Origin of the sequence: Solibacillus palustris (assembly GCF_022549215.1) — a bacterium.
Classification (GTDB): domain Bacteria; phylum Bacillota; class Bacilli; order Bacillales_A; family Planococcaceae; genus Solibacillus; species Solibacillus daqui.
On record NZ_JAKZFC010000001.1, the window covers coordinates 1 to 115343 of the forward strand.

Below are 115343 nucleotides of genomic sequence, written 5' to 3' on the forward strand. Positions count from 1 at the left end.
TCCGTCCAAACCCACCATATTATGGGCCTATAGCTCAGCTGGTTAGAGCGCACGCCTGATAAGCGTGAGGTCGATGGTTCGAGTCCATTTAGGCCCACCATAGTATGTTTCCGAAGTAGCTCAGTTGGTAGAGCATCCGGCTGTTAACCGGCAGGTCGCAGGTTCGAGTCCTGCCTTCGGAGCCATTGGCCCGTTGGTCAAGTGGTTAAGACACCGCCCTTTCACGGCGGTAACACGGGTTCGAATCCCGTACGGGTCATACACTTGAAAAAAAGCACATCGCTAATGCGATGTGCTTTTTTATTGTATAAATTTAGTTCGTTTCAAGCGTTAATGTACCATTATAGTTTGTTCCTTTGTCGCGACCGGCTTCGCAATAAAATTCTGTTGTTTTAATAGAGTTAGTACCGATTTTTTCAAATTCAATAACACAACGCGTGCCTTCAGAGGTTTTGTTTAGACGCGCTTTTTTATCTGAAACAATTGTTGCTACGCCTTCAACTGTACCTGAGTTCCAACCATCATATGTGTAATAAGTGACGTTGAAACTGGATTTTGAACTGTTGGTAATCGATAAAATACGTCCACGTGAATCGATATCCCCATTTCCGTATGTGTAGAAATACGTGTACTCACCGTTCCATGTTTTGTTTGGTTTGTTGTTTGCTTCTGTAGACCAATTGGAGCCTTTTCTTAGTGATTTGTCGAGTATGTTACGTGCTAAATTTGCGCGCTTATTGAGTGTGTATTGCTCTGTATTTTCAAAGTTTTGTTCGGCTTTAGGTGAAATATAGAAAAAGCTTTTTGCCTGTAGCTTGTAAAAGAAAACAACAAGCTGTGCGCGAGTTAAATGATTCGACGCACCAAAATAGCGTTGGAGATTAGTGTTTTCATACTTCGGATTTTGTCCAGAAGTAATGTAATAATCTAATAAAAATTGAATGGACGAATTGAGCGTCGTGTCACCGTTGAGCATATATGCAAGGGCTTGAGCAACAGTCCCACGCGTAACGGCTGAGCTACGGATTTGATTATCGAAGTAACCATTTAACGGAACTTGGTAAGCAGCAAGCGTATTATAAATGGCATCCGAGGCAATTTGTTTTTTTGAAAACTTCATGAGCTCCTCTTCAACAGGCTCTAAATCGAAATAATTGACGAATATTTGGGCAAACTGCTGCTCGGTGACGGCCTGATTTGGGCGGAATGTGCCATCAGGATAGCCGTTAATGATATCAAATTCATAAGCCCATTGAATGGCTTCAGCGGCGTAGTGGTTTTTCGGGATGTCTATAAATAATTGATTAGCCTCGGCGTTATTGGCTGGAAGTGCCAAGCTACCGAGGTAAATGATCGCACAAAAAATCGCAATGAAATAACGTTTCACAAATGTTCCTCCTTCATGCTTGGTTTTATTTTACAGTACCATGTATCGTTTCTTCCTGCAAATAGAGATATATTAGCGCTTTGTACTAGACATTTTTTGCGAAATGGCATCTATTTTCTTAGTTCGTTACCTATTTTTGTTCTAAATTACGGGATGTCTGCCGATATAAAAAGTAATGTGATTTTGTATATATTTAGAAATGAGAAGGAGATGTGTCTTACATGAACCAAACGAAAAAAATATTAGCAGCGTTGGTTGCAGTGCCAGCCAGTGTCGTAGTGGCAGATGGGGCTTTAGCGGCTGAGGAGATGGTGAGTTTTACTGTTTCAAATGAATTTGTATCTGGAAATAATATTAATGTAGAAAAAGTAGAAGTCGGTAATCTAAACGCACAAATCAGTGAAAAGATATTTGAAAAATTATCTTCTTTAAATACAAATAAATTAACAATTGTGTTGGATAATACAAATTTACAAAAGGTAAAAGAAGATGTAGAAAAAGTTTTTCAGTATTTAAAAACAAATATCAATGGCAAAACAAATAATATCGATAATTTATTGCTATATGGATTATTTAAAGATGCAAAAGTGGTAGCTAAAGAGTTAGATTCGTCAAAAATAAGTTTAGAATTAAATTTTCAGTTTTATGCAGAAGCCTCGTATAAAACAAATTTAGTTGAACCTGTTTATAAGGAGTTATTGGCTAAAAATCCAGAGTTAAGGTTAACGTCAACCGACATTGAAAAAATAAAAGCAGTACATGATTATATCGCTGGCAAAGTGACAAATAATCCAAATGGACATGATTTAATCAATTTATCTATAGGAAGCGGTCTCTCATCTCATAGTTATTCGATCTGGACTTATTTATTGTTGCAGAAATTAGATGCTAATTTAGATGTTAATTATATTTATGGGATGTCTAAAGGAAAACTAAGTTCTTGGAATGCAGTGAACATAGAGGGTAAATGGTACCCATTAGATGTTTATAATAATGACAGGTCTAATTTAATTCAATATAAATATTTTTTAACAGACGATAATCAAACCGGAAAGCGCGAAATTTATTTCGGTAATGAAGACAGAGATTTTGCTTCATTTGATATTTTTGCAAATATCGTAAACCCTGTTTATACAACAGATAAAAAGACTTTGTTTTATGTGAATGAAAATGAAGGCGGAAAGATTTACAAAATTGAGAATTGGCAACAAGCGGATGCTACTACGGAGTCTATTTCAGATACAGAGACATCGCAAATTAGTAAAATTCAAGTGCCTGGTACTAAGTTTTTGTACTTTGTTAATACAAACGATGGAAATTATTTATATCAATATTCTATAAGTGATGGAAAATTCGAAAAGGTAATTCAAGAAAATATTGAAAGCTTTTCATTCAATAAAAACGAAATGACCTATAAAGTAACAAATGAAAGTAGTAGCAAAAAGATTCAAACGGGTTCAGGTGTAGGTGCCGGATTGGTAGAATATGTAACGAATTTTATTAAAAGTATCGATTATAAAACAGGCGAACAAATTGACGCATCCTATAAAAATAAAGTAATGGAAGCTAGGAGACTTTTTAATCTATTAACAAAGAAGCAACAAACGGAGGCTGAATCGAAACTTTTGAAGGATTCACAAACGAACTGGCTGCTTCATTTAGAATCAAGCCTTGTTGATGCTAATGATAGTGAAGTTACAGCAGTAGTCGGAGCTATTCAAAAAATCGATATTAATAATACGACATTTTTTGATGTAGTTAAAGAAGCTCGAACAGAGTATGATCGATTATCTAATGAAAAGAAAGAGAAAGTTTACAACTACAATGTATTAGTTGCAGCGGAAGCGCAAATTTCGGCGATGACTAATTTAGAAAATGAAATTAAACAATTTGTAGAAGCAAACATAGAAGAAGCTAATCGTGGTTCAAACTTTTATAATGACTTATCAAAGTTAGTTGACCGTTATAACAGCTTGCTGCAAATCTTAAAAAGAAATGAATTTGATGTTACATATAGAGCGCTAATTGGTTTGGGTAATAGTGGAAGTTATATGGCGGATGTAACAGCTGTAAGAGAAATTTTAGAAACATTAAATATTGATTCGAAAGCATATTTGGACGATGTCACTAGTTTAAAAGTGAAATATGAGCAGCTATCTAATGCTCAAAAAGGCATCTTAAATGAAGATGAGAAGGCATCAATTGCAAATCATCTAACTCAAATGGAAAAAATGAATCAAGTAGTAGAGGAAATACAAAAGTATAAATCAGATATTGAAAGTATTAACAATAAGGACCCTTTAAATCCAGCAGAACTTACGACAGAGTTTATTAATAAAATTAAACGAGCAAAGGAATTATTACAAGGTGGCTTAAAGCCTTCACAATGGAATAAATTAAGCGTATCAAATCCAACTGACTTTATCGCCAAGGTAGATGGATTCTTAAAACGCGTCGAGGATGCGCAAGGTGATTTAAGTGGTGCGGCGTTGAAAGTAACTGGAAAATTAAAAGCATTTGATGGGGGAATTTTAGAAAATCTTGTATCTTCAACAAATCCACAGGATTATACGGATAAAGTGACAGAGCTAAAAGACATGTTAGAAGGCACAGATTTCGCGGGCTCGCCTGAAAAATTACAAATTATTTTTTCCATGCTTCCAGAAGAAATCGTAAAAATTTGGGACCGTCACCTGAAGCTAAGTCGGGGTTTCAAAGTAAATGTTGAATCTTTTGTAGTTTCAATTGATACTTTGGATAAAAAAGCAGAACGAACTGAAGCTGAGGTAGACAAGCTGATCGAGGATTATAATCAATTAGACCCGATCTTCCAACATTACGTAACAAATTTTGAAAAGTTAGAAGAAATGAAAAAATTATTTAAAGATGATGAAGAGAAAAAGAATGCAGAAGCGTTAATTAAAAAAATAGAAGCGCTCTTATTAAAACAAGAAACAGCACCACCTGTAACGTATGCAGAGGTCAAGGAATTATGGGAGCAATATGAAAATGGTTCTTCAATTTTTAAAGCAACAGTAGAAGGAGCCGAGAAGAGTTTCAGCGATTTCCGAAAACTGTGGGAAAAATTAAAGGCTGAAGAGGATGCAATTAAAGCCGAAGAGCAAAAAATTAAAGATTTAATCGAGGAAATCAAAGCACTAACAAAAGATTCTACAAAAGAAGAATTATTAGCGGTAAAGGCTAAATATGATGCATTAACAGAAGAACAACAAAAATTAATTACGAATTTTAGTCATTTACAAAAATTATTAATAGCACTCGAAGAAAAAGAAAACGACCAAGCTGCTGCAAAAGATAAAGCCGCAGCAGAAGAAGTAACAAGATTAATTGCAGAATTAAACAACGAATCAACGGCAGTAGAAATTATCGCAGCACGTACAGCATATGAAGCGTTATCAGAAGATGCGAAAAAATACATTTTGAAAAGTACGTTAGATGCATTAGTTTACTATGAAACGCGCATCAAAGAACTCACTGAAATCGCAAAAAAAGAAGCGGCAGTGGTGCAAGACCGCATCGACCGCATTACAAGCAGCTACACAGAGGCTCAAATAAAAAATATTCGAAACGCGTATAATGCCTTAAGCCAATTGGCGAAGGAATACGTAACAAACTTACAAAAACTAATTGATGCCGAGAAAAACATCATTTACCAAGATACCGTTGTTAAGCAGGCCAAGCTGGATGCCAATGCATTCGATGTTTATATGAACGACATCAACCGTAATTCAACGAAGGCTGAAATTGCGAAGGCACGTGCATACTACAATAGTTTATCTTACGAGGCAAGAAAGTATGTGACAACGTACGAAAAGCTTGTACGTTTAGAGACGATGTGGACAGACCCGAAATATATAGATCTTGTGTATACGTATTACCCTGACTACATCCATGACATAAAGCCTGGCGGGATTGTTATTGAAAAACCAAAATACGATTCTATTTATATCCCAGATGATTCGGAGACAGGTTCGTCATCGTCTTCAATCACAGCATCAACGGACTGGACAACATATGAAACAATGAAATATCAAAATGGCCGTTATACAACGTCTATTACGACAACACAGGCACAAAGTATTAAGGACCGTAGCAAAATCTTAAAGGCTGATGACATCGAAATCATCATTCCAACGGCTGATTTATATGCGGCAACAGCAACAGTTGGTGTGACAGTGAGTGTAGCCAACAACCAGTTGAACATTCAATTTAAAGAAGGGAAGCAGGCGAAGATTTTTTCAGAATATGTAGAAATTCATGTACCGTTTAGCGTGTTAAATGGCAATGCTTCTCAGATTATCGAACGTGTGTCGGCATCGAATTCGTCAGCATCGTTTAAAATTGAGGGCTCGAACTTTATTATTCGAACAAAATCAAGCGGAATATTTAAAACGGCAACAGCTTCCGTATATAGCGATCTTCCGAATAATGCGCAAGGTACAGCTATGCGCGAATTAGCGAAGCGAGGCATTTTATTTGATACAAATTTACGTTTATCTCAAAGCTATAAGCAAGTGACGAAATTTGAAGTGGCGTCAATGATGGCGACAGCGCTTGATTTATCCAGCAGTAATCAATCAAGTTACCAAGATGTCACAAATGAACAAGACTTGAGTCATGTACAGGGCTTATTAGAGGCGGGTATTATGAGTGGTTTCACTTCTTCGTACTTCAATGGTGAAGGGACTGTAACAAAGCAAGAAGCAGCGATTATGATTTCCAATATGTACCGTTACTTAAATCGAGATGTCTCAAGGGCATATAGTGGCTTCCAAACAAGCTTTAAGGATGTTTCGTATTTATCGCTAGAGGCACGTCAAAGCATCGCCATTTTAGAGCTATTCGGAGTTGTGAAGGCGACGGATTCATTTGAACCGACGAAGCAACTAACACGTGGTGAGTTTGCAGAGCTATTCTACAACGCACTCACAGCAATCGATTATTTATAAAGTGAAACTTTGCTCGGTGGGGATTTTCTTCATTCCCACTGAGCATTAGCTTTCACCAATCGGGCTTTTAGGGCGAGTTTGAACGCCCACTTAGCTGTCTCCTGACTTTGAAGTGGGCGTCTTACTGGCCCTTAATGCGGGATAAAATTTACGTCTATGATCTTTATGGTCATAGACGTTTTTCACGTTAAAATGTCAAACTTCAAACGCATGGACGAAAAAATAGGCTATAATAAACAACAAGAGTAATTAGGCACAAAGGGAGTGCTCGTATGGATTATCTATCGATGATTTTCTTCAAAATTGTTGCACCGATTTTAATATTACTAGTTATTGGTGCGGTGTTGCAGCGGAAGTTTCAATTTAATTTAAAAGCACTATCTCATCTCATTACATATTGCTTCATGCCAGCCGCCGTATTTATAAATATTTATGAAACATCAGTTGAGCTGAGTGTTATTGGCCAAATTACGGCGTTTATTGTACTGTTTATTGGCTCACAAATGTTACTTAGCCAGCTTTTAGTTAAGCTAATGAAACTCGATAAAAAAGAGGGTGCGGTGTTTAAAAATAGCGTCGTACTCATTAACTCCGGTAACTACGGAATTCCAGTTGCACAAATGATTTTTGCGACGCAGCCTATCGGAGTAGCGATACAGGTAATTCTCGTTATTTTTCAAAATATGACAACGTATACATATGGATTGTACAATTTGATTTCGTCGACAAAATCGGGACTAGCCATTGTAAGGGACTTTTTGAAAATGCCCATTGTCCATGCGCTTATTCTGGGGGCATTGTTAAACTTTTTAAATGTACCGATCCCCGAAACGTTTAGTATTCCGATTCAACATATTGCAAACGGCTTTGTCGCAGTAGCATTAATTACTTTAGGGGCACAGCTATCAACGATTGAGATGCGAACGATGTTTAATAAAATGATTTTTGTTAGCTGCTTTACGCGTTTAATCATTGGTCCTGCGGCGGCACTTCTTATTATTTTTGCAATCGGGTTAGATGGTGTGGTTGCACAATCGTTATTTATAGCAAGTGCGTTCCCAACATCGCGTAATAGCTCCAGTCTTGCATTAGAATACGATATTGAATCGGCAACAGCAGCACAAACCGTGTTGTTTTCAACAATTATTAGCTGTTTAACGGTAACGGTCGTTATTTATATTTCGAATATATTATTTGTTTAAAGTGCTATTAGGTGGATTTCCACTTAGTAGTGTTTTTTTATGTTAGGAATTTTAATATAAACTTGAATTACACTATTTGAAAATGATCAATTTATTGCACTATAACGGGTGCGGTGGCGGTACTGCTTGAGGAAGCAACATGGAATGGTACAAACGAAAAAACCGCAAGTACTATAGTATTAGTACTTGCGGTGTGTAAGCGATTATAGGTTGGATATTAAACAACGCTACTACTATCTTTGTACGGATTTGAAAGCTCCATACCGTCTAATGATAGACCCATAGCTTTTGCTACACCTTCACCATAAGCTGGATCAGCTAAGTAGCAGTGTAAGATGTGGCGACGTTTAATGAATTCTTCAACGCCATTCATTTCAGCTGCCGTCGTTTCGAATAAACGTTGTTGCTGTTCTGGAGTTTGAAGACGGAATAATTTACCTGGTTGTTCAAAGTAGTTATCGTCATCTTGACGGTAGTCATAGATGTCAGCAGGGCCATCAAGCGCTAATGCAGGATCTTTGTATTGTGCTTGACCTTGTAATGCACCGTAGCTGTTTGGATAGTACGTAATTGCTGAACCACGGTTTCCATCAGCACGCCCTTGTCCATCGCGGTGGTAAACCATAAATGGACATTTTGGTGTGTTTACAGGAATTTGGTGGTGGTTAACACCTAAACGGTAACGAGTTGCATCTTGATAAGCGAATAAACGCGCTTGTAACATGCGGTCTGGTGAGAATGAAATACCAGGTACAACGTTAGACGGAGCAAATGCAGCTTGCTCGACATCGGCGAAGTAGTTTTCTGGGTTACGGTTTAATTCGAATTCACCAACTTCGATTAATGGGAACTCAGATTTGAACCAAACTTTTGTTAAATCGAATGGGTCGTCTTTGTGGTTGCGAGCTTGCTCTTCTGTCATCACTTGGATGTACATTTTCCATTTCGGGAAATCGCCTTTTTCGATTGATTCGAATAAATCACGTTGAGAAGATTCGCGGTCTTTACCGATAATTTCAGCGGCTTCTGAACCTGTTAAGTTTTCGATACCTTGCTGAGAACGGAAGTGGAATTTCACATATACGCGCTCGCCTGCAGCGTTAATCATTGAATATGTGTGAGAACCGAAACCGTGCATTTTACGGTAGCCGTTTGGAATGCCACGGTCAGACATGACGATTGTCACTTGGTGTAATGCTTCAGGTAATGAAGTCCAGAAATCCCAGTTTGAGTTCCCGTTATGCATGTTCGTTTTAGGATCACGCTTAACAACGTGGTTTAAGTCTGGGAAGTGTAATGGATCACGGAAGAAGAATACAGGTGTGTTATTACCAACCATATCCCAGTTTCCTTCTTCAGTGTAGAATTTTAGAGCAAAGCCACGGATATCACGCTCAGCGTCAGCCGCACCACGCTCACCAGCTACTGTAGAGAAGCGAGCGAACATTTCTGTTTTTTTACCAATCGCAGAGAAAATTGCCGCTTTAGAATATTTTGTAACATCATGTGTCACGGTAAAAGTACCGAATGCACCAGAACCTTTCGCGTGCATACGACGCTCAGGAATTACTTCACGGTTGAAGTTTGCTAATTTCTCAATTAAAAATACGTCTTGTAATAGAACCGGACCACGACGGCCAGCTGTTTGTACATCATCGTTAGATACTACTGGAGCTCCAGTAATCGTTGTTAAACGTTCATTTGTCATAAGTAAGTTTCCCCCTAAATAAATTAATTTTGAAAGACTCTTCGTTAATAATCATAACAAATCTAAATCGGAATTGCTACTACATTATAATAATTCTTTTTAAGTAATATTTATATTAAGATAACAATTATATATAATGATAATTATTTGCTTTCTTAGTTTATTAAACTCATATACCTTGTACCCGTAAGGATTATCCTATAAACATCTGTACTGGAAAGGTTATTTTTACAATGAAAGTGAAACAGTTTTTATTAATATTGAATGACTTCTGGGCGTTTCCACTATACTGATATTGAAAATAGATTATTATAATTGAAAATGTTGTGTCTAATTATTGGTTGAATCCGCATCTTTTTTGTGACTACTGTTAAATGTCAAAGAGATATTGAGTTTTATCCTATATAATAGTGGGCGAGTACACGTAGAGAAAGGAAATAACTATGCAATTAACGTTAACATTTATTATTTTAGCGCTGACAATCATACTATTTACAACAAATCGTTTTCGTGCAGACCTTGTTGCGATTATGGCATTATTATCACTTGTTGTATTAAATATTTTAACGCCTCAGGAAGCATTGGCCGGATTTTCAAATTCAGTTGTTATAATGATCGCGGGGCTGTTTGTAGTTGGTGCAGGAATTTTACGTACGGGACTAGCTGGGATGGCAGGGAATTTGCTATTAAAATGGTCGGGTGATAGTGAGTTACGGTTATTTATTTTGCTATTAATTATCGTAGCAACGGTTGGCGCATTTATGAGTAATACAGGGACAGTTGCGCTCATGCTACCAATCGTTGTATCAATTGCACTTAGTATTAAGATAAGTCCGTCGAAGTTTTTAATGCCGCTCTCCTATATTGCAAGTATGTCGGGATTGATGACATTAATTGCTTCGCCAACGAACTTAATCGCGTCTCAAACATTAGTAGATCATGGCTTTGAAAAGCTTGGGTTCTTTACGATTACACCAATTGGGATTGTTGCAACGATAACGGTCATCATTTATTTAGTTTTAGTGCGTAATACATTGATACCAAATGATGAAAAACGTTCACAATCTAATGAAGGTTATAAATTGTCACCCAAAAAACTGGCGAGAGAATATGATTTACAAGATAAACTTTTCCGCACGGTTGTAAGTGAGCAGTCAACAATTATGGATAAAAAGCTTGCTGATTTAAAATTACCAGCAACATACCATATTTACATTATGAAAATTAAGCGTGGTGCAGCGCAGGAAGGCATTAATTTGCGTCCGATGACCTATCAAGAGCTTGCAGGTCCTACAAGTGTGATTTACGCAGGGGATGAGCTATATGTTCAAGGATTAGCACAAGATGTTGAGCGCTTTGCAAAGGATTTTGCATTAACGATTCAACCGTATGAAGATAATGTAAAAGAATTGATTTCGAAAAATATTGGGGTAGCGGAAGTTCTGTTGACACCACAATCGCGTTTAATCGGTGAATCCGTAAGTAAAATTGGTTTCCGTGAAAAGTATAATCTCAATATTTTAGGCATCAATCGAAAAGGGGATTACTTGTTAAAAAATATGGCCGAGCAAAAATTGCGATTCGGGGATGCGATTTTAGTGCAAGGCACGTGGGATGAAATTGAACTGTTATCACGCGAAACACAGGATGTTGTTGTAGTTGGACAGCCGCGCGAACAGGCAGGTGCAGCAGCTGCGAGCGGAAAAGCACCGATTGCTGGTATGATTATGCTATTAATGATTGGTTTGATGGTATTTGAAGTATTTGATGCGGTTATCGCAGTACTGATTGGCGCGGTATTAATGATTCTTACAGGTTGCCTACGAAATATGGATGATGCTTATAGTAAAATGAATTTTGAAAGTATTGTACTTGTAGCTGCAATGCTTCCAATGGCAACGGCGCTTGAAAAGACAGGCGGAATGACCATTTTAGCAGACGGAATTATCCACTTACTTGGAGGTTTCGGTCCGTACGGGGTATTAATGGGTATCTATATATTAACCGTCGTCTTCGGGCAATTTGTTAGTAACACGGCAACGGCTGTATTATTTTCACCAATTGCGATTACAGCAGCACTCGCAATGGATGCAAACCCGTATACATTTATGATTGGCGTTGCAGCTGCGGCGAGTATGGCCTTTGCAACACCAATTGCCTCTCCGACAAACTCACTTGTATTAACAGCAGGTGGTTATAAGTTTATGGATTTTGTAAAAGTAGGCGTTCCACTTCAAATCATTATGTTTATTGTCATGATGATTACAGTCCCATTATTATTTCCATTTTAACTTTTTATAGCGGGTGTCCAAGCACCCGCTACACCGCCTCGGTTATTCTGAGGCGGTTTTTTTGTTAAGGTAAATACAATTTTTGTACAAAACAATGGTGAATGGAGGTGTTGAAAATGAAATTCCATCATTGAAGAATCATAAAAAAATTATATATTTCCGTCTTAACTAAAGGGGCATATTAGCGCTTCCGTTCTTTTTCCATTCGGTAGCGATAAGGTGTGACATGATAATATTCACGAAAAACTTTAATAAAATAATTGCTATCTGAAAAGCCTACTGATTCGGCAATCGTTCCAATTGGAATGGTTGTTTCAAGCAATAATTTAGCCGCCTGTTGTACACGAAATTGCTGTAAAAATTTTTTTAAAGGTACACCCAATTTTTTCGAAAACAAAGTGCTTAAATAATTGGCGTTAATATTTAAATGCTGCGCAATCATTGTTAAAGATAGCTCATTGTTTTCATAAGACGACTCAATATATTCCACCGCCAGCTCCGCATAATTCGCAGATAAAGATTGCTGAGCATCCAATTTAATTTGGATAAGCTGCTGTGTGAATAAAATAAATTCCTGCACAATTGCATATAAAATGGGATGCTCCAATATTAAATGAAATAATGCACGATACTGTGTTTCCATTTTTGCTTGATGATGTAAATGATATTTCAACATAAAACGTCGGATTTGTGCAAGGATGCTCGTTAAATGAATACGCACTTCATCTTGTGAGTAATAGCAATTCGGTGCAGTCAATTTATATAAAAACTGCTTCACCGCAGGTAAATTGCCCTCCTCTAAAGAAGTAATCCAAAGTTGCTGCTCCTCGGGTGTGAGTAACGGATCCAAATACGATAAAGAAATGGATTGGGAAGTTAAAAAAACATGCTCATAACCTTTATAAAAGCGCTGTGTCAGTACTTGCTTTGCCTCAGCATACATGTCCCGTAAAGTGGCATCCGCCCCATCATAAATAGCGATATTTAGAAATTCCTCGGTCATCGTATACCATTCCCGTATAACTAAACGTAAGTTTTTAATGAGTTGGGCTTGCTCTTGCCCTGAAATTAAACATAAAATACGTTTTTGCAATGGAAATGCGGTGAGCTCTGAAAAAATAGGCGACTGCATAAGCCAATGATAAAGCTGTAAATTTGAATCGAAATTAGAAGGCTCAATTAAAACGAATTTTGATTGTGCCGACTGAATAATTTGCGGTGAATTTAAAAATAAATCAACGTACATTTGGGCATCGGTTTGTATTGAATTAGTAAATGGGACGGTACTTTCGAGAGCTGGCAACGTCATCAATGTTGATTTTAACTGCTCTAAAGGAATCGGCTTCACAAATAATTGCTTTGCTTGCAATGAGATTGCTTTCATCGCGTGCTGAAAAATCGGCTGTGCGGTAAAACAAATAATGTGAAGTGCTCGATTTTTTAGTAGCTTCTCAACATGTGAAGTAACAAGTGCCACGTCGAGCATAAGAATTGTTGGTTCAAATGAATGAAGCATTCGCTCTAAATCCATCGTATCTGTAATCCCCGAAAATTGCATACCACTCGAAAAATAATTTTTTAAATACCACTCAATGCCCTGTATTTCAGCTTGGTCACGCTCCAATAATAAAATTCGCATTAACTAAATCCCACCTTATAAAAATCCTATTTTATATAAAATTACTATTAATAATTAATAAATACGTCATTCCTATATAAATTTACTATAAAGACATGTTTTTTTCTATTTATTCGAAATAAAAAGAAATTTATAGTAGAGCAAAGGGGTGGAAAAATGACAAATTATCAACAGGAACAAAATCAAGAGCTTGGAAACGTTCGGAAATCCGAATTGTCTTTATTTGTGAAAATGATTATTTGCAGTTTCATTGGTATTTTTAGTTTCTTTGTATCATTTGAATGGAATGGCAAAAAAACAATATTAGTTGACCACGTTGTAAGCGCTTTTTCTACGCACATGCCAACTCTAGTAAATGGTTATGTTTTAATTTTACTTGTGCTTGGTGCGTTCTATCCATTTGTCACGAAAAAATGGAAAACATCAGCTGTAACGATGGTGCTATCTATTTTTAAAATAGGTGGACTTGTAGCTGGGGTAATGCTTATTTTTGGCTTCGGTCCAGCTTGGTTATTTAATCCAGATATCGGTCCGTTTTTATTAGAAAAATTAATTAAGCCAGTTGGGTTAGTTATTCCAATTGGATCTGTATTTTTAGCCTTACTTGTTTGTTATGGATTGCTTGAGTTTATAGGGGTGCTCATGCAGCCGGTAATGAAGCCTGTTTTCAGAACGCCAGGTCGTTCAGCGGTAGATGCGGTCGCTTCATTTGTAGGAAGTTATTCGGTAGGGTTAATTTTAACGAACCGAGTGTATAAAGAAGGAAAATATACAGCACGTGAAGCGGCCATTATTGCAACAGGCTTCTCCACGGTATCGGCAACATTTATGGTCGTTGTAGCGAAAACATTAGATTTAATGGAGCATTGGAATTTGTTTTTCTGGGTAACGCTCGTTGTGACGTTTATCGTAACAGCCATTACAGCACGTATTTACCCGTTAAATAAAATTAAAAATGAATATTATGAAGATGCGACACCACAGCCAGAAAAAGTAGTAACGAAGGATCGCTTGAAAACGGCTTGGACAGAAGCGGTGGAGGGGGCAGCTGCCAATCCATCCTTAGGAAAGAATTTATATATTCATTTAAAAGATGGTTTGATCATGGCAATGGGTGTCATTCCTTCAATTCTATCAATTGGATTACTAGGCTTGGTTCTTGCTACATATACGCCATTATTTGATTGGTTAGCATATCTTTTCGTGCCATTTACGTATCTATTGCAAGTTCCAGAGCCGATGTTAGCAGCAAAGGCAATGTCTGTATCAATTGCTGAAATGTTTTTACCAGCAGTAATTGTAGCGGGTGCTGATATGGTTACAAAGTTTATCATTGCGGTGATTTCGATTTCGGCAATTTTATTCTTCTCGGCGGTAATACCTGTAATTTTATCAACAGATATTCCACTAACGATCCGCCAAATGATTATTATTTGGTTCGAACGTGTCGTATTAACACTTATCATCGTAACACCAATAGCATTCATTTTATTTTAGTGAGTGTTCAAACACTCACTAAAATAAAATGAGGCCTCCGGCGGATGTCACAGATTTTGAAGGGGGTTTATTGTACTTAGACCTGCACTGCAGGTTTAAGTACAATTCAAAATCTGGACGCAATTAAGCCAAGGCTAAATTGAATATAAATTTTAGTGCAGTAAATTGTGTTGAGAACAACTTTATGTAATGCGCCTGAGAAAAACTACCTTAGGGCGTAATTAAATAGTAATTTTAAAGGAGCGAATTAAAATGGTATTTAAAACAAATATTCGAGCACCAAGAGGAAATGAATTAACATGTAAAGGTTGGACGCAGGAAGCAGCGATGCGTATGCTAATGAATAACTTGGATCCAGAAGTAGCAGAAAATCCAGATGAATTAGTTGTTTATGGCGGTATTGGGAAGGCGGCTCGTGATTGGGAAAGCTTCGATAAAATGATTGCTACATTAAAAGAATTAGAGAACGATGAAACAATGATTGTACAATCAGGTAAACCTGTAGCAGTATTTAAAACGCATGAAAACGCACCACGTGTATTAATCGCAAACTCAAACTTAGTGCCAGGATGGGCAAATTGGGACCATTTTTATGAATTAGAAGAGCGCAACTTAATGATGTATGGTCAAATGACGGCGGGCTCATGGATTTATATCGGCGCACAAGGAATTTTACAGGGGACATATTTAAGCTTTGTGGAAGCAGGGAAAAAGAAATTTGGTACAGCCGATTTACGCGGGAAATTCATTTTAACAGGTGGTATGGGCGGTATGAGTGGTGCTCAACCTCTTGCTGGTAAAATGGCGGGCGCAGTTATTTTAGTTGTAGAAGTAGACCGTGCACGTATTGAACGCAAAATTAAAGAAGGCTATTGTGACTATCTTGTAGAAACAGTGGATGAGGCGATTGAGCTTGTGAATAAGCTAACTGCTGCAAATGAACCTGCTTCAATTGGATTAGTAGGAAACTGTGCAGATGTAAACCGTGAACTATTAAACCGTGGAATCATCCCTGATTTTGTAACGGATCAAACGTCTGCTCATGACCCGATTAATGGTTATGTTCCAAATGGGATGTCGTTGGAGGAAGCGTTAGAGCTACGTAAATCAGATGTGAAAACATATGAGCGTCTTGCAAAAGAAACGATGGCGGAACATGTTCGCACAATGCTTGAATTCCAAGAAGCAGGCGCTGAAACATTCGATTACGGAAATAACATTCGTGCTTACGCAAAAGAAATGGGCGTAGAAAATGCCTTTGATTTCCCAGGTTTCGTACCAGCGTATATTCGTCCGTTATTCTGCGAAGGAAAAGGACCATTCCGCTGGGCAGCATTATCAGGAGATCCTGAGGATATTTACAAAACAGATCAGCTTGCAAAAGAAATGTTTGCGGATGATGAAGGATTAGTCAACTGGATTGATATGGCGCAAAAAATGGTGAAATGGCAAGGCTTACCGGCACGTATTTGCTGGTTAGGTTATGGCGATCGTCATCGTTTCGCATTAAAAGTAAATGAAATGGTTGCAAATGGCGAATTAAAAGCACCAATTGTATTCGGTCGTGACCATTTAGATTCAGGTTCAGTTGCTTCACCAAACCGTGAAACAGAAGCAATGATGGACGGTTCAGATGCAGTATCGGATTGGCCGCTATTAAACGCATTAGTAAATACAGCAGGTGGCGCGAGCTGGGTAAGCTTACATCACGGCGGCGGTGTAGGTATGGGATATTCTCAACACGCAGGCCAAGTATTAGTAGCCGACGGAACACAGTTAGCGGCAGATAAAATTAATCGAGTATTAGTAGCAGATCCAGGAATGGGCGTTGTACGTCATGCGGATGCAGGATATGATATCGCGATTCGTACAGCAAAAGAAAAAGGCGTGAATATGCCGATGCTAAAAGGATGATGAATTGTGGCAATTTTAATTAAAAATGCAAATGAAGTCATTACGATGCAGTCCCATGTAGAAGGTCCTCGTCGAAAGGAACAGATGAGTGAGCTAGGGCTGATGAAAGATGTTTGTGTGCTTTTAGATGGCGAGCAAATTGTCATGATTGCACCACTTGAAGAGCTTGAAGCAACATTTCCGCACTTAGTACAAAGTGCGGAAGTGATTGATGCAACAGGGAAAATTATTATGCCAGGTCTTGTAGATTGCCATACACATTTAGTGCATGGCGGTACGCGTGAGCATGAGTTAAATATGCGCCTTTCTGGAAAAACGTATATGGAAATAATGAATGCTGGTGGTGGTATTCATTACACAACGACAAAAACACGCGAAGCAAGCTTTGATGAACTATACGAAAAAACGTACAATCATTTAAATGATTTTTTACGCTACGGTATTACAACGGTCGAGGCAAAGTCTGGTTACGGCCTTGATTGGGAAACGGAAAAAAGACAGTTAGAAGTAGCAAAAAAATTGCAAGATACACATGCGGTGGATGTTGTTTCGACCTTTATGGGTGCCCATGCAGTGCCAGCTGAGTATAAAGGGAATGAGGAAGCATTTGTTGAGCTAATCATAAATGACATGCTTCCAAAAGTTGCTGAGCTTGGATTGGCGGAATTTAACGATGTGTTTTGTGAGAAGGGTGTTTTTACGCCAGAGCAATCACGCCGCATTTTAGAGGCTGGGAAAGCATATGGTTTAACGCCGAAAATTCACGCGGATGAAATTGAACCTTATGAAGGTGCTGAGTTAGCTGCCGAAGTAGGGGCTATTTCAGCGGAGCATTTACTCGTTGCTTCAGATGAAGGCATTGAGGCGATGGCGAAAGCCGGAACGATTGCCGTGCTATTACCGGGAACAGCGTTTTTCCTTCGCGCACCTTATGCAAGAGGACGCTTAATGGTGGACAGTGGTGTACCAGTGGCCATTTCGACTGATTTTAATCCGGGTTCATCTCCTACGATTAGCTTGCCGTTCGTACAAAATTTAGCATGTATGAACATGGGCATGACGATGGAAGAAGTGCTCTGTGCGACAACGGTCAATTCAGCGTATGCAATCAATCGCGGGAACGAAATTGGCACGCTAGAGAATGGGAAAAAGGCGGACGTACTTATTTTAAATGTACCAAACTATAAGCAACTACAATATTTCTATGGTATGAATCATACGGATACTGTGATTAAAGCAGGGAAAGTGGTTGTGAAAGGTGGGCAACTGCTGTGAGCGATTTATTTGTAGAGCCAAGCGTGACGTGGAATCGCAAGTTGCATGAGGATATGAAGGTAAAAGACTGGATTGAGCCAAGCTTCGGGAAATTCCCGGCAGCTGTGGATGTTGTGTTAACTGGAATTCCATTATCACGTTCATCAATCAGTGCATCAGCAGCGTCCGAGTACCCCGATTTTTTCCGTAAGGCGTGGCACTTATTTACGACCTATTCAATTGATGAAAACGTTGATTTTCGTGATATGAAAGTGGTAGATGTAGGCGATGTGAAAATGCATGGCACGAATATTTTACAGTGCCATGCCAATATCGAAGAAGCGATGAAAAATGTGTTAAGTGAGTGTCCAAACAGTTTTTACGTGCAGATTGGAGGCGATCATTCGATTACCGCACCAATTGTTCGCGCATTTCAGGAGCATACGAACAAACGCATTGGCATTTTACAGTTTGATACACATTTAGATTTACGTGCTACCGATTCAGACGGCCCAACAAACGGTACGCCAATCCGTCAGCTGCTTGATGCAGGTGTGGTGCGTGGTGAGGACGTTTACAATATTGGACTTCACGGATTTTACAATGCACCGAGTTTAATTCGCGCGGCAGATCATTACGGCGTGAACCGTATAACATTAAAGGATTTTCGTCGTAAAGGTGCGAGTGTCTTAATTGCTGAAGTAATGGCCGAGCTTGCTACGAAGGTCGATATTGTCTACGTAACGGTTGACATGGATGTACTTGATATTACCTATGCACCGGGAGTTCCAGCATCTACACCAGGTGGTATGCGTACGGATGAGCTGTTTGATTTGTTATTTGAGGTTGGGAAGTATGAACATGTAGGTGGCATGGACTTTGTTTGTCTTGATCCTCACCGTGATTCGCGGGAGCAGCAAACTGTAAAATCTGGAGTTTATGCATTTTTACAGGTAATGCTGTCGCGATTTATGCATGTAAAAAAATAAGGGATTCAAGGGCTGTCCGGAAAGTGAGTTCAAGAGCAAGCTTCTTCAAATAAATTAATGTGAAGAAAAAGGGTGTTAAAAGTTAAATAGACTTATAACACCTCTTTTTTATGTGTTGGTAAGCAGAAGTCTTTGGCTTTTTAGCAATGTTAGGTCCTTACGCTAGTCCCTCGTCGCATTAGCATGCTCCTTTAAAAGTGGTGGATCGTTTACTTAGTTTTGTATAATAATACTAATTTAAATGAAGAGGTGATATAACATGAGTTTACTATTAAAAAATGTCCGTCTTGAAACAGGCTATCAGTTTGAAAATGAAGAAGTTATCGCAACCAATACCGAGCTAATGGATATTTTAATGGAGGATGGCGTTTTTAAAAAAATAGAAAAGCAGATAGAGCCATCAGAAAATGTGACAGTACTTGATGCAAAAGGTCGATTATTATTACCATCATTAAAGGATATGCATATACATTTAGATAAAACGTATTACAGCGGGCCATGGAAAGCACCGACCATTGCTAAAAAGGGCATTTGGACACGTATTGAAGAAGAACAGCAGTTATTACCAGAGCAATTGCCCGTAATGGTGGATCGTGCACAGGCGATTATTGAAATGTTAATTAGCAATGGTCATACGCATGTTCGAACACATTGTAATGTTGATCCTCAAATCGGAACGAAACATGTTGAGTTAGTGCTCGAGCTATTAGAAAGCTATCGAGATAAAATTACATACGAGTTAGTGGCATTTCCGCAGCACGGGTTATTGCACTCACAGGTGGAACAGCAATTGCAGCAAGCGTTACAAATGGGCGCAACGTATATTGGGGGATTGGACCCAGCAACTGTCGATCAAGATATAAATCGCTCTCTCGAAACGATGGTCCGCTTAGCGCATGAGGCAGATAAAGGGATTGATATCCATCTACATGATGGTGGGACACTAGGGGAATATGAAATACATCGTCTCATGGATTATTTAGAGCACTATCAGTTTAAAAATGAAGTAACAATTAGTCATGCTTTTGCATTGGCAGATATTTCGGCAACTTCATTAGAAAAATTAATGGAACGAATGAAGAAGCATCAAATTAATATTGCAACAACTGTGCCTTTTGGACAAAATCGCCCAACGATTCCCATTTTCCAATTAACAAATGCAGGTATTGGCGTTGCGGTGGGGCATGATAGCTTAACGGATCATTGGTCACCATTTGGCTCAGGTGACACCGTTGATAAGCTGAAAATTTTAGCGGAGCGCTTTTATTGCAGTGACGAGCGCCGATTAGGACAGTGCTGGAAGTTTGGCTCTGGGAATTTAACGCCGTTAAACGAGCAAGGTCTTCAGCAATGGCCAAAAATAGGTGATGAGGCAAATGCAGTGTTAGTTGAAGCAGTATGTAGTGCGCAAGTAATTGCACGGAATCGTCCAATTGAATACGTATTGTTTCGAGGAAATGTGACGTTTGAAAAACAGTAATTGTAGGGAGAGCTAAAATTAGCTCTCCTTTTGTTCTTTATTTGTATTAGTAATTAATTGGTAAAAATATGAAACTAAACCATTTCCTTGACGTATATAAAAGGAGGAGGTGTGTGTATGTTTAAGCGTAATATGTTGTTCGCGTTAGTCGGAGCATTGATTATACATATCGCTTATGTTCTGATACAGCTACTAATTGGCATTATCCAAACGTTTTTCTATCAGCCCCAATTTGCACCGAACGATGTTATATTGCAATCAGAGGTGGCATTTGGGTTTATGTTGCAGGGTGCGCCACTAATATTACTCGGGAGTTATTTTATTGTCGCAGTCGTGTTGTTTACAATATTAAATACAAAGGAAGCATTAAAAAGAAAGGTGCGAGGTCATGATCGAAATTAACGGAAAATTTACCACCGCCAAAATTTATACGAATCTCCCACAGCAGGCCGCAATTGAGCAAATTGATGAGCTCGTAAATCAGTCGTTTATGTCGGGGACAAAAGTTCGTATTATGCCGGATTATCATGCTGGTAAGGGCTGTGTGGACGAAGTAAGGATATGCGCATTTTGCATATCTTTTTTCATTTTATTTGAAATTTTTTGTACAACAACTCGAAAGACATGGATTTTGATAAAGCCTACACTTTCACATTATTAACAACACGCAAATTTGAACGGCTTGATAGACCAATCCGTATCCCGCTATACGAATGAATTTGAACACTTTTAGTCATGTATGAAAAATACATGTTTTAATTGCAAGCGTGTGCACTTGAGTTTCGCCAAAAAACAAGCCACAATGAGGTTTAAGGAGGCGTGACAATGACATTAGCGCTCACAGAACAACTTCAACAACGTATTGAATTTTTAACTTTATATAAAAAAGAAACAAAGCAATCAGACACTTGGCTAAAACAGCGGATACAGCAGGCACAAGAACGGGATTTTACATTAACAACCGATGAGCTCACATATGGTGCACGTGTTGCCTGGCGCAATAGCAATAAATGCATTGGCCGTTTATTTTGGAACAGCTTAACGGTGTTTGACCGCCGTGAATTACTAGAGCCTCAACAAATCTTTGAAGCACTAGTAACGCATATCGACTTCGCAACAAATGACGGCAAAATCCGACCAGCGATTTCGGTATTTGATCCGACGCGGGTGCGTATTTGGAATCATCAGCTTATTCGTTATGCGGGCTATGAAACGGAAGAAGGCATTATTGGTGATTCGGATTCACTCGATTTTACGAAAGTTTGTGAACAACTGGGCTGGCACGGGGAACGTACAAATTTTGATGTACTGCCACTTGTTATTCAAGTAGATGATAGGGTGCCGCAAGTTTTTGAAATTCCGAAAGAAGCTGTACTAGAAGTAACTATTACGCATCCTGATTATGATTTTAGTCAGCTGAACATGCAATGGTATGCGGTTCCAATTATTTCGAACATGCGCTTTAACATTGCGGGTGTGGATTATCAGGCTGCACCATTTAACGGCTGGTACATGGGCACGGAAATCGGCGCACGTAATTTAGCAGATGATTACCGGTATAATTTTTTGCCGGATGTAGCACTAGTAATGGGGCTAGATACATCACGAAACGCATCATTATGGAAAGACCGCGCGTTAGTGGAACTCAATTTAGCGGTGCTCCATTCCTATAAACAAGCAGGAGTCAGTATTGTTGACCACCACACAGCCGCGCAGCAGTTCTTGCTATTCCAACAGCAAGAACAGGAAAGTGCGCGTGATGTCACTGGTAACTGGGTATGGCTTGTTCCACCATTATCGCCTGCAACAACATCGATTTATCATCAACCAATCGACAACACATTAAAAAAGCCAAATTATTTGTATCAAACACAGCCTTATTAAAAGAAGACAGTGCAAAAAAATGCACTGTCTTCTTTTTTTTTATAAGGTGTTATAATAAACAATTTGCGCTGAGTTATTTTTTATTTAATATTAATTGAATCAATTCTTCTCGATCGATTAAATAGACATCGTTAATGTCTGCCAATTTTTCGGCTTGCTTAGTGAAGTGGGAGTTTGTAACAACCCAAGCCTCGGTTGCGTCGTACATTTTGACTGCACCGATAATTTCTTGTACAGCTTTCACACCAACAGTGCTTGAATAACGCTTTGCTTGTACTGCAATGATGTCTTTACCATCTTTTAAAATCAAGTCTGCCCCATAATCACCACTTGTAGCGGTATAGTTCACTTTAAAGCCGCGACGTTTAAATAATTCCCCTAAAAAATATTCAAAGTCTTCACCGCTCATTTGGTCAACTTCCCGAATCCCTGATTTGCGAAGCTTGGCGGTTTTACGAGATTTGGCCCAAATTTTAAACCCTATATATAGCACGAAATAGCAAGCAATTCCATAACCTATACCTTCTAACGTGTTACTTAAATGCCAGCCAGTATATCCAGCGAGCGCAATGGGCACAAACCGGAAAATGGGCAGGCGCTTTTTATTTCGTCTTCTTTTTTTACGCAATGCAATTGTACTCCTTTAATTTACTTACGTTTAGTATAGCATAAAAGGGTACATACGTTTGGTTATATGGTACGATTTTTTGCGCTTGTAAAGGAAGCAATAAATAATAGCAGCGATACCAGAACAAATAGCGCAAGCGGCACAAACCAACTATCCGTAACGTCGTGAACAAGCCCAAATAACACTGGACCAATAGCCGCGACTAAATAGCCAATACTTTGTGCAAAACCTGATAACTCGGCTGCTTCAAAGGCGGTATTAGTCCGCAGTGTAAACAGCATAAGTACAAGACCGAAAGAAGCACCACCTGCAAAGCCTAAGAAAATCATCCATACGACTGCAAGGCTTGTCCATTTAAATAAAAGCCCACTAAAACCGATGAGGTAGCAAATTGTAAAGAAGACGACAATCGGACGTTGCGATGTCATTTTCTCTGCGATAATTGGAATAATGAATGTCATCGGAATTTGTGAAAACTGCATGATTGATACCATCCAACCAGCCGATGTCGCATCTAAGCCCTGGCTAATAAATATTTCCGGAAGCCACGCCGCACAACAGTAAAAAATAAATGATTGAAAGCCCATCGCTACAGCAATTGCCCAAGCGAGAGGTTGTTGCCACATTTTTTTCTGCACAGTTTGTTCGGAAGGGGTGTGCATTTCTACTTTGGCATTACGTAAAAGCGGTAGCCAAATGATAAGTGTTAGTAACCCTAAAATAATGGAAAAGCTAAGCGCAATTTGCCAGCCAGCAGACTGAGCAATCGGAAAGCTTATTCCAGCCGCAATACCTGATGACATATTCATCGACACCGTATAAATACCGGTTAATAATCCAATATGTAATGGGAATTTTAATTTAAAATAACTTGGAATCAGTACATTACCAAAGGCAATTGCTACGCCAATTAATATTGTACCGAGTACGAGCAGTGACGTTACGCCAATCGAACGTAAAATAACGCCAGTACACAATAAAATTACCGAATAAAATAGTGTCCACTCCATGCCAAATTTTCGTGCAATACGCGGTGCAAATGGTGAAACAACAGCAAAGGCCAATAGTGGAATCGTCGTTAGAAAGCCTGCTAGTACATTTGAAATTCCGAGTCCATCACGGATAAATGAGGTAATCGGACCAACAACAGTAATCGGTGCTCGTAATGTCGTTGCAAATAAAAAAATGGCGATCATAAAAAATAATAAAGCCTTGTTTGATAGTATTTTTTTGCTTTGATAATCTGCTTGTTCGGAATCCATAATCTAGCTCCTTCTTTAAATAATTTATATTATAACAACATATAACGTAAGGGTGAATTCTCTGAAAAATAAGAAAAATACTAATTCGTTGCGATCAAATAGTTGTTATGATAGACTATAAGTCGTTATTAAATTTAATAGATATACCTCATGAAAAAGTGAGGTAGAGGTCGCGACCATTATTATTAGTATAGCTGAGATTGAGGAGAATCGGTGAAGCTTTATGAAAGGAATGGTTGCCGAAGTGTTGTTTTTCTTCTTAAAAACAATGCTGGGGCTGTTTCCGATAAGGAACAGAACTGTCACATGTGTCGCGCATGTGTTGAGCTATCTTTCAAGTTTTGAGGTTTATAAAAGCCGTCACATAACTTGTGGCGGCTTTTCTTTTTATAAAAAAAATCTAGAGTCGGTTTATTCGAGCCATAATAAATCGAAGGAAAACTAAATAAGGAGATTTTTTCATGAGTGAAGTTAAAATAGATCAGCTTGGCAAAAAAAATGAGCTGAAACGTAGTTTAAAAAGTCGTCATATTACAATGATTTCGCTAGGCGGAACAATCGGTACGGGGCTGTTTTTAGCTTCAGGTGGCGCAATTGCGCAAGCAGGTCCAGGTGGTGCGTTACTAGCTTACGCATTAATCGGGATTATGGTGTACTTCTTAATGACATCACTAGGGGAGATGGCAGCATTCATGCCAACTTCAGGATCATTTAGTACGTACGCAACAAAATTCGTCGATCCGGCGTTAGGCTTTGCACTAGGCTGGAATTATTGGTACAACTGGGCAATTACGATCGCAGCTGAAATCGCAGCCGTTTCATTAATTATGAAATACTGGTTCCCAGATAGTTCATCATTAACATGGACAATTTTATTTATCGTTGTGGTATTAACGTTTAACGTCTTATCCGTAAAAGCATACGGCGAGGCAGAATATTGGTTTGCGATGATTAAGGTTGTAACGGTTATTATTTTCATCATTGTCAGCTTCTTAATGATTTTCGGTCTATTAGGAGGAAATGATCCGGTAGGCTTCAAAAACTTCTTTGAAGGCGACGCACCATTCAACGGCGGCTTCATGGCAATGTTCGGTATTTTCTTAGCAGCTGGTTTCTCATTCCAAGGAACAGAAATGCTAGGAGTTACGGCTGGTGAAACAGATGATCCAGCAAAAAACATTCCAAAGGCAGTACGTTCAGTGTTCTGGCGTATTCTATTGTTCTACATTTTCGCCATTGGTGCGATTGGTTTATTAATTCCATATACGGATACACGTTTATTATCAGAAGATATTGCGACGAGTCCATTTACATTAGTATTTGAAAACCTAGGTGTCGCATTTGCAGCATCTGTGATGAATGCGATTATTTTAACAGCGATGCTTTCTGCTGGTAACTCGGGGTTATATGCAGCGAGTCGTATGTTATTCCAATTATCGGTTGATGGAAAAGCGCCTAAAATATTTCAAAAAGTAAATACGCGCGGTGTGCCAATTTATGCATTACTTGCAACATTAGCAGTAGGCTGTCTATCATTCTTAGCTTCATTCTTCGGAGATGGCGTTGTCTACATTTGGCTATTAAACGCTTCTGGTATGTCTGGCTTCATTGCTTGGTTAGGGATTGCAATTAGTCATTACCGTTTCCGTCGCGCATATGTCGCACAAGGCAAATCATTAAGCGATTTACCGTACGTATCGAGATTTTTCCCATTCGGTCCGCTTTTCGCGTTCGCGCTTTGTATGATTGTCGTATTAGGTCAAAACTATATGGCATTTACAGGTGATACGATTGACTGGTACGGTGTCATTGTTTCGTATATTGGCTTACCATTATTCGCGTTATTATGGTTAGGCTATAAAGTAAAACATAAAACGAAAATCGTGCCGTTAGATCAGTGTGATTTAACGAATAAGTAAATCTAAAAGAAATCTCTTAACGGAGGTTTCTTTTTTTTATTGGAATCTTTGAATGTTTTTACATTTAGTCACATAAAATTCTAAATGAAGATATTGGTAATGCTATAATAAAGGAGGGGGAGCTAATATGAATTTAGTAGACAAAGCAACACAATTTATTGCACTAAAATATGATGGGCAACGACGTACAGCCATGCAAATTCCGTATGCGACCCATTTATTTGGGGTAGCCAGAATGTTAAAAAACAATGGTTATCGTGATATTGTAGTTACAGCAGGGTTGTTACATGATATTCTAGAAGATAATTTAGCAAGTGATGTTGAATTAATCGAGCTTTTTGGTTCAGAGGTGCTAGATCTTGTAAAGGCAACTACCGAAATGTCAAAAAGCTATACATGGCAAACCCGTAAAGAGTATGTAATAGCATCAATAAAAGATAAATTACCTGACGAGCTAGCCATTTTATTGGCAGAAAAAATTCAGAATGTGGAATCTATTTTTGCAGAGTTAGAGCAATTTGGAGAAGGCTTATGGGAGAACTTCAATGCGCCAAAAGAGCGGCAAGAATGGTATTATAGAAGTATTATTAAACAAGTTGAAACCTACCATCCGAATGCGCTACTACTACCACAATTACAGCAAGCGGTAGATAAGCTATTCGTGAAGGTTGCTTATTAAGGAAGTGAAGAGACGGATGCCTATTTCAGTGGGGTTTTATAAAAAAATTTATCAATGGTTGATGGATGCACAAGGGCAAACGGTAAAGTTTAGACCCTTTTTAACAAAGGACAATCCTTATAAATCACGCATTTTTTTAGTAAGTGCAAATGCAGTACCTCAGTTTCATGTAGAGGATGATGGTGAAAAGATCTTTGCAGAAGCCCTTATTAATCGTGCGTATTTAGAGAATGAATATTTAGATGAACTAAAGTTAGCGCCGCGTGAATTTCAAGGTTCATTGCAATTTGAAGCTTGGCTAGAAAAACTTGGCGAATCGCTTATATATACGGCATTAAATACGTTTCAATTAGATACACTTGATGATGCAAAGTGGGCAAAGAAAGAGGATGTTGAAAATTATACCCGCGGTGAAGAAATATTCCATGAAGTATTAGAAGAATTTCAACCTGAGATTTTGATTTTACAAGGTACGACAGCGTTTAACCAATTCAAAAAGCAGTTTGCTGAAAACCTTGTCATTTATAATCCAGCGATTACGAAAGTCCAATTATTAGAAGAAGCTGGCCCATTTGCAGAAATGCATTTTGCGAGTGGTAAAAAGATGCTTGTGTTTGTTACACGAAGCATGAGCTACTTTGGACAAGACGGTGAGAAGTTTAAAAAGTTTAAAGAAAACTTAATAAAAATACTGTGAATATACGCAAAAACCGAACATTAATATTCCAATAACCGTATTTTTTATCAAATTTCCGAAAAATATGAATAATATTATTATTTAAAGGTTCTTGCAATTCGGTTTTCCCATGATTATAATTGGAACATTCATAAACTTAAATTTCATAACTTTACTCATATAATAGCAAGGATAGGCTTGCAAGTTTCTACCGATTTACCGTAAATAAATCGACTATGGGTAAGGCAGGCTTAACTAATGTATTTGTCCAATTATTATCTAATATTTGAACGTCATTCGTTATTACTTTTGAATCTACTCGGAAGTCTTGCTTTACTCATTGATTGAGAAAGCAGGACTTCCGGGTTTTTTATTTGAGTTTAAATAAGGAGGAGCTCTTTAACATGGAACTGTTAAGAGAAAAAATTGAAAAAGAAGGCCAAGTACTTTCTGACACTGTATTAAAGGTAGACTCGTTTTTAAATCACCAAATTGACCCAATGCTAATGAAGGAAATCGGCGAAGAGTTCGCAAATCGATTTTCAGACCAAGTTATCACAAAGGTGTTAACAATTGAGTCTTCTGGTATTGCACCGGCTACGTTTTTAGGTTTAACAATTGGAGCACCAGTTGTATTCGCGCGTAAACGTAAATCATTAACATTAACAGATAACTTGTACACTTCAAGCGTGCATTCATTCACTAAAAACGAAACGAATGAAATTTCGGTTTCGAAAAAGTTTTTATCAGCTGATGATAATGTTGTTATTATTGACGACTTTTTAGCGAACGGTGAAGCATTAAAAGGTCTAATGGATATTGTTAACCAAGCTGGCGCAACAGTCGTTGGTGCGGGAATTGTCATCGAAAAAGGCTTCCAACTAGGCGGTCAACTGATGCGCGACCAAGGCTTACGCATCGAATCATTAGCGAATATTAAATCATTAGCTAACGGTAAAGTTGAATTTTTTGATTAAGAAGTTTTGTTTAAAAAAAAGTAAAATAGTTCAAGCGTGTTTTTAACTCAACATAGGGTACACATAAATTGGAGGAACACTTTTTTATGAATAACGCAAAAGCAACGATGCTTGGTATTCAGCATCTATTAGCTATGTATGCAGGCGCAATTTTAGTACCATTAATTATCGGTGGTGCACTTGGTTTTGACTCTGCACAAATGACGTATTTAGTCGCAATTGATATTTTTATGTGTGGTGTCGCAACACTGCTACAAGTTTGGAAAGGTAAATATATCGGAATTGGTTTACCTGTAGTATTAGGCTGTACGTTTACAGCGGTAAGCCCGATTATCGCCATTGGTTCAGGTGGGAACTTAGGTGATATATATGGTGCGATTATCGCATCGGGTTTAATTATCGTTTTAATTGGTGGGTTATTTGGTAAATTAATTCCGTTCTTTCCACCAGTTGTAACGGGTTCTGTTGTAACAATTATTGGGATTAGCTTAATTCCAGTTGCGATTAACAATATGGGTGGCGGTCAAGGCGCACCTGATTTCGCATCTGGCTCAAATGTAGCATTAGCAATGATTACGTTAGTGATTATTTTAGTGGTGTACCGCTTCTCAGTCGGCTTTATTCGCGCAATTTCGATTTTACTTGGTTTAGTTGCCGGTACTGTGATTGGGATTTTCATGGGTAAAGTGGATTTTGCACCCGTGGCAGATGCCTCTTGGTTCCACATTATGCAGCCGTTCTATTTAGCAACGCCAACATTCAACGCTTCAGCTATTTTAACGATGACGTTAGTAGCGATGGTGTCATTAGTAGAATCAACAGGTGTTTACTATGCGTTAAGTGATATTTGTAAAAAAGATTTAACTTCAAAAGATTTAGCAAAAGGGTACCGTGCAGAAGGTTTAGCTTCGATTATCGGTGGTATTTTCAACGCCTTCCCGTACACAACGTTCTCTCAAAACGTTGGTCTACTTCAAATGTCTGGCGTTCGTGACCGCAAAGTGATTTATATTACAGGTGGTATGTTAGTAGCTTTAGGTTTCTTACCAAAGTTAGCAGCCATTACAACAATCATCCCAACACCAGTACTTGGTGCGGCAATGTTAGCGATGTTCGGTATGGTAATTACACAAGGTGTGAAAATGTTAGCACCTGAAATCGCGAAATCAATGGAAAATGCAATGGTCGCAGCACTTGCAGTTGGCTTAGGTGTCGGCGTAGCAAGCGTACCAGGTGTATTTGCCAACGTAACACAGGGTATGCCATCTTGGTTAGTGGAAGTCATTACAGTCATTACATCAAACGGTATCGTAGCGGGTGCGTTAACAGCGATTGTGTTAAATATTTTATTTAATATGATTGGTCCAAAACGCCAAGATCCGATGCATGTAGAATAAATTTTTAGAAAACAATTTAATAACTTTCATCAAGATACCCCACATATTTTGATGAATAGAATGTTGTCACCTACTTTTATCTATTGATTTAGATTTGAGGAGGTGGCATTTTTTTATGCGGAAAAAGGGCTATTTAATGAGAGATGATATAAATGAAAATACGGAATTACTTACTTTACAGCAGGCTTATGATTATTTTTATTCAGCGAAAAAGGCTGAAAATATTCGAGAAAAAACACTAGTCACATATGTAGAACACTTTCGCTTTTTCACTAATTGGTTGGAGATTACTGATTATAACTTGAGAAGTGTTTGTGACTTATCGGGAGAAATTGTACGGGCTTATATTAACTATATGCGAGAAGAACATTACAATTTTAAAACAGGAAAAAGAGGGTTATCCATTCAAACCATCAACGCTAGAATTAGGTTTCTAAAAACATGGTATTCCTTTTTAAAAAAGGAGAACTTAATAAAAGATAATATTCTACTTACAGTTAATTATTTAAAAGTAGATGAAAAAAAAGTGACACTATTAACTAAAGATGAAATGCAGAGATTATTTGAAATACCTGACCAAAAATATTATCCACAATGGCGTGATTTTGTCCTGTTCCATGTACTCTACGATAGTTCATTGCGAATTTCCGAGGCGGTCAATCTTGATGTAGTGGATATAGATTTAATGAGGAAACAGATTATTCTTCCATCAGATAAGGCGAAAGACAGACGATATAGAACAATTCCATTATCAAATCTAACGGTACAGTTACTAATTAAATTGATTGATGAAAATAAGAAAGTGTTTAAGGATGCGGAAGCTGTTTTCTTGAATTGGTATGGTGAAAGAATGGCAGTAGATACCTTTAGAAGGAATTTAAAACGTTATCTTAAGAAAGCTGGGATAAATAAGGGTTACAGCTGTCATGACTTTAGGAGACAAGCAATTACAGACATGCTTAAAAATGGTGCTTCGATATTTGTAGTACAAGCAATAGCTGGTCATTCACAAATAAGCACTACAAAAAAATACGTTCATTTTGATGATGAAACAATAAAAAATCAGCATGATTTATATAGTCCACTTAATCAGATGGCGTACAAGAGACGTAGATGATGTATTTAAGATATAAAAAAAGAGAGTGCTGAAACACCCTCTTGAAGAAATGCACTATATGTTTGGCGACATAGTAGTGCGAAACCCATTAACAATCGACGATCAATCGATAACTGAATATGAGTTACATTGCCTTCATTTTACTTCAAAAAAAGCTAAAGTGCAAAGGTGTAGTTTCCTATTGCCTTTTTTAGGTAAAACTCACTGGTGGAATGCCTACTAACACCAGCTAAATAAACTTGAAAGGTTATGACTTAGCCGCCGCAATAAATAAGTCTAGGATGCTAATAAGCGAGTTCCTTGTTTCTCGTAGTATCTGAATGGTGTTAGCGACCATTAACAGCTAGGTGTGGAAGGTCTGAATGATTACGGTCATGCAGAATACACGATACATTGCAATTGTTGCCGAGTTCCTCATAACAGTAGGATAAGCATTTACGATACATACAAGAGGTGTGTACACGGATTACAAGACGTTTCGGGGGCAGAAGTAGAAACTACGTGTATTGATTCGAGAGAGTCGCATTTAAACAAGGGCATACATACTGGATACCTCAAATGACGGATTCATGAAGTACAAGTAAATGTCTGTCTATGTCATTGATTCTATTTTTAGTTTCAGTGAGATAGGCAGTCATTTTCAGCACCACCTGTTGTCCTCAATTCAGGCTTCATGGTGGGAAGGCAATCAAGGTTTGTCAATATAATCGTAAAGGAGATAAAAAATGATGTCTGATGAAGCTAGAATTATTCGCTATTTATTGGGGGAGGTAGTACGAGAATATCAAGGTAAGTTAAAACTTGAAATTGCATTAAGTGTATTTGGTGTAGAACCTAAATTATCCGATAGTCCAAAAAGGATTTTAAAGTATGTACTAGATGGTGGTGGAGAATTTAGATTACCAGAAATCAATGAATCGATTGAAGAGTATATAAATGACGCATGGTATCAAATCCAACAGATTTATACTATTCCTGATAAAGATAGTTAAGCTTAATTTAGTCTCAGATTGACGTTATAAGTAGTACCTATCATTATAGATGCTAATTCGGATCATCAACTATAGAGGTGAATTAAATTGGAAAACGAAATGAAAATGATTTTGGAAATGCTACAAGAAATGAAAACGGAAATGAACCAACGCTTTGACAAAATGGAACAACATCTTGATAAAGTAGAAGAACACCTTAAATCAGTCGAAAACAAACATAATGGCATTGGTCAACAAGTTGAAGAAAATGAGAAAGCTATACAGTCACAAGCAAGAACACAGCGAGAAACTGAAAATAAGGTTCATAGAACACTAGATTTTCATAAAATAACTCTTATGGACATAAAGCAAGAAATACACTCGTTGAAGATGGAACAAGTATCACACAAAGAACTGCATGAATCTGTAAGGTATCTTACACATAAATTACAGGAAGTGGATATAGAACTTCACGTTATGCGAAAAAAGTAGAAGAAACCAGTTAAAGAAGAAGCAAAGGTTGCTGGCATTTATGAAATAATAAAAGTTGGTGACGAATAAATTTACAGTGAATGAATTCACTACTATAAAGAACCTTGGTTAGAAATTTGGAAGCAATGCACAGGGTACTTATCTTCATGCTTACATGCCAGTAACTAACAAGGATAATGAAACTATTCCAACTGATACTTCTTTCTAAAGAAACAAGAATATAATTTATTATCAAGTCGTTCGGATAATCGGACGGCTTTTTTATTTTGCATGTCCTATTTTTGAAGAGATCAGCAAGTGTGTTTATAGGGGGGGTATTCACTCCCTAATACTTCAAAAGGATGGTTGATTTAATATGCAAGAAAATTTAACACTGCAACATGAAAAGGTTATTGATTTAGGTAAAGGTGAGATACATGGAGAATCCTGCATCAAAGTAAATGCGAATGTTTTAAACAATGGACTAATCGCAAAGATTGGGATAAATGAGTTTGCTACACTCATGGCACTTATTTCATATGTTGATAAGAATGGAGAATGCTGCCCAACGCAACTGCAATTAGCTAAAAGAATAGGTGTTCATAAAAATACAGTTAACAAGTATGTGAAGAATTTACTTTCTGTAAAAATTAACGATAAACCAATTGTTACTAGAATGATTACTATGAAAGGGTGTGGCAAATGCATTACAAGTTGGTATAAATTTCATTTGTAAAAAGTATTCAATACGATGTCCTTTTCCGTGTGAAAAATGCAAGTGTCTTTTTGTAAGAACAATCTTTACACTAACACACGGAAAAGGAGATAACGTTTAAATGCTTTGTAAGAAACCTACACAAACGAAAATTAACATTATTGATTCAATTATGGGAAGTGGAAAAACCAGCTGGGCAATTCAGTATATGAAGAATGCCCCAGCCTATCAGAAGTTTATGTATATTACACCATTCAAAGAAGAGGTAGAAAGGGTTGTTACAGCTGTTGGACGAGATTTTAAACAACCACTAACAGACGATAAAAATGAAACTAAATTGGAAGATATAAAGCGACTAATTGCTGATGGTGAAAATATTGTTTCAACACATTCGCTTTTTAGAAGTATAGATAGTGAAGTTATTGATCTATTAGATATGGAGAACTATACTTTAATTCTTGATGAAGTAATGGACGTAATTGAACAAGTAGAAATTTCAAAAGATGATTTAAAAATGCTATCGGAGAATGAAGTGATTGAAATAGATAGTAAGGGTGTCGTTCACTGGAAACAATCAGATTATAAGAAAGGATATTTTGAGAAGGTGAGGAATTTAGCTAATTCAGGAAACCTAAGAATGTATGAAGATATAGATGGAAAACCTATTGCGGTATATTGGACATTCCCTATAGAAACGTTTAATTGTTTTGAGGAAATATTTATTTTAACTTATATGTTTGATGGACAAGTCCAGCGTGCCTATTTTGATTTATTTGGTCAAAAGTATGCCTATAAATCTGTTATAAAGAACATGGATGGATATATTCTAGCACCATATTTATCGTATAAACACGAAGATCGTTCACACTTAAAGGGATTGATAAACATTTATTATCTCTCACCAAAAGATAAAAAAGATATGAATAAAATGGGGGATAGGCATAATTATTTTAGCGTATCCGATTTAAAAAATAAGACCAAAAACAAGGAAACAAAGAAAGTAATTAAAGATAATGCCTATAATTTCTATCGTAATAAATGTAATGTACCTACAGATGAAGTGATGTGGACTACCTATATAGAGTTTAAAGACAAATTGACACCTAGAGGTCTAAAAGAACATTTTGTAAGTGTAAATGCACGGGCTACAAATAAATTTCAACATAAAAGTACGTGTATCTATTTGGCGAATGTTTATGTTAACCCACTAACGAAACACTTCTTTAATAAGTATGATGTAGAGGTTAATGTTGATTTATATGCATTATCGGAACTACTGCAATGGCTGTTTCGTAGCCGTATACGTACAGGAAAATCAATAGATATTTATATTCCATCTAAACGAATGAGAACTTTATTAGAACAGTATCTGAACAATAAAATTTAATTAGTATCTTACTTTTACTGCTTAGTAAACAAATGCTGTAACCCTTGATAACACTGGGTTTTTGGGATATTTCCTTAAAAGAAAGAATTATAAAAGTAATAAGTAATTTACTAAATAACTGCGGTAGATAAACCCACCCCAGTTATTCAGGAAGAACACTAGCGTGTCCTTCGCGTACTAGAAGAAATAAATCACTAATATTATTTGCTTTTAAAGCGTGTGGGCGTGAAACGTCCACATACGTAGCGAAGCGAAGTACAGAGAACGGTGTAATTGAATGGCATACAATAGTTGGGTATTTGATAATATGATTTAGTTTAGCATTAAGTAATCAATCCGTTATCAAAGGTAAGCGATTAACAAAAGACGATGTAATAGTAAAAGCCTTACGTGATTTGATGGTAACACAAGAAAATTTAATCAATAAAAATTGTGCTGAATTGGGTAATAAAATCATACAAATAAGTGGGGAACCCATGAGGAATGGAGGATTGGAGGGCACACAACACATACCTGCACAACATACGTAGTAGTCTCAAAAGTTTTTTTAGCATAAATGCATTACCTAAATTATATATTATGTTGTAAAATATAGTAAAACACTTCTGTGAGGAAATATATAATGGCTAAATATAAATCTGTTTTGAAACACTATTTTTCTACAGATGTACCAAAGAGTGCGGAGATTTGTGAAAAAATCGAAGAAGAAATTTATGAATACGCAAATATACTGGATCCAGTAAGAGTTGAAGAAGAAGAAATCGATTTCCTTTCAGCAAATAAGGCAGTGTTGATATTTGAACCGAAAAATGGTCATTTAAAGAGAGAACATTATTTTAAAAGAGAAATCATTTTTTCAAATAGTTCAATTTCTAATGAGGATTCTATCTTTTATCAAGCAGCCATAGACTTGGATATGGATATGGATATGGATATGGATATGGATATGGATATGGATATGGATATGGATATTGCAATAATTCCAGAAAATAAGTTGTTTGATACTTTTAAAACTGGTGAAAAAAGAGATATAAATTCAGGGGCTTTTGAAAGGATTCATGACACTGAGTATAAATTATTAGCTACTTTAGCTAATAAACTAGAATTGCAAAAAGAAGAAAATTGTTTTAAAGGTGATTTAATTGGGAATATTGAATTATATACAAGAAAGATTCCGTGTTTAAGCTGTGATTTTGTTTTAATTCAATTCAACAGAATGTACCCTCGTATATCAATTAAAGTGTATTACGAAGAAAATTAAGGAAGGTGATACCATGTTGGAAAAGCCAAATAGACTTACGTTTAGTGATATGAGGTTATTGGAATTACCTGAGGAAAAGTTTATCTCAAGTATCGATTATAGTTGGGAAACAAAATGGACGAAGTATAATTATTCTAATGAAGAAAAAACATTCTTAATCATAAAAAACTTAGAACGTGCGATGCAGCTACGTCCAGATATCATTGAAATAATTTATGAAAAGTTGCTTTTACTAAATGATGAAGAAGAAGTTAAAAATGAATTAAATGATTTATTTACAAAGAAATATCAGTTAAAAAAAAATGATTTAATTAAGGCATGGTAGTATATCAATTTAGTCACTAATCCGTTTTAAAGGATAGTGACTTTTTTGTTCTAATCAATATACTTTTACTAATATCGGTCAAACGTTCAGTATTTTTATTACTACTTGTTTCAAGTACCTTCAAAACGGTTCAATTTGTTTTTTTAGTATTTTATCGGCGACATCTTCTTTTTGCTATTGCATTACCTTAATTGTACCTTCTGCAATGATGCGTTTAGCAGGAGGGGGATTTAAAATCTTGATTAGCTTTTTGCTATCAAATGTCAAGACATTCAAGAGTTACCCAACAGCAACGTAACAATACGGGTTCATTCACTATCAAAAGTGACTGTCAAAAGTCTAAGTAAAAATGCCGATAAAATGATGCATTTACTTAAGGTTTTTGTTTCAGAATTGAATGATGAAGCTACTAATTGGTGAAGGGGATAATGATAGTATGGGGAAACAACTGTCTGCCTCTCGAATAGTAAGTCATAGTCACTCTACATAAGTGACATACAGCCAAACGACAGCAAGTGAACAACACAGACGCCCGTGGATAGGATAGAGAAGAGACAAGCTACACCACGGCATAGTAACCGAAAACGTCACTAGTGAACTGAGAACACAATTGAAGCCGTGAACCATCACTTTATACTACCTAGTAATAACGGTAAGAAAAAGCTGAGATGCCCTTATACAGTCCTTGTGTCCTGTATAGGGAAGTGTATTTCATCAGGACTACTCAGCTGTATTTGAGAAGCCCACCCTATGGGGGCTGGGTAGTGGTATAGGGGCGGTCTAGTGTACGAGAAATATAAGCATCATTTTATTAAACTTTTCCATACATAATCGGCTAGAAAGCCAATAATATCAACGGCTAGGCTAAGTTGAGAGGAATCGAAAACACGTACAGTGTACCTTTGCCCGACTCGTTTATTCTCACAGTGTTTTAGAGAAGGGGGTTTTGCTATAATGGGAAAGCGATTCTCAAAAATAAAATTTTGTGGGGTTTCCTGAAAACATTTTAAGTGGGTATTTTAAATGACTGAAAAAGAGTTTGCAGAAAAGATACTTGAAAAATTAAATAATATGTCTGATGATATAAACTCTATGTCAGATGGAATAAGTTCTATATATGGTGGCGTGAAATCTATGTCTGTTGAAATGAACTCTAGGTTTGACGGAATTGATGCAAGGTTCGATAAAATTGAGGCTAGTCTTGATAAATTTAACTCTAATCTTGTTGAAATAAATTCTAGCCTTAAAATAAATTCAATAGAGTGACCGCTGCTATGACAAAAATGATTGCTGATCAAATGATTTCACTGATAAAAAGTATGGAAAATATTGAACGTAATAAGTTTTTAGAATACCTATTTTATACCCATTTTGATTCAAGGTTTACAGACGATTATGACTTAGCAAAGAAATATCAGGTTGAGGATACATTAAACCGTGATTTAACAGAAGATGAATTGTTGGTTATGAAGGTAGCCTACGGTAATGGTTATTTTAGATGCGGAAAAGAAGGTATGGATAAAGTACTACGGGGATACTCTAAGGCTAAATCTGTTTAAATATTATCGTATTTCACCTTTTTAGGGGTGCTAGAAAAGTGATCATCACTGTACTAATAAAATATTTACATAAACAATAAGAGAACCGTCTAGCCGTAAATAGGCGGTTTTTTTATGGAACATAATCATTTATTAAAACAACTTACCCTTATATGAAGTAACAAGTTTCTCATACTGACCTTTCAACTTATGTCTATGCTTCATGAAAACCTCATGACAATCTTGTCGGGACTTTCCGTTTACGATATTTCTGATTGTAGATTTGGCAACTTTAAGAGTTGGTGCAAGGTAACATGGCGAAACATTATTCGCATGGTACAAATAAAGAATTTTATATACTTGCTTATCCGTTAATTTCGCTACATAGGGATTGATTTTAAATGGGATAATGTTTTCCTCCTAGATTAGTGTACATAGTAACACTTGCAAAAGGGAGGTGGATTAGGACATTCAATATAAATATAGAATAATGTTTAGGGCATTTTGAAAATTACCGCACTGAATTTATGTATTATAGGGTAATTATGGTTATACTTTATTAGTAACAATAATATAAAATAAATGTAATTTATGATTAAATTGCCATTTATAAACATGAGTGGTATAAATGTAATGAAAAGTCTGAATAGAATTTGGAGGGTCACATGAATATTGTAGGAGTTCAGGTAATAGGTTTACTTGGTAAGTTCAATTATAGCCTTAATTTGCAAAATGAAATCAATATTATCCATGCACCAAATGGTAGTGGAAAAACAAAGTTCCTAATGCTAATAGAATCGATTATAAATGATAATTTCAGCAGAATTATTGACATAGAGTTTGAAAAACTAATATTTCAGTTTGAAAATGAATTGATTTGGAGAATTGAACGAAAAGAAATAAAACAAAAAGATAATGATAAGAACACAAATAAGAAAGAATTTTTGTTTTGTTACGAAATAGGATATCTTTTAGAGACGTATGTTTTTAACGAAGATGAATATCACCTTGAACCAGATGTTGCATATTTTGAAATAAAAATATCTAAGGAGTTTAATGGGGATTTAGCTACTGTATCTACTATTATTCCTGAATTAAGGCGAGTGGGTACAAAGACTTGGGCAGAATCTGAAACAGGAGAAACACTAGAATTAAAGGAAATTTTAGATAACTACGGGAATTACGAAGATTTATTTGAAACTAGTATTGACTATGATGATTTTTTTATGACAGAATTTATAGACTTATCCTTCTACTTGCCTACTAAATTGATAGAAACAAATAGATTATATAAAGCTAAAAACAGTAAAGGTTTTTATTCAAACACACTAGCTATTAGCAATTATTCCAATAAAATCAAAGGAGAAATTTCGAGTATATTACAAATTTATGCCCAAACTTCTCAAGATTTAGATCAAACATTCCCACTAAGGTTAATGGATAGAATGGCGGAAATGAATGATTATAATCATACCTTTATTGATATACTTAACGAATTGGCTACACAAGATTTGGAACGTAGTTACCTAGCTGAATTGGGATTACTCGATACAAATGAATCCTTAGGAGAAAAGCTTAATATAGATTACATAAAAAATAAAAAGGCATACAATAAATATTCCGCAGCAGTTTTGAAATTGTTTCTTGAGGATAGTAGAGAAAAATTATCCGTTTTTACTGATATGAAAGAAAGGGTAAAAATATTTTTAAAGTTTGTTAATAAAAAGCTAATTGACAAAGCAATGAAATTAGATCGGCATGAAGGTTTCATTATATATTTCAAAGATAATGAGAAGAAAAAGTTAGACAAAGTATATCAATTATCTTCAGGTGAACAACATACAATAGTATTGTTATTTGATTTACTATTCCAAAGCCCTAAAAACAGTTTAGTGCTGATAGACGAACCTGAGTTATCTTTACATGCAGCATGGCAAATGGATTTCTTACAGGAATTAAGAGAGATATCTAATATCACTGGTCAAAAGTATATTGTTGCTACTCATTCGCCTCAAATAGTTAATGATTCTTGGGAATTATTACAGGAATTGAATTTACCTGATGATGGGTGGGTGGAAAATGAGTGGTAGAAAGTTTCTTCAAAGTTTTGTAACTCCGAATACGTTAGCAGGTCTATATTCTCAATTGTCTTATAGTACTTTCCCTTATCAACTAATACTTTATTTAGAGGGAGAAAGTGATATAAAATTTTATCAAAATCATTTAGATATAAATAAGGTGAAATTTGTTAATTCAAACGGTAAGCCAAATGCCAAGGCAGTTATAAACAAATTGAATAGTATTGTTAGTGAGAAAAAGAGGAAAAGTTACCTAGCGTTAGTTGATAGTGACTTTGAAAACTTACTGAACACTCCAACAGTGCCTAATCTAATTAGAACGGATTGTCATGATTTAGAAGTTCAAATTATTTTCTCAAATCCAACTTTAGACAAGCTAAGAAAATTATTAACTTCTTATATAGATGCAAATAAATACGCAAAGTTTCAGGGGAAAGTTATTCCTACAATTTTTCTGCTGAGTTATAACATAGGTCTTATAAAATTATATTCAGCTACCTATAATCGAAGTATTTGTTTTAAAGAGATTGATTACTCAAATATATTAGATAAAGATATGAATTTCGATAAAGAGAACCTGTACAAAGTATTTTTAGGGACATATTATCAAAACTTTTTAGGGTTTATTGATCGAAATGGATATAATACACAAGATAAAGAGATAATAAATCTCCTATCTATAAATCAGATTTGTAATGGTCATGATATTATAAATATTAGTGTGTTTATTTTGGAAAACTATTTGAGTAATAATAAACCTACATTTAAAGAGTTTGAACAAGCAATTAGAATTCAATTTAGTAAAGAGGAACTTGAAAAAACTAATTTTTGTATCGAATTACTGGAGTGGTTTACTGGCAATGGAATTGATAGAGATGTTATTACAAATGAACACTATCAATATCTATAGAATTGTTACGAGAGTAAGTCAAATATCGATCAACGGTAAGACTTCTGACTAGGACGTATCTATTTTTTAAACTAAGTCTTATCAAGAGGGCAAAAAATGCCTTCTTTTTTATGGTCTAATTTAAGTAATTACTTGTAAATATGAGGTTAATAAAGTACAATTTTGAATAATATGATAGTAAATGTAGGTGACTATCAAATGTGGGATTATTACAGTTATTATTTCAATAAAATTAAAGAATTACATATAACTATTATTCTAAACGGGTATAGTTCTCTCAAAACGTTGGGCTTATCCAAATGTCAGGCGTACGTGACCGCAAAGTGATTTATATTACAGGTGGTATGTTAGTAGCTTTAGGTTTCTTACCAAAGTTAGCAGCCATTACAACAATCATCCCAACACCAGTACTTGGTGCAGCGATGTTAGCGATGTTTGGTATGGTTATTACACAAGGTGTGAAAATGTTAGCACCTGAAATCGCGAAATCAATGGAAAATGCAATGGTCGCAGCACTTGCAGTTGGCTTAGGTGTCGGCGTAGCAAGCGTTCCAGGTGTATTTGCCAACGTAACACAGGGTATGCCATCTTGGTTAGCGGAAGTCATTACAGTCATTACATCAAACGGTATCGTAGCGGGTGCTTTAACAGCGATTGTGTTAAATATTTTATTTAATATGATTGGTCCAAAACGCCAAGATCCGATGCATGTAGAATAAATAAGGTCGTCTATTTAAACGATGAAAATCGTCTAAATAGGCGTTTTTTTTCGTTCAAAAATCCAGTTTGCTCAAGGGAGAAGGAATGGTTTTCTTAGGAGGCGAATGATAGGGAAAGGAGGTGGTGAGGTGGAGATGCTAATGGTATTTTTTATGGGGCTTGTTGGTGTTATTTTAGGCTCGTTTTTTAATGTTGTCGGATTGCGCATACCGAAAAATAAATCAATTATTGCACCACCTTCTCATTGTCCAGGCTGTGCGCATATGTTAAGTTCTATAGATTTAATTCCGGTGTTATCTTATGGATTATTGCGCGGGAAATGTCGAGTGTGTGGTGTACGTATTTCGCCAATTTACCCGCTTGTTGAAGCAGTAACTGCGTTATTATTCGCTTTTGCGACATGGCATATTGGTTGGGCGTGGGAGCTTGTAGTAACGCTTTTGTTTATTTCGCTATTGATGATTATTACGGTTTCGGACATTATTTATATGCTGATTCCTGACAAAGTGCTACTGTTCTTCTTGCCGTTTCTTATAGTAGGGAGAATATTGTCTCCGTTAACACCTTGGTGGGATAGTGTACTTGGGGCAGCTTTTGGTTTTTTAATCCTATGGTTCATTGCAATTATATCGCAAGGGGGCATGGGTGGAGGTGATATTAAGCTATTTTTATTAATCGGGCTTGTTTTAGGGACGGTTAATACATTACTAACGCTGTTTTTTGCCGCGCTAATCGGGCTTGTTTTTGGTGGAACCATTCTCATGATTCATAAACAGGGACGTGAAACGCCAATCCCATTTGGCCCAGCCATTGTTATCGCCGCAATTGTTGTTTATTTTTACGGTATCGAAATAATGACAGCCTATTGGCATTTATTTGAATGATTAAATTGCGAAATGTGTTATCCTAAATAAATATCAGGTTAACTAAAGAGGTGACATATGCTAAAACTACGAGGGCATCATTTATTTTGTATGATTGGTTTTAGAGGAATGGGCTATTCAGAGGAATATGCGGACAATATGAAAAAGATACATGCACAATTACGTCGAAATCCACATACCTCTTTTCAGCTGATTGCAGGGGCAGATGATTTGTGTGCAAAATTTCCATGTGACCAGCCCTATCATTGTGATGCGGAGCGTGTGGCACAACAGGATGCGACATTTTTGCAAAAGCTTCAGTTACAAATCGGTGATGTACTAACATGGCACGACGTAGAGCAACTTGTAAAGAAGAGCGTGACACCAACTGTAATTAATGAAGTTTGCTATGATTGCAGCTGGCGCGAATATGGTGTATGTGAAGAGGGTGTTGGTCATATTCAGCAAAATAAAGGACTATTTCCTGTAACGTAATGCGAGTAAGACGGCATTACGTTTTTTGATTGAAATCTTGTCCAATCAGAGTTAAAAATGTGATTTTAAAAGATAGTTTTTGAATTGCTACTTATAAATTACGAATGATCTGCTCAAATGGATGATTCATTAGCAATTCTTTCAGAGCGATTTTGACAGCCCTTTCTTCAGAATCCGCTAAAATTAAAATTTGGTAGTTTTCAAAATCCTTGTAATACGCATCAGCTTCAATAATCGGAGAATCGGCTTTATTTGGAATCGTCACAACAATTTCATAGCCATCCTCGATGAATTCAATTTTCTTCATACAACATGCACCCTTCCTTTATAAAAAAAGTATTTCCCTTTTGACGGATTATTATGAAATCTAAAGAGCACCTTATACAAATTTGTACAAGGTGCTCGAAAAATACTTACTCTGCATTTGGGTAAATCATCGTTGCTGGGTCAACATATTGATCGTATTGCTCTTCTGTTAATAGACCTGAAGCTAAAGCCGCTTCTTTTAATGTTGTGCCTTCTTTGTGGGCTGTTTTCGCGATTTTTGCCGCGTTTTCGTAACCGATATATGGATTTAATGCGGTAACAAGCATTAAAGAATTTTTTAAATTATTATCGAGTACTTCTGTATTTGGTTCAATACCAACTGCGCAGTTATCGTTGAAGCTTTGCATTGTATCTGCCAGTAGGCGAGCTGATTGTAAGAAGTTATAAATAATGACAGGCTTGAATACGTTTAATTCAAAGTTACCTTGTGACGCAGCAAATCCGATTGTTGCATCATTTCCGAACACTTGGCAAGCGACCATTGTCATCGCCTCTGATTGCGTTGGATTCACTTTACCTGGCATGATGGATGAGCCTGGCTCGTTTTCTGGGATGGTAATTTCGCCGATACCAGAACGTGGACCACTTGCTAACCAACGAACGTCATTTGCGATTTTCATTAAGTCAGCGGCTAACGCTTTTAACGCACCATGTGCAGTCGTCACTTCATCATGCGAAGTTAATGCATGGAATTTGTTTTCAGCAGTAATAAAATTTTTCGCTGTATAGGTAGCGATTTCTTCAGCAACCATTGCACCGAATTTCGGGTGCGCGTTAATGCCTGTACCAACAGCTGTTCCACCGATTGCTAATTCTTTCATGAAGTCGCTCGTTACCTGAATCATTTTTTCAGATTTTACAAGCATATGCGTCCATCCTGAAATTTCTTGACCTAACGTAAGTGGTGTCGCGTCTTGTAAATGCGTACGACCGATTTTAATGATGTCTTTAAATGCTTCTTGCTTTTGTTGTAACGTTGCCTTTAATACGTTTAGTTTAGGTAATACTAAATCTTCTACCGCGATAACAGCCGCCACGTGAAGGGCAGTAGGGAATGTATCGTTTGAGCTTTGTGACATGTTGACATCATCGTTTGGATGTACCTTTTCTTCCGAGCCTTGCTCAGTTAAAAGTTGGTTACCTCGGAATGACAGAACTTCGTTTACGTTCATGTTCGATTGTGTACCTGAACCAGTTTGCCAAACGACAAGAGGGAATTGATCATCGAGCTTGCCTGCTAATACTTCATCAGCTGCCGTAACGATGGCCTTTGTTTTAACATCTGATAATTTGCCAAGTTTGTTATTAGCGAGTGCACAAGAGCGCTTTAAAATGGCAAAAGCACGAATAATTTCAATCGGCATTTTTTCTGTGCCAATTTTAAAATTTTCTAAGCTGCGTTGTGTTTGTGCTTTCCAAAGTTTGTCTGCGGGTACATTAATTTCACCCATTGTGTCTTTTTCAATACGATATTCCATTTTCAACAACTCCTTTTATATAGGTATGCCCAATATGTAGCTATGAAAAAATGGCAAATCTTGTGAGGAGATTTGCCACTTTTTCAGGAGAAAAGAATATGCTTCTTTTCGAAATATGAGTAAAGTATTAATGAGTTTTCGAACCAGAACTGGGGGGAACGGTCTCGAAAGTTTGTTAACAACTAAGATGTCTTCCTTACAATGATAATGATAATCCTTATCAATTAGAAAGTCAACATTATTATTAAAATTTTTTAAAAAAGTTTTTAACAATAAACAACGTCTACCGTATCGAATTGTTATCGATGCATTAGACGTTGTTTAGATGAGTATTCACGTAATTTGTCTCCTCATTATTAAATGATTTTCACATAAAAGTCGCGACCATTAGTTAATTCTAAAATCTCTGTTCCTTTTTCTCGTTTATAGTAGTCTGCAATAATAGTTGCCAAACCGCTATAGCCGTTTAATAACGTCCCTTGTTTAATTTCTTTTGCGATATTGTGGAAATCGAAGTATGCGATTATATCTTCGCTCATGCTGTTTAAAATATTCTCTATATCAATTAACGGAATATGCACACCGCGTGTATAGCGACATTCGCGTTTGTACGTGTGGTGTTGAATGTTTACTGGTGTTGTTTCTGTAATCATAGACATTTGATTCATAGAGTGTCCCCCTTAGATTGTATTTATTTCTAAGTAAATTATACCTAAAAAATGAAAAACAATTAATTAGAAAATTAAATTAATTTAGAATTTTAGTGAAAATAATACTTTACCAATCTTCTCCACGTTGCAAATCTTCAGCGACCATTTGCAAATCGTAGGCATTTATGATGAAAAGTTCGTAATTTTCGTGGATTTCTTGATACTTTTGCACAAGGCGATGCACGTATTGTGGGGAGCCTTCGTTTTCTTCATCGTATACGAGTAGGGTAGCATCGGTATTATCAATGATGAATTTATCCTTTTCGATAAATTGCCAAGGAGCTTCATAAGGACGCTTTGTCACGCTAGTCGTAAAATTGGCCTCACTTATTATATGCATGTAAGTTGCTTGTTTATGCTCATTCCAATTTTTTTCTTGCTCTAAAAATGGGGTAATAATAGAGTATTTGAGTTCGGGGTATTCTTTTTTTAATTCAAGTACTACTTGAGCAGCCCATGTTTCAACCCCTTGTTGGCCGCTAATGACGATCCATTCTAGCCCATCCTCTAAAAAAAGGCGAAGTTGATTTTCGATGGCGGTTTTAATAATAACAACGCCTGGATGCTTGTCATTGAAAATTCCAAGCTCATGTGGTCGATAGCCTGTAATATAAAGTGATTTCATATATATCCCTCCGAAAAAGTGAAAAGGGCTGTGCTGAAGTGTATCAGTACAACCCTGTTATGAAGATAGCAAGAATTTCTTTTTTCCCCTCGATCTTATCCCGCATTAAGGGACAGTAAGACGCCCATTTCAAGCTGACAAATGAAAGCTAATGCTCGGTGGGAATGAGGAATACCCCACCGATTAAAGTTTCACATTATCTGTACGAAGCAGGTTTCTTCCAAATAAGTGTTAATAAAATACCAAATACTAATATAACCGTAGCAAAGTAATATGGATAGTTAATATCAATATCAAATAGGATTCCACCTAAAATGGGTCCAAAAATATTGGCAAGACTTGTAAACATCGAGTTCATACCACCAACAAAACCTTGCTCATTGCCGGCAATTTTCGATAAATAACTCGTTACAGCTGGTCGGAATAAGTCAAAGCCAACAAATACGAAGCATGTTACGAGTAAGATTGCGAAATAAGAGCTTACTGCCGTCATTAAAAATACTAAAATCGCTGATAAAATTAATGTATAGCGAATGAGTTTAATTTCACCCCATTTTTGTGCTAAACGTTCAAATAATGCAACTTGCGCAATCGCACCGAAAATGGCACCGCCTGTAATAATAATCGCGATATCCGTTGGTGTAAAGCCAAACTTATGGTCAACGAATAAGCTAAAGAATGATTCAAACGCCGCTAAGCCGAATGATGCGACGAAAATTAAAATGAAGGCAATGAAGTACATTGGTGCAAAAATTCGCTTGAAGCCTGACTTTTGGTCTGGTGCACTTTCAACATTTTCCGCATTACGCTGTGGTTCTCTCAGTAAAATAAATGACAAAATGGCAGCTGTTGTACCAAGTGCCCCTGCAAAGTAGAATGGCACACGTGTACCAAAATCTGCTAAGAAGCCACCAATACCAGGTCCAATAATGAAGCCCGTACTAATTGCTGCACTCATATAACCAAGTGCTTTTGGTCGTGTTTCCATTGTCGTAATATCTGCAATAAACGCAGTAACGGCAGGCATAATAAATGCCGCACTAATCCCACCAAGAATACGAGAAATAAATAATACCTCAATGGTTTTCCCTAAACCGAATAAAAATTCCGAAAAACCGAAAATGAATAACCCTAAGACGATCATAATTTTTCGACCATATTTATCAACCGCTTTACCAGCAAGTGGTGAAACGATTAGCTGTGAAATCGCAAATGCAGCTGTTAAATAACCAACTGTTGTGCCGTTAATGCCTAACTCATTCATTAACGTTGGAAGTACTGGAATAACTAATCCGATCCCTAAAAAGGCGATGAATAAGTTTAAAAGCAGTAATCCTAACGTTACTTTGATTTCTTTCATAGCTGTTTTCTCCTTACTTATGTTGCTAGAAATTTCGTGTTTAACCCGCACTTTCTAACATAAACCCTATAGTTACTATAGAGTCAATGAAACAGCATTAAATTATTGTAAAAATAGTTAGGCAAGCAGTACTTTTAATTCAACGATAAATTTGTCTTCTTCATTTGGTGAATAATTAAGTGGCATAAAAATTTCATAGACGGTAGGCACAATTTGTAACTGCTCGCTCTCAATATAATTGTAGAGCTTGTCATATTGTGCTAAATACGCCTCACGCGTAAAGATAAAGGCGACACATACATAACGACCAGCTGGAATCATCTGGACATTCATATCACTTGTTAAATGTGTGATATAGCGATCGGTAAGCAGTGGCGTAAAAATATGGCTATAAAATAACGTATCTACATCATGGTACTGCTTATACGGATATATACAGCCGTAACGACTACTTAAAAAGCTGTTTTCGGTTTCTAACGTTTTAATCAGAGAACTATAGTACACATTTGGTATATCAGAAACCGTGAGTCCCTTCGTTTGGATGGCTAATATACGCGAAGCTTCCTCAAATTTAATGTACACGGTATCCATTACATCGATCGCGAGCTGTTCTTGCATTTGTTTTTTCGTTTTATAGAGCGTTTGCTGAATTTCATGTAGGCGGCTCATACGCTGTTCAATAACTTGCTCCTGCTGCTGCAAAAATGCGAGCAATTCATCAGGTGTAAACTGTTGTGCCGCTTTGATTTTATCTAGTGAGACGCCAATATATTTCAGTGACTTAATGATATCTAAATAGTAAATTTGAGAATCTTTATAATAGCGATAATTAGTTTCCGGATCGACATAAGATGGCTTAAATAAATCGATTTGGTCGTAATAGCGTAGTGTCTGAATCGAAATATTTGTCAGCTTGGCAACTTCACCGATTGAATAGTAGTTTTCTTCCATAATGTATGTACCCTCCAGTAATCGACGTAGTGTATAGCTCCACTATGGTCTTAACTTAATTCAGTGGGGGATGAGCCCCCACTGAATCAAGTTAAGCCCCGGCGGATGTCACAGATTTTTTAGAGGAGTTTTTCAAGTGAACTTGAAAACAATCTGGACGCAATTACGCCGAAGCGCAATTGATTTTAATTGTACAACTCTTGCGCTATCGATACAGACTTTTTCTTACTATAATAATGGCCAATAATTAAAATAATAAGAGCAACAGTTACAGTTCCACCTGCAAAAAGTAACGGAGCCTTAAAGGTTGCATAATACGTATCAAGACGGCCTGCGATGACAGGTCCAACAATTTGACCGAGTGCGTAAAATGTCGTTAACATCGATACTACGTAAGCGCTTTGCTGAGGGAAAAGCTGACGTGCATAGCCAGTGGACATTGTGACAAGCCCAACGAATGTAAAGCCGTATAAAAATGCCGATAAAAGTACACTCCAAGCAGTTTGAGACAATACAGGTAGTAAAATACCAATAATTTGCATTGCATAGGCAAGTGCCATCATTGAAATGGTCGAAAAGCGCGACATTAAGTGCATCCAAATTGGAGCAGATGGAATAGCCGCAATACCAACAACAACCCAACTATAGCCCGCAAAGCTACGTAACGCCTCAATATTGTAAATGATATCGACTAAAAACGTACCTGTAATGATGTAGCCAAGTCCCTCTAAACCATAAGCGATGATGAGCCACGGCATAAAGCCATACCAAATGGATGTTTGCTCACCTTTAGGGAGGGGTGCTTGGTTTGGCACAGTCAAACGTCGCCATAAAAATACCGTCGTTACCAAAAAGATTGCTGACATCATACCAAGCCCAATCCATGAGCCTTGCCATTGGACACGTACTTCAAAGAACGGTACAAGTAAACCAGAAAGCGCAATCCCAAAGCCAATACCACTAAACACATAACCACTCCAACGTGTCAGTAAATGTGTAGCTAAATAATCCATTACAATGCTAGATGTCAAAACAAAAATAAAGCCGCTTGTGAGCCCCATAATTAATCGTAATACAATCCAAATCATATAAGAATCAATGAACCCCATTAAAATAATTGATATTACATTGATTACTACATTTAATAGTAGAAAATTCTTTTTAGCGCGGTAAATAAAGGCAGCTCCAAGTGCCCCGATAAAGTAACCTACATAATTACTCGATGCAAGCCAGCCACCTTGTGCAAATGATAAATTTTCATCTATGCGCATAAATGGTAACAAAGGTGTAAGAGCAAATCGGCTAATACCCATCGCCACCACCAAAAATAAAATCCCGCCAACAATGACCCCCATATGTTGTCGATTCATGAAAATTCCCCCTTATCAAACAATCCTCTTTAACGAATTATAGCATTATTGAATTTGGTAATAATAGAAGGATTTACTGTATAAAAGAGAAAAAACCTAACTTTTCACCAAAAGTTAGGTTTCGATGTCATAAGCCAAATGAAAAAACACATGAGTGCGGTATATTTCCATGTTGCCACTTTGACCATATGAATATATGTATATTTTGAAAAGTCAGCACTTTTTGCAAAGTTCCTTGCTGGTTTAAATGCGCTTGCCATAAAATAAAGAGATGCCGTCATCGCAATATAAGTCACGATTAACCACGAACTTCCCCATGACCAACCACTAAAATGAATGAGCATCAGTCCTGTTGGTACGACATAATGCCCACCGTGTGCAACAGCACGCAAAACACCTTGTAAGGCATTTACATAGCTCAATGCTTCTGCTTCAGGTGCTTTTTTCATGCGACTTAATAATGGGAAAATAGCAAAAAGCGGACCGGTTGCGGCGACCGCACTTACGACGTGTGCAAATAATAGGAGTTTGTAAAGCAAATTCATCCCTCACTAAACAATAATTACAGTTAGTGTAACACGAATGAAAAAGGCAAGCTACGTCCCCTTAACGTAGCTTGTCTCTAAACCCTTATGAATGTGCAGGTTTGCTTTCTCCCACTTGTTGTGTTTGTTCTTTTACACGCTGTTTTTTCATTTTGTTAACATCAGAACGTAGTAATAATGAAATACCGAATGAAATTGCGATTAAAACACTGAACACATAAAATACTGGTTCGTAGCTATTCGCTGCTTCATGAATCGTTGATACAATAATTGGACCAAAAATCCCGCCTAATGACCAAGTAGTTAGTAAGTACCCGTGAATAACACCAAGTTGTTTTGTACCAAATAAATCTGACGCAAAGGCTGGTAAGTTTGAGAATCCACCACCATAGCAACTAACAACTAAGAAAATAAATAGTTGGAATAAAAGAACGTTTGTTGTGAATGGTAATGTAATGAACGCGATCAACTGAATGACAAAGAAGATAACAAATACATTTTGACGACCAAAATAATCTGAAGCTGCAGCCCAAATTAAGCGACCACCACCGTTAAATAAGCCCATTAATCCAACCATTGTTGCCGCAGCTGCGACTGAAAGACCTACGATTTCTTGTGCCATTGGTGAGGCAACTGAAATCATCATTAAACCAGAAGTTACATTAATTAAATGCATTGACCAAAGCATCCAAAACTGCTTTGTTTTTACTGCTTCACGAGCTGACATTTGCGCAATTTCTGATGTTTTTACTTTACCTGAAGCAGTTGCTTCTTCTACATCACCCGGTTTTGGTGGGGCAATATATAAGGCACCTAGCATCATTAAAATGAAGTAGCTAATCCCCAATACAAAATAGGTATTGGAAATACCAATAGAAGCCATTAAGCTAACAGCAACCGGTGCAGTAATTAACGAACCTGAACCAAATCCTAGAACAGCCATCCCTGTCGCTAAACCGCGACGATTTGGGAACCATTTTACGAGCGTTGATACTGGAGAAATATAACCAATCCCCATCCCAAGACCGCTTAATAATCCGTATGTTAGCCAATAAAGGACAACAGAGTCTGAAAGAATGGCAACTCCAGCACCAGCTTGACCAAGTCCGAATAAAACAGCCGCAACCATGGCAGCTTTGCGAGGCCCTAATTTTTCTACGATACCACCAAATAATGCCGCCGAAAATCCGGCTAATCCCATCATGATTGTGAAAGCAATTGTAATTTGTGAAGCATCCCATCCAAGCTCTGTAGCAATTGGATTTTTATACACACTGTATGCATATGCTCCTCCGATGGATAAATGAATAGAAATTGCTGATGCAGCAATTAACCAGCGATTCTTTTTCATAGAATTCCCCCTAATGCGTTTTATTTATCGTTTTGTACGATAATTTCTACCTGAAGTAGTTGTGTCAAAATGATGACTTTCCATGGCAATAACTTAACATCATTTTATTATGTTAGGCAAGTGAAATTTGTAAAATAAATTATGTCGAAAAAACATAAATATCTTTTTTGGAGAGTAAAAATTGTGCTTTACGTTGTAGATATTACTGGTTTTCCTTATGGAGAAACCCTTTAGTTTCAACGTTTATGAACATTTTTTGATAAAATAAAAATTGAGGATAAGAGTTTTTAAAATAATAATAAAAAATATAAAAAAATAAATTAAATTGTACTTAAATAATTAAAATAGCTCAGTTTTACTTATAAATTCTAAAATAACAACAAAAAAACTTCATATTTAGATACTATTGTTTTAATAATATAACAGTTACTAATACACATAGAAATAAATGCTTAATATAATTATGCATTGATAAATCAACGTTTTTAACGATAATCTACAAAAAAATAGCCATAAAAAATGAAACAGTTTTTTTAAAGGTGAAACTGTTTATAACAGTTTAAGAAAAAAGGTATTTTTGAAGTTTCGAAGAATAAATTTACTTTTTGTAGAAATTATTTTGTAGTTAGAAACAGAGGAATTGGTTAATTTTTGGGTTGTTTAACCGGATATAAATTGGTGTTTTAATGTAAACAACACTGGATTTATCTATTGAATAAATATGCTTTCGAGAAAAAGGGGGAAAGAAAAAAAAATTGACGTTTGTTAGACAGTTCTCTAAAGTCAAAATAGTAATAAGAAACGAGGTTAGTAAGATGAAACAATTAGATCCAAAACAACTAACAGAACGTGAAAATTATAAATTTTTGATTGGCTCGATTATTCCAAGACCAATTGCATTCATAACATCAATATCAGAAGGTGGCATAGTGAATGCAGCGCCATTTAGTTTTTTTAATATTGTATCGTCAAATCCCCCGATGATTTCGGTGAGTATTCAGCGTAAAGCTGGACAAATGAAGGACACAGCACGCAATATCAAACAAAACGGTCAATTTGTAGTGCATATTGTTGATACAGACAATGTTGAGCAAGTGAATGAAACGGCTGCAAGTTTGCCCCCACATGAAAGTGAAGTGGATCGTGCACAATTTACATTAGTGGAAAGTACAAAAATAGCCGTACCAGGTGTAAAAGAATCGAAAGTGCGCTTTGAATGTGAACTTGAAACGGTATTAGAGCTTGGTGGCGACGAAAATAATGCCGGCTGTGACCTTATCATCGGCAAAGTATTGTACTATCATATAGAAGATACCATTTACGAGGGCGGAAAAATTGATCCTGAGGCATTAGCAGCGATTAGCCGTTTGGCGGGCAATGACTATGCAAAAATCGGGGAGCAATTCACGATTGAGCGCCCACAGTAATTATAGGAGGCAACACCATGTTAAAAATCAAATCAATCGAACTTTTTAATATCGAATTACCATTAATAGAGCCATTTATCGTTAGTTACGGAACCTATCCAAATATGCCGTCAATTATTGTGAAAATGACGACAGAATGTGGCTTAGTTGGATGGGGCGAGTCAGTTCCAGACGAACATGTAACAGGTGAATCATTAGAAGGCACATTTGCAGTATTAAAGCATACGTTAGCGCCTGCAATGATCGGCGAAAACCCGATGAATTTTGAGCAAATTCATGCCAAAATGGATGCCTTAATTTATAGTGCTCCAGCAGCAAAGGCAGCAATTGATATTGCATGCTTTGATGTAGTCGGTAAAAAGCTAGGCGTACCGGCATATCAATTAACAGGCGGACGTTATCACGAAAAATTTCCAATTACGCACGTATTAAGTATTGGTACCCCTGAAAAAATGGCCGATGAAGCAGCTGAACGTGTAGAAATGGGCTACAGCTCATTTAAAATGAAGGTTGGCCGTGATGTGGCAAGTGATGTTGCACGTATTCAAGCAGTACGCGCGCGAGTGGGAGATGCAATTGCAATTCGTGTCGACGTGAACCAAGGCTGGGTGAATAGCTCAACAACAATGCAGGCGGTGCGTGAGCTAGAAAAATTAAATATCGACTGGCTAGAACAACCAGTGCGCGCAGATGATATTGATGGCATGGTTGAAATTAAAGCAAAAACATCCATTCCAGTGATGATTGATGAAGGCTTACGAGGCGTACGTGAAATGCGAGAAATTATTGCCAAACGTGCAGCCGATAAAGTAAACATTAAGCTAATGAAATGTGGTGGCATTTATCCAGCAATGAAATTAGCTCATATGGCAGAAATGGCTGGTATGGAATGTCAAATTGGTTCGATGGTTGAATCGTCAGTCGGTTCTGCTGCTGGATTCCATGTGGCATTTTCAAATAAATCATTCACAAGTGTTGAGCTAACAGGCCCATTAAAGTTTTCAAAAGATATCGGAAACCTTCATTATAATGTGCCATTTATCCAGTTAACAGAGCGCGCGGGTCTTGGTGTCGATGTCGATGAGGTAATTTTAGCCGAATTAACGCGTGAGCAATATGTGGTGCAGTAAATGATAGCGACAGGAAAGTTAGGACAAGCTGCATATGAAGTTCATGTATTAACGGAAGCACATATTCCACAATTAATGAAGCTACAATTCGAAGTGGTGGATGCGCTTGAGAATAAGGCCATCTTGCAGCCGCTTGTTGAAGGTGAGTTAGGTTTTATTTTACGTGGTAATGGCGTGATGATTGGGGTATTTGTCGAAGGGAAGTTAATCGCATTCCGTGCCTTACTACAGCCTGGAATGGATGACGAGCATTTGGGCTATGACATTGGCTTAACAACGGAAGCGGAGTTAAAAAAGGTGTTGTATCAGGAAATTTCAAATGTTCATCCAGATTATCGAGGGTTTGGCTTACAACGAACGATGGCGGATATCATTATGCAGCAAATTAATTTAACGAAATTTACAGTTGTCTGTGCAACCGTGATGCCAGGCAATATTGCGAGCTTAAAGGATAAATTTTCGCAAGGGATGCATGTAGCAGCCTTGAAATATAAATACGGTGGAAAATTACGCTATGTGTTTATGAAGGATTTAGTGCGTAAGGAAAATGCTCTATGGCAAGAGGAAAAGTTCGTCGAGATGGATGAAACAGTAGAGCAACAGCAATTATTAAAAGCAGGATTTGTTGGGCGATCAATGAAAAAAGATGGCGACAGCTGGCTTGTACAATACGTGAAATAATAAAGGATGTGGCGAAATTTAGTTTTTCGCCACATCCTTTATCGATTTACTAGACTCCATGTAGTGTGTCTGCTCCTTAAATATCGTTGTCATCAAAGCTGTCTAAATCGAAGAAATCATCGTTGTCTTCGAATAAGTAAGATACATCATTATCATCCGTTGTTAAGTATGTGTAGTTTGTCATATCATATCAGCTCCTTTTTATAACTATACAATAGTCAGAAAATTAAGTAAAGTCGAAAAGTGTAAAGAATTTTTTGAACGATGGTTCATGAAAACGTTTTAAATAAACGTTTTATCACATTGGTTACGGTTACATTTAGCATAAAAAATATTTTAATAAAGCGTTTTCATACATATTTTCATACATAGATTGAGTGGAATAAAATAGCGTCTCGCCACGTAAATAGAAGAAAATACAAAAGAGTTTGTATTATGGTGAAAAAACCATTTAATGAGCATTAAAGTAAGCGTGTGGGTACACCAAGTTCGTACAATTTAAAGCAGTTGCCGAAGCTAATACGCTATATTGGCTACTTTATGATTAGATGTGTGTTTTTTGCGACGATTTTAATCGTAGGTGGTATCGCCTTCGATAAATTATTCGGGAGACATTGCATATATATTTACTGGCTATATAAAATCATGATGAAAGAAAAAGCTTGCAGATAAATTTAATTACATAGATAAAAAACATGGTATAAATTTCTATTAAAGTAAAATTATCTAATAATATGAAAGAATATTCTGTTTTGTGTTAAAATATTGTTCAATAAATGAATTGTAGGGGATGGTCGCATGGAGCAACATGTTTTTGTATCTAAGTTAATTCCTCCAACACCAACTAATTACTATTTAAGAAAAGCAAATTTAATGAAAAAACTTACAGATTGGCATCAAGCAAAATGTACAATTTTGCATAGTAGCGCAGGTTACGGAAAAACATCACTTATTAGCCAGTTTATCCAAGATAGCAAGACGTCTTGTGCGTGGTATCAAATTACTTCGGATGATGATTCGATTTTCCCTTTTTTAAGGCATTTTATTTATAGTGTTCAACAAAATTTCCCGTCATTTGGAGAAAATTTAAAAGGATGGGATTTGAACATAAAATTTCATAATGTAGAAGAATTACTTCAGCTTTCAAAACAACTAGTAAATGAATTTCATAAAATTACAAAGCCGTTCATCATGGTGTTGGACGACTATCATCATGTATCGCATGTTTTTTCTATTAATTATGTAATGAATCAGTTGCTTCAGTATTTACCACGCCAACATCATTTGATAGTGGCCTCGCGTAAAATGCCTGAATGGAGTTGCTTACTTCATTTAAGAATGAACAATCAGCTCATTGAGTGCTTTGAACATGAATTTGTATTTTCCGAAGATGATGTGCAATTTTTATTCGAGACCTATTTTGAACGCAAGGTTTCGGACAAAGAATGTGAATTTGTTATGCAAATGACTGAGGGATGGGCGATGGCGGTTATGTTACTTGCATATCAAGCAAAATATAGTCCTCAAAAATTAGTAGATATTGCACAGGGGAACGTTGTGAATTTTTTTGCTTATTTATCAGCAGAAGTATTTGAAAAATTGGATGAACAATTTCAACAGGACTTGTTGAAAGTAGGCATTCACCAAGTAATCTCGCTAGAAGAATTGACCGAGTTATATGGGGCTGATTGGGTAAAGGGCTTGCAGGATAATCTGAAAAATTTAGCCTTTGTCATTCCATTAGCAGGTGGTACAAAGTATCGCTTTCATGCATTATTCCAGCATTTTTTACAGCAACGATTACAAGAACATGCCCCGGCACTTTTTGAGCAATATCATGAAGAAGCTGCAAATTATTATGCAAATCATCAGCAAGGAATACAAGCCGTTTCACATGCTGCCCAACTTAAAAATAAAACGTATTATGCAACACTCTTATTACAGTTTTCGCAACAATTTATTGAAGCAGGACAATTTGATTATTTACTTGATCGGTTAAAAGATTTGTCCCAGGATGAAAAAAACTATCAATTGCTGTTTTATGAAGGTGAGAGTCAACGTTACCGAGCGCAATATGAAAAGGCGAAAAATGCCTATATGGAGTGCTTCCACAAAGCACAGTCTGAGCAAGATCTATTATTTATGATGCGTGCCCAATTTGGCTTAGCCAATATTTATTTGGATACATTACAGCCAGTTTTTGCTGAACACCACTTACAGCAGACAATCGAATTATTAAAGCAAGTAGACGTAAGTGAGGAAGAAAGTCAGCAAATTAACAGCTATTATACGGAAAACTTGATTAATTTAGGGCGGGCAGGAGAAGCACAACGATGGAGTAATGGGCAAAATCTGAAGTTGAGCTTAAATAATATTGATGCGCGCATGTACTTACGTCAGGGGCAACTGGAACAAGCAAAGGAAATTTTACAACAACGTGTAGTGAAGCAATTTCGCTGGGAAGAGGCACATCGAACAACAGATTTATTGCTTGTACTCATTGATGTTTTAATGGGCGAAAATGAGCAAGCCTATGCCCGTATTATTGAAAGTGAGAAAGAACAATTAGTTGATATGCCATTTACACTTGCGATAACAAAGCTGAGAAAAGGTCTCGCGCTATTAAATATGGATGTGAAAGATTTGACCTTAGCAAAGCAATGTTTAGACGAAACATTAGAATTAATGGGGCAAATTCATGTGAAGCGTGTAAAAGCAGAATGCTATATGGGTCTTGTATTGTTTCATGGAGACAATGTAAATGAAGCGAAACGCCATGCCCAAATGGGTTTGAGAGAAACAGAAAAAGTGCAGGATTACTGGATGTCAGCGCTACTACTAACGGCTTTAACGAAAGTTTTAGTAGAAAACGAGCATTATGAAGAGGCGATTGAGACTGCGAAACAAGCACTTGCTTATTATACATGTAGCGAGGATAGCTATGGCCAAATGATTTGTTCATTTTGGTTAGCTGTTTGTAATGAACAATTAGGTCGACGAACACAGGCAATTCAGGATTACGAATTGTATTGGAATCTTTGCTCTGAAAAGTATCCTTACTTTATGAAAAGTCGCACTTTATTTGGTCCACAAAGGTCCTTGTTATTCATACGATTAGCGCAACGTCTAGAAAAGCAACAGGCACTTTTTGTAATGATGGCAGCAGAAAACGTTCCAAACACGCAACTACATTTAACGTTATTTGGGCCCGTATCGATTCAACGCGAGCAACAGGTGGTTCATGATAAAGAATGGAAAAGAATGAAAGCAAAAGAATTGTTTTTATATTTGTACAGTTGTCGGGATCAATTTGTTACTAAACAACAGTTATGCGAAGTGATTTGGAATTATGACGAAGAAGCAATGGTACGGGACTTTAAAGTAGTCTATAATGCTATGTTAAAAACACTAGAGCCAAATCGCTCAGCTCGCGAAGAAAGTCATTTTATTATTCGACGTCAACATCTTTATAAGCTAGATACGGCTTGGATTCAAAGTGACGTAGCATTATTTGAGTATTATATGCAAAAAGGGTTTGACGAGGCCATACCTAAAATTTCGAATGAATGGTTAAAGCTAGCGATTCGCTTTGTTGACTCTCCATTTTGCTCAGATATTGATCGAGATTGGGTGAACACTTTACGTGTTTATTACGAAGAGCAAGTAATAAAAGTAATGGAACGTTTAGCTCAAAACTATGTAAGATTACAAAGTTTTACAGAAGTAATTTACTATGCGAATCGAATGCGAACAATTGATGATGGCTATGAAGAAGCATATCGTTTGCTGATTTTAGCTCATTATTATTTAGGAAATCGGAGAGAAGCGTTAAAAATTTATGACGAATGCGTAAAAGTATTAGATGAACAATATGAGCTACCTCCAATGGAAACGACTGAGCAACTATATGACCTTATTTTAAAAATGTAAGAGCATTCCTTAAGTTACTTAAACTTAAGGAATGCTTTTTTGTAACTAATTTGTAACTAGGCATTGATAAAGTATGATAAAGCAGGAATTCATGCTGAAATTAATGCTAGGAGGGACAGTTAATGAAAAAGCATTTATGGTTAGTTTTTGCGGTATTATCTATGTTTTTATTAGTTGCGTGTAATAACGACTCAAATGAAAGCGCTTCAACGAGCACGGATTCAAGCGTACAAGGTGAAAGCGGTAAAGAAGAAGTTGTTTCAAGTGACCCAATTAAAGTAGGTGTTCTTGCTTCATTAACAGGTGCGCTTGAATCTTACGGCAAGCAAACGAAGAATGGTTTTGAACTGGGCTTAGAGTATGCAACAGAAGGCACGATGGAAGTTGAAGGGCGCAAAATTGAGGTTGTTTGGGAAGATACAGAAACAAAGCCAGAAGTAGCAGTTCAAAAAGCGACGAAGCTATTAGAGGATGATGCAGTTGATTTCTTAGTAGGTTCTTCAAGCTCAGGTGATACGTTAGCTGTTTTACCGTTAGCCGAAGAGTACGAAAAAATTATGATTGTTGAGCCAGCAGTAGCGGATAGTATTACAGGTTCAGAATTTAATCCATATATTTTCCGTACAGCACGTAACTCTTCACAAGATGCCTATGCAGCGGCAGCAGCCATTGCGGGAGAAGGCGTGAAAATTGCAACATTCGCACCGGACTATTCATTTGGTTTAGATGGGGTTTCTGCGTTCAAAACGGCAGCAGAAAAATTAGGAGCTGAAATTGTTTTAGAAGAATATGCAGACCCAGCAGCAACCGATTTCACGTCGAATTTACAAAAAATCATTGAAGCGAAACCAGATTTTTTATTTGTTGTTTGGGCAGGAGCGAACTCTCCGTGGAATCAAATTGCAGATTTAAAACTTCAAGAAAAGGGCATTAAAATTTCGACAGGTGCGCCGGATATTATCGCACTTCAGTTTATGGAGCCGTTAATTGGAATGGAAGGATTCACAGTTTATCACCACACATTACCAAATAATGATGTCAATGATTGGTTAGTAAAAGAGCATAAAGCACGCTTTAATGGCGAGGTTCCTGATTTATTTACACCAGGTGGATTCTCAGCGGCAGTTGCGATTGTTGAGGCACTGAAAAAATCAGGCGGAGATGCGGATGGGAATGCATTAATTCCGTTAATGGAAGGTATGTCATTTGAAACGCCAAAAGGCACAATGACCTTCCGTAAAGAAGATCACCAAGCATTACAACCAATGTATTCCATTAAATTAGAAAAAGTAGCAGAGTTCGATTATCCAATTCCTGTGCTTATTCGTGAGTTATCACCAGAAGAAACAGAACCACCAATTATGAATTAATCTGCTTTGTCCCTAAAAATCCGACCGAGCAAAGCTTCACTTTAAGAGAATAGATGACAGGGGTGTCATCTGTTCTTCTTAACCACCTTCAAAAGAGGAAGGTGGTTAAGAAGAACAAGAAGGAGTGAGATGATGGAACCTATTTTAAAGACAACGAATCTATCAATAAAATTCGGTGAACATAAGGCTGTAGACGGTGTGAATTTTGAAATGCCGGCTAAACATTTCAAATCGATTATTGGTCCTAATGGTGCAGGGAAGACGACCTTTTTTAACTTAATTAGTGGGGAGCTCGAACCTACAGAAGGCGATGTATTTTTAAAAGGGGCGTCATTAAAGAAAAAGTCCTCTGTTGAACGAACGCGCTTAGGGGTTGGTCGTTCTTTTCAAATTACCAATGTATTTCCTAATTTAACAGTCTTAGAAAATGTACGTTTAGCAGTACAGTCAAAACGCAAAGTTCGCTTTGATATGTTTCGTCATTTTTTACAATACAAAAATATTACAGCAGAAGCCGAGCAAATTTTACAGCAAGTGCTCTTAACGGACAAAATGCATCAAGTAGCCAATCAACTATCACATGGTGAAAAACGCAAGCTAGAAATAGGGATGTTACTAGCATTAGATACAGAGATTTTACTATTAGATGAGCCAACTGCTGGCATGTCTTTAGAGGAAGTACCTGCCATTTTAGAGGTAATTCGTTCGATTAAAGAGCGCGGAGACAAAACAATTTTATTAATTGAACACAAAATGGATATGATTATCGATTTGTCGGATTCAATTATGGTGTTATTTAATGGTACATTGCTGGCAGATGGGACACCGAAAGAAATTATGGACAATGAAACGGTGCAACAAGCGTACTTAGGAGGACTTGCGTATGAATGATATTTTAAAGCTTGGACAGGTAGAAACCTATATTTCGCAATACCATATTTTACAGGGCATTTCGTTTGAGGCGAAGGTCGGGGCGGTATCGGTACTATTAGGTAGAAATGGCGCAGGAAAAACGACAACGCTTCGTACAATTATGGGATTAACGCCAGCTGCGAAAGGTTCGGTTGTCTTTGATGGCAAGGATATTTCAAAGATGGCACCATATGAAATCGCTAATCATGGAATCGGTTATGTCCCAGAGAATCAAGGGATATTTGCAGAATTAACCGTTGAAGAAAATATGCGTGTAGCCATTCGTAAGGAAACGGAATCCGTTATGCAAAAGCAAGATTATATATTAGAACTTTTCCCAGACTTAAAAAAGTTTTGGAAAAAGCATGGAGGTAATTTATCGGGTGGTCAAAAGCAAATGCTGGCAATGGCCAGAGCATTCGTGAATGACAGCAAGCTATTACTCATCGATGAACCATCTAAGGGATTAGCGCCAATCGTTATTGAAAAAGTAATGGAAGCAATTACAGAAATGAAAAAGCACACATCGATTTTACTTGTCGAGCAAAACTTTATGATGGCAAGCCGAATCGGTGATACGTATACACTGATTGATGATGGGCGAACGGTACAATCCGGTACGATGGAAATGCTGATTGAAGACGAACAATTGAAACGTAAATATTTAGGGATTGGTTAAAGGAGGAGTTGGCAATGGAGTTAATTATAAGTTTGACAATCAATGGTTTGGCAACAGGTATGCTTATTTTCTTATTAGCAGCAGGGCTAACGCTGATCTTTGGCTTAATGGATGTATTGAACTTTGCTCATGGCGGATTATTTGTGTGGGGCGCTTATACAGGGGTTTTCGCTTATGCATGGAGTGAAAGTTTTGTAGTAGGAATTATTGCCGCCATTTTAACAGGTCTTGTACTTGGCTTTGTTACGGAAAAGCTCATTATTACCCCGGTTTATGGAAATCACGTGCAACAAATTCTCATTACATTAGGGTTTATGCTGGTGCTTCAAGAAATGATTAAGGTTGTATTTGGTCCTAATGGTGTGCCAGTAAAAGTGCCGCCTTATTTAGCGGGAAGCTGGGAAATCGGTGAATTAACGATTATTAAGTACCGTGTATTTATTATTGTTGTGGGCTTTGCTTTATTTGGTATTTTGCAATTTATTTTAAAGCGTACAAAAGTTGGGTTAATTGTACGTGCGGGTGTTATGAATAAGGAAATGACACAAGCATTAGGAATCAATATTAAGCGTGTCTTCCTACTTGTATTTATGTGTGGTGCTGCTCTTGCCGCTTTAGGGGGCATGCTGATGGCTCCTTATTCGGGTATTGTGTATGCCGAGATGGGAATGGAATACGCAATTTTAGGTTTCATTGTCGTTGTTATTGGCGGAATGGGAAGTTTTCAGGGTTCATTAATGGCAGCAATATTAGTTGGTCTTGCAGGGAGTTTTATGGCCTATTATGTACCATTTTTATCTGTTGCGGTGAACATGATTTTAATGGCAATCGTTTTAATTTTCCGTCCACAAGGCTTATTTTCGGTAGCGAAAGGGTGAGCATATGATCAAACAGCCGTCAATTTTATCAAAAACAAATTTATTTTATGCACTTGTAGTCGGGGTCATGATCGTATTACCGATAGCAATGGACTCAAGAACATTAACGATTTTATTAACGCAGTTTTGTATTTTCGCTATTTTAGCGATGAGTTATGATATTTTACTTGGCTATACAGGAATTATTTCATTTGGTCATGCGATGTTTTTCGGGGTAGGAGCTTATTCAACAGCGATCATGCTAAGTGATTTTGGCCCTACTTTGGGGAGTTTTATGGCTTCGATTGTGGTAGGTATTGTGCTTTCGAGTTTAATTAGTATTGTCAGTGGCGCTCTTACATTACGCCTAAAAAATCACTTTTATGCGATGTTTACGTTGGCGATTTCGGGTTTATTTTTAGTCGTTGCAGAGAAATGGCGTACGGTAACGAAAGGAAATGATGGATTTACATTTCGTGCACCAGAATTTTTCCGTGAGCGTTTGTACTTCTATTTATTTGTATTAATTTGTTTAGTAATCGTCTTTATTTTACTGAAACGATTCGTTTCTTCTCCATTTGGAAAGGTACTTGTAGCAATCAGAGAAAATGAACAGCGTACACGCTCTTTAGGATTTAAAACGCTCGGTTATAAAATTATTGCTTCTGTTGTAGCGGGTGCAGTAGCAAGTTTAGCTGGTTCCTTGTATGCTGTGTCATTACGTTTTGTGAATACAAGTGTAATGACGATGGATATTACGTTGGACGCACTTATGATGACGATAATCGGAGGTGTCGGAACATTAATTGGACCGATTATTGGTGCGGGTGTCATTGAATTTGCACAGCATTATTTATCAGGACTTGCAAGGGATTATCCAATTTTCGAACGATGGATTATTTTCTTCGGAATTTTATACATTTTAGCAGTGATTTTCTTCCCTCGAGGCATTGTTGGTACGGTTTATATGAAGTATCAAGAGTGGAGAGTGAAGAGAGGTCGTAAATCTGCAACTTTAAAATTTGTGGAAGAGAAGGAGTGACATCCATGATTGGAATTACGGGGATTGGTGTGCACTTACCAGAAGGGCGTATGACAGGGGAAGAAATTTCAAAACTTGCAGGTATTCCTAAAATTGTCGTTGAAACGAAGATGGGGATTATCGAAAAAGTTGTCGCTGGACCGAATGATCATCCTGTTGAAATGAGTATTAAAGCAGCACGTGATGCCATTTTCGAAGCACAAATAGATGCAAAAGAAATTGATGTCATTATTTATATTGGTGAGGAGCATAAAGAATATCCACTTTGGACAGCAGCAATAAAAATTCAAGAAGAAGTTGGTGCTGCTAATGCATGGGCATTTGATGTGCAGTTGAGATGTGGTACTGCCATCATGGCGATGAAGGTTGCTAAAAGCTTGATGCAGGCAGATGAATCAATTCGTACGGTGTTATTGGCTGGTGGTTATCGCAATCATGATTTTATAGATTATAAAAATGAGCGAACTCGTTTTATGTTTAATTTAGGTGCGGGTGCAGGTGCGATGGTTTTGCAAAGGAATGCTGGAGGTCATGAAGTACTAGAAACAGAACTCATTACAGATGGCTCTTTTTCGGAAGATGTTGTCGTACCTGTCGGGGGTACGAAACAACCATTAACGTCAGAGCATTTACAACAAGGTGAATATATTTTAGATGTGTTAGATCCTGAAGGGATGAAACTTCGATTAGAGCAAAAGTCACTAGAGAACTTTTTAAAGGTAATTCGACGTTCTTTAGAGAAAAGTGGATATAACGAGCGAGATTTGGGTTATGTGGCCATGCTGCATATGAAAAAATCTGCGCATGATTATGTCTTGGAAGAACTTGGATTAACGGGAGCTCATTCGATTTATTTATCGCATTACGGGCATATTGGTCAAATCGATCAAATACTATCACTCTATCTTGCTAGAAAAGCGGGAGCACTTCAACAAGGTAACATCGTTTCCTTAGTAAGTGCAGGTATTGGTTATGCATGGGGAGCAATTACTATAAAATGGGGGGCTTAAGTATGAATCAATTAGATAATTTACACAAGGTAGCATTGTCAAATGGTGAAACGTTATCCTATCGCAAACGTGATGGTGGCGATGAAGTGGTTGTACTAATTCATGGTAATATGACATCTTCAAAGCACTGGGATATATTGATGGAATCGCTGGATGAACGCTTTACAATTTATGCAGTTGATATGCGTGGATTTGGCGAATCGACTTACAATCAGCGTATTACGTCAATTAAAGATTTTAGTGAAGATATAAAGCTATGGGTGGATGCGTTACAGCTGAATCATTTCACAATAATTGGTTGGTCGACAGGTGGTAATGTAGCGATGCAGTTTTGTGCAGACTATCCAAATTACAGTAAAAATCTCGTGCTCTTTGCATCAGGTTCGACACGCGGTTATCCGTTTTATAGCTCAAATCCTGATGGTACACCAAACTTAAAGGACCGTTTCATGACGATTGAGCAAATTGAACAAGACCAAGTTAAAACTATTCCAATGCAACAAATGTATGATACAAAAAATCGTGACGCTTTAAAGTTTGTTTGGAATAGCGTGATTTATACGCACAATCAACCAGATGAAGCTCGCTACGAACAGTATGTAGACGATATGCTGACGCAACGTAACTTAGCGGACGTGTATCATGCATTAAATACGTTTAATATAAGTGCAGTTGACAATGAAGTAGCAAGGGGGACAAATCAAGTAAGCACCATTCAAGTTCCCACTTTAGTTTTATATGGTGACCGAGATTTTGTTGTAATCGAGGCAATGACAAATGAGATTATTGAAGATTTTGAGGGACGAGCGCAAGTGAAAAAACTACAAAACTGTGGGCATTCACCGCTAATCGATTGTTTAGATGAAACGAAAGAAATAATTGAGCAATTTATTTTATTGTAAAAGGGGTCGAAATTATGCGATTAGAAAATAAAGTAGCCATCATAACAGGCGGTGCAGGTGGAATTGGTTATGCAGCTGTGAAGCGGTTTTTAGAAGAAGGGGCAAAAGTAGCGATAGTTGATTATGATCAAGCGTTAGGTGAAAAAGTTGCAGCCGAACTAGGAGACAATGTAGCCTTTTTCGCAGTCGATGTCTCCGTTTTAGCGCAAGTTCAGGAAATGGTACAACAAGTTGTGGCGCGATTTGGTAAGATTGATATTTTAGTAAATAATGCTGGTATTACGCGTGACGCAACCCTTGTAAAAATGAACGAAGAAGACTTCGATAAAGTGATTCAAATCAACTTAAATGGAGTGTATTACTGTACGCAAGCTGTAGCACCATTTTTGATTGCACAAGGGTCAGGTAAAATTATAAGTACATCTTCGGTAAGTGGTGTTTACGGGAATTTTGGTCAAACCAACTATGCAGCAACAAAGGCCGCGATTATAGGGATGACAAAAACTTGGGCGAAGGAGCTTGGGCGTAAAGGGATTAATGTTAATGCAGTAGCACCAGGTTTTACCGCTACGCCTATGGTTGAAAAGATGCCAGAAAAGGTATTGCAGCAAATGCAAGGAATTACAAGCTTACAACGTTTAGGGAAACCTGAAGATATTGCAAATGCCTATTTATTTTTAGCATCGGAAGAATCAAATTATATTACAGGTCATGTATTGCACGTAGATGGTGGCATCATGATGTAAAAGGCGGGAAGGCTTATGCAACAACTAGATTTTTGGATTGCCAAACGAGCGCGCCAAACACCGAATAAGAAAGCTTTAATTCAAATTGAAACGGGTGAAACGTGGACATATGAACAGCTCATGCGGTACGCAAACGGTTGGAGTACATGGTTTTCTCACAATTTATTTCAAAAAGGGGATCGAATTGCGGTATTACTAGAAAATTCCATACAAAGTTTTGCTATTTTATTTGCTTGTCGAATGAGTGAGCTTATTTATGTCCCGTTGAATACAAAATTATCGAATATGGAGTTAGGCATTGTACTGGAAGATTGTACACCAGTACAAATGATTTGTGATGATGTTCATGAATTGCGAGCCAAGCGGCTTATGCCGGGCAGTACTTTTCGAGTAGAACAGTGCGAACCAGTACAAGCCTTCTCCTATGAATGGAAAGATGAGCCGACATTACCTTGGCTAATGATTTACACAGGTGGAACAACGGGGAAATCGAAAGGCGTTGTACTATCGTATGAAGCGGTAACTGCTAATGCCATTAATACGATAGTTAGCTGGGGAATAAATGACCAAGATTGTACACTAAATTATATGCCTTTATTTCATACGGGTGGGATTAATGCCTTATCATTACCGATTTTTCTTGCGGGGGGTACAGTTGTAATCGGTCAAAAATTTGATCCTGAGTGTGCTGTTCGTGCGCTTAATGACTACAAAACGACGATTTCATTATTTGTACCAACGATGTACCAATTGATGACAGATACAACTTACTTTAAGGAATCCAGTTTCCCGACCGTAAAAGTATTTTTGTCTGGTGGCGCACCATGTCCTAAAACGATTTATGAGCGTTTTAAAAAACAGGGATTGTTATTTAAAGAGGGATACGGCTTAACAGAGGCGGGACCGAATAATTTTGTCATTGATGCAGAAGTTGCTATGCTAAAAAAAGGCGCAATTGGAAAAGGAATGTTGTTTAACGACGTACAAATTATGAATGATGAGGGAGAAATATGTGCTCAAGGTGAGGTTGGGGAGCTTTGTTTAAAAGGTAGTCATGTTTTCTCAAAGTATTGGAACAACGAGGCAGAAACAAAAAAAGCATTTCAAAACGGTTGGTTAAAAACAGGTGATTTAGCAAAAGTGGACGAAGATGGCGATTTTCGTATCGTCGGCCGAAAAAAAGAAATGATTATTACCGGTGGCGAAAATGTTTATCCTCAAGAAGTTGAAGAATGTCTAATTACAGAGCAAGGCGTTGAAGAAATATCAGTTATTGGTGTGCCGAATGAAAAGTGGGGCGAGTGTGTTGTAGCATTTGTTGTAACAAAGCAGCCATCCAAACAGCTTGAACAAACATTGAAATTGGCATGTAAAGAGCGTTTAGCAAATTATAAAGTACCGAAGCAATTTTATTTTTTATCAGAACTTCCGAAAACTGTAGTTGGGAAGATTGATAAAAAGCAATTAGTCACCTACGCAAAAGATAAAAATAAAATAGAATAATTAGAAGAGAAGCGTGGATAACAAAAAACAACATTTTCAAATTCGAAAATGTTGTTTTTTGTAGTGAAGGAAACTATAAATAATTGCCTTTAAAGTTTATATAAAGTTTATATTCCGTTTTTATAATAGGAATGTAAATTAAAAGGAGGACAATTATGAATAAATTACTACAGCCGATTACGGATTGGGTATCAACGAAGCGTGGTGCTTGGATTACATTAATTATTTGGCTTATACTCATGATCGGTTTAAGTGCTGGTCCAAAGCTAGGTGACTATAAAACATCAAATTTCCAATCACTACCTGATGATTCGCAGTCAATTATCGCAGAAAATAAATTATCCGAATACTTCCCGAACGATCAAGGGACACCAGGGATTCTTGTTTTCCATAATGAAGACGGCGAAATTAATTCAAAAAGTGTAGCAGCTATTTTAAATGTAATCATTGCAGAAAATATTGAAGGTATTGATCAAATTGTAGATATATCAAAACTTCCACCACAAGCATTAGGGGGTTTCACATCAAAAGACAAATCGACAATGATTGTGCCAATGTCGCTTGAAAAAGGACTTGGTAATGCCGCTTATGAAGAAATAAATGATCATGCTTCAAAAGTAGGGAACGAGGCAGCTGAAGTAACAGGTGATACGAAATTTTACATTACAGGTCCAGCAGGGATTGCAGGTGATACGATTAAGCTGTTTGAACAAGCAGACTTTCAGTTATTATTCGCAACAATCTTTATTATTTTAATTTTATTAATCGTAATTTACCGTTCACCACTACTTGCGATTATTCCATTATTAGCAACAGTAATTGTTTACCAAGTAGCAAACCAAGCCATTGCATTAATGGGTGCAGCGGGCTTAGAAATTAACAACTCCACGACATCCATTATGAGTATTTTATTATTCGCAGCAGTAATCGATTACTCACTATTTGTATTCTCACGCTATCGTGAAGAGTTAAACCATTATGCCGATAAATACGAGGCGATGAAGTATGCAATGCGTGCAACAGGAGAGCCAGTATTCTTTGCAGGTGGTACGGTATTAGCCGCGATGTTGATTTTATTCTTCGCTGATTTCCGTGATTATCAAAACTTTGCGCCAATTTTTGGGATGGCAGTATTTATCATCATGCTTGGATCGGTAACATTAGTACCAGCATTATTTGCACTATTTGGTCGAAAAGCATTCTGGCCGAAAGTACCGAAATTTGGTGAAGTAAAAGAAGTTAAACATGGTATTTGGGGTCCAATCGCGAAGTTTGTGGTCAACAAGCCGTATGTTTCAGGTGGTTTAGTTTTAGTCTTTATGTTGATTACGTCTCTGAATGTGCTTAATCTAAAGTACGAATTTGATACGGTAAAGTCATTCCCAGAAGAATTACCTTCACGTGTTGGATACGAAATCGTCGAATCCCGCTTTGACAAAGGAGAGCTTGCGCCAACTTCATTACTTGTGGAAAGTAATGAAGCCATTACAGAAGAACAACAACAGGCTTTAACAGCAAGCTTATTAGCAGATGATACACTCGCGTCAGTACGTCCATCAGCAGTGTCTGAAGATGGTACAAAAGTGAAGTTATCACTGGCATTTGATTTAAATCCGTATTCTCCAGAAGCGATTGAAAAGCTAGAGGAAATGCGTGAAAATAGTGCCGATTATTTAAAAGAAGCAGGCATTGAAGGCGAGCTATTATTTGCTGGTACAACAGCAAAATTAGTGGATGAGCGTAACGTCAATAACGCCGACATCTACAAAATTGTTCTACTAGAAACATTATTAATTTTAGTGCTGTTATTCGTGTTAACACGCTCTTGGAAAATGCCTATTTATATGATGGCAACCATTTTAGTATCATACTTATCTGCATTAGGTTTAGGTTTATTCTTAGTTGATGTTTTATTCGGCTATGATGCAATTAGTACACGTGTACCAGTATATGCGTTCATTTTCTTAGTGGCGCTTGGTATCGACTACAACATTATTTTAATATCGCGCTTTATCGAAGAACGTAAAACGCGTACGGCGAAAGAAGCACTTGAAATTGCGATTCGCAATACAGGTGGGGTGATTTCATCAGCGGGTGTTATTTTAGCAGCAACATTTGCGGCATTAATGACAATGCCAATTGCCGATCTATTCGTATTCGGCTTCATGGTAGCAGTCGGCATTATTATCGACACCTTCCTAGTGCGCGGTATGCTATTACCGATGCTGATTTTAACATTTGAAAAAGATAAGAAATAACTGATAATAAGAAGAGGTATCGAGCAAATCGATGCCTCTTTTTAAAATATAAAAGCAGGTGAACACATGCAAATTTTAGTGGTAGATGATGATGCATTTATTCGTAAATTAATTGGCATTCATCTTAGGAAAGAAGGCTACACAGCACATTTTGCAAGTGATGGGATAGAGGCACTGATATTGCTTTCAGAACATGATTTTGATTTAGCAATCGTCGATGTGATGATGCCAAAAATGGACGGTATTCAATTGACAAAGCGTTTGACTGAGCAGGAGATACCTGTGTTGATGCTAACTGCGAAAGCAACATTAGATGATAAAGAAAAAGGTTTTTTAGCAGGAGCCGATGATTATATGATCAAACCGTTTGAACCAAAAGAACTATTGTTTCGAGTGCGTGCTATATTACGCCGCTTTCAAAAAATGGGGCGGGGCATAACAAAAATTGCTAATATGATGATTGACCGCCAAACATTTGAAGTAAATGTAGGTGAGCAGGGGTTAATGTTACCGTTAAAAGAATTTGAATTATTAAGTATTTTATGTGGCCGCCCGGATGTCGTATTTTCACGCAATCAGCTAATGGAGCAAGTGTGGGGCTACGATTATGATGGAGATGATTTTACGTTAACAACGCATATTAAGCGACTGCGTACACGTTTAGAAGAAGTAAACGCGAATGTGAAAATTCAAACGGTGCGAGGCATTGGCTATAAAATCGAGGAAATCAAATGAAAACATTGTATAAGCAATATATTGTCGTCACACTAGTGGTCATTGCAGCAAGCATTACACTGTCAATGCTGTTTCTTGGGCAAATTTATAATGCACAAATTCGTCCTGATACGGATAAGGAAAACTTTGAAGTGGCGCAAGAAGTAAAGCAAATCTTAAATGCTATGCCGGAGGAAAGCTATAATGAGTATTTCCGGTCAATTGCCAAGTTAGGATATCAAGTAACGATTGCAAACGAAGCGGGGCAAACTACACATTATGGGACAGCGTTTAAAAAAAATGATTTAAATAGAGCGATGAGTGCAATTATCGGTACAGAAAATGTGTATCATGGCATTCAAGGTTATAAGGAAACCTTTTTCTTTATGAACTATTTTGCTAATGATGTACAAAATACGATTGGTGTTTCGATTTTATTGAGTGGAGAGCCGCATGCGCTATTTATTCGTCAAGATAATGCGACGCTATTTTCAGAAATGCACTTTTTAATCGTTAGTTTTATTATTATTAGTGCCATTATTATTTTGGGAACGATGATTTTTTTAGCCCGTCAGCTTGTGCTAACATTAAAGCAATTACAGCACGCAACTGAACAAATCGCGCAGGAAAATTATGATATCCAGTTAAATATCGCGCGTGATGATGAGCTAGGCATGCTTGCAACGCAGTTTCAAAAAATGGCAAAGCGCCTAGCGGAAAATGACCAAACGAAAAAGGACTTTATCAATAATGTGTCGCATGATTTTCAGTCACCACTTTTAAACATTCAAGGCTATGCCAATGTGTTAAAAGACTCGGATAATACGGAAGAGGAACAGATTCAATATTTAGAAATTATTGAGCAGGAAACGAAACGATTATCAGCGCTGACAAAACAGCTACTATTATTAAGCTCGCTTGATCAAAAAAACTTACCGATTGATAAAAAGCATTTCGCGCTTGATCAGCAGTTGAAAGAACGTTTATTTTCAAAGCGCTGGAAGCTAGATGACCGCCAAATGGAGCTTATTTATGAGTTGGAGCCAGTTGAAATTTATGCGGATGAACATTTATTTGAGCAGGTGTGGGACAATTTATTGTCAAATGCGATTCGTTATAGTGAGGAGCGCGGCAAAATTATTGTGACATGTAGTAAAAAAGAGGACACTGTGCAAGTAGTCATTCATGATTATGGCATTGGCATTCCAGAAGAAGCATTGGAAAAGGTTAAGGAACGTTTTTACCGAGTAGATCGCTCACGCTCGAATCAAAGCAGTGGGTTGGGTCTCGCGATTGTGACAGAAATTGTGAAGCGCCATGAAGGGGAATTATTAATTGAAAGTGAGCTTGGTAAAGGAACGAAGGTAACGATACGTTTATCATGACAAGTAGTGGCATTGGGTCTGTCCAAAAAGTGAATACTTTTTGGACAGTGTCTGCTAGTAATACGGATCTGATGCTAAAAACGTCACTTACTGTAAAAACGAATTCATGACCAATATCGTGCTGGGCTCAATCTCAGGCGCAAAGATACCGTCTAAAAATGAACTTTTCAGACGGTTTTTTTTTATGCCATTTTAGCTTCTGCTAATGTTGGTAACGCTTCGATTGCTCCGACTTTTTCGCATACTTTTGCGCCAACACGATTTGCAAATTCGATAATCGATACCCATTCAGCTTGCGAGATTTCTGTCGTGTCACGCAGAGCTAGCTCATACAATACCGCGCCAACAAACGCATCGCCAGCTCCGGTTGCATCGATTGCATTTACTGAAATGGAAGGAACGACTATAATCGCACCATTTTTAATGTAAATTGTACCCGCTGCCCCTTGTGTAATGGCAATTGCTTTATCTTCGAATTGAGTAGCCCAATTTAACGCTTCCTTAAAATTTTCCGTATGCGCGAATAATAGAAGTTCCTCGCTACTCATTTTAATAAAATGCGCGGCGTCGATAAAAGGCGCACATTTTTCGATAAATCGCTCAGTGTCACCTTTCCATAAATTTGCGCGGTAATTCGGATCAAATGAAATAAAATGATTTTGCATAATTAATGTTTGCATCAACTGCTCGTATGTTTTACTAAATGGGTCACTAAGCAGTGCGGTTGCAGAGCCGAAATGAATAATATCCATGGCCATTAACTTTTGTAAATGTAAGTCTTCAATGCGTAGCAGCTCGTCAGCACCACGATTAAAAATAAAGTCGCGCTCGCCGCCCATTTCACGGGATACAAAAGCGAGTGTTGTTGGTGCAGACGGATCTAAAATGAGTTGTTCTGTACAGACGCCGGCATTTTGCAGTGTTTGCTGTAAAAAGTGGCCAAAAGCATCATCGCCAACTTTACCGCAAAAGTAAGCGTTACCACCAAATTTGGCAATCGCTGCTGCGACGTTTGCTGGAGCGCCACCAGCTTGTTTTTCGAAAGTCGTTGCTTCTATAAGAGACTGTTGGATTTCAGTCGTAAAAAAATCAATTAGTAATTCACCAATGCAAAGAATTTTCTTCAAAAGAGAGTCCTCCTAAATTCTATATCTCCTTAATTTTGGCATAAAGTAGACTGAAAATAAAATAAATGCACTGAATAACGAATAAATTTAGAGTTAGGATTTAATATATACGAAAATCCAATAACAAAAAAACGTGAGTTATGGAGATTCTCACGTTTGTCTTAAAAGTATACTTATTAATCGTTTAAAGGCCTAAACATATAAAAAACAATAGCTATTTTCAGAAAAGATTATTATTTTTATTAAATTATGGGGTAATTTTATAGAGAATAAATGTGAAATTTATTTGAAAATAGACTATCGTATTCTATCTATTTGTAATTTGAAATGTTAACTTACCAAATCATATCTGTTAAGATGAATAATAGGGTTGGGCAAAGTAAACAGCCTAAGCCTGTGTAGAAAGTAGCTGTAACGGCTCCATACGGCACCAATCGTACATCCGTTGCAGCTAACCCACCTGTAACACCCGAAGTAGTGCCCATTAATCCACCGTAAACCATTGCAGATAATGGATTGTTAAGTCCAATAAACTTTGCGATAAATGGAGTTCCTACCATTACTAATACTGACTTTACTAATCCTGCTGCAATACTAATTGCAATAACTTCTGAGCTGGCATTTAACGCAGCCCCTGTTACTGGACCTACAATATAAGTAACTGTACCAGCCCCAATTGTGGCAATACTTACTGCATCTGTGTATCCAAAAATGAGTGCAAAAATAGCACCGACTACAAATGATAATGCTACACCGATAAAGAGTGAAGATACTCCACGGATTCCTGCCTTTTTAATTTCGTCAAAATTCGCTCCGAATGAAGTTGCTACAATTGCAAAATCACGAAACATACTACCGCCCAGGAAACCAATTCCAGCGAATAATGAAATGTCAGCTAAACCTTTTGTTCCTCCACTGTAAACTCCTCCGAAATAAGCCAATACTAAACCAAGAACGATCGCAATAGCTGAGCCATGAATGAGCCCCTTAGTCAATTTATTTGAAATCAAGTATGCGACATACATCGTAATACCGACAATGACAAATCCAGTGATTAAACCGTTAGATTCTAACGCAGTTTTAATAGCTTCCCACATATTAGTTTACCTCCCCTGCTGGATGATTTTTATTGAACTCAATGGCAGATTCTTTTGCATTTTTTCCACTTAACAATGGAACACATAACCAACTAATAAGAACTACTGCGATTCCTGCAATGATTGCAAGAGGACCACCAGTTAGTGCACCCAATACATTCTGGCTCGATGCCATTGCTATAACGATCGGGATATACATTGCATTCCAGAAAGCTAAGCCACTTTCAGCAGGTTTACTGATTTTCCCGTTCTTTTGCAATTTATCAACGACTAAGATTAATAGCAACATCGCAATACCTACACCACCAACATTTGAATCAATCCCCATTAAAGCGCCGATTAATTCACCACAAAACATTCCAAATAAGTAACACCCAGCTAAAATAGCGACACCATATATAACCATACTTACACCCCTTTTATTGTTTTGAACAGTCGACTGTATTCTGAATATAGAATAAACAATAATATTTACATAATCAAGAAAAATATTATTTTTTTAAGAGAAATAAAGAATATACGATTGAAATTTGCGTTTTAACGATATAATATATATTGTATACAGTCGACTGTGTTCAGTTAGAAGGAGAAGGTTTAGTTGAATTATTTTGAAAGAGCATTAGACAATGCCTTATCGATTAGAATTGCAAATAACTTGTTGGAACAAGTATTGAATGGTGAATTAAGAACAGGAGATCAAGTAGTTGAATCGATATATGCAGAACAGTTTGAAACGAGCCGATCACCTGTAAGAGAAGCAATTTACTTATTAGCTACAGAAGGAATTATAGAACGTGTTCCCCGAAAAGGGGCATTTATTAAAGGCTACTCATTAGAAGATATGAAAGATTTGTTGGATGTGCGAAATCATTTGGAAATGCTGGCAGCCGAACGTTTAGATAATCCTAGTAAAGAAAAAGCCACTTTAAAAGAAATGAAAGCCGTCTTAACTAAAATGACGAAAACGAAAAGCTATACAGAATATACGCACTTTAACTATCAATTTCACTTTCTAATATTCAAATTAAGTAATAGTCCCGTGCTGATTGATATGTACAGTAAAATAGCGCTGCCATTACTTCGAATTCAAGTAATCCATTTTTCCAATAACGAAATTATTGAGAAATCGATTATAGAGCATACAAAAATCTATGAATGCTTAAAGTATGATGACCTGGATCAGCTAAAATCCATTTTAAGAAAGCATACAGAGGATGTTATTTTCAGTGTTCGGAATAAGCAATTATAAAGTAAAGGGCGGGGGAGTTAACGATGAAACAGGCATGGCTTTTTCCAGGGCAAGGTTCGCAATATGGCGGGTTTTTAGAGTCACTTCCAATTCACCCTACTATTAAAGAAACTTTGGATGAAGCTTCGGATGTTTTAAATACAGAAATTAAGCTGCTCGCAACAGCTGAGAGATTAAAGAGTACAAAAAATGTCCAACTTACAATGTTGACAGCCGGTGTTGCAACAGCCCGCGCCTTTCTGAATGAAGGTGCAAAACCAGATTATTTAGCGGGTCATTCAGTAGGAGCGTTTGCCGCTGCGGTAACGAGTGGGGTACTTACATTTAAAGATGCTCTGCATTTAGTTTCACTTCGTGGTGAACTGATGGAATCTTTACAGGATGAGGCTTATGGAATGGCAGTTGTTGTGGGACTACCTGAGTCAACTCTTAAAGAAATTACTCAGAAATTCCATACGGATCAAAAACCGGTCTATTTATCGAATCGCAATGCACCGCAGCAACTGACTTTATCGGGGCATAAGGAAGCAATGCAACATGTGTTGGACTACGTAGCGGGAAAAGGGGCAAGTTCAGCAAAGATGTTGAATGTTTCCACACCATCACATTGTCCATTGTTTTTACCCGTTCAGGATAGATTGGCAAAGGAATTGGAGAACATAACGCTTCAAAGACCGAAATTTTCGCTAATCGCAAATCGAAATGCCCGGGTACTTCGCCAGCCTTCGGGTATCGTTCAGGATTTGGCTGAAAGTATTGCTTTACCTGTCAGGTGGCATGATGCAACTTCAGTTTTATTTGAAAATGGAGTTCGTCAATTTATCGAAATGTCGCCAGGGGATGTGTTAAAAAAACTTGCCAAAAATGCGTTTCCAGAGGCGGATAGTTATAGTGTGGAAAAGAATGGGTTTAATGATTGTCTATATTTAGCAAAAAATGAAGGGGTGTAAATATGGTATTAATTCAGCAGCAGCGATCTTGGTCGACAAGATTGGAAGGTAAGAAAAAAAGGTTGGAGGAAGTGGCACATCTAGTAAGCGGTGTAACGATTCCTACAGAGAAAATTGTAGATGTGCTTGAGTTGCTTATTAAACCGGGAGATCGGGTTGTTCTTGAAGGAAACAATCAAAAGCAGGCATCGTTTTTATCTCAAGCTCTCGTAAAGGTCGATCCAGATCGTGTACATGATTTACATATGATTATGTCCAGTGTGTCTCGACCGGAACATTTAGATATTTTTGAAGAAGGTATTGCTAAGAAAATCGACTTAAGTTTTGCTGGACCGCAAAGTTTACGCATTGCACAAATGATTGAAGATGGCCGATTAATTTTAGGTGACTTGCACACTTATGTTGAGCTTTATGGAAGATTATTTATCGATTTAATTCCGAATATAGCGCTAGTTGCAGCTGATAAAGCAGACCGCTTCGGAAATTTATATACGGGTCCAAATACTGAGGAAACACCAACAATTGTAGAAGCTGCAGCCTTCCGTGATGGTATTGTAATTGCTCAAGTAAATGAAATAGTAGATGAATTGCCGCGTGTCGATATTCCAGGTTCGTGGGTTGATTTTATAGTTGAGGCTGATGAACCATATGAGCTGGAGCCGCTATTTACACGTGACCCGCGCCATATTACAGATATTCAGATTTTACAAGCGATGATGTGTATTCGTGGGATTTATGAAAAGCATGGTGTTCAATCTTTAAATCATGGAATTGGTTTTAATACGGCTGCAATCGAGCTGCTATTACCTTCGTATGGTGAACAGTTAGGCTTGAAGGGGAAAATATGTAAAAACTGGGTTCTTAATCCCCATCCGACATTAATTCCGGCGATTGAAACCGGTTGGGTAGAAAGTGTTCACTGTTTTGGCGGCGAACTAGGGATGGAAAAATATGTTCAGGCACGTCGTGATATTTTCTTTACAGGTAAAGATGGCAGTCTTCGTTCAAATCGGACATTGGCACAGCTTGCAGGTCAGTATGCGGTCGATTTATTTATCGGATCGACGTTGCAAATGGATTCATACGGCAATTCTTCGACAGTAACAAAAGGGCGCGTCGCAGGTTATGGTGGTGCACCAAATATGGGACATGATCCGGGTGGACGCCGTCACTCAACGGAAGCTTGGTATAACATGATGACGAGTCAGGATGAATTGGCTCGCGGGAAAAAGCTTGTTGTACAAGTTGCTGAAACATTCCAAGATGCCAACACACCAGTCTTTGTTGAACGCTTAGATGCTATTGATGTAAAGAAACAAGCGAATTTAGCAGTTGCCCCGGTCATGATTTATGCAGAAGATGTTACGCATGTTGTGACAGAAGAAGGGATTGCTTACCTTTATAAAACAGACAGTCCGGCAGAACGGCGAGAAATGATCGCTTCGATTGCGGGTGTGACACCTTTAGGGATGGAAAATGATGTGAAGCGAACAAAATTACTGCGCGAGCGTGGTTTAGTGGCAATGCCTGAAGACTTAAATATTTTACGCGGTGAAGCGAATCGTTCATTGTTAGCAGCAAAAAATATTGATGAGCTTGTCCAATGGTCAGGCGGATTATACGAGCCACCATCGAAATTCAAAAGTTGGTAAGGAGCTGAAGGAATGAAACAGCATTTAATTTGTAAACGGATTGCTGATGAGGCTGTTGCAGCATTAATTGAAGAAGTTCAATTAACACCAAAGCCAGGTTTAGTAGATACAGAAAATAATGGTGCACATAATGATTTATCTATATCAAAAATGCAGAATTCAGCACATTCATTGCACAACACGTTTTATCAAATGGCAATGCTGAGTTTCAACCGACAACCAACAGTCGAAATAAGAGAACAATTTGGTGCAATCGGACGTAATGGTGAAAAGGAAATGTTTGCGGTTACTGAAAATAGTAACACGCATAAAGGGGCCATCTGGTCGATCGGATTACTCTGTTCCGCAATTGCGAGAAGACAGGGCGAGGTGCTATTTCCGCAAGTATTTACCGATGCTGCGGAACTGGCTAATCTTCCAGATCAATATATTCCAAAGTCCAAAACGAATGGTAGCAAAGTTAAAGAGAACTATGGAATTCCGGGTGCTAGAGAAGAAGCACAGCAGGCATTTCCACATATTCAAAAGTATAGTTTGCCAACATTTTTACAAGCAGCTCAAATTATGTCGTTAAGAGAAGCTAAGCTTTCTGCACTACTTGTGTTGATTGTAAATTTAAATGATACATGTTTACTTCACCGTGGTGGTTTAGATGGATTGATGTTTGCTAAGCGAGAAGCAAAGAAACTGCTTTCAAACTTTTCAATTTCAAATTTAAAAAAGCTTGATGATATGTACATTAAGCGTTGGTTATCTCCAGGTGGCTCGGCTGATTTGTTGGCAGCTACATTATTTGTAATTAATATATCAGGCATAATGAAAAGGGGTGTACAGCATGGAAAAGTTGAATTACACGTTTCAAGCAAGTCGTTCGATTACTAAACAAGCACATATCGGAGTTGTAGGCTCGGGGGACTTAGAAATTTTGATTCAGCCAATTGAAGGCTCAGAAACTAAAGTAGAGGTTCGTACAGGAATTTCAGGTTATTCTGAAACATGGCAAAAAGTGATTGAACGTTTTATTTCACAACAAGATATTTTGGCTTTAATTAAAATTAATGATTTTGGTGCAACACCAGGTGTCGTATCTATTCGACTTGCACAAGCAGCGGAGGTGGTTTTCGGTGAATAATTCCATTACGTTACCAGTAAGTATAGTAGAAAGTAAGGCGAGAGAACGTGCATTATTACTTTTAGATGAAGGAACAGCTCATGAAATATTAGGCCCATTTGATTTTTTTGAATCGCCTCATCTAGAAGCGCAAAATATTGTTCCGCAAAGTGATGATGGTATGGTTATAATGCAGGGCGTAATTCGAGGTCGCCGTGCACTAGTTATTTCAATTGAAGGTAGTTTCCAAGGTGGGGGGATAGGAGAAGTTTCCGGTGCAAAATTTGCAGGAGCTTTAGAGCGTGCATTTGCCTCGTGTGAAGCAGGGGAGCTAATTTATCCAGTAATTATTTATGATACAGGTGGAGTCCGTTTACAAGAAGCGAATTATGGGTTGCTTTCGATCGCTGAAATCAGCTCAGCAATCGTTGCGTTAAAAAAATATGTACCAGTAATCGGTATTATTCCTGGTAAAGTCGGTTCATTTGGAGGGATGTCATTAACGGCTGGACTTTGTTCGGCATTAATTATGACACGAGAAGGGCGACTTGGTATGAATGGTCCTGAAGTAGTCGAGCAAGAAGCTGGTATTCAAGAGCTAAATGCAAAGCAAAAGCCGTTCATTTGGAAAATGATTGGTGGTTCAATGCGATACAATGCAAAATTAGTAGATGCTGTAATAGAGGATGATGTCGTTAATTATTTAGACGCGTTAGAAGACTTATGGGCAAATAACAGCTTCAAACAAAGAACAACGGAGTACGATGCATTTTTGAATATGCTGAATCATTTGCAGTTTGAGCAAAAGATCAGCACTGATGAAGCACAGGAGATTTTAAGTAATCGATCTGAATTAGCGAATGCTGAAGCAACGATTGCAGATGGGAAAAGCAAGAGCAGAGGCCGTAAATGGTTTGATGCAATTACAAATAACGCACAATCGATTTCAGAGACACCGTCTGTTTTAGTGGCTGATGCCCTTTTAAATGGAGAGAAAGCCCGATTTATTGCAGTAGTACCAAACAGTGAAAGTAAATTTTATCGTGCTCGTAATGGTGAATTTGGTTTGCAAGAAGCTTGGACGGTTGCAAAATATGTACGTCAAGCAATCGAAGAAGATAAGGATTCAACTAACAAAAGACTAATCGTTCCAATCGTGGATGTTCCTGGACAAGCATTTGGCTATCATGAGGAATTATTCGGAATTTACTTAGCTTGTGCAGCAAGTGTAGAGGCATATGCAGTTGCTCGTCAAAGTGGTCATCCAATCGTTTCATGTATCGTAGGTAAAGCTATTTCAGGAGCATTTTTGGCACATGGAATGCAAGGGAACCGTATTATTTCGTTAGATGATCCAGAAGTTCAAGTGCATGTAATGTCAAAGAAATCAGCCGCACTTGTTACAATGCGTACTGTTGAAGAATTAGATGAATTTGCGAAGTCTGTTCCATCAATGGCGTATGATGTTCGCTCATTCCAAACGCTTGGAGCATTACAAGATTTAATTAGTGGTATTAATGCGGACGAACCATCTGAGGAGCAAATTCAACAAGTAATCAATTGTATTGCATCAGCAAAAGAAAGTATTATTCAGTCAGGAGATATAACGTTAGCGAATCGAATTCAATCAAAAATAGCGATTGAAAATGGTCGTAAGGCATCGATTGCTGTACGTGAAAAAATCGTACAACAATGGAACTAGCTGTACATGATTTAGTTTATCTAAATTCAATAGAAGAAATTGAGTTTTTTGGTGATCTTCCTGATTGGATGAACGAAGATGAAATGGCTCAAGGCATTGCTGTTGTTAGGCGTATGAAAGTAATGAAAGGAAAAGTTGCTATCGGATTTCGCGGAGACAATCGATCTAAGCGATTTGCAGCGATTACATCTATTTCTAATATTAAGCGTGAAATTCGGCCATTTGATATCCTGAAAAAAACATATCCAGCATCTCATAAACAATCACTTCAATATATTGCAGAAGTATTAGATGGTTTTAAGTGGGGAATTGGGGGAAGTGTTGGTTTTTCGATGGCCACAGGGATTAATGTTTGCCATGAAAACAGTGATATTGATATTATTATATACTGCGAAAAGTTAAATGAGCTAGATCAATTGATGCCAATTTTTTCGGAATTACAGAAAAGTATTCACCGTGTTGATGTTCAAATAGAGATATTAGACGTCGGTGCTGTAATGTTGGCGGATTATTTAGAACACCACTCATTTATTTTAAGAACTAGTACAGGTCCCGTTTTGCTGAAAAAAGATTTATTGAAATTTAAAGAATAGCCAATGCCATAAAATAATATCGTCTTCCTCATTAAATAACAAAAGATTATTTAATGGGGAATTTTTTGATTTAGAAAAATCAAAACCCCTCATCAAAAATAATGAGGGGAGAAAATTGAGTTAATAGCAGCCACATTACCGTACTTTGTACCCTGAGACATTAAATGTTCGATAACTTTTTTATTTCGTCTGCAATATACTTAGAAGGATAATAAAGTTGTTTAATTCTTATTGAACTATAGCACCCCGTTGTTTAAGTGCATTTATTCACAAACTTATACTTCTTGTCATTGTGGAGGGTGTTAGAGATATACGAAGTTCTACAAACTGACTGTATTTTTTAGTTTAAGAACCTTTTTATACTTTATATAGCAAGCTATTCTCCAAGGAAATAAATAGCCAATAACAAGTAAGAAAATTAGCATATTAAGTGTACCTGGTTCAATAGTAGAAATATGTTGTCGAAAATAATAACGTAAAGCAATCATAATGGCGAAAGTAATTATAAAAGCAGGACTCTTCTTAGCATAAATTAAACCATCATTTCGTATTTCATAATCTGACCATAAAATAAGAGGAATAGAAAAACCCACTCCTAAAAAAATTGCCATAGATAATTGAAGGTATGTGACGTGCCCAGAAGCGTTTAGAAAAAATGAAAATCCTGGTGTTAAAAATAGAAGAGGAAGAATTAATCGCCCGCCTCTTCCTTTGGTTGGTTTGTACATAGAACGGATTCTACGAACTAAAATGAACATTCCGAAAATTAGAAACATAGAAGTAGCTGGTATTGCAGTTTGCATAAAAACCTCCCTGAATTATGATTTAATATATATATTATTGCACAAAATTCAATAAAAACCACTTTTTTCCTTATTTAACTAAAATGCCCCGTTAACCCCAACGCCACTTTCAAATGAAAAAAGCATCTTAACCATTTTGGTTAAGATGCCGTGCAATCCTTGATATAAAGCTACTTATGTAAGCAGCCACATTGCCGTAGTTATTATAGAAAGTTTTAAACCACCACTCCTCAAAGTGGGTGTTCGCAAATGCTATCCTGTCTATCCCAGAGTCAAAAGAGTCCGGGCACGCCATTCCAACATCGATGTAAAACTCCCTGTATAAGTATAAAGGTTAAAACTTAATATTCGTACGTACAACGTAGCCTTATTGTTATCATATAGTATCATTTTGTGCATTGCAATAAAGTATGTTTTCGAAAAAAAGTCAAATAATTTGAATGGCCTTATTGTATATCATCTAAAGTAATTTTTGCATTTGCTTGAAAATGTAGGCTATATCTACGTTCATAATAAATGGGTGCATAGCCTTCTTTTTTACCGTCACGGTTGTCGAATTTTTCGTCCATGTAGACAAATACAGAGTCGTAACGAATGCCGTCTGCGTTGAGTGCTTTTTGAATATCCTGAACATGATTAAAAAACGTCTCTTTCGATTCGCCTTTATACAAAGGAAATTCAATTGTTATCGAAGGGGCAACAGGGACATCAACAGTTGGTGACCAACCGGCTTGTGAAAATTGTTTTGGAACATCGATGTTGTAACTTGTACCGCCAACAGGAATATCAGCTAATAGATTTTTTACATATTGCGAACCTTGCTCACTCCAAAGGGTTGAAATTACTTCATCTTTCGAGTCATAATGCAATGTTTTTGTTTGAATAGCTGTCGGGATGAGCTTTGGCCCTACCTCAAATGTATACGTCCAATTCGTTTGTGCTTCGTAAAAAGTTACGTCAAATGTATAGGTATCTAATTTAAAATCGTAAAAGCCTTTATCAAATTGATAGTTTATATCGGTGTATTCCTCCGCTAAATAGCTTTTCAACGTGGACTTGGCGATTTGCTTTGACAGAAAATTACCATTAAATTCATTGTAACCAAAAAGTACAAAGCCTGTAATGATGAGTGCAGGAATAATAAAAAGCCATTTTTTCATGTGGCATCCTCCTTTTTAAATGCTTGAATAAGTAGTTTTACAACAATTATTCCAAGTAGCGTAAAGAGTGTATGAATGAATGCTGTTAAGATACCACCCAAAACGGTACTCGTAATTAATGACAGCGTAGAGGAATAATGCGTGATTTGCTCCACATACCATTTCGAATAGGTGCCATAGGAACTAATTGTTGCATAAATGGACCAAATAAAAATTGGAAGAAATGCGAGTAACAATGTGAGCAGCGCCTGACGATAAAAGTAAAATGTAATAGCCCCTAAAATGAAATAAGACAAAATAAAGGCAAAGCTTTCGTTTAATAATGACGTATTCATTGCAAAAACAAAGGAAAGCACAACGAATAAAAGCTGATAAATCGTGAGCTTCAATTGGACATGCTGCATCATTGTGGTAGCAGATTTTTTTGGCGGTGTCAGTTGTGGCAATGCTTCCATCACGTTAGAAGTGAGTTTTTGGCATTTGGTGCAGCTCGACAAATGTTGCTCAATCCATTCTTTCGTTTCAGGCTGCACGAGATTTTCTTCATATAAAGGCAATAAATCCTCAACGAATTTACATGCGTTCATGATTTTTCCTCCTCTCGCTGTAACTTTAATTTTTGTCGATGAAAATTGACGCGTACATAGTTTTCACTTAGCTCCAACAAATCACCTATTTCTTTAAAACTTAGTTCACCAAGAATTCGAAGCAACACAATTTCTTTCAATGGTGGTTCTAGTTGCTCGATTTTTACTAGTAGCCGTTTTGCTTCGTCTTTTAGCTCGATTAATTGCTCTGTCGTAAAAAAGGGCAACGTTGGCTGTGCTTCAATTTTCGTTAATAAGTTTTCTTCATAGTGCTTTTTGCGATAGTGCTTTTTTAATAAATTGTTGGCGATTTTGAATAACCATGTCGAAAGGGTAGCCTCTCCACGATATGTATGAATGGACTTTGTTGCTTCGTAAAAAACATCCTGAGTTAAATCTTCAGAGATGGCTGAGTTGGAGGTTTTTATGAAAAAGTAAGCGTACAGTTTTGGTTGAAGTTCTGTATAAATTTTCGCTAACGCATTCACTCAGTTCACCTCTCAAAATGTTCTTCACTAGTATAGTACCTTCAACGTAGGATTCGTTACAAAAAAAGTCAAAATAAAAAAGCCTTCCTGCCGTTTCGGAAGCCTTTGTCGTTAATCTGTATGTTGTTTTAAGATGTTTTCTGTTAGCTTTGCAATATCTATAATTGTTTTTTCGGCGACTGCATCCGCTAAAATTTCGTTGCGGAAGTATTGTACGCTTGTCGGTAAATTAATTAGTAGCAGCTTGGATAATGCTACTTGGTACATATGAACAAATTCTTTGTCTGTATTGCCACGCTTTAATTCAGCGAAGGATTCGTAAAACTGATCGAGCTTATCAGCAAATTCGAGTAAACGGCCTTCGATCGTGCCATCCTTGCCTTCTTTCATACGCTCAAAGAAAATGTCTTGTAAGTCTTCAGGAATTTCTTCAATAATGAATTTCTCCATCATCTTTTCTTCAACATGAGAAAGCATTTGCTTTAATTCAACGCTTGCATGTTTGACCGGCGTTTTAATATCGCCAATGAACACTTCGGCAAAATCGTGGTTAATTGTTTTTTCGTATAATGACTTCCAATCAATGTTGTTGCCTGCACGTTCCTCAAGTGTCGCGAAAAACATCGCATATTGTGAAACTTTCCAAGAATGAGCTGCTACGTTATGTTCTTCAAACTTAAAGCGTCCCGGACAGCGAATAATGCGCTCAAGGTCGTTTAAACTTGTAAAAAATGTGTGGATTCCGATATTTATCACTCCTTAGTTTGTTTATCTTTATTTTACTACTTGTTATACCCGAAAAACGAATTTTTAAAAGTTCTTAAAAAAACTTTAACAATCTATTTACAAAGAGAATTCCAGTCAGAATTCCAATCACAATAGAAGTAACCTCCTTAAGAAGATTATTGCTATTTGAGACGAGCACTGTCCAAAAGGAAGTACTTCTGGACAGCCTCTCCTATGAAGCTTAAACTTGGACGTCAATTACCTGTCCCTTGTAAGGGTGGGATGCAGGTGCAGCTTGTTGCTGAGGAATATCTTCCATCATTTCAATGACACCGGCTGCACCAGTAGTCATGGCTTTGTCTAAAATGCTCATTTGCAAAGTTTGTTGTAGTGACGCAAGTTGAGAAGTCATCATCATATTAATATCCATTATTATCCCCTCCTTTTTCTTTTTATCGACACATTCATTGAAAAATCGAACGCTTCTTGATGCATTTGTCATGTAATGGCAAATAAATTGCCAAATTTTATCGGAAAATGCCATTATTGACGGTTAAAATGCAGAAAACTTGCTAATGATGATAGTAAAAATGTGATATTTATCCATTGATGTTGCCATGTTTTTGTAATGCGCAGTTAACTTGCCTTTGTTGTTGATGCAAGTTAAAGCCATGGCGGTTCTCACAGGTTTTTGAAGAAGCAATTCATTTCAAGCTAACTCAAAAAATCTGGTTAAGGGTTAGTCAAGGCGTATTTGATAAGGGTGTCGAATTTACTTACAAGAAATTGGAGGAACAGTAAATTGAAGAATAAAAAGATGATTGCATTAACTTTAGCTGGAGCGTTAACCTTCTGGGGATTTGTCGTGAAAGGAGCTTCTGCGGAACCATATATAATTCAATCGGGTGATACACTGTATTCGATTAGTCAGCAATTCAATACAACCATTGCATCGATAATGGAAGTTAATCATTTAAAGAGTGATTTAATATATGCTGATGACACGATAGAAGTTGGCTTGGACACGGAGTTATACCTTATAGAACCAGGTGATACATTGTTTCGAATAGCTGCAGACCACAATGTATCTGTCGAACAGTTGCAAGAATGGAATGGCCTAAGTTCAGATTTAATTTATGCAGGGGATACAATTTCAGTTTCAGGTTCAACGGATGAGGTCCTCGCAGTAATAGCGGATCAATCAAGTGATGCGGATTCAAATGCAACAGAAACAGATTCATCTGAGCACGTTGAAACAATACAAGAAACATCTGCGCCAACATCAAATGTCGAACGGACAATGACAGTTGAAGCGACTGCCTATACAGCTTATTGTGATGGCTGCTCAGGTACAACAGCGAACGGTACAAATTTACGTGCTAACCCAAATTTAAAAGTAATCGCAGTTGATCCACGTATCATTCCATTAGGTACAAAAGTATGGGTTGAAGGCTACGGGGAAGCAGTAGCAGCGGATACAGGTGGTGCGATCAAAGGCAATAAAATCGACGTGTTTATTCCAAATTTAGATGGTGCTTATGAATGGGGTCGCCGTACAGTAACAATCAAAATTTTAGACTAATAATTAGTGGACATGTACATTGAATGAAAAAACATGTTCATAACAATTAAGAAGTGTCGTTTTCTAATTTGGAAACGGCATTTTTTTATGGACTCGATGTGCATAACTTTTTACTAATTTGAAATACTAATGCAAAAGGAGTGACGATATGCGGAAAGTATGGATTATTAGTAGTGTGATGTTATTAGCGGGTTGTAATTATTTTCAATCGGAAAAAGTTCCAGTAAGCGCTCCGCAAGCTTTATCAGCAAAAGCGTTGATGTATAATACAAAAAATGAATTGGTTGGCGAAATTGATCTGAAAGAAACCGAAAAAGGTGTGGAATTAACGGCGGTTATAAATAATTTGACGCCTGGAGAACATGGCATTCACTTACATGAAACTGGTAAATGTGAAGCACCCACTTTTGAAACGGCTGGCGCTCATTTTAATCCAACGAAAAAACAACATGGCATTAATAATCCATTAGGACCACATAAAGGAGATTTACCAAATTTAGAAGTTGATGAAACAGGGCAAGTGCAATTAAATTTCATAACTGCCGATTTTACGTTGGAAAAAGGCCAACAAACGTCAATTTTTGATGAAGATGGTACGTCAATTATTATTCATGAAAAGAGAGATGATTATAAAACAGACCCTTCAGGAAATTCAGGCGCACGAATTGTATGTGGGGTAATAGAGTGAACTGCATTCCATTGGGAGTGCAGTTTTTTGTAATGCTGATAGTAATATTGAGGATGTCTTGCAAATAAACATTTGATAACTTCATGCGAAAATAGTGATTTTGAAAATGATTTATACAAAAATTATGCGAAATCTTATCGTAGAAATGTAATTTTGTAAAGATATTAATAGAATTTTTATGAAAATAACAGAAATAAAAAGGTTTTAAGAGCTATGTATTAATTATCATAATATAAAAAAAATTATAATATTATTGACTTTTGAATAAATATGTATGTAAAATGAATCCATGATTAAGTAAAAGGGGGAAATTTTTACATGTTCAAATCTAAAAATATACTATTCATGTTTATTTTAAGCGCTTTCATTTTAGTGCTAGCGGCATGTGGTGAGGACGATAAATCTTCAACAGATACTGGAACTTCAAATACAGATTCAGGCGCTAGCACAGAAACAGCTGGTACTGATTATGGCGTTGATTTTTTAAGTATTTTAACTGGTGGTACACAAGGAACTTACTACCCATTAGGTGGTACATTCGCTGATTTAATTACTTCAAATACAGGCGTTAAAGCAACAGCTGAAGTTTCACAAGCATCTGCTGCCAATATGACAGCACTTGACGCAGGTGAAGGTGATGTAGCTTTCGTACAAACAGACATCGCGTACTATGCAACAAACGGTACAATGATGTTTGATGGTAAAAAAATTGATTCAGTTTCTGCATTAGGTGCGTTATATCCAGAAACAATTCAATTAGTAACATTAGCAGATTCAGGTATTAAATCTTATGCAGACTTAAAAGGTAAAAAGGTTTCTGTAGGTGCACCAGGTTCTGGTACATTTGCAAACGCAGAACAATTATTAGAAATCCATGGTTTATCAATGGATGATATTAAAGCACAGAACTTAGATTTCGGTGAATCAACAGACGGTATTCAATCTGGTCAAATTGATGCAGCATTCATTACAGCGGGTTATCCAACAGGTGCTGTAGAAGCATTAAACGCAACAAATGGTGTATACATTGTGCCAGTTGAAGCTGACAAAGCAGAAGAGTTAATCGCGAAATATCCATACTATGCAGTGGATAACATTCCAGCAGGCACATATGGCTTAGAAGCAGATACACCTGCTGTATCAGTAGGCGCGATGTTAGCAGTTAAGAAAGATTTACCAGAAGACTTAGTTTATGCAATGACAAAGGCGATTTATGATAATACAGATAAAATCAGCCATGCAAAAGGCGCGTTCATTAAAGCTGAAACGGGCTTAGATGGAATCGGTATTGATGTTCACCCAGGTGCACAAAAATACTTTGATGAAGTGAAGTAGTATCGGAAAGAGGCCTCTGGTGCAGTTTGCTCAGAGGTCTTTTTAGTGGATAGGGGTTAGGAAAGTAGACTTTTCTAAAACATCTCCATAAAAAAGACGTCATTTCGCACTACTTGGCTTGAAATATATTTTTCTAATCTTCATTTCAAAATGCAAAGGTCTTGAATTCGCAGGTGATAGCAATGAAGAAATGGCTTGTCCTCATAATCATTTTGGTAACTACAGCGATAGGCTTTATTCCGTATGAGCGGAGTATAACATTTACAGAGACGCGTACAGAACAGCCTATTCTATATTATTTGCCGTTGAATGATGAATTAAATTTTCAAATTGTATTTACGCATTCCATTCATTTAACAGATGTGATAGAAAGCTATCAAGTGTTAACGAATAATGAACTAAAGCTATTGTCTATGCAATATGAAGATGTAGCAATCGGTATGCCGAGTTCAGCAGAAGAGGGCCAAACGTTAACGTATGAAAATGGCCGATACACACTGCGTTATGATGATGCCAAATTAAAGGATTTTACGTTACATATTGGTGATGTAGATTATAAGTTAAATTTGCAACATAAAAATGAAGTGATTGCACTAAAAGAAAAACTAACACGTGGGAAATCCTACGTACTAAAAATTAAGAAATTATCATTTTATCAAAAAATGAAAGGAGTCGAATTATATGAGTAAGGAACAAACGATTAATCCAGAAGAGCTGCATGAAAGTTTATCACTTGAAAAACAGCAAGAATTACTTGAAAAATTTGATTTAGAGTCGAACCAACGCGATCCACAAAACTTTATGAAATATGTGATTTATTTTGGACTTTTAGCATTTACATTGTTCCAAGTGTATACCGCTATTTTCGGACAGTTTCCAGCACAAATTCAACGTACGGTTCACTTAGGGTTCGCATTAGTATTTGTTTTCCTGCTATTCCCAGCAGTTCGTAAATTATCGAAAAAGAGTATACCGTTTTATGATTATCTATTAGCACTTGTTTCGATTTTTGTAGGGAGTTATTGGGTATTAAATTATGATCGTCTTGTACAAAGTCTAGGGAAATTAGAAACGCTAGACTTTTATGTCGGGCTTTTGGCGATTATTTTAGTTTTAGAAGCAGCGAGACGAGCAGTAGGGTTACCGATTGCCATTATTGCCGTACTGTTTTTACTGTACGCTTTTTATGGCCCGTACATGCCTGAATTTATGGCACACCGTGGTCAAAGCTTGGATGGCATCGTGAATTTAATGTACTTCTCTACAGACGGGATTTTGGGGACGCCGTTAGCGGTATCTTCTACATTTATTTTCGCTTTCCTATTATTCGGGGCGTTTTTAGTTAAAACAGGCGTTGGTCAATATTTCAATGATCTGGCGATTTCGGTTGCTGGTAAGTTAGTAGGCGGTCCGGCGAAAGTAGCGATTTTCTCGTCTGCTTTACAAGGAACGATTTCAGGAAGTTCTGTAGCAAACGTAGTAACATCTGGCTCATATACGATTCCGATGATGAAACGTCTTGGCTATAATAAGAACTTTGCTGGTGCGGTAGAAGCTTCTGCCTCAACAGGAGGACAGTTAATGCCACCAATTATGGGTGCGGCTGCCTTTTTGATGGTTGAATTTATTGGGCGTAATATTACGTATTGGGATATTGCAAAAGCAGCAGCGATTCCAGCGTTACTTTACTTTACGGGGATTTGGATTATGACACACTTTGAAGCGAAGCGTTTAGGTTTACGCGGCTTAAAAGATGAGGAAATGCCAGATCGTTCACATGTATTTAAAAAGATTTATTTATTAATTCCGATTGTGTTAATTATTGTGCTTATGGTTTCGGGCGTACCTGTTATTCATGCAGCATTATACGGTATTATTTCTTGTGTAGTTGTAGGGGTTATTAATCCAGATGTTAAGTTTGGGGTTAAGGAATTTGTAGACTCGTTAGTAGAAGGTGCTCGTTCAGCAATAGCTGTAGCAGCAGCAACTGCATGTGCAGGTATTATTGTAGGGGTTGTTGTAAAAACAGGCTTAGGTTTATCTTTAGCAAACAGCTTAGTGAAACTTGCGGGTGGTAGCATTTTATTAACATTATTCTTCGTAATGATTGCATCGCTAATTTTAGGGATGGGTGCACCAACAACGGCGAACTATGTTATTACATCAACAATTGCGGCGCCAGCGATTATTGCATTGCTTGCACCTGATGTACCAGCAAGTGCTGCACCGATTGTTATTGTATTATCAGCACATTTCTTTGTATTTTACTTTGGGATTATTGCAGATATTACGCCGCCTGTCGCACTCGCTGCCTTTGCCGCCTCCGGTATTTCAGGTGGAGATCCGATTCGTACAGGTTTCAACTCTGCGAAACTAGCAATTGCGGCATTCATTATTCCGTATATGATTGTGTTCTCGCCAGCTTTATTAATGATTGATGTGACAATTGGCGAAGTTGTCTGGGTAGTAATTTCAGCGATAATGGGAATGATTGCGATAGGTGCGGGTGTTATCGGTTATTGGTACCGAAAAATTAATGTGATTGAGCGTCTCGTATTAGTAGCAGCCGGCTTAGCGATGATTTACCCAGAATCATTATCAGATACAATTGGTTTAATCGTCTTTGGGATTATGTTTGCAATTCAATGGATGACGAAAAATAAAGGTGACGAACCAAAAATGGCAACTTTATAAACAAAAGCTACATTGAGAGAATACAATCTCTTAATGTAGCTTTTTTGATTTCTAATTAAGAAGTTTTTGTAGATTGTTCTCAAAATGAGATAGGTTATATAGTTTTTAAGGATGAATTGCGTTTAATGATTGAATTTCATTACATTTTACTTTATTATTTAAAATAACTAAAAATTCAAACAATTGAAGGGGTGAATGAAAATGAAACAAGCAGCATTGTTAAATTCAACGTTAGAAACCTATTTATTGGATGAGGATTTTGAGTTTGAAGCGCTAGAGCTAGAGGAAAAAGAGCAAGTTGAACAGCGTACACAATATCCAAGCGGCTTCTTTTCGGGCCTATAAGGAGTATATGGGCATGATACAACTAAATGTAACGTAGCAGCACTTGTCAAAATAGAGTGCTGCTTTTATTATGCCTATAATTAGGCAACAATAATGCGGCATACGAAGTTTTTGCTGTATACTAAATATAACAAATTTAATTCGAGGTGCAATTCATGTTGGCAGTAAAATCGAGTGAGCAAATGATTTTTGATTGGTTTCAGTATTTCCATGCAAATCCGGAAATTAGCTGGAAAGAAGTGAATACAACAGCGCGACTAGCGGAAATTTTGAGCGAAATGGGTGTATCAATAAAACGTTTTGATGATGTGACGGGCTTAGTCGCAGAAATTGGTACAGGTAAAGATGTAATTGCGGTTCGTGCCGATATTGATGCGCTTTGGCAAGAGGTAGACGGTGTTATGAAAGCTAACCATTCTTGTGGTCATGATGCGAATATTTCAATGGTATTAGGTGCGCTTCACGCATTAAAAGATGAAGTATTAACAAAACGTATTCGCTTTATTTTTCAACCAGCGGAAGAAACAGGCGGTGGTGCGCTAGCGATGATTGAGCGCGGTGTTATGCAAGATGTGACTCATTTATTTGGAGTGCATTTACGTCCACAAGAGGAGTTGCCACTTGGTAAAATCGCACCGGCAATTTATCACGGGGCCGCTGCATTTTTAGGTGGTACGATTTCGGGAGCGGATGCGCATGGGGCTCGCCCACATCAAGGCAATAATGCCATTGAGGTAGTTGTGGCGATTCAACAAATGCTTAAAAACATTCATATTGATCCGTTTGAAGTGTATTCGGCAAAATTAACGAAAATTGTTGCTGATGGGGGCAGTGTAAACATTATTCCAGGTAACGCCAGCTTTTCAATCGATGTGCGTGCGCAAAAAAATGAAATATTAGCGCAAGTACAGCAATATATCGATAGAGGGCTGAAGCAAATCGCAGGGATGTTCCATATTGATATTGAATGGGATTGGCAAGACGTGACACCAGGTGCGGAAGTGTCAATAGAAGCGGCGGCAGTAGCCGAGCGTGCTATTGTTGAATCGTTAGGTGAGTCGTATTTAGCACCAGCAGTTGTAACGCCTGGTAGTGATGATTTTCACTTCTATACAATCAAAAACCCGCAGTTAAAAGCGACGATGATCGGCGTAGGAGCAAACTTAGAGCCAGGATTACATCACCCTAAAATGACATTTAATGCCCAAGCTTTATTAGACGGGGCTAAAGCAGTAGCTGCAACATTAAAAATGATGGCAACAAAATAATAGATACGTTAATGGAGTTGTGTAAAACGAAATAACCTTTTACACAGTGCGTCCCATATTTATTTAAAATCCGATTTAAGCAGCTTTTCCTGGTGGTTACAAGTAAAAAACGTATGCTAAAAACGTCACGTCCTGTGACTACGCATTCATGCCCCCCTTTTTACCAGCATAATTCTTCAGAGCAAAGTGAGTGTCCCAAAAGTGATTCTGGGACACTCACTTTATTATTTAATCGGACAAAAACCACAAGCCATTAAGCCAGGGATATCTTTTGAGAAGCAACAGCTTTTACGAACTGGTTGATTTATTAGCGCAGATGGACTTTTGCCACCTGTGTAATTTAGGAATAAGGATTTATCTGAGAAATAACGCCATACATTTTTTTCTTCTAACATATCTAAATCCTCAAATGCACGGTCTGCCAAAGCCGGATTGGCAAGTAATGTGTGGAAATGCCACAGCATATAGCCAAAAATATTTTCCCACAATATTAAAGGAGAAATCGATGTCGTTTTGCGTAATTGCCCAATGACTACGGATGTTTTATATAAAATATCTGACATAACACGCTCGCGCTCATCATCTTCTACATAGCGAAAATCATTTGGATTGATGTACATGCCGAGCGTATGTATGCCGAATTCTGGAACCATTGCAAAACGTAAATCTTCGGGCTTTCCATCCCAAACTTCATCGTAGGTTGTGAGCATATAAAACTGCATTGCCACAAACATACCGTAGCGACGACCAAAATGAGAAATCGCCGCTGCCTCTGTTGCAGCATTTGTAATACCCATCATTAAATTAAGAAAATCTGTTAAATAAAAATCTTTATGCAAATTCGCTAATGTAAAAAGCGGACGCTGCGGCTCTTCGGTAAAAATACTATATGAATTTAATTGGCGTACTTGATCGTATGAAAGTGCAGGCACTAAAATCACCTTTTCTAAAATTAGTTTAACCTTACTATAACATTTCTCTTCTCAAACGCGTGAAAAAACGTTAAACTAAATAAAACATATAAGAAAGGTTGGTTTTATATGCCGAAACCGATTTCCATTCCGCGACCTTTAGTTCGTGTCAATCAATGGACCATTTTTCTTTCAGTTGTTTTAACATGGATTACAGGGCAGCACTGGCTTTTAACGATTCCTTTAGTGGCTAATCTACTAGGTGTTTTAACTGGATTTAATCCGATTATGCGTTTTGCCAAGCTTTTTTTAACGAAGGATATAAAATCATATATTCCAGAAGATATCGGGCAACAAAAATTTAATGCGGGCATTGCCTGTGTATGTTTAGCGGGTGGGCTATTAGGATTTGTGCTAGATATATCAGTAATAGCTTATAGTTTTACCATTATGGTAGCACTTGCGTCATTTATTGCAATTCTAGGTTTTTGTATTGGGTGCTTCCTTCATTTTCAGCTGAAGCAATTTCAATATCGCAAATCCTAAAAAAATTCTTAAAAAAGTACAGAAATAGTATTGACAGTGATAGTGATAATCATTATCATATATGGTATAGCAAGAGCTTATTTGTAATACAGTACAAGTAAGTCCTGAGCTAACCTACTTTTCTCCAGGAGTAGGTTAGCTTAGGTATAACATTCTAAACCCCCTCATTTAGAGTGTAGTTTGACTCTGTTCAGACTTGAGTTTTTCACCCTTTATATTTTTCTTCAAAATTGTACTTCCCGTTTGGGAGACCTTTTGCCCGTATCATGCGTAGATGCGGGTTTTTTTATTTTGACTAGCTTCGTGCTAGCCTCCATCATCGGCGAAAAGGATCTACCCCAGAATTACTTCTCGGGCAGACCCTTTTTTGTGAAAGCGAGCTGTTTTTTACTTTCGAGTATTGTATGGTAACTATGTAGTAACATCCCGATAATAATGACTGCTAAGCCCACTAATGCAATTGGCTGTGGTAAAGGTACGCTTAGTAATACCATTTCACCAATCATTGCAAATAGCACTTCAGTTGATTGAGTTGCTTCAACGGCTGCCAGTTTGCCTTGGTCATGTCGTACACGGTCCGTCGCAATGAAAAACAATACCGTCGCAATAACACCTGAAGACACTGCAACGAGTAATGATTGAAATACTTGGTTGGAAGAGGGGACACCTACTGTCAACAATGCATAAATTGCAAGAATAATCCAAGCAGGAAGCGAAGCAATGGTCATACCAAGTACTCGCTGAAATGGATCTACACGTCCACCGCACAGTTCCATCATTTTACGATTCCCTAGCGGATACGCAAAAGCCGCAACGACAACCGGTAAAATTCCAAGGAATAGACTTTTGGTTGAAACGCTTTGTGCTTGTGGCATTTGAATCATTAAAATCCCGATTAAAATAATGCTCGAGATGCCAAGTGAAATGAGCGGGATTTTGGCACGAATGGATTGACCAGCAATGACTGTCACAAAAAGTGGGGCAAGTAGCACACCAGCCACAATCGTAAATTGCCATGTACCTGACACAAGCCAACCCGGTCCAAACGCTGCTGCGAACGTTAGTGGTGCGTAAAATAGTACGAAACCAACAAAACTCCAAATCACCCAAGCCCATGGATGTTGCTTCATCTCAGAAGTCATGATACGAAAACCATTATTTCCACGAATTGCGACGATAGCAATTAAAAACGGTAGCATAAAGAAATACCGTAGTGAGGAGCTCCATAACCAACTGCCACCCTCTAGCTCCATCGAATGATTTAATACGAATGTTACAGCAAAAAACAGTGCTGCTAAAATCCCGATTAAAATTTCCTTCATACTGCACCTCACTTTCTATTGTGAATTTTCCGATAATATTACATAAAAAAACGGAGTGAAAATAAAGTCTAAAAAAATTTTTTAGACTTTATTTTTGCGCCGAGGAGAGTAAAATATATATTTTACTCCCCGCAGAAGCACCTTATTTAATTGTTTGCCGATACAAAGCAGTATTAGGATATTCGTTTTTAGTTACGTTTCTCGAATAACTGAACGATTTCGATAATAACCTCTGTTGCATTTTCCATCGTTTCGCCGGATACGAACTCATATTTTCCGTGCATGTTTTCGCCACCAGCGAAAATGTTTGGTGTAGGCAAGCCCATGTAAGAAAGCTGTGAGCCGTCTGTTCCGCCACGGATTGGTTCAACAATTGGCGTAATATCAAATTTCGCAAATGCCTCTTTTACGATATCCACGATTTCCATAACTGGTTCGATTTTTTCACCCATATTGTAATATTGGTCGTCAATTTGTACTGTAATCGTGTCTTCACCGTATTTTGCTTGCATATCTTGTCCGACTTTTACCATAAATGCTTTTTTCTCTTCGAATTTCGCGCGGTCATGGTCACGGATAATATAAGACATTGTTGATTCTTCAATGCCGCCATCAAAATGCATTAAGTGAATGAAGCCTTCGTAGCCATCTGTTTTTTCAGGAACGGCATCTTTTGGCATTGCGTTTTGGAATTCGATAGCTTTTGTAATAGAGTTTACCATTTTGTCTTTTGCAGAGCCTGGGTGAATGTTTGTACCACGTGTTGTTACTTTTACGCCTGCCGCATTAAAGCTTTCGAATTGTAATTCACCAAGTGGGCCGCCATCCATTGTATACGCATAGTCAGCGCCAAACTGTGCTACGTCGAATTTGTGTGGACCACGACCGATTTCTTCATCTGGTGTGAAGGCAACACGAATTTTACCATGTTTAATTTCAGGATTGTTCACTAGGAACTCCATTGCTGTCATAATTTCAGCAATACCGGCTTTGTCGTCTGCACCTAACAATGTATTGCCGTCTGTTGTGATTAATGTTTGACCTACATAATTTTTTAGATTTGGGAAGTAGTCAGGTGACATCACCAAACCATTTTTTAATGTAATTGCTTCGCCGTCATAGTTGTCGATACGTTGAGGCTGAACGTTTGTACCTGTGTAATCTGTTGTTGTATCAACATGCGCTAAAAAGCCGAGTGTTGGTACGTTTTTATCTGTGTTTGCTTCTAATGTTGCGAATAGGTAGCCGTTTTCATCTAATGTAATGTCTGTTAAACCGATTTCAGCTAATTCATCTTTTAAAACATGCAATAAATCAAATTGCTTCATTGTTGATGGTGTTGTATCTGAGTTGAAATCAGATTGTGTATCGATTTTTGCATAGCGTACTAAGCGCTCAATAACTTTTTCTTTCATATGAAAAAGGCCTCCTAAATAGATAGTACATTTATTGTACACTCTTTATTTCGGTTTTTGAACTATTTTGAAGAATTGTGAAATACTTAGCATGAACAAAAATTGTGCACCGTAATAAGTAAACATAATTAGTTCATGTGAATATGGAACGGCGAACATAAATTTGTCGATTGCTAAAATAGAATCCGACGTAATAAACAGTAGTGCGCCGGCAATCGCCAAAGGACTGCCTGTACGAAACGATGTCCAACCCATCATTAAAATGACCAACATGTATGCGACAACGGCAATTGCCAAAACAGTATCACCATTTTTAAAGATAGAACCAGCGATCCACGCAAGCATGAAAAGTCCATATGTGCTTAAAAGGATTTTTACGTAAATTGGTGTTGTACTGACGTCGGTTGATCGAAAGGCAAAGATATAAAAAACATGCCCAATTAAGAAGAAGCTAAGCCCGATAATAAACCACTGCAACGTATAGTCGCCAATCGCACAAAAGATGAGCCCAATTGAGATGAGCCAATAATAAGGCGCTTTCAATGGTACTTTTGTAGAAAAGGCAAGGCCAATAAGCAGTACCATCGGAATGAGTTTAAATACCATTTTTAATGAGGCGTCGATCGATTCAAAAAAGAATACATAATAGAAGCCAAAGCCTAAAAAAAATAAAATGAGTAGTTTTCTTGTCATATTTTTCCCCCTGGAATTCCTGATTTTCTATTGTTTATGAATCTTTTTTTTCGGTTATTCGTAAATAGTACATAGAGAGGATGATTTAGATGGGACAATTATTTATGATAACCGCGATTGGCTCACTAGCAATGACGCTACTATTAGTGCCGTTTTCGAAAAAAATTCGCAATAAAGAATTATCGACTAAAGTAGTTTCTATTAGTACAGTAATTGTATTTATTGTAAGTTTTATTTCGCTTTTTGTAACTGTTTATATTTCAAAAATTGATTTATCGTGGACAATTTTTTTATATTTGTTGCCTGTAGTGGCATTATGCGGTGCAATCATTGCAGTTGGTATAGAACAAAAAGTGAAATCGTTTTTTGTTTTAGTGGGAATTATCGGCATTGGCTTTTTAGTTTCTGCGCCATTTTTAAATGCGGAAGACAAATACAATTCGGCTGAAATGGAAGAACAAACGGAAATTGCACCGTTTGATGAAACGAAAACTCCAGCGAGTGTACCACCACAATTTGTGAAAAATAAAATGAAAAAAGCATTTGGTCAAGTGCCAAATACAAGTTATTACGAGTTAGGGAATTTACAAATTCAAAAGGTAAATGGAGCGTATGTTTATATTGCGCCGGTTGAATTTTCAGGTTTCTTTAAATGGTTCAACGGTAAAACAACACCGGGTTACTTTACGATGAGCGCAACCGATTCAAGTGATAATCCAAAGTTTATTAAACAAGAGATGAGCTATATTCCATCAGCTTTTTTAAACAAAAACTTAGAGCGTCATATGCGTTTACAGTATCCAACATTAATTTTCAATGGTGATCCACAACTAGAAATTGATGAGGACGGAAAACCTTACTACATCCGCTCTTATGGTGAATTTATTTCAGCCCGTAACGGTTTTGATGTAAAAGGAGTTGTATTAGTAGATGCTGCGTCAGGTAATACAGAAAAACTTGCATTAGCAGATGTGCCGGAATTTATTGATGGCGCGGTATCACCGGAAACAGTCAGCCTACAAAATAGTTACTACGGGAATTATGTGCATGGTTTCTGGAATAGCTTAGTTGGCAAAAAAGATGTAAAAGTTCCAAGTGATGAAGGAACAGAGGCAAATGTAAGCCCAATCTTTATGGAAGACGGCGAAATGTACTATTTCACGGATTTCACAAGTCCAAAAGAGGGCGTTGATTCGATGCTTGGCTATGCGCTGACAAATGCGCGTACAGGTCAAGCAACATATTATACAGGTAACTTAGAGGAGTCCTATATGGATTCACAGGGAGCGCTTGATATTATCGAGAAGAAGTTCGTGGAAAAAGAATGGGAAGGCGAAATGCCGATTCTCTATAATTTCTATGGTGAAGCGAGCTGGTTATCAGCTGTATTAGATGCGAATGGGTTCTTGCAAAACTATTTCATTGTATCGGCAGCAAACCCTGAAATTTCAGCGTATGGTACGACACCAAACGAAGCTTTAAAGCTGTATAAAACAGCGCTTAGCCGCGGTGGCAGTACAGTCGACGGTACGTCAAATGCAGAAGAAGCAAAGGCAACTGTTGAAGTAGTTCGTGTGTATAAAGAGCGTGTGGGGGATTTCACCATTGTGTCATTCCTAACGAAAACAGGTGAAAACTTCATCGTTAGCTCAGAAGTCTCACCATTTGCGATTTATTTACAAGAGGGCGATAAAGTAGCAATCACCTACGCAAAAACAGGTGAAGACTTCCAACCTGTAAAAGCATTGCAAATTGAAGGATTATAACAAAAAGGAGAACGCAATTTTAGCGTTCTCCTTTTATTTTTTCAAAACCCATAATATAATCAAGCATTTTCGTGCGACGCATTTCGATATGTTCGTTTGAATATAGCGTAATTTTCAGGAACTTTTGACGTTGTTCTTCCAAAATACTACGGGCTTCTTTATACAATTCGGCAGGCTCACGTTCTAAAATATATTTTAAATGGAAGAGTTGCATTAGTGCTACTTCAGGGTCTTCTAAATTGCATACAAACTTGATGTTCCAAACATGCGTATGCGAAATATATTGATTCACATAACCAGTTGCTGCTTCGTATTTGATTTCGTCGATGTGTGGTGCGAGCTGCTGGTGGACGTCCTTTAGTGCAGTATTAATATCGACAATTTGTAAGGATAGCTTGCGTACAGATTTTAAATGCTGACGCTCCATTGATTTCGCTACAAAACTTGAATTCATTTGAAATCCTCCCGTCAGTTATAAGAATATTGTATCAATAAAACAAGAAAAAGTTTTAGGTACAATAGATTGAATTATTTACTTAAATTTCATATTTTCTATAAAAATCTATATAAAAAGAACGATAGAAATCCTTTTAGTAGAATAATTTAACTTGCTTCAGCAAATTCTTTTTGTACCATAAACGAAGCGTCAGGTACACAAGTCCTCTACTTTTGGTTCAAAGTTATGAATGTAGTCGAGCATTTTTACTTCTCGTAATTTTAGCTGCTCATCAGAGTAAAGTGTAATACGACGAAACTTATGAGTTAACTCCTCTAAATTAGAGCGGATTGATTGATGTAGGTGAGCAGGCTCGGAAGCTAAAATGAATTTCAAATGGAAGAGTTGCATTAGGGCTACTTCAGGATTTTCTAGATTATTAGCAAATTTCAGATTCCAAATATGTGTATGCGAGATATATTGGTTTGCATAGGATGTGATGGCTTCGTATCTCGTCTCATCAATATGTGGTGCGATGTGATCGTGCAGTACTTTTAAATTTTCATTAAGAGTAGCGATTTGTAAAGGATATCTGCGGATAGTTTTTAAATGTGATTTTGATGTAATACTGATGCCCATTATAAATCACTCCCTTATTATTATATGAAAGATGCTTCGTGTAATAGATAGATTGTTATATATAATGTTGAATGAATTATGTATATAAATAACTATAAGTTTTGGTTCTATTGTAATGTTGCTATTATATGCATTTATCAAAATAGAATCAATCCTTTAAGAAATAAAAAGATACACCGTTTCATGTTGAAAAGGTGTATCCAAAAAATATTATTTCCAAGTGAAGCCTTGTGACGCTAAGAAATCTTTAATGAATGGGCGTTTTTGATCAATTAAGAAATCTGCCATTTGTTTTGTCCATGTTGCCATTTTTTGATTTGATGAACGACTTGCATAGTAGTTTTCCATCGTTGCATCGTATTCAGCAAGTAGCGTGTCGTATTTTTCAACGTCATAGCTATTTTCGTGAAGAACAGCATCTACTGGTAAACGTGGTTTTGTTTCGTTACGTTTTGTTGGCGTACCAATCGTCATTGCAAATAGAGGGAAAACATATTCTGGTAAGTTGAATAGCTCGCTAATTTCTTTTGGGTTTGTACGTGCACCCCCGATGTAGCAAATGCCGTAGCCCAATGCTTCAGCTGCCACAACAAAGTTTTGAGCAAATAATGATACGTCTGCAACCCCAACAAGTACGTTTTCAGCAGAGTCTGCTACGATGTCGACACCATGCATTTTACCTGCAACTTGCAAGCGTTTAAAGTCTACGCAAAATAGGAACGACGCACCAGCTGTACCGAATTGAAATTCATTTTTTGAAAGTTCGCCGAGTTTTTTCTTTTTGTCTTCGTCTGTTACCCAAATGACACTATATCCTTGAACGAAGTGTGAGCTTGCTGCCATTTGAGCTGTTTCGATTAAATCGATAACGGTTTCCTTTGAAATTTGCTCGCCTGTATATTTACGAACAGATGAGTGACTGCGTAATAATTCTCTAGTTTCCACATGAACATCTCCCTTGTATGTAATATTAGAAAGACACATTTTGCATGTACTGGCGCATAATGTTGCTCTTTCGTATGTCGCTAATACGACAAAAAGCTTAAAGGAATTTTCCTTTAAGCCTATTTTAGTCAATTTTAAGGTTGAAGTCGATTACAATAACCCGATCCATTTCCAGTAAGTCGCACTGAAAATTAAAATCAAGATGAAGCCGAAAATTGTTAACGGAAGCCCTGATTTTAAGAAATCCTTCGTTGTAAACGTCCCTGTACCGTAAGCAAGCATGTTTTGCGGCGCACTTACTGGTAATAAGAAACCGAAGCAAATAACGAATTGTTGAATAATAACGAAGCCAATTTGGTTTTCAACAGGCATTGGTAAACTCATTGCTAATGCGATAAATACCGGAATTAACGCAGAAGCTAAACTGGTTGCTGAGGCGAAACCTAAGTGAATAATAATGTTAAACACTGTAACCAATGCGATCGTTGCTAAAATTGGCATTGTATCTAAACCTAGTGAACCGAAAATCGTATCTGACAGCCAAGCAGCACCTTTTGTATTTAATAACGTGGAGCCTAAAGAAATACCTACTGCGAATACGATTAATGTACCCCAGTCAATGCGGCTAGAGGCTTCCTGCCAGTTAAATACACCTACTTTAGGCGTTAATAAAAAGGCAATCGCTACAATCGTAATTGTTGTTGTATCAAATGGGTGTAGCTTTCCTTCTGTAGACCAGAAGAATAGTAAAACTAAAGTTGTAATAATTAATGTGATTTCTTTACGTTTTAGTGGTCCAAGTTCCACTAATTGTTGGCGGATAACGTCTTTCCCACTTGCGATATTGTCTGTTTCAGGTTTGATTAGTTTAATCATGACGAAAAATAACACAACCGACATGATAGCAGAGAATGGCGCGGCATACATGAACCATTCGCTCCATGTAATATCGACACCGAATTCAGATTTAATGAAGCCTAGTGCAACTAAGTTTTGCGCAGCTGCCGTTTTAATCCCAATGTTCCAAATTGAAACGGCTTGTGTTGCTGTGATAACTAATAGTGCAGCAAGCTTACTTTCCTTTGTTAAGCCGAATGCTGCTACAATTCCTAATAAAATTGGAACAACTGCACCAGCACGAGCTGTAGCACTCGGTACAACGAATGCTAATGCAATCGCTACTAAAATTGCACCAAATACTAACGCATTTGTTTTCGTGCCAACCATTGATAAAATCCACAGCGCGATACGTTTATGTAAGTTTGTAATTTGCATCGCGGCTGCTAAAAATAGCGCAACCCCTACTAATGCTACAGCAGAGTTACTAAATCCACCTAAAGCCAGTTTAAGTGCATTACTTGTCCCCATTTGAACAGATGGATCTTCCATACTTGGCGCTAAGCCTAGTAATACAGCGATTAGTGCTAAAATCATCGCGGAACTTACTGGATATGACACCGCCTCGGTTACCCATAAAATAACGGCAAATGCTAAAATAGCTAAAGCACGTTGACCTACAACTGGTAAGTCCCCACTGTTTGGAATTAGCACAATAATGATGAGTGCAGCAAATGCTAATGCAATCCAAAGTGGTTTTAAATTACGTTTTTGCCGAGAAGTGTTTGTCCCTTTTTCTGTTACTGTTGCCACATAAATTGCCTCCTTTTATTATATTTATTTTCCATAAAATAATAATTTTAGACCAAGAAAATTTCTTGGCATAAAGACATGACAATGCAACTTTTATAAACATACTAGTGTTAGATTAATAAAAATGCTGTAAACAAAAGTGTTTGTCATCATTAATTATACCGATATTTCACAGTTGTTATTGTTAATATTTGGTGAATTTAATTATTTTAAAATAAATATATATTCTCCTAATTAACAATTTGGAATAGCAAATTAGGTGTGTTAATTAGAAAATATTCGAAATTAATAGCAAGAAGAGTGAAGCGTTATGAAATGAAAAAAATATAAAAATCAGAAAATTTATGAATTTTGTGTTGACGAATGGAATTACTCTGTCTTATACTGTGAAACAACGATGGAACATAAATCACATAACTCTTATCAAGAGCGGCTGAGGGAATAGGCCCTATGAAAGCCCAGCAACCAGTGAGTGATGAACTGACTAAGGTGCTACGTCCTACAAAATGAACAATCATTTTGACAGATAAGAGGAGGTTAAATTGCTCATTTGCAACCCCTCTTCTTAACTGAAGAGGGGTTTTTTACTTTTAACCCCTCCTCAAAATACACCGATTTCACCATCGAAATTATTTTAGGAGGTATTATAATGACAAGCTTACGACCAGAAACATTATTATTACACGGAGGCCAAAAGCCAGATCCTGTAACGGGTGCAATTGCTGTACCGGTTTATCGTACAACGGCTTATGCATTCAAAGACACAGCTCATGCGCAACGTCTTTTTGCATTAGAAGAGCCAGGTAACATTTACTCTCGTATTATGAATCCAACAGTAGGTGCGTTTGAAGAGCGTGTAGCGTTATTAGAAGGCGGAGCAGCGGCAGTAGCACTTTCATCTGGTGCAGCAGCAGTAGCGTTTTCCATTTTAAATTTAGCTGGTGCAGGTGATGAAATCGTTGCAGCGGGCTCACTTTACGGAGGTACGTATAATTTATTTGCTACAACATTACCTCGCTACGGAATTACAGTGAAGTTTGTCGATGAATCAGACCCGGAAAACTTCCGTGCAGCTATTACAGAAAAAACAAAAGCGGTATACGCAGAAATTATCGGTAATCCAAGTTTAAAAGTATTAGATATTGAAGCAGTAGCAAATATTGCACACGAAAACGGTCTACCATTATTAATCGATAGCACATTTGCTTCGCCATATGGTAGTAACCCAATTGAGTTTGGCGCGGATGTTGTCATTCATTCGGCTACAAAATGGATTGGCGGTCATGGTACAACAATTGGTGGAATCGTTGTTGATGCGGGTAAATTTGACTGGACGCAAGGGAAACACCCAGGTTATACAGAGCCTGATACATCTTATCACGGAATTCGTTACGGAATTGACACAGCAGCGGCTGCATTTGCGACAAAGCTTCGTGTACAATTACTACGCGATTTTGGTCCAACCTTATCAGCAGACGCGGCATTCAACTTCTTACAAGGACTAGAAACGCTTCATTTGCGTGTTGTCCGTCATAACGAAAACACGCAAAAAGTAGCCGAGTATTTAAAAAACCACCCATTTGTGGAATATGTAAATTACAATGGCTTCGAAGATTTTGCTACACATGATTTAGCGAAGAAATATTTAAAAAATGGCTTCGGTTCAATCATCACATTCGGCATTAAAGGTGGACGTGAAGCAGGGCGTCAAGTGATTGATAACGTAGAATTATTCTCACACGTAGCAAACGTAGGGGATGCACGTTCATTAATTATTCACCCAGCAAGTACAACACACCAACAGCTATCTGCTGAAGAATTAAAAATCGCTGGTGTATCAGAAGAGCTCATTCGCTTATCGATCGGTCTAGAAGCAGCAGAAGATATTATCGCAGATTTAGAGCAAGCATTAGCAAAGGTAGCAGTAGCTGTAAACGCATAATAATCGATAGCCCATTTACTTCGCCATATTATATAGTAGAAACTCGCTTGTTATTTCCCATTCGAAAAACAAGCGAATTTTCCGAAAACTAATCCCTACTAACTTAATAAGTTTTATTGACAACTCTAAAACCAAGTAATACAATAGGGATAAATATAATTGTTAATTTGGAAATTAAAAGAAAAGGAGTTGTTTAATATGGGAAAAGTATTTAGTGCACAAAACGTTGCTGCTTACATAATCTATGAATTAAATGAAGTAAAGGAATTCGTTAATGCTTGTTCAATCCAACAAATTTTGGCGGATGTAGATTCGATGTGGCAAAGCGTTTTTGGGCATCCTGCTTTTTCAGAAACAACTCACGATTTTCAAAAATCCGGCTATACTGTAAAAGAAGTAGCAGATGAATATATAGAACATGGTACAGCACATATTTTAGCGCCAGCGAAAGAATGGTTTTTAAAATATGGCGAGTTCCAATTAGTGCAACGCCCATATGCATTGCCTAATTTTTCAATTAAAGAGGAGATCGTTATGCGTAAAATTTTATCTGCTTATCGTTTACGTACTTACAATTTAGTAAACGTTGCAGTTTAAAATATCCCTAAGACATTGGTAGGTCCCCCTTACCAGTGTTTTTTTATTACTAGTATGAAATAAGATTTGAATGATTAATGACTTTTTACAGAAAACAAATGTCTTTCTAGGAGAGATTTTTCTTGTTTTCATGTATTATATAGGATAGAATTTCTTTAAGAAAAATTATTTGAATTATTCGTTAATATAGTGTGTTTTTTGAATTTGGAGGAGAAAGGCAATGGCAACAATCAAGGCAGCCATCTTAGGATTTGGCACAGTAGGTCAAGGGATTTATCATATATTAAATGAAAAGAGGCAGGAGCTCCGCGAAAAGTTAGGTGTTGAGCTAGAGGTAGCGAAAATTTTAGTAACAGACGCTAGTCGTGAACGCGTACCAGGCACAAAGCATTTAATGACAGAATCAATGGACGAGGTTTTAGCAGAAAAGGGCCTACAAGTTGTGTTTGAGGCGATTGTCAATGAAGAGCCAGCATACGGTTATTTAAAACGTGCTGTGGAAGCAAAATGCCATGTCATTACAGCCAACAAAGTAATGTTTGCAAAGCGCGGAGAAGAATTAGAGGCTTTAGCAAAAGCAAATGGTGTGTTCGTAGGATTCGAAGCATCAGTAGCTGGCGGAGTCCCGATTATTAAAACAATGAAAAATATTCTACTTGTAAACGATGTGAGTCGCGTACAAGGAATTTTAAATGGTACGACAAACTACATTTTAACGAAAATGCGTGCAGAGGGCTGGGGCTTTGAAAACGCGCTAAAAGAAGCACAACGCTTAGGTTATGCAGAGGCTGATCCATTTAACGATGTTTCAGGTCAAGATGCATTCAAAAAGCTGATGATTTTATCGAGCTTAGCATTCGGCGAGCAACCAAATTGGGCAGATGTTGAAGTTATCGGGATTGATACAATCTCATCAGAGCAAGTAGCAGAGGCAACAGCAAAAGGTTTACGCTATCGCCATGTTGCTGAAGTGGAAAAGTTAGAAGATGGCACAATCCATGCAAAAGTTGCGCCGCTATTAGTGGATAAAAATCATCCGCTTTACCCGGTGGACGACGTGTTTAACGCCGTAGCGATGGAGACAAATTATATTGGGACATTATCAATCACTGGTCCAGGTGCAGGTATGTATCCAACAGCGAGTGTGATGGTAGAGGACTACGCGGAAATCATCGGTAAGCGTGCGGGATTTACTGTGACGATTTAACTTACTTCAGAAAAAGCGAGTTAAGACCGTGGTATAATTGATTTAGAAAAGCGAACTCAATGGCGAGTTCGCTTTTTTCATATGTCTATTAGTCCTCGTCTTTTACATCCATATCTTCAGGAATCGGTGTATTGCGCCAAATCTCAATCTCTTCTTTAATGCGTTCTAATTGTTCGTGGTATGTGTCAAACTGAGCACTATTAATTAAAAAGTTTTCACCATCATGAACAGCTTTAATACGCCCTTCGTAAATATATTTCAAAATTTGATACTCAGGCATACCGATATCCTTTGCTGTTGCTTCAATTGATTTAAACATGTGATGGTCGCCTCCTTTTAATTGATGTTATTATTCATTATAATCGCATTTTAAACAATCTGCATCTGGATGCGTTCTTTAGATGGAATGTGTTTAGAATAAATATAAAATCTTAAGAATTTCTTCAGAATTTCCATAGTCAGTTGTTAAGAACTGTACCATATTATAATAGTATAAGAAAAAGTGGAGAGGTGAGCTTGATGAGTCAACTAACGGTGCTTGTAACGGATGATGATAAAGATATTCGTGATGGTATTGAAATTTATTTGAAAAATGAAGGTTATCATGTATTAAAGGCAGCAGATGGGCTAGAGGCAATCGAGCTATTGGAAAAAAACGAAGTCCATTTAATTATTTTAGATATTATGATGCCAAAAATGGACGGGATTACGGCGACCTTTAAAATTCGAGCAGAGCGTAATATTCCGATTATTATGTTGAGTGCAAAGGTCGAGCAGACGGACAAAATTCACGGTCTATCGGTTGGGGCAGATGATTATATTACAAAACCATTCCATCCATTAGAACTTATGGCGCGTGTGAAATCTCAGCTTCGTCGCTATGTCGATTTAGGGACATTCGGTGAAACACAAGGTGTCGAAGGGCTTGAGCTTGATGTAGCGGCACGTGAGGTGAAAGTAGACGGAGAGCCAGTGAAGCTAACACCGACGGAATATAAAATTACCGAGCTGCTATTAAAAAATGCAGGACGTGTTTTTTCAATCGGTGAAATTTATGAGCTTGTGTGGAATGAGCCAGCGTATAATGCCGAAAATATTGTGGCCGTACATATCCGAAAAATCCGCGAAAAAATCGAAGCCAATCCGAAAAATCCACGCTATTTAAAAGTCGTGTGGGGCTTAGGTTATAAAATTGAAAAATAAGGGATTGTCTTGGATTGGCGGAATTGCGGCGATTATTGGCGTGTATTATCTCGGCTCGTATTTAATTGATTATTTAACTGAACGCTTCGTACCATTAGTGAAGCAGTTTCTATACTTTTTATAAGGAGGAATGGAAATGAACAACAAAAAATCCCATCTCCAGCTTTTTTTTATGTTTATTGTGGTGTTTGCGATTTTAGTAATATTAGAACAAGGAAATAATTATTTTGGAAAAGACTACTTTGAATCCAATTCTTTTGATTCAGAAGCCGAGCAATTTGCTTACAATGTGGCTCGCTATGAAATAAATCCGTTAACAAAAGAAGATTTTGCGGAGGTTTTAACGGTAACGAAGGATGATATCGTACATTATCGTACGTATTATGGATCATTGGCACAGCAAATTCAAAATATTAAAGACCAATATGCAGAGGATATTAATAACGCGCAAGATGAGGATGTATTACAGGCATTAAAATCAGAGCGTGACGCAAAAATTGCAGATATTCAAAAAAACTTTGAAGATGATGCTTATGTATCCGAAAAAATTAAAGCATTGAAAGAACAAGTTGTGAATGAAATTTTAGCTGACAATAAACGAAATCAACAAGCGTTTTTTGCAGAAAATAAGCAATTTGCTTATGAGCTACATGATGACAAGTACGATTTAACGTTTAAAAAGAATGATGTAAAAGCAGCTTCTGTCTTTAAAAAAACAATTTCGAATAATGATTTAGGTACACATGAGGAATCGATTAATTTATACGAATATGAGCAAATCGGCTTTTTAGATAAAACGTATACAATTGAAAAAGATTTTTCGACCATTTCAGGAACTGTAACGATCCCAAAATCAATGCTGTCTAAAACGCACTTTGGGAATGATTTACGAGCATTTACAATTACAAAATATATATACTATAGCATAATTATTGCGGGAATCGTGAGCTTTATACTGCTAGTAAAGGTATTTAATACCCGTCCAGAAGCTTTGTTGGGCAAAGAGAATGGTCTACGTAACATATTGAATCGTTTGCCAATTGATATGGCTTCAGTCCTTGTAGCAGTGGTTGTATACATGACGTTATTGTTTATTAGTAGCATGACGGATATCGGATATTCCATTGCAAATTACTTCCAGGGTCAACGTTATATTAATGTTTTTGAAAATATTCTTCAAATTGCGGCTACCTACGGGATGTTTGTATTAAGTGTTTACTTAATAATTTGGATATGGGTACGTTTTAAAAGCATTAAAAGTGTAGAGAAGCTGTGGGAAAATATGTTTTTATCTAAGCTAGTGAAAGTATGTATCGAGCTGTTTGAAAATCGTTCGATGGGCATACAATCCCTTATTTTATTAATGGTTATTTTCCTTGGGGGCTTTGGCTTTGCTGTGTTTGTAATGAGCGGTACGTTTGAGGTATTCCTCTTCTATATGTTCCTGTTTGTTGTATTTTTCATTCCGGCGCTGTATATTTTCTTACATCGTATTGGCTACCTAAACCGAATTATGAAACATACAGATGATATGGCGCATGGTCGCTTAACGGATAATTTAATGGTAAAAGGAAAGTCACCGTTAGCAAAACATGCAGAAAATTTAAATGGTTTACGTGAAGGGGTTCGCACAAGCTTAAATGAACAGGCAAAAAGTGAGCGCTTAAAAACGGAGCTAATTACAAATGTCAGCCATGATTTACGGACACCGTTAACATCAATCATTACGTATACCGATTTACTTAAAAATCCAGATATTACAGCGGAAGAACGTCAAAAGTATATCGAAATATTAGATGCGAAATCGGGTCGATTAAAAACATTGATTGAAGATTTGTTTGAAGTGTCGAAAATGGCAAGTGGCAATATCGAAATTTCGAAACAACGTATTGATCTTGTACAACTATTGCAGCAGGCTGTAGGCGAGCATGAAGAGGAGTTTGCAACATCGAATTTAGATTTACGTGTTGCCATTAGTGAACAACCGATTTATGCCTATGTAGATGGTCAAAAATGGTGGCGTGTCATTGATAATTTAATCGTCAATGCCCGTAAGTATTCATTAGAAGGTACGCGTGTATATGTTAATTTAAAAGTGAACAATGGCAATGCCGAGTTAACCGTGAAAAATGTGGCGAAATACGAGCTGAATGAAGATGCAGGTGAATTAGTCGAGCGCTTTAAGCGTGCCGATACATCGCGTCATACGGAAGGATCGGGATTAGGACTAGCCATTGCCCAATCCATTGTTGACTTACATGGTGGTCAATTAGATATTTCTGTAGATGGCGATTTATTTAAAGTGACAGTGTTTGTACACGCGGATAAATAATACATGAGCTACAGTAGGGGAAACCTTATTGTAGCTTTTTTAATGCAGTTTTTTCTTCATCTATAGTAAAATAGCAAATAACTAAAAATGACAACAATGATGGAGGCAAACATTATGCGGATATTATTTGGTATCATTGCCATACTGATTTATAGTGGTATCACGGTTTACCTTGGCTGGAATTTGCGCGCATGGCTTTTATCGATTGAGGTATACCGCTGGCCATATTTATATTGGGGTTTCTTATTTTTAATTGCTTTTGGCTTTATAATTGGGAAAATGCATAAAGTGTTAACACCGTTTAGTGTACTTGGTAGCTACTGGATGTTCTTTTTAGAATATGGCTTGATGCTATGTATTATGGCAAATCTAGTAGTCTTATTTACACCTCTTTCGGTAAAAGTTGTTGGTACGGGTGCTTTTGGACTTCTTCTTGTTTTGCTGATTATTGGTACATATTTTGCGTATACACCGGTTGTGCGTCATGCGACAATAGAAATGGATAAACCGGGTGAAGACATGCGCGTAGTGATGGCGTCGGATTTTCATTTGGGCTTGTTATCAGGTAAGAGGCATTTAGAAAAATTTATTGATTTATCTAATGAGCAAAAGCCTGATTTAGTGCTGCTAGCAGGGGATATTGTTGATGATAGTCCGCAGCGATTTATTAATACAGGTATGGGGGACGTCATGAAAAATTTGCAGTCCACATACGGTGTTTATGGAGTGCTTGGCAATCATGAATATTATGGCAAAGAAATTCCAGCATTTAGACAGGCAATGCAGGATGCGCATGTGCAAATTTTAGTAGATGAAACTATTTTGATTGCAAACCGTTTGTATTTAACAGGGCGAGAAGATGTAACAAATAAAAAGCGTCTGCCAATCAGTGCTTTGCAACCGGACGAAAAAGAGTTACCATGGCTTATGATGAATCATACGCCAAATGATTTAGATGAACCAGCAAATGCAGGGGTAGACCTCCACGTATCAGGTCATACACATAAAGGGCAAATGTGGCCAAATCATTATATTACACAAAGGGTATTTGAGCTCGATTATGGCTATCGTCAAAAGGTAGATATGCATGCACTTGTGTCAAGTGGCTTTGGTTTTTGGGGACCACCAACGCGTATTGGCAGTCAATCTGAATTGTGGGTAATTGATATTACATTTAGTAAGTAATTTATGGGGAAAAGGAGACTTCTTGATGGAGTGGTATGAGTTATTAAAGGCGTTAATATTAGGATTTGTAGAGGGGATGACAGAATTTGCCCCGGTTTCGTCAACAGGACATATGATTATTGTCGATGATATGTGGTTACAAACGAAGGAATTTTTAGGTTCGGGCTCTGCGAATACATTTAAAATTGTTATTCAGCTCGGTTCGATTTTAGCAGTTGTTGTCGTGATGTGGAAACGTATTTTAAGTATAGTAGGTTTGTATAAAATGGAAGGGCAACAATCGCAGCGTTTTAATTTAGGGCATGTGTTAGTGGGGATTATTCCTGCAGGTGTGTTTGGTGTCCTGTTTGAAGATTTTATCGATGAAAATTTATTTAGTATTAATACGGTCATTATCGGTTTGATTATCGGAGCAATTTTTATGATTATTGCCGACAAGTTTGGGCCAAAAAAGCCAGCCATTACATCGTTGGATGAAATTTCGTATAGTAAAGCTTTAAAAATTGGCTTAATTCAATGTTTGTCATTGTGGCCAGGTTTTTCTCGTTCGGGCTCAACGATATCAGGTGGTGTTTTACTAGGATTAGATCATAAAACAGCGGCTGACTTTACATTTATTATGGCTGTACCAATTATGGCAGGGGCAAGTGGCCTATCACTTATTAAAAACTGGGATCAAATCAATATCGATCATTTGTCATTTTATGTAGTGGGCTTCATTAGTGCGTTTATCTTTGCGCTTCTTTCGATTAAGTTTTTCTTAAAACTTATTTCAAAAGTAAAGCTAATGCCATTTGCTATTTACCGAATTGTATTAGCTTTAGTACTGATTTTTGTTCTATTTGTATAATTTTTAAGTTACGTCAAATTTTTGTAAAGATTTGACGTCTTTTTTATGTCCAATTACCAAGGTTTTATTGTAAAAAATGGATATATAGCCTATATTAAGGTATAAAATGATGAGAAATGTGAAAAAAGAGGGGTGAAATAGTGTTTTCTTTTAAGAAAAAATCTACTGTTACAAAGTATGAAGAAGTAGACTTTCAGAATGTGGGCATCTTTATTACTGATCCAGATCGACTTGCTCAAATGCAAATTATTGGATTAAATATGGAAGATTTAAAATTATTGAGAACAATTAAACCTTTTGTAGAAGTACGAATTTTAGAAGTGGTACAGGCGTTTTATTCAACGATAGAAGTAGTTCCTCAATTTAGAGAAATTATTAGTCAAAATAGTACGTCCGAACGTTTGCGCCAAACGCTGCGTCACCATATTGTTGAAATGCTGGAAGGCAGAATTGATGACCATTATTTAGAAAATAGACGGAAAGTTTCGCTCATGCATGTGCGAATTGGGCTTTCGACAAAGTGGTATTTAGCTTCTTTTCAAAAGCTAGAGGCTAGTTTACGCCGAATTGTCTATTCTCTTGAATTGAATTCTGAACAAAAGCAAAAAATGATTGATGCAATTGGACGAGCATGTAATTTTGAGCAACAGCTTGTATTGGAAGAATATGAGCTTGTTTCAGCCGCGATTCAACAGCAGCGACAAGAGCAAATTAAACAAGAAGTGAAATCGATTGTCGGGGATATTTCACGAGATTTAGAGCTTCAATCACGCGATACGAACGACACCGTATTTACGATGATTGATAATACGAAAACAGTCGATCATTATGTACATAACAGTATCGAGGCGGCAACCGATACAAAAATTGCTTCTAAAGAAGGTTATGAACAGATGTTATTAATCACGAAGCAGTCCAAAGAAATTAATGAAAAAACCGTCGAAATGTCGCGCATGGTGGAAGCGTTGAATAATTCTTCGACAGAAATTTATGCGGTAATTGAAATTGTGAAAGGGATTGCTGGTCAAACGAACTTACTAGCATTGAATTCGGCTATTGAAGCAGCACGTGCAGGCGAGCATGGTAAAGGCTTTGCGGTCGTTGCCGATGAAGTTCGGAAGCTAGCTGATCAAACGAAAACATCTGTAGAACAAATTGCCGGGTTAATTGCCGTTTCGGGTAATGTTACAAATGAAGTAATCGTAGCGATTCATCACATTCAAGAGCTTGTACAAAACGGCATTTCACAAAATGAGCACTCATTAGTTGCATTCGACAAAATTTCTACTGCTGTGGATTTAACAATTAATGATTTTGAACATGTCGGCAAGCAAGTACGCGAATTGAAGCATATCGTTGAAACAATTGGCGAATCAACAAAATCCCTTGAACACGCAGCGAGTAAGTTAGAGGAAACCATTCAAACATTTTAGTTTGGATAAAGTAAAAGCACGGTAACTACTACAATTTGTAATAGTTCCGTGCTTTTTTGTATTATATTATTTGTTGAACAGATCAAATAGTCCGCCGATACCGCCTTCACCTGAGTTTTGGCCACCACCGCCTTGTGTTAATGGAGCAGCAGCGAACACACGACTTGCTAAACGGCTAAATGGCAATGATTGTACCCAAACTGTACCAGGGCCAGATAATGTAGCGAAGAATAAACCTTCACCGCCAAATAGCGCTGTTTTAACGCCGCTTACCATTTCGATTTCATAGCGAACGTCTTGCGTCATTGCGACTAAGCAACCTGTATCGATACGTAATGTTTCACCCGGTTGTAATTGACGTTCATAAATGGCACCGCCTGCGTGTACAAAAGCCATACCATCGCCTTCAAGCTTTTGCATGATGAAGCCCTCACCACCAAAGAATCCTGTGCCTAATTTTTTCTGTAGCTCTATTCCGACAGAAACACCCTTTGCCGCAGCTAAAAAGGCATCCTTTTGACAGATGATTTTTCCATCTAATTTACTTAAATCCATTGGAATGATTTTACCTGGATAAGGCGCGGCAAAATAAACTTTACGTTTACCGTTCCCTTCATTTGTAAATGTCGTCATAAACAAGCTTTCGCCTGTAATTAAACGTTTACCCGCACCAAGTAATTTTCCCATAATACCTGAGCCTTGATTGCTAGAAGCGTCACCAAAAACAGTTTCCATGCGGATACGGTCATCCATCATCATTAAGCTACCGGCTTCAGCAATTACCGTTTCCTGTGGATCTAATTCAACCTCAACGAACTGCATGTCATCTCCGTGTAATACAAAATCAATTTCGTGGTTTTTCATGTTTATTGTCTCCTTTAAATAAACTATCTTTATAATGTTACGTTTCATTTTACAAGAGGTTTCAAAAAAATATATTCTACTAACTAATTTTTTATGAATTTAATCCATATTGTAACTTAATATCACAATATATGAAAATTGTTTTTAAGAGAAAAAAGGAATAAGAGAGAAAATGTCGAATAATAAAAGAGAAATATGAATTTGTGAGGTGGAGAAATGGAACTGTTAAATTTTATTGGTGGTCAGTGGATACAAAATACAACATTACAAGCAATGCCAGTCATCAACCCAGCGAATGGGGAACAGTTAGGAACGGTCCCGCTTTCAACTAAAGAGCAAGTAGATTTAGCCGTACAAAAAGCAAAGGCTGCACAAAAAGAGTG

At 37.3% G+C, this 115343-nt stretch carries 104 protein-coding genes, 3 tRNA genes, 1 other RNA gene, 1 pseudogene and 3 riboswitches (1 of these 112 running past the window's edge); of the genes and pseudogenes, 75 read left to right on the top strand and 34 right to left on the bottom strand.

Features of this window, described 5'->3' with window-relative positions; genetic code table 11:
• The first annotated feature begins 23 nt into the window (after positions 1 to 23).
• The 3 genes from LZ480_RS00005 (at position 24) to LZ480_RS00015 (ending at position 259) form a co-directional block, all read left to right on the top strand.
• A tRNA-Ile gene (locus LZ480_RS00005) sits at positions 24 to 100 on the top strand.
• Between the two features lie 9 nt (positions 101 to 109).
• Positions 110 to 185, top strand: a tRNA-Asn gene (locus LZ480_RS00010).
• A 2-nt stretch (positions 186 to 187) separates the two neighbouring features.
• Positions 188 to 259 (top strand) — tRNA-Glu (locus LZ480_RS00015).
• A 54-nt stretch (positions 260 to 313) separates the two neighbouring features.
• Here LZ480_RS00015 and LZ480_RS00020 read toward each other — a convergent pair.
• The gene (locus tag LZ480_RS00020) at positions 314 to 1387 is read right to left on the bottom strand and encodes an S-layer homology domain-containing protein (protein WP_241367283.1); all 1074 of its coding nucleotides are present in this window, start codon (positions 1385 to 1387) and stop codon (positions 314 to 316) included.
• 221 nt (positions 1388 to 1608) lie between these two features.
• Here LZ480_RS00020 and LZ480_RS00025 point away from each other — a divergent pair, with 221 nt between their 5' ends.
• Together LZ480_RS00025 and LZ480_RS00030 are read left to right on the top strand one after the other, a co-directional pair.
• Complete coding sequence (locus LZ480_RS00025; RefSeq protein WP_241367284.1) at positions 1609 to 6357, top strand: S-layer homology domain-containing protein; 4749 nt, start codon at positions 1609 to 1611, stop codon at positions 6355 to 6357.
• Positions 6358 to 6629: 272 nt separating this feature from the next.
• Complete coding sequence (locus LZ480_RS00030; RefSeq protein ID WP_241367285.1) at positions 6630 to 7559, top strand: AEC family transporter; 930 nt, start codon at positions 6630 to 6632, stop codon at positions 7557 to 7559.
• A gap of 217 nt (positions 7560 to 7776) precedes the next feature.
• Here LZ480_RS00030 and LZ480_RS00035 read toward each other — a convergent pair whose 3' ends face one another.
• Positions 7777 to 9267 carry a catalase gene (locus LZ480_RS00035; RefSeq protein WP_241367286.1) on the bottom strand — a complete coding sequence of 497 codons (1491 nt, stop codon included), beginning with the start codon at positions 9265 to 9267 and terminating at the stop codon, positions 7777 to 7779.
• A 443-nt stretch (positions 9268 to 9710) separates the two neighbouring features.
• Between LZ480_RS00035 and LZ480_RS00040 the strand changes: the two genes are divergently transcribed.
• Positions 9711 to 11558, top strand: a complete 1848-nt coding sequence (locus LZ480_RS00040; protein WP_241367287.1) for an SLC13 family permease — start codon at positions 9711 to 9713, stop codon at positions 11556 to 11558.
• Positions 11559 to 11739: 181 nt separating this feature from the next.
• On the opposite strand, the gene LZ480_RS00045 is transcribed toward LZ480_RS00040, so the two are convergent.
• Complete coding sequence (locus tag LZ480_RS00045; RefSeq protein WP_241367288.1) at positions 11740 to 13197, bottom strand: response regulator transcription factor; 1458 nt, start codon at positions 13195 to 13197, stop codon at positions 11740 to 11742.
• A gap of 156 nt (positions 13198 to 13353) precedes the next feature.
• Between LZ480_RS00045 and LZ480_RS00050 the strand changes: the two genes are divergently transcribed.
• The 8 genes from LZ480_RS00050 (at position 13354) to LZ480_RS00085 (ending at position 22215) form a co-directional block, all read left to right on the top strand.
• Positions 13354 to 14694, top strand: coding sequence for a YjiH family protein (locus LZ480_RS00050; RefSeq protein ID WP_241367289.1), 1341 nt, complete (start codon positions 13354 to 13356; stop codon positions 14692 to 14694).
• 252 nt (positions 14695 to 14946) lie between these two features.
• Complete coding sequence (hutU, locus tag LZ480_RS00055) at positions 14947 to 16608, top strand: urocanate hydratase (protein WP_255731145.1); 1662 nt, start codon at positions 14947 to 14949, stop codon at positions 16606 to 16608.
• A 3-nt stretch (positions 16609 to 16611) separates the two neighbouring features.
• Complete coding sequence (gene hutI / locus LZ480_RS00060) at positions 16612 to 17883, top strand: imidazolonepropionase (protein WP_332844014.1); 1272 nt, start codon at positions 16612 to 16614, stop codon at positions 17881 to 17883.
• Between the two features lie 53 nt (positions 17884 to 17936).
• The gene (locus LZ480_RS00065; protein ID WP_255731248.1) at positions 17937 to 18851 is read left to right on the top strand and encodes an agmatinase family protein; all 915 of its coding nucleotides are present in this window, start codon (positions 17937 to 17939) and stop codon (positions 18849 to 18851) included.
• A 259-nt stretch (positions 18852 to 19110) separates the two neighbouring features.
• The gene (locus tag LZ480_RS00070; protein ID WP_241367292.1) at positions 19111 to 20331 is read left to right on the top strand and encodes an amidohydrolase; all 1221 of its coding nucleotides are present in this window, start codon (positions 19111 to 19113) and stop codon (positions 20329 to 20331) included.
• Positions 20332 to 20448: 117 nt separating this feature from the next.
• Positions 20449 to 20733: a hypothetical protein gene (locus tag LZ480_RS00075; RefSeq protein ID WP_241367293.1), complete on the top strand. Its 285-nt coding sequence runs from the start codon at positions 20449 to 20451 to the stop codon at positions 20731 to 20733.
• The gene (locus LZ480_RS00080) at positions 20720 to 20992 is read left to right on the top strand and encodes a hypothetical protein (RefSeq protein ID WP_241367294.1); all 273 of its coding nucleotides are present in this window, start codon (positions 20720 to 20722) and stop codon (positions 20990 to 20992) included. The genes LZ480_RS00075 and LZ480_RS00080 overlap by 14 nt, the downstream gene beginning before the upstream one ends.
• Positions 20993 to 21156: 164 nt before the next feature.
• Entirely contained in the window at positions 21157 to 22215 is a 1059-nt protein-coding gene (locus LZ480_RS00085) for a nitric oxide synthase oxygenase (RefSeq protein ID WP_241367295.1), read from the top strand.
• Between the two features lie 73 nt (positions 22216 to 22288).
• Here the strand turns inward: LZ480_RS00085 and LZ480_RS00090 are convergent, their stop codons facing one another.
• Both LZ480_RS00090 and LZ480_RS00095 read right to left on the bottom strand, forming a co-directional pair.
• The gene (locus LZ480_RS00090) at positions 22289 to 22843 is read right to left on the bottom strand and encodes a restriction endonuclease (protein ID WP_241367296.1); all 555 of its coding nucleotides are present in this window, start codon (positions 22841 to 22843) and stop codon (positions 22289 to 22291) included.
• A gap of 62 nt (positions 22844 to 22905) precedes the next feature.
• Positions 22906 to 24105, bottom strand: a complete 1200-nt coding sequence (locus LZ480_RS00095; protein WP_241367297.1) for a CynX/NimT family MFS transporter — start codon at positions 24103 to 24105, stop codon at positions 22906 to 22908.
• A 156-nt stretch (positions 24106 to 24261) separates the two neighbouring features.
• A riboswitch (Lysine riboswitch) is annotated at positions 24262 to 24443 on the top strand.
• A gap of 123 nt (positions 24444 to 24566) precedes the next feature.
• Here LZ480_RS00095 and LZ480_RS00100 point away from each other — a divergent pair.
• The 19 genes and pseudogenes from LZ480_RS00100 (at position 24567) to LZ480_RS00190 (ending at position 42604) form a co-directional block, all read left to right on the top strand.
• A complete protein-coding gene (locus tag LZ480_RS00100) occupies positions 24567 to 26024 on the top strand; it encodes an amino acid permease (protein ID WP_241367298.1) in 1458 nt (485 codons plus the stop codon).
• A 127-nt stretch (positions 26025 to 26151) separates the two neighbouring features.
• Positions 26152 to 26703, top strand: coding sequence for an HD domain-containing protein (locus LZ480_RS00105; protein ID WP_241367299.1), 552 nt, complete (start codon positions 26152 to 26154; stop codon positions 26701 to 26703).
• Between the two features lie 16 nt (positions 26704 to 26719).
• Positions 26720 to 27400: an RNA 2'-phosphotransferase gene (locus LZ480_RS00110; RefSeq protein WP_241367300.1), complete on the top strand. Its 681-nt coding sequence runs from the start codon at positions 26720 to 26722 to the stop codon at positions 27398 to 27400.
• Between the two features lie 135 nt (positions 27401 to 27535).
• Positions 27536 to 27636: riboswitch (purine riboswitch) on the top strand.
• A 147-nt stretch (positions 27637 to 27783) separates the two neighbouring features.
• Positions 27784 to 28356 carry a xanthine phosphoribosyltransferase gene (locus LZ480_RS00115; RefSeq protein WP_241367301.1) on the top strand — a complete coding sequence of 191 codons (573 nt, stop codon included), beginning with the start codon at positions 27784 to 27786 and terminating at the stop codon, positions 28354 to 28356.
• Between the two features lie 86 nt (positions 28357 to 28442).
• Positions 28443 to 29753, top strand: coding sequence for a nucleobase:cation symporter-2 family protein (locus LZ480_RS00120; RefSeq protein ID WP_241367302.1), 1311 nt, complete (start codon positions 28443 to 28445; stop codon positions 29751 to 29753).
• Positions 29754 to 29868: 115 nt separating this feature from the next.
• Entirely contained in the window at positions 29869 to 30870 is a 1002-nt protein-coding gene (locus LZ480_RS00125; RefSeq protein ID WP_241367303.1) for a tyrosine-type recombinase/integrase, read from the top strand.
• 725 nt (positions 30871 to 31595) lie between these two features.
• Entirely contained in the window at positions 31596 to 31862 is a 267-nt protein-coding gene (locus LZ480_RS00130; RefSeq protein ID WP_241367304.1) for a hypothetical protein, read from the top strand.
• Between the two features lie 87 nt (positions 31863 to 31949).
• Positions 31950 to 32333 (top strand): hypothetical protein, encoded by a 384-nt coding sequence (locus tag LZ480_RS00135; RefSeq protein WP_241367305.1) that lies wholly within the window; start codon positions 31950 to 31952, stop codon positions 32331 to 32333.
• Between the two features lie 355 nt (positions 32334 to 32688).
• Positions 32689 to 33048 (top strand): helix-turn-helix domain-containing protein, encoded by a 360-nt coding sequence (locus tag LZ480_RS00140; RefSeq protein WP_241367306.1) that lies wholly within the window; start codon positions 32689 to 32691, stop codon positions 33046 to 33048.
• Positions 33049 to 33148: 100 nt separating this feature from the next.
• On the top strand, positions 33149 to 34414 hold the full coding sequence (locus tag LZ480_RS00145; protein WP_241367307.1) for a hypothetical protein: 1266 nt from the start codon (positions 33149 to 33151) through the stop codon (positions 34412 to 34414).
• Positions 34415 to 35036: 622 nt separating this feature from the next.
• Positions 35037 to 35675 (top strand): deaminase domain-containing protein, encoded by a 639-nt coding sequence (locus tag LZ480_RS19965; RefSeq protein ID WP_305037305.1) that lies wholly within the window; start codon positions 35037 to 35039, stop codon positions 35673 to 35675.
• A gap of 13 nt (positions 35676 to 35688) precedes the next feature.
• Entirely contained in the window at positions 35689 to 36000 is a 312-nt protein-coding gene (locus LZ480_RS00155) for a hypothetical protein (RefSeq protein ID WP_241367308.1), read from the top strand.
• 1023 nt (positions 36001 to 37023) lie between these two features.
• Positions 37024 to 37266: a hypothetical protein gene (locus tag LZ480_RS00160; RefSeq protein WP_241367309.1), complete on the top strand. Its 243-nt coding sequence runs from the start codon at positions 37024 to 37026 to the stop codon at positions 37264 to 37266.
• An 8-nt stretch (positions 37267 to 37274) separates the two neighbouring features.
• A complete protein-coding gene (locus LZ480_RS00165) occupies positions 37275 to 37559 on the top strand; it encodes a hypothetical protein (RefSeq protein WP_241367310.1) in 285 nt (94 codons plus the stop codon).
• A gap of 644 nt (positions 37560 to 38203) precedes the next feature.
• A complete protein-coding gene (locus LZ480_RS00170; protein WP_241367311.1) occupies positions 38204 to 39628 on the top strand; it encodes an AAA family ATPase in 1425 nt (474 codons plus the stop codon).
• Positions 39618 to 40526, top strand: a complete 909-nt coding sequence (locus LZ480_RS00175) for a DUF4435 domain-containing protein (protein WP_241367312.1) — start codon at positions 39618 to 39620, stop codon at positions 40524 to 40526. The genes LZ480_RS00170 and LZ480_RS00175 overlap by 11 nt, the downstream gene beginning before the upstream one ends.
• Positions 40527 to 40798: 272 nt before the next feature.
• A pseudogene (locus LZ480_RS00180) lies at positions 40799 to 41245 on the top strand (solute carrier family 23 protein); the annotation flags it as partial.
• A gap of 129 nt (positions 41246 to 41374) precedes the next feature.
• A complete protein-coding gene (locus LZ480_RS00185) occupies positions 41375 to 42130 on the top strand; it encodes a prepilin peptidase (protein ID WP_408641581.1) in 756 nt (251 codons plus the stop codon).
• 57 nt (positions 42131 to 42187) lie between these two features.
• The gene (locus LZ480_RS00190; RefSeq protein WP_241367313.1) at positions 42188 to 42604 is read left to right on the top strand and encodes a DUF1284 domain-containing protein; all 417 of its coding nucleotides are present in this window, start codon (positions 42188 to 42190) and stop codon (positions 42602 to 42604) included.
• Between the two features lie 91 nt (positions 42605 to 42695).
• Here LZ480_RS00190 and LZ480_RS00195 read toward each other — a convergent pair whose 3' ends face one another.
• From LZ480_RS00195 to LZ480_RS00235, 9 genes are all read right to left on the bottom strand, one after another.
• Positions 42696 to 42911: a hypothetical protein gene (locus LZ480_RS00195; RefSeq protein ID WP_241367314.1), complete on the bottom strand. Its 216-nt coding sequence runs from the start codon at positions 42909 to 42911 to the stop codon at positions 42696 to 42698.
• 106 nt (positions 42912 to 43017) lie between these two features.
• Positions 43018 to 44409 carry a class II fumarate hydratase gene (gene fumC / locus LZ480_RS00200; protein WP_241367315.1) on the bottom strand — a complete coding sequence of 464 codons (1392 nt, stop codon included), beginning with the start codon at positions 44407 to 44409 and terminating at the stop codon, positions 43018 to 43020.
• A 356-nt stretch (positions 44410 to 44765) separates the two neighbouring features.
• On the bottom strand, positions 44766 to 45077 hold the full coding sequence (locus LZ480_RS00205; RefSeq protein ID WP_241367316.1) for a hypothetical protein: 312 nt from the start codon (positions 45075 to 45077) through the stop codon (positions 44766 to 44768).
• 109 nt (positions 45078 to 45186) lie between these two features.
• Entirely contained in the window at positions 45187 to 45744 is a 558-nt protein-coding gene (locus LZ480_RS00210; RefSeq protein ID WP_241367317.1) for a DUF1273 domain-containing protein, read from the bottom strand.
• A gap of 196 nt (positions 45745 to 45940) precedes the next feature.
• The gene (locus LZ480_RS00215; protein WP_241367318.1) at positions 45941 to 47104 is read right to left on the bottom strand and encodes an MFS transporter; all 1164 of its coding nucleotides are present in this window, start codon (positions 47102 to 47104) and stop codon (positions 45941 to 45943) included.
• A 117-nt stretch (positions 47105 to 47221) separates the two neighbouring features.
• Positions 47222 to 48055, bottom strand: coding sequence for a MerR family transcriptional regulator (locus LZ480_RS00220; RefSeq protein WP_241367319.1), 834 nt, complete (start codon positions 48053 to 48055; stop codon positions 47222 to 47224).
• 185 nt (positions 48056 to 48240) lie between these two features.
• The gene (locus LZ480_RS00225; protein WP_241367320.1) at positions 48241 to 49425 is read right to left on the bottom strand and encodes a YbfB/YjiJ family MFS transporter; all 1185 of its coding nucleotides are present in this window, start codon (positions 49423 to 49425) and stop codon (positions 48241 to 48243) included.
• A 104-nt stretch (positions 49426 to 49529) separates the two neighbouring features.
• Entirely contained in the window at positions 49530 to 49964 is a 435-nt protein-coding gene (locus tag LZ480_RS00230; RefSeq protein WP_241367321.1) for a DUF2269 family protein, read from the bottom strand.
• A 91-nt stretch (positions 49965 to 50055) separates the two neighbouring features.
• Complete coding sequence (locus tag LZ480_RS00235; RefSeq protein ID WP_241367322.1) at positions 50056 to 51321, bottom strand: L-lactate MFS transporter; 1266 nt, start codon at positions 51319 to 51321, stop codon at positions 50056 to 50058.
• 815 nt (positions 51322 to 52136) lie between these two features.
• Between LZ480_RS00235 and LZ480_RS00240 the strand changes: the two genes are divergently transcribed.
• From LZ480_RS00240 to LZ480_RS00315, 16 genes are all read left to right on the top strand, one after another.
• On the top strand, positions 52137 to 52748 hold the full coding sequence (locus LZ480_RS00240) for a flavin reductase family protein (RefSeq protein WP_241367323.1): 612 nt from the start codon (positions 52137 to 52139) through the stop codon (positions 52746 to 52748).
• A gap of 17 nt (positions 52749 to 52765) precedes the next feature.
• Entirely contained in the window at positions 52766 to 53878 is a 1113-nt protein-coding gene (locus LZ480_RS00245; RefSeq protein ID WP_241367324.1) for a mandelate racemase/muconate lactonizing enzyme family protein, read from the top strand.
• Positions 53879 to 54559, top strand: a complete 681-nt coding sequence (locus LZ480_RS00250) for a GNAT family N-acetyltransferase (RefSeq protein ID WP_241367325.1) — start codon at positions 53879 to 53881, stop codon at positions 54557 to 54559.
• Positions 54560 to 55357: 798 nt separating this feature from the next.
• A complete protein-coding gene (locus LZ480_RS00255) occupies positions 55358 to 58489 on the top strand; it encodes a BTAD domain-containing putative transcriptional regulator (RefSeq protein WP_241367326.1) in 3132 nt (1043 codons plus the stop codon).
• A 122-nt stretch (positions 58490 to 58611) separates the two neighbouring features.
• Positions 58612 to 59859, top strand: coding sequence for a substrate-binding domain-containing protein (locus tag LZ480_RS00260; protein WP_241367327.1), 1248 nt, complete (start codon positions 58612 to 58614; stop codon positions 59857 to 59859).
• A gap of 132 nt (positions 59860 to 59991) precedes the next feature.
• Positions 59992 to 60750 carry an ABC transporter ATP-binding protein gene (locus LZ480_RS00265; protein WP_241368634.1) on the top strand — a complete coding sequence of 253 codons (759 nt, stop codon included), beginning with the start codon at positions 59992 to 59994 and terminating at the stop codon, positions 60748 to 60750.
• Positions 60743 to 61450: an ABC transporter ATP-binding protein gene (locus LZ480_RS00270; RefSeq protein ID WP_241367328.1), complete on the top strand. Its 708-nt coding sequence runs from the start codon at positions 60743 to 60745 to the stop codon at positions 61448 to 61450. Before LZ480_RS00265 ends, LZ480_RS00270 begins: the two co-directional genes overlap by 8 nt.
• A gap of 14 nt (positions 61451 to 61464) precedes the next feature.
• Positions 61465 to 62328: a branched-chain amino acid ABC transporter permease gene (locus tag LZ480_RS00275; protein WP_241367329.1), complete on the top strand. Its 864-nt coding sequence runs from the start codon at positions 61465 to 61467 to the stop codon at positions 62326 to 62328.
• Positions 62329 to 62332: 4 nt separating this feature from the next.
• The gene (locus tag LZ480_RS00280; protein ID WP_241367330.1) at positions 62333 to 63349 is read left to right on the top strand and encodes a branched-chain amino acid ABC transporter permease; all 1017 of its coding nucleotides are present in this window, start codon (positions 62333 to 62335) and stop codon (positions 63347 to 63349) included.
• A gap of 5 nt (positions 63350 to 63354) precedes the next feature.
• The gene (locus LZ480_RS00285) at positions 63355 to 64359 is read left to right on the top strand and encodes a 3-oxoacyl-ACP synthase (RefSeq protein ID WP_241367331.1); all 1005 of its coding nucleotides are present in this window, start codon (positions 63355 to 63357) and stop codon (positions 64357 to 64359) included.
• Between the two features lie 2 nt (positions 64360 to 64361).
• Complete coding sequence (phaZ, locus tag LZ480_RS00290) at positions 64362 to 65261, top strand: intracellular short-chain-length polyhydroxyalkanoate depolymerase (protein ID WP_241367332.1); 900 nt, start codon at positions 64362 to 64364, stop codon at positions 65259 to 65261.
• A gap of 14 nt (positions 65262 to 65275) precedes the next feature.
• A complete protein-coding gene (locus tag LZ480_RS00295) occupies positions 65276 to 66007 on the top strand; it encodes a glucose 1-dehydrogenase (RefSeq protein WP_241367333.1) in 732 nt (243 codons plus the stop codon).
• 15 nt (positions 66008 to 66022) lie between these two features.
• Positions 66023 to 67510 carry a class I adenylate-forming enzyme family protein gene (locus tag LZ480_RS00300; RefSeq protein ID WP_241367334.1) on the top strand — a complete coding sequence of 496 codons (1488 nt, stop codon included), beginning with the start codon at positions 66023 to 66025 and terminating at the stop codon, positions 67508 to 67510.
• A 155-nt stretch (positions 67511 to 67665) separates the two neighbouring features.
• Positions 67666 to 69768, top strand: a complete 2103-nt coding sequence (locus LZ480_RS00305) for an MMPL family transporter (RefSeq protein WP_241367335.1) — start codon at positions 67666 to 67668, stop codon at positions 69766 to 69768.
• Positions 69769 to 69834: 66 nt separating this feature from the next.
• A complete protein-coding gene (locus LZ480_RS00310) occupies positions 69835 to 70503 on the top strand; it encodes a response regulator transcription factor (RefSeq protein WP_241367336.1) in 669 nt (222 codons plus the stop codon).
• Entirely contained in the window at positions 70500 to 71867 is a 1368-nt protein-coding gene (locus tag LZ480_RS00315; RefSeq protein ID WP_241367337.1) for a sensor histidine kinase, read from the top strand. The genes LZ480_RS00310 and LZ480_RS00315 overlap by 4 nt, the downstream gene beginning before the upstream one ends.
• A 182-nt stretch (positions 71868 to 72049) precedes the next feature.
• Here the strand turns inward: LZ480_RS00315 and LZ480_RS00320 are convergent, their stop codons facing one another.
• The 3 genes from LZ480_RS00320 to madL form a co-directional block, all read right to left on the bottom strand.
• Positions 72050 to 72994 (bottom strand): carbohydrate kinase family protein, encoded by a 945-nt coding sequence (locus LZ480_RS00320; RefSeq protein WP_241367338.1) that lies wholly within the window; start codon positions 72992 to 72994, stop codon positions 72050 to 72052.
• 335 nt (positions 72995 to 73329) lie between these two features.
• On the bottom strand, positions 73330 to 74091 hold the full coding sequence (gene madM, locus LZ480_RS00325) for a malonate transporter subunit MadM (protein WP_241367339.1): 762 nt from the start codon (positions 74089 to 74091) through the stop codon (positions 73330 to 73332).
• A 1-nt stretch (position 74092) separates the two neighbouring features.
• Positions 74093 to 74497 (bottom strand): malonate transporter subunit MadL, encoded by a 405-nt coding sequence (gene madL, locus LZ480_RS00330; RefSeq protein ID WP_241367340.1) that lies wholly within the window; start codon positions 74495 to 74497, stop codon positions 74093 to 74095.
• Between the two features lie 192 nt (positions 74498 to 74689).
• Here madL and LZ480_RS00335 point away from each other — a divergent pair, with 192 nt between their 5' ends.
• The 7 genes from LZ480_RS00335 to LZ480_RS00365 are packed head-to-tail and all read left to right on the top strand — an operon-like array spanning position 74690 to position 81348.
• Positions 74690 to 75340: a GntR family transcriptional regulator gene (locus tag LZ480_RS00335; RefSeq protein ID WP_241367341.1), complete on the top strand. Its 651-nt coding sequence runs from the start codon at positions 74690 to 74692 to the stop codon at positions 75338 to 75340.
• Positions 75341 to 75363: 23 nt separating this feature from the next.
• The gene (locus LZ480_RS00340) at positions 75364 to 76290 is read left to right on the top strand and encodes an ACP S-malonyltransferase (RefSeq protein ID WP_241367342.1); all 927 of its coding nucleotides are present in this window, start codon (positions 75364 to 75366) and stop codon (positions 76288 to 76290) included.
• 2 nt (positions 76291 to 76292) lie between these two features.
• Positions 76293 to 77942, top strand: a complete 1650-nt coding sequence (mdcA, locus tag LZ480_RS00345) for a malonate decarboxylase subunit alpha (RefSeq protein WP_241367343.1) — start codon at positions 76293 to 76295, stop codon at positions 77940 to 77942.
• A gap of 12 nt (positions 77943 to 77954) precedes the next feature.
• Positions 77955 to 78824: a triphosphoribosyl-dephospho-CoA synthase gene (locus LZ480_RS00350; protein WP_241367344.1), complete on the top strand. Its 870-nt coding sequence runs from the start codon at positions 77955 to 77957 to the stop codon at positions 78822 to 78824.
• The gene (locus LZ480_RS00355; protein ID WP_241367345.1) at positions 78778 to 79074 is read left to right on the top strand and encodes a malonate decarboxylase subunit delta; all 297 of its coding nucleotides are present in this window, start codon (positions 78778 to 78780) and stop codon (positions 79072 to 79074) included. The genes LZ480_RS00350 and LZ480_RS00355 overlap by 47 nt, the downstream gene beginning before the upstream one ends.
• Positions 79067 to 80755, top strand: coding sequence for a biotin-independent malonate decarboxylase subunit beta (locus LZ480_RS00360; protein ID WP_241367346.1), 1689 nt, complete (start codon positions 79067 to 79069; stop codon positions 80753 to 80755). Before LZ480_RS00355 ends, LZ480_RS00360 begins: the two co-directional genes overlap by 8 nt.
• On the top strand, positions 80746 to 81348 hold the full coding sequence (locus tag LZ480_RS00365) for a malonate decarboxylase holo-ACP synthase (protein WP_241367347.1): 603 nt from the start codon (positions 80746 to 80748) through the stop codon (positions 81346 to 81348). The genes LZ480_RS00360 and LZ480_RS00365 overlap by 10 nt, the downstream gene beginning before the upstream one ends.
• 320 nt (positions 81349 to 81668) lie before the next feature.
• Here the strand turns inward: LZ480_RS00365 and LZ480_RS00370 are convergent, their stop codons facing one another.
• The 7 genes from LZ480_RS00370 to LZ480_RS00400 all read right to left on the bottom strand — a co-directional run bounded on the left by LZ480_RS00370 (position 81669) and on the right by LZ480_RS00400 (position 85542).
• A complete protein-coding gene (locus LZ480_RS00370) occupies positions 81669 to 82151 on the bottom strand; it encodes a CcdC family protein (protein WP_241367348.1) in 483 nt (160 codons plus the stop codon).
• A 179-nt stretch (positions 82152 to 82330) separates the two neighbouring features.
• A non-coding RNA gene (ssrS, locus tag LZ480_RS00375) (6S RNA) lies at positions 82331 to 82522 on the bottom strand.
• Between the two features lie 75 nt (positions 82523 to 82597).
• Positions 82598 to 83311, bottom strand: a complete 714-nt coding sequence (locus tag LZ480_RS00380; protein WP_241367349.1) for a YfjL-like protein — start codon at positions 83309 to 83311, stop codon at positions 82598 to 82600.
• Positions 83308 to 83898, bottom strand: coding sequence for a zf-HC2 domain-containing protein (locus tag LZ480_RS00385; RefSeq protein WP_241367350.1), 591 nt, complete (start codon positions 83896 to 83898; stop codon positions 83308 to 83310). The genes LZ480_RS00380 and LZ480_RS00385 overlap by 4 nt, the downstream gene beginning before the upstream one ends.
• Entirely contained in the window at positions 83895 to 84386 is a 492-nt protein-coding gene (locus LZ480_RS00390; RefSeq protein ID WP_241367351.1) for an RNA polymerase sigma factor, read from the bottom strand. Before LZ480_RS00390 ends, LZ480_RS00385 begins: the two co-directional genes overlap by 4 nt.
• A 111-nt stretch (positions 84387 to 84497) precedes the next feature.
• Positions 84498 to 85142: a YfbR-like 5'-deoxynucleotidase gene (locus LZ480_RS00395; RefSeq protein WP_241367352.1), complete on the bottom strand. Its 645-nt coding sequence runs from the start codon at positions 85140 to 85142 to the stop codon at positions 84498 to 84500.
• Between the two features lie 211 nt (positions 85143 to 85353).
• Positions 85354 to 85542, bottom strand: a complete 189-nt coding sequence (locus LZ480_RS00400) for a putative motility protein (protein ID WP_241367353.1) — start codon at positions 85540 to 85542, stop codon at positions 85354 to 85356.
• A gap of 372 nt (positions 85543 to 85914) precedes the next feature.
• Here LZ480_RS00400 and LZ480_RS00405 point away from each other — a divergent pair, with 372 nt between their 5' ends.
• The 7 genes from LZ480_RS00405 (at position 85915) to LZ480_RS00435 (ending at position 93024) form a co-directional block, all read left to right on the top strand.
• On the top strand, positions 85915 to 86694 hold the full coding sequence (locus tag LZ480_RS00405; RefSeq protein ID WP_241367354.1) for a LysM peptidoglycan-binding and 3D domain-containing protein: 780 nt from the start codon (positions 85915 to 85917) through the stop codon (positions 86692 to 86694).
• A 148-nt stretch (positions 86695 to 86842) separates the two neighbouring features.
• Positions 86843 to 87382: a superoxide dismutase family protein gene (locus LZ480_RS00410; protein WP_241367355.1), complete on the top strand. Its 540-nt coding sequence runs from the start codon at positions 86843 to 86845 to the stop codon at positions 87380 to 87382.
• Positions 87383 to 87700: 318 nt separating this feature from the next.
• Positions 87701 to 88717 (top strand): TAXI family TRAP transporter solute-binding subunit, encoded by a 1017-nt coding sequence (locus LZ480_RS00415; protein ID WP_241367356.1) that lies wholly within the window; start codon positions 87701 to 87703, stop codon positions 88715 to 88717.
• Positions 88718 to 88899: 182 nt separating this feature from the next.
• A complete protein-coding gene (locus tag LZ480_RS00420) occupies positions 88900 to 89406 on the top strand; it encodes a DUF1850 domain-containing protein (RefSeq protein ID WP_241367357.1) in 507 nt (168 codons plus the stop codon).
• On the top strand, positions 89399 to 91411 hold the full coding sequence (locus LZ480_RS00425) for a TRAP transporter permease (RefSeq protein WP_241367358.1): 2013 nt from the start codon (positions 89399 to 89401) through the stop codon (positions 91409 to 91411). Before LZ480_RS00420 ends, LZ480_RS00425 begins: the two co-directional genes overlap by 8 nt.
• A 201-nt stretch (positions 91412 to 91612) precedes the next feature.
• Entirely contained in the window at positions 91613 to 91756 is a 144-nt protein-coding gene (locus LZ480_RS00430) for a hypothetical protein (RefSeq protein ID WP_241367359.1), read from the top strand.
• Between the two features lie 155 nt (positions 91757 to 91911).
• Entirely contained in the window at positions 91912 to 93024 is a 1113-nt protein-coding gene (locus LZ480_RS00435) for an amidohydrolase (RefSeq protein ID WP_241367360.1), read from the top strand.
• Positions 93025 to 93248: 224 nt separating this feature from the next.
• Here LZ480_RS00435 and LZ480_RS00440 read toward each other — a convergent pair whose 3' ends face one another.
• Entirely contained in the window at positions 93249 to 93956 is a 708-nt protein-coding gene (locus tag LZ480_RS00440; protein ID WP_241367361.1) for a Fe-S oxidoreductase, read from the bottom strand.
• Between the two features lie 108 nt (positions 93957 to 94064).
• On the opposite strand from LZ480_RS00440, the gene LZ480_RS00445 reads away from it, so the two are divergent.
• A complete protein-coding gene (locus tag LZ480_RS00445; RefSeq protein ID WP_241367362.1) occupies positions 94065 to 94481 on the top strand; it encodes a DUF4395 domain-containing protein in 417 nt (138 codons plus the stop codon).
• 344 nt (positions 94482 to 94825) lie between these two features.
• Here LZ480_RS00445 and LZ480_RS00450 read toward each other — a convergent pair whose 3' ends face one another.
• From LZ480_RS00450 to LZ480_RS00460, 3 genes are all read right to left on the bottom strand, one after another.
• Positions 94826 to 95803: a DMT family transporter gene (locus tag LZ480_RS00450; protein ID WP_241367363.1), complete on the bottom strand. Its 978-nt coding sequence runs from the start codon at positions 95801 to 95803 to the stop codon at positions 94826 to 94828.
• Between the two features lie 188 nt (positions 95804 to 95991).
• On the bottom strand, positions 95992 to 97218 hold the full coding sequence (pepT, locus tag LZ480_RS00455; RefSeq protein WP_241367364.1) for a peptidase T: 1227 nt from the start codon (positions 97216 to 97218) through the stop codon (positions 95992 to 95994).
• Positions 97219 to 97263: 45 nt separating this feature from the next.
• Entirely contained in the window at positions 97264 to 97911 is a 648-nt protein-coding gene (locus LZ480_RS00460; RefSeq protein WP_241367365.1) for a lysoplasmalogenase, read from the bottom strand.
• 89 nt (positions 97912 to 98000) lie between these two features.
• Between LZ480_RS00460 and LZ480_RS00465 the strand changes: the two genes are divergently transcribed.
• Positions 98001 to 99677, top strand: coding sequence for a hypothetical protein (locus LZ480_RS00465; RefSeq protein ID WP_241367366.1), 1677 nt, complete (start codon positions 98001 to 98003; stop codon positions 99675 to 99677).
• A gap of 19 nt (positions 99678 to 99696) precedes the next feature.
• Here the strand turns inward: LZ480_RS00465 and LZ480_RS00470 are convergent, their stop codons facing one another.
• From LZ480_RS00470 to LZ480_RS00485, 4 genes are all read right to left on the bottom strand, one after another.
• On the bottom strand, positions 99697 to 100131 hold the full coding sequence (locus tag LZ480_RS00470; RefSeq protein WP_241367367.1) for a hypothetical protein: 435 nt from the start codon (positions 100129 to 100131) through the stop codon (positions 99697 to 99699).
• Between the two features lie 192 nt (positions 100132 to 100323).
• Positions 100324 to 100752 carry a hypothetical protein gene (locus LZ480_RS00475; protein ID WP_241367368.1) on the bottom strand — a complete coding sequence of 143 codons (429 nt, stop codon included), beginning with the start codon at positions 100750 to 100752 and terminating at the stop codon, positions 100324 to 100326.
• A gap of 210 nt (positions 100753 to 100962) precedes the next feature.
• A complete protein-coding gene (gene nfsA / locus LZ480_RS00480; RefSeq protein WP_241367369.1) occupies positions 100963 to 101697 on the bottom strand; it encodes an oxygen-insensitive NADPH nitroreductase in 735 nt (244 codons plus the stop codon).
• Between the two features lie 150 nt (positions 101698 to 101847).
• Complete coding sequence (locus LZ480_RS00485) at positions 101848 to 103347, bottom strand: DASS family sodium-coupled anion symporter (RefSeq protein ID WP_241367370.1); 1500 nt, start codon at positions 103345 to 103347, stop codon at positions 101848 to 101850.
• Between the two features lie 417 nt (positions 103348 to 103764).
• A riboswitch (SAM riboswitch) is annotated at positions 103765 to 103880 on the top strand.
• 116 nt (positions 103881 to 103996) lie between these two features.
• Here LZ480_RS00485 and LZ480_RS00490 point away from each other — a divergent pair.
• The 3 genes from LZ480_RS00490 to LZ480_RS00500 all read left to right on the top strand — a co-directional run bounded on the left by LZ480_RS00490 (position 103997) and on the right by LZ480_RS00500 (position 107093).
• A complete protein-coding gene (locus LZ480_RS00490) occupies positions 103997 to 105289 on the top strand; it encodes an O-acetylhomoserine aminocarboxypropyltransferase/cysteine synthase family protein (RefSeq protein ID WP_241367371.1) in 1293 nt (430 codons plus the stop codon).
• A gap of 198 nt (positions 105290 to 105487) precedes the next feature.
• Positions 105488 to 105886, top strand: a complete 399-nt coding sequence (locus LZ480_RS00495; protein ID WP_241367372.1) for a hypothetical protein — start codon at positions 105488 to 105490, stop codon at positions 105884 to 105886.
• Positions 105887 to 106106: 220 nt separating this feature from the next.
• Positions 106107 to 107093: a homoserine dehydrogenase gene (locus LZ480_RS00500; RefSeq protein WP_241367373.1), complete on the top strand. Its 987-nt coding sequence runs from the start codon at positions 106107 to 106109 to the stop codon at positions 107091 to 107093.
• Positions 107094 to 107181: 88 nt separating this feature from the next.
• Here LZ480_RS00500 and LZ480_RS00505 read toward each other — a convergent pair whose 3' ends face one another.
• Positions 107182 to 107412: a DNA-binding protein gene (locus LZ480_RS00505; RefSeq protein ID WP_241367374.1), complete on the bottom strand. Its 231-nt coding sequence runs from the start codon at positions 107410 to 107412 to the stop codon at positions 107182 to 107184.
• Positions 107413 to 107612: 200 nt separating this feature from the next.
• Here LZ480_RS00505 and LZ480_RS00510 point away from each other — a divergent pair, with 200 nt between their 5' ends.
• From LZ480_RS00510 to LZ480_RS00530, 6 genes are all read left to right on the top strand, one after another.
• Complete coding sequence (locus LZ480_RS00510) at positions 107613 to 108296, top strand: response regulator transcription factor (RefSeq protein WP_241368635.1); 684 nt, start codon at positions 107613 to 107615, stop codon at positions 108294 to 108296.
• Positions 108286 to 108420 (top strand): hypothetical protein, encoded by a 135-nt coding sequence (locus LZ480_RS19815; RefSeq protein WP_255731147.1) that lies wholly within the window; start codon positions 108286 to 108288, stop codon positions 108418 to 108420. The genes LZ480_RS00510 and LZ480_RS19815 overlap by 11 nt, the downstream gene beginning before the upstream one ends.
• Positions 108421 to 108432: 12 nt before the next feature.
• A complete protein-coding gene (locus LZ480_RS00515) occupies positions 108433 to 110628 on the top strand; it encodes a sensor histidine kinase (RefSeq protein ID WP_241367375.1) in 2196 nt (731 codons plus the stop codon).
• A 114-nt stretch (positions 110629 to 110742) separates the two neighbouring features.
• Positions 110743 to 111813, top strand: a complete 1071-nt coding sequence (locus LZ480_RS00520) for a metallophosphoesterase (RefSeq protein ID WP_241367376.1) — start codon at positions 110743 to 110745, stop codon at positions 111811 to 111813.
• A gap of 25 nt (positions 111814 to 111838) precedes the next feature.
• Positions 111839 to 112663 (top strand): undecaprenyl-diphosphate phosphatase, encoded by an 825-nt coding sequence (locus tag LZ480_RS00525; RefSeq protein ID WP_241367377.1) that lies wholly within the window; start codon positions 111839 to 111841, stop codon positions 112661 to 112663.
• 140 nt (positions 112664 to 112803) lie between these two features.
• On the top strand, positions 112804 to 114096 hold the full coding sequence (locus LZ480_RS00530) for a protoglobin domain-containing protein (RefSeq protein ID WP_241367378.1): 1293 nt from the start codon (positions 112804 to 112806) through the stop codon (positions 114094 to 114096).
• 66 nt (positions 114097 to 114162) lie between these two features.
• On the opposite strand, the gene LZ480_RS00535 is transcribed toward LZ480_RS00530, so the two are convergent.
• Positions 114163 to 114960, bottom strand: a complete 798-nt coding sequence (locus tag LZ480_RS00535) for a TIGR00266 family protein (protein WP_241367379.1) — start codon at positions 114958 to 114960, stop codon at positions 114163 to 114165.
• 216 nt (positions 114961 to 115176) lie between these two features.
• Between LZ480_RS00535 and LZ480_RS00540 the strand changes: the two genes are divergently transcribed.
• Positions 115177 to 115343, top strand: the 5' portion of a protein-coding gene (locus tag LZ480_RS00540) for an aldehyde dehydrogenase family protein (protein WP_241367380.1). 1315 nt of this gene lie beyond the right edge of the window; the window shows 167 of its 1482 coding nt (coding positions 1-167); it begins with the start codon at positions 115177 to 115179; its stop codon lies beyond the right edge, outside the window.

What these genes read in the sequence shown, in the direction of transcription:
- LZ480_RS00025 (WP_241367284.1), top strand. Translation starts at nt 1,609, where the DNA reads ATGAACCAAACGAAAAAAATATTAGCAGCGTTGGTTGCAGTGCCAGCC.
- LZ480_RS00030 (WP_241367285.1), top strand. Translation starts at nt 6,630, where the DNA reads ATGGATTATCTATCGATGATTTTCTTCAAAATTGTTGCACCGATTTTA.
- LZ480_RS00035 (WP_241367286.1), bottom strand. Translation starts at nt 9,267, where the DNA reads ATGACAAATGAACGTTTAACAACGATTACTGGAGCTCCAGTAGTATCT.
- LZ480_RS00040 (WP_241367287.1), top strand. Translation starts at nt 9,711, where the DNA reads ATGCAATTAACGTTAACATTTATTATTTTAGCGCTGACAATCATACTA.
- LZ480_RS00045 (WP_241367288.1), bottom strand. Translation starts at nt 13,197, where the DNA reads ATGCGAATTTTATTATTGGAGCGTGACCAAGCTGAAATACAGGGCATT.
- LZ480_RS00050 (WP_241367289.1), top strand. Translation starts at nt 13,354, where the DNA reads ATGACAAATTATCAACAGGAACAAAATCAAGAGCTTGGAAACGTTCGG.
- hutU (WP_255731145.1), top strand. Translation starts at nt 14,947, where the DNA reads ATGGTATTTAAAACAAATATTCGAGCACCAAGAGGAAATGAATTAACA.
- LZ480_RS00065 (WP_255731248.1), top strand. Translation starts at nt 17,937, where the DNA reads ATGAAGGTAAAAGACTGGATTGAGCCAAGCTTCGGGAAATTCCCGGCA.
- LZ480_RS00070 (WP_241367292.1), top strand. Translation starts at nt 19,111, where the DNA reads ATGAGTTTACTATTAAAAAATGTCCGTCTTGAAACAGGCTATCAGTTT.
- LZ480_RS00075 (WP_241367293.1), top strand. Translation starts at nt 20,449, where the DNA reads ATGTTTAAGCGTAATATGTTGTTCGCGTTAGTCGGAGCATTGATTATA.
- LZ480_RS00080 (WP_241367294.1), top strand. Translation starts at nt 20,720, where the DNA reads ATGATCGAAATTAACGGAAAATTTACCACCGCCAAAATTTATACGAAT.
- LZ480_RS00085 (WP_241367295.1), top strand. Translation starts at nt 21,157, where the DNA reads ATGACATTAGCGCTCACAGAACAACTTCAACAACGTATTGAATTTTTA.
- LZ480_RS00095 (WP_241367297.1), bottom strand. Translation starts at nt 24,105, where the DNA reads ATGGATTCCGAACAAGCAGATTATCAAAGCAAAAAAATACTATCAAAC.
- LZ480_RS00100 (WP_241367298.1), top strand. Translation starts at nt 24,567, where the DNA reads ATGAGTGAAGTTAAAATAGATCAGCTTGGCAAAAAAAATGAGCTGAAA.
- LZ480_RS00105 (WP_241367299.1), top strand. Translation starts at nt 26,152, where the DNA reads ATGAATTTAGTAGACAAAGCAACACAATTTATTGCACTAAAATATGAT.
- LZ480_RS00110 (WP_241367300.1), top strand. Translation starts at nt 26,720, where the DNA reads ATGCCTATTTCAGTGGGGTTTTATAAAAAAATTTATCAATGGTTGATG.
- LZ480_RS00115 (WP_241367301.1), top strand. Translation starts at nt 27,784, where the DNA reads ATGGAACTGTTAAGAGAAAAAATTGAAAAAGAAGGCCAAGTACTTTCT.
- LZ480_RS00120 (WP_241367302.1), top strand. Translation starts at nt 28,443, where the DNA reads ATGAATAACGCAAAAGCAACGATGCTTGGTATTCAGCATCTATTAGCT.
- LZ480_RS00125 (WP_241367303.1), top strand. Translation starts at nt 29,869, where the DNA reads ATGCGGAAAAAGGGCTATTTAATGAGAGATGATATAAATGAAAATACG.
- LZ480_RS00130 (WP_241367304.1), top strand. Translation starts at nt 31,596, where the DNA reads ATGATGTCTGATGAAGCTAGAATTATTCGCTATTTATTGGGGGAGGTA.
- LZ480_RS00140 (WP_241367306.1), top strand. Translation starts at nt 32,689, where the DNA reads ATGCAAGAAAATTTAACACTGCAACATGAAAAGGTTATTGATTTAGGT.
- LZ480_RS00145 (WP_241367307.1), top strand. Translation starts at nt 33,149, where the DNA reads ATGCTTTGTAAGAAACCTACACAAACGAAAATTAACATTATTGATTCA.
- LZ480_RS19965 (WP_305037305.1), top strand. Translation starts at nt 35,037, where the DNA reads ATGGCTAAATATAAATCTGTTTTGAAACACTATTTTTCTACAGATGTA.
- LZ480_RS00155 (WP_241367308.1), top strand. Translation starts at nt 35,689, where the DNA reads ATGTTGGAAAAGCCAAATAGACTTACGTTTAGTGATATGAGGTTATTG.
- LZ480_RS00160 (WP_241367309.1), top strand. Translation starts at nt 37,024, where the DNA reads ATGACTGAAAAAGAGTTTGCAGAAAAGATACTTGAAAAATTAAATAAT.
- LZ480_RS00165 (WP_241367310.1), top strand. Translation starts at nt 37,275, where the DNA reads ATGACAAAAATGATTGCTGATCAAATGATTTCACTGATAAAAAGTATG.
- LZ480_RS00170 (WP_241367311.1), top strand. Translation starts at nt 38,204, where the DNA reads ATGAATATTGTAGGAGTTCAGGTAATAGGTTTACTTGGTAAGTTCAAT.
- LZ480_RS00175 (WP_241367312.1), top strand. Translation starts at nt 39,618, where the DNA reads ATGAGTGGTAGAAAGTTTCTTCAAAGTTTTGTAACTCCGAATACGTTA.
- LZ480_RS00190 (WP_241367313.1), top strand. Translation starts at nt 42,188, where the DNA reads ATGCTAAAACTACGAGGGCATCATTTATTTTGTATGATTGGTTTTAGA.
- LZ480_RS00195 (WP_241367314.1), bottom strand. Translation starts at nt 42,911, where the DNA reads ATGAAGAAAATTGAATTCATCGAGGATGGCTATGAAATTGTTGTGACG.
- fumC (WP_241367315.1), bottom strand. Translation starts at nt 44,409, where the DNA reads ATGGAATATCGTATTGAAAAAGACACAATGGGTGAAATTAATGTACCC.
- LZ480_RS00205 (WP_241367316.1), bottom strand. Translation starts at nt 45,077, where the DNA reads ATGAATCAAATGTCTATGATTACAGAAACAACACCAGTAAACATTCAA.
- LZ480_RS00210 (WP_241367317.1), bottom strand. Translation starts at nt 45,744, where the DNA reads ATGAAATCACTTTATATTACAGGCTATCGACCACATGAGCTTGGAATT.
- LZ480_RS00215 (WP_241367318.1), bottom strand. Translation starts at nt 47,104, where the DNA reads ATGAAAGAAATCAAAGTAACGTTAGGATTACTGCTTTTAAACTTATTC.
- LZ480_RS00220 (WP_241367319.1), bottom strand. Translation starts at nt 48,055, where the DNA reads ATGGAAGAAAACTACTATTCAATCGGTGAAGTTGCCAAGCTGACAAAT.
- LZ480_RS00225 (WP_241367320.1), bottom strand. Translation starts at nt 49,425, where the DNA reads ATGAATCGACAACATATGGGGGTCATTGTTGGCGGGATTTTATTTTTG.
- LZ480_RS00235 (WP_241367322.1), bottom strand. Translation starts at nt 51,321, where the DNA reads ATGAAAAAGAATCGCTGGTTAATTGCTGCATCAGCAATTTCTATTCAT.
- LZ480_RS00240 (WP_241367323.1), top strand. Translation starts at nt 52,137, where the DNA reads ATGAAACAATTAGATCCAAAACAACTAACAGAACGTGAAAATTATAAA.
- LZ480_RS00245 (WP_241367324.1), top strand. Translation starts at nt 52,766, where the DNA reads ATGTTAAAAATCAAATCAATCGAACTTTTTAATATCGAATTACCATTA.
- LZ480_RS00250 (WP_241367325.1), top strand. Translation starts at nt 53,879, where the DNA reads ATGATAGCGACAGGAAAGTTAGGACAAGCTGCATATGAAGTTCATGTA.
- LZ480_RS00255 (WP_241367326.1), top strand. Translation starts at nt 55,358, where the DNA reads ATGGAGCAACATGTTTTTGTATCTAAGTTAATTCCTCCAACACCAACT.
- LZ480_RS00260 (WP_241367327.1), top strand. Translation starts at nt 58,612, where the DNA reads ATGAAAAAGCATTTATGGTTAGTTTTTGCGGTATTATCTATGTTTTTA.
- LZ480_RS00265 (WP_241368634.1), top strand. Translation starts at nt 59,992, where the DNA reads ATGGAACCTATTTTAAAGACAACGAATCTATCAATAAAATTCGGTGAA.
- LZ480_RS00270 (WP_241367328.1), top strand. Translation starts at nt 60,743, where the DNA reads ATGAATGATATTTTAAAGCTTGGACAGGTAGAAACCTATATTTCGCAA.
- LZ480_RS00275 (WP_241367329.1), top strand. Translation starts at nt 61,465, where the DNA reads ATGGAGTTAATTATAAGTTTGACAATCAATGGTTTGGCAACAGGTATG.
- LZ480_RS00280 (WP_241367330.1), top strand. Translation starts at nt 62,333, where the DNA reads ATGATCAAACAGCCGTCAATTTTATCAAAAACAAATTTATTTTATGCA.
- LZ480_RS00285 (WP_241367331.1), top strand. Translation starts at nt 63,355, where the DNA reads ATGATTGGAATTACGGGGATTGGTGTGCACTTACCAGAAGGGCGTATG.
- phaZ (WP_241367332.1), top strand. Translation starts at nt 64,362, where the DNA reads ATGAATCAATTAGATAATTTACACAAGGTAGCATTGTCAAATGGTGAA.
- LZ480_RS00295 (WP_241367333.1), top strand. Translation starts at nt 65,276, where the DNA reads ATGCGATTAGAAAATAAAGTAGCCATCATAACAGGCGGTGCAGGTGGA.
- LZ480_RS00300 (WP_241367334.1), top strand. Translation starts at nt 66,023, where the DNA reads ATGCAACAACTAGATTTTTGGATTGCCAAACGAGCGCGCCAAACACCG.
- LZ480_RS00305 (WP_241367335.1), top strand. Translation starts at nt 67,666, where the DNA reads ATGAATAAATTACTACAGCCGATTACGGATTGGGTATCAACGAAGCGT.
- LZ480_RS00310 (WP_241367336.1), top strand. Translation starts at nt 69,835, where the DNA reads ATGCAAATTTTAGTGGTAGATGATGATGCATTTATTCGTAAATTAATT.
- LZ480_RS00315 (WP_241367337.1), top strand. Translation starts at nt 70,500, where the DNA reads ATGAAAACATTGTATAAGCAATATATTGTCGTCACACTAGTGGTCATT.
- madM (WP_241367339.1), bottom strand. Translation starts at nt 74,091, where the DNA reads ATGTGGGAAGCTATTAAAACTGCGTTAGAATCTAACGGTTTAATCACT.
- madL (WP_241367340.1), bottom strand. Translation starts at nt 74,497, where the DNA reads ATGGTTATATATGGTGTCGCTATTTTAGCTGGGTGTTACTTATTTGGA.
- LZ480_RS00340 (WP_241367342.1), top strand. Translation starts at nt 75,364, where the DNA reads ATGAAACAGGCATGGCTTTTTCCAGGGCAAGGTTCGCAATATGGCGGG.
- mdcA (WP_241367343.1), top strand. Translation starts at nt 76,293, where the DNA reads ATGGTATTAATTCAGCAGCAGCGATCTTGGTCGACAAGATTGGAAGGT.
- LZ480_RS00350 (WP_241367344.1), top strand. Translation starts at nt 77,955, where the DNA reads ATGAAACAGCATTTAATTTGTAAACGGATTGCTGATGAGGCTGTTGCA.
- LZ480_RS00355 (WP_241367345.1), top strand. Translation starts at nt 78,778, where the DNA reads ATGGAAAAGTTGAATTACACGTTTCAAGCAAGTCGTTCGATTACTAAA.
- LZ480_RS00365 (WP_241367347.1), top strand. Translation starts at nt 80,746, where the DNA reads ATGGAACTAGCTGTACATGATTTAGTTTATCTAAATTCAATAGAAGAA.
- LZ480_RS00370 (WP_241367348.1), bottom strand. Translation starts at nt 82,151, where the DNA reads ATGCAAACTGCAATACCAGCTACTTCTATGTTTCTAATTTTCGGAATG.
- LZ480_RS00380 (WP_241367349.1), bottom strand. Translation starts at nt 83,311, where the DNA reads ATGAAAAAATGGCTTTTTATTATTCCTGCACTCATCATTACAGGCTTT.
- LZ480_RS00385 (WP_241367350.1), bottom strand. Translation starts at nt 83,898, where the DNA reads ATGAACGCATGTAAATTCGTTGAGGATTTATTGCCTTTATATGAAGAA.
- LZ480_RS00400 (WP_241367353.1), bottom strand. Translation starts at nt 85,542, where the DNA reads ATGGATATTAATATGATGATGACTTCTCAACTTGCGTCACTACAACAA.
- LZ480_RS00410 (WP_241367355.1), top strand. Translation starts at nt 86,843, where the DNA reads ATGCGGAAAGTATGGATTATTAGTAGTGTGATGTTATTAGCGGGTTGT.
- LZ480_RS00415 (WP_241367356.1), top strand. Translation starts at nt 87,701, where the DNA reads ATGTTCAAATCTAAAAATATACTATTCATGTTTATTTTAAGCGCTTTC.
- LZ480_RS00420 (WP_241367357.1), top strand. Translation starts at nt 88,900, where the DNA reads ATGAAGAAATGGCTTGTCCTCATAATCATTTTGGTAACTACAGCGATA.
- LZ480_RS00425 (WP_241367358.1), top strand. Translation starts at nt 89,399, where the DNA reads ATGAGTAAGGAACAAACGATTAATCCAGAAGAGCTGCATGAAAGTTTA.
- LZ480_RS00430 (WP_241367359.1), top strand. Translation starts at nt 91,613, where the DNA reads ATGAAACAAGCAGCATTGTTAAATTCAACGTTAGAAACCTATTTATTG.
- LZ480_RS00435 (WP_241367360.1), top strand. Translation starts at nt 91,912, where the DNA reads ATGTTGGCAGTAAAATCGAGTGAGCAAATGATTTTTGATTGGTTTCAG.
- LZ480_RS00445 (WP_241367362.1), top strand. Translation starts at nt 94,065, where the DNA reads ATGCCGAAACCGATTTCCATTCCGCGACCTTTAGTTCGTGTCAATCAA.
- LZ480_RS00450 (WP_241367363.1), bottom strand. Translation starts at nt 95,803, where the DNA reads ATGAAGGAAATTTTAATCGGGATTTTAGCAGCACTGTTTTTTGCTGTA.
- pepT (WP_241367364.1), bottom strand. Translation starts at nt 97,218, where the DNA reads ATGAAAGAAAAAGTTATTGAGCGCTTAGTACGCTATGCAAAAATCGAT.
- LZ480_RS00460 (WP_241367365.1), bottom strand. Translation starts at nt 97,911, where the DNA reads ATGACAAGAAAACTACTCATTTTATTTTTTTTAGGCTTTGGCTTCTAT.
- LZ480_RS00465 (WP_241367366.1), top strand. Translation starts at nt 98,001, where the DNA reads ATGGGACAATTATTTATGATAACCGCGATTGGCTCACTAGCAATGACG.
- LZ480_RS00470 (WP_241367367.1), bottom strand. Translation starts at nt 100,131, where the DNA reads ATGAATTCAAGTTTTGTAGCGAAATCAATGGAGCGTCAGCATTTAAAA.
- LZ480_RS00475 (WP_241367368.1), bottom strand. Translation starts at nt 100,752, where the DNA reads ATGGGCATCAGTATTACATCAAAATCACATTTAAAAACTATCCGCAGA.
- LZ480_RS00490 (WP_241367371.1), top strand. Translation starts at nt 103,997, where the DNA reads ATGACAAGCTTACGACCAGAAACATTATTATTACACGGAGGCCAAAAG.
- LZ480_RS00495 (WP_241367372.1), top strand. Translation starts at nt 105,488, where the DNA reads ATGGGAAAAGTATTTAGTGCACAAAACGTTGCTGCTTACATAATCTAT.
- LZ480_RS00500 (WP_241367373.1), top strand. Translation starts at nt 106,107, where the DNA reads ATGGCAACAATCAAGGCAGCCATCTTAGGATTTGGCACAGTAGGTCAA.
- LZ480_RS00505 (WP_241367374.1), bottom strand. Translation starts at nt 107,412, where the DNA reads ATGTTTAAATCAATTGAAGCAACAGCAAAGGATATCGGTATGCCTGAG.
- LZ480_RS00510 (WP_241368635.1), top strand. Translation starts at nt 107,613, where the DNA reads ATGAGTCAACTAACGGTGCTTGTAACGGATGATGATAAAGATATTCGT.
- LZ480_RS00515 (WP_241367375.1), top strand. Translation starts at nt 108,433, where the DNA reads ATGAACAACAAAAAATCCCATCTCCAGCTTTTTTTTATGTTTATTGTG.
- LZ480_RS00520 (WP_241367376.1), top strand. Translation starts at nt 110,743, where the DNA reads ATGCGGATATTATTTGGTATCATTGCCATACTGATTTATAGTGGTATC.
- LZ480_RS00525 (WP_241367377.1), top strand. Translation starts at nt 111,839, where the DNA reads ATGGAGTGGTATGAGTTATTAAAGGCGTTAATATTAGGATTTGTAGAG.
- LZ480_RS00535 (WP_241367379.1), bottom strand. Translation starts at nt 114,960, where the DNA reads ATGAAAAACCACGAAATTGATTTTGTATTACACGGAGATGACATGCAG.